Source organism: Nocardioides anomalus, from assembly GCF_011046535.1.
GTDB lineage: Bacteria > Actinomycetota > Actinomycetes > Propionibacteriales > Nocardioidaceae > Nocardioides > Nocardioides anomalus.
This window is the reverse complement of the sequence record NZ_CP049257.1, coordinates 2,990,443-3,103,843: the sequence shown is the minus strand read 5'-3', so window position 1 is coordinate 3,103,843 and position 113,401 is coordinate 2,990,443. Positions and strand designations below refer to the sequence as shown.

The 113,401-nt window shown below is 73.6% G+C and carries 112 protein-coding genes, 1 tRNA gene and 1 pseudogene (1 of these 114 cut by a window edge); 78 read left to right on the top strand and 36 right to left on the bottom strand.

All coding sequences use genetic code 11. From position 1 onward, the window contains the following. The 4 genes from secA to G5V58_RS15640 form a co-directional block, all read left to right on the top strand. Positions 1-2,044, top strand: partial view of a preprotein translocase subunit SecA gene (gene secA / locus G5V58_RS15655; protein ID WP_165234649.1) — the 3' portion only. It extends 857 nt beyond the left edge of the window; 2,044 of the gene's 2,901 nt are visible here — the last part of the coding sequence; its start codon lies off the left edge, out of view; the stop codon is at positions 2,042-2,044. A 104-nt stretch (positions 2,045-2,148) separates the two neighbouring features. Next, positions 2,149-5,160, top strand: coding sequence for an FtsX-like permease family protein (locus tag G5V58_RS15650; RefSeq protein WP_165234646.1), 3,012 nt, complete (start codon positions 2,149-2,151; stop codon positions 5,158-5,160). A 47-nt stretch (positions 5,161-5,207) separates the two neighbouring features. Next, positions 5,208-6,068 (top strand): ABC transporter ATP-binding protein, encoded by an 861-nt coding sequence (locus G5V58_RS15645; protein WP_230486659.1) that lies wholly within the window; start codon positions 5,208-5,210, stop codon positions 6,066-6,068. A 17-nt stretch (positions 6,069-6,085) separates the two neighbouring features. Continuing rightward, positions 6,086-6,727, top strand: coding sequence for an ATP-binding cassette domain-containing protein (locus G5V58_RS15640; RefSeq protein WP_230487363.1), 642 nt, complete (start codon positions 6,086-6,088; stop codon positions 6,725-6,727). A gap of 13 nt (positions 6,728-6,740) precedes the next feature. Here G5V58_RS15640 and G5V58_RS15635 read toward each other — a convergent pair whose 3' ends face one another. Together G5V58_RS15635 and G5V58_RS15630 are read right to left on the bottom strand one after the other, a co-directional pair. Further along, positions 6,741-7,235, bottom strand: coding sequence for an Rv3235 family protein (locus G5V58_RS15635; RefSeq protein ID WP_165234636.1), 495 nt, complete (start codon positions 7,233-7,235; stop codon positions 6,741-6,743). Next, positions 7,232-7,903: a LysM peptidoglycan-binding domain-containing protein gene (locus tag G5V58_RS15630; RefSeq protein ID WP_165234633.1), complete on the bottom strand. Its 672-nt coding sequence runs from the start codon at positions 7,901-7,903 to the stop codon at positions 7,232-7,234. Before G5V58_RS15630 ends, G5V58_RS15635 begins: the two co-directional genes overlap by 4 nt. Positions 7,904-8,004: 101 nt before the next feature. Here G5V58_RS15630 and G5V58_RS15625 point away from each other — a divergent pair, with 101 nt between their 5' ends. Together G5V58_RS15625 and G5V58_RS15620 are read left to right on the top strand one after the other, a co-directional pair. Beyond that, positions 8,005-8,553 carry a hypothetical protein gene (locus G5V58_RS15625; protein ID WP_165234630.1) on the top strand — a complete coding sequence of 183 codons (549 nt, stop codon included), beginning with the start codon at positions 8,005-8,007 and terminating at the stop codon, positions 8,551-8,553. Continuing rightward, the gene (locus tag G5V58_RS15620; protein ID WP_165234627.1) at positions 8,550-9,251 is read left to right on the top strand and encodes a hypothetical protein; all 702 of its coding nucleotides are present in this window, start codon (positions 8,550-8,552) and stop codon (positions 9,249-9,251) included. Before G5V58_RS15625 ends, G5V58_RS15620 begins: the two co-directional genes overlap by 4 nt. Positions 9,252-9,264: 13 nt before the next feature. On the opposite strand, the gene G5V58_RS15615 is transcribed toward G5V58_RS15620, so the two are convergent. The 4 genes from G5V58_RS15615 to G5V58_RS15600 form a co-directional block, all read right to left on the bottom strand. After that, the gene (locus tag G5V58_RS15615) at positions 9,265-9,597 is read right to left on the bottom strand and encodes a sec-independent translocase (protein ID WP_165234625.1); all 333 of its coding nucleotides are present in this window, start codon (positions 9,595-9,597) and stop codon (positions 9,265-9,267) included. 9 nt (positions 9,598-9,606) lie between these two features. After that, a complete protein-coding gene (locus G5V58_RS15610; protein ID WP_165234622.1) occupies positions 9,607-10,767 on the bottom strand; it encodes an Mrp/NBP35 family ATP-binding protein in 1,161 nt (386 codons plus the stop codon). Positions 10,768-10,835: 68 nt separating this feature from the next. Continuing rightward, positions 10,836-11,369 carry a DUF1003 domain-containing protein gene (locus G5V58_RS15605; protein ID WP_165234619.1) on the bottom strand — a complete coding sequence of 178 codons (534 nt, stop codon included), beginning with the start codon at positions 11,367-11,369 and terminating at the stop codon, positions 10,836-10,838. Next, positions 11,362-12,609 (bottom strand): magnesium transporter MgtE N-terminal domain-containing protein, encoded by a 1,248-nt coding sequence (locus tag G5V58_RS15600; protein WP_165234616.1) that lies wholly within the window; start codon positions 12,607-12,609, stop codon positions 11,362-11,364. The genes G5V58_RS15605 and G5V58_RS15600 overlap by 8 nt, the downstream gene beginning before the upstream one ends. Positions 12,610-12,773: 164 nt before the next feature. On the opposite strand from G5V58_RS15600, the gene G5V58_RS15595 reads away from it, so the two are divergent. Further along, positions 12,774-13,976: an endonuclease/exonuclease/phosphatase family protein gene (locus G5V58_RS15595; protein WP_165234600.1), complete on the top strand. Its 1,203-nt coding sequence runs from the start codon at positions 12,774-12,776 to the stop codon at positions 13,974-13,976. Positions 13,977-13,979: 3 nt separating this feature from the next. On the opposite strand, the gene G5V58_RS15590 is transcribed toward G5V58_RS15595, so the two are convergent. Continuing rightward, entirely contained in the window at positions 13,980-15,242 is a 1,263-nt protein-coding gene (locus tag G5V58_RS15590) for a family 43 glycosylhydrolase (protein WP_165234598.1), read from the bottom strand. A gap of 168 nt (positions 15,243-15,410) precedes the next feature. Between G5V58_RS15590 and G5V58_RS15585 the strand changes: the two genes are divergently transcribed. From G5V58_RS15585 to G5V58_RS15570, 4 genes are read left to right on the top strand one after another with little or no spacing between them, the layout of a single operon-like run. Beyond that, positions 15,411-17,027 carry a class I SAM-dependent methyltransferase gene (locus tag G5V58_RS15585; protein ID WP_165234596.1) on the top strand — a complete coding sequence of 539 codons (1,617 nt, stop codon included), beginning with the start codon at positions 15,411-15,413 and terminating at the stop codon, positions 17,025-17,027. A 25-nt stretch (positions 17,028-17,052) separates the two neighbouring features. Then, positions 17,053-17,238 (top strand): DUF6752 domain-containing protein, encoded by a 186-nt coding sequence (locus G5V58_RS15580; protein WP_230486658.1) that lies wholly within the window; start codon positions 17,053-17,055, stop codon positions 17,236-17,238. Between the two features lie 12 nt (positions 17,239-17,250). Beyond that, positions 17,251-18,300 carry a hypothetical protein gene (locus G5V58_RS15575; RefSeq protein ID WP_165234592.1) on the top strand — a complete coding sequence of 350 codons (1,050 nt, stop codon included), beginning with the start codon at positions 17,251-17,253 and terminating at the stop codon, positions 18,298-18,300. A 46-nt stretch (positions 18,301-18,346) separates the two neighbouring features. Then, the gene (locus G5V58_RS15570) at positions 18,347-19,843 is read left to right on the top strand and encodes a phospholipase D-like domain-containing protein (RefSeq protein WP_165234590.1); all 1,497 of its coding nucleotides are present in this window, start codon (positions 18,347-18,349) and stop codon (positions 19,841-19,843) included. 18 nt (positions 19,844-19,861) lie between these two features. Here the strand turns inward: G5V58_RS15570 and G5V58_RS15565 are convergent, their stop codons facing one another. Beyond that, positions 19,862-20,530: a DUF4245 family protein gene (locus G5V58_RS15565; RefSeq protein ID WP_165234587.1), complete on the bottom strand. Its 669-nt coding sequence runs from the start codon at positions 20,528-20,530 to the stop codon at positions 19,862-19,864. A gap of 218 nt (positions 20,531-20,748) precedes the next feature. On the opposite strand from G5V58_RS15565, the gene G5V58_RS15560 reads away from it, so the two are divergent. Continuing rightward, complete coding sequence (locus G5V58_RS15560) at positions 20,749-21,822, top strand: endonuclease/exonuclease/phosphatase family protein (protein WP_165234584.1); 1,074 nt, start codon at positions 20,749-20,751, stop codon at positions 21,820-21,822. An 88-nt stretch (positions 21,823-21,910) separates the two neighbouring features. Beyond that, complete coding sequence (locus G5V58_RS15555) at positions 21,911-23,104, top strand: acyl-CoA dehydrogenase family protein (protein WP_165234581.1); 1,194 nt, start codon at positions 21,911-21,913, stop codon at positions 23,102-23,104. Positions 23,105-23,120: 16 nt separating this feature from the next. Here G5V58_RS15555 and G5V58_RS15550 read toward each other — a convergent pair whose 3' ends face one another. After that, on the bottom strand, positions 23,121-23,603 hold the full coding sequence (locus G5V58_RS15550) for a DUF6174 domain-containing protein (RefSeq protein WP_165234578.1): 483 nt from the start codon (positions 23,601-23,603) through the stop codon (positions 23,121-23,123). An 82-nt stretch (positions 23,604-23,685) separates the two neighbouring features. On the opposite strand from G5V58_RS15550, the gene G5V58_RS15545 reads away from it, so the two are divergent. The 7 genes from G5V58_RS15545 (at position 23,686) to G5V58_RS15515 (ending at position 28,049) form a co-directional block, all read left to right on the top strand. Then, entirely contained in the window at positions 23,686-25,188 is a 1,503-nt protein-coding gene (locus tag G5V58_RS15545) for a metallophosphoesterase family protein (protein ID WP_165234575.1), read from the top strand. 71 nt (positions 25,189-25,259) lie between these two features. Next, complete coding sequence (locus G5V58_RS15540) at positions 25,260-25,442, top strand: DUF5302 domain-containing protein (protein ID WP_165234572.1); 183 nt, start codon at positions 25,260-25,262, stop codon at positions 25,440-25,442. 65 nt (positions 25,443-25,507) lie between these two features. Further along, entirely contained in the window at positions 25,508-26,029 is a 522-nt protein-coding gene (locus tag G5V58_RS15535) for a MaoC family dehydratase (protein WP_165234569.1), read from the top strand. Between the two features lie 170 nt (positions 26,030-26,199). Next, positions 26,200-26,418 carry a CGNR zinc finger domain-containing protein gene (locus G5V58_RS15530; RefSeq protein WP_230486657.1) on the top strand — a complete coding sequence of 73 codons (219 nt, stop codon included), beginning with the start codon at positions 26,200-26,202 and terminating at the stop codon, positions 26,416-26,418. Positions 26,419-26,470: 52 nt separating this feature from the next. Then, complete coding sequence (locus tag G5V58_RS15525) at positions 26,471-27,295, top strand: hypothetical protein (RefSeq protein WP_165234563.1); 825 nt, start codon at positions 26,471-26,473, stop codon at positions 27,293-27,295. Between the two features lie 206 nt (positions 27,296-27,501). Continuing rightward, a complete protein-coding gene (locus G5V58_RS15520; RefSeq protein ID WP_165234560.1) occupies positions 27,502-27,753 on the top strand; it encodes a hypothetical protein in 252 nt (83 codons plus the stop codon). 116 nt (positions 27,754-27,869) lie between these two features. After that, the gene (locus G5V58_RS15515) at positions 27,870-28,049 is read left to right on the top strand and encodes a hypothetical protein (protein ID WP_165234557.1); all 180 of its coding nucleotides are present in this window, start codon (positions 27,870-27,872) and stop codon (positions 28,047-28,049) included. A gap of 75 nt (positions 28,050-28,124) precedes the next feature. Here G5V58_RS15515 and G5V58_RS15510 read toward each other — a convergent pair whose 3' ends face one another. Continuing rightward, positions 28,125-29,942 (bottom strand): HAD family acid phosphatase, encoded by a 1,818-nt coding sequence (locus G5V58_RS15510; protein WP_165234554.1) that lies wholly within the window; start codon positions 29,940-29,942, stop codon positions 28,125-28,127. A gap of 183 nt (positions 29,943-30,125) precedes the next feature. Between G5V58_RS15510 and G5V58_RS15505 the strand changes: the two genes are divergently transcribed. The 3 genes from G5V58_RS15505 (at position 30,126) to G5V58_RS15495 (ending at position 34,441) form a co-directional block, all read left to right on the top strand. Next, the gene (locus G5V58_RS15505) at positions 30,126-31,355 is read left to right on the top strand and encodes an MFS transporter (RefSeq protein ID WP_165234551.1); all 1,230 of its coding nucleotides are present in this window, start codon (positions 30,126-30,128) and stop codon (positions 31,353-31,355) included. A gap of 40 nt (positions 31,356-31,395) precedes the next feature. Then, positions 31,396-32,871: a peptide MFS transporter gene (locus tag G5V58_RS15500; protein WP_230486656.1), complete on the top strand. Its 1,476-nt coding sequence runs from the start codon at positions 31,396-31,398 to the stop codon at positions 32,869-32,871. Between the two features lie 97 nt (positions 32,872-32,968). Continuing rightward, positions 32,969-34,441, top strand: a complete 1,473-nt coding sequence (locus tag G5V58_RS15495) for a phospholipase D-like domain-containing protein (protein WP_165234545.1) — start codon at positions 32,969-32,971, stop codon at positions 34,439-34,441. Here G5V58_RS15495 and G5V58_RS15490 read toward each other — a convergent pair. Then, positions 34,438-35,616, bottom strand: coding sequence for an MFS transporter (locus G5V58_RS15490; protein ID WP_165234542.1), 1,179 nt, complete (start codon positions 35,614-35,616; stop codon positions 34,438-34,440). The genes G5V58_RS15495 and G5V58_RS15490 overlap by 4 nt on opposite strands. A gap of 76 nt (positions 35,617-35,692) precedes the next feature. On the opposite strand from G5V58_RS15490, the gene G5V58_RS15485 reads away from it, so the two are divergent. From G5V58_RS15485 to G5V58_RS15465, 5 genes are read left to right on the top strand one after another with little or no spacing between them, the layout of a single operon-like run. Continuing rightward, the gene (locus tag G5V58_RS15485; protein ID WP_165234539.1) at positions 35,693-37,642 is read left to right on the top strand and encodes a CASTOR/POLLUX-related putative ion channel; all 1,950 of its coding nucleotides are present in this window, start codon (positions 35,693-35,695) and stop codon (positions 37,640-37,642) included. An 18-nt stretch (positions 37,643-37,660) separates the two neighbouring features. After that, entirely contained in the window at positions 37,661-38,218 is a 558-nt protein-coding gene (locus G5V58_RS15480; protein ID WP_165234536.1) for a histidine phosphatase family protein, read from the top strand. A 34-nt stretch (positions 38,219-38,252) separates the two neighbouring features. After that, the gene (locus G5V58_RS15475) at positions 38,253-39,017 is read left to right on the top strand and encodes a DUF6758 family protein (protein WP_230486655.1); all 765 of its coding nucleotides are present in this window, start codon (positions 38,253-38,255) and stop codon (positions 39,015-39,017) included. Beyond that, positions 38,912-39,787, top strand: coding sequence for a PHP domain-containing protein (locus G5V58_RS15470; protein ID WP_165234533.1), 876 nt, complete (start codon positions 38,912-38,914; stop codon positions 39,785-39,787). The genes G5V58_RS15475 and G5V58_RS15470 overlap by 106 nt, the downstream gene beginning before the upstream one ends. After that, complete coding sequence (locus tag G5V58_RS15465) at positions 39,784-40,188, top strand: hypothetical protein (RefSeq protein ID WP_165234530.1); 405 nt, start codon at positions 39,784-39,786, stop codon at positions 40,186-40,188. The genes G5V58_RS15470 and G5V58_RS15465 overlap by 4 nt, the downstream gene beginning before the upstream one ends. On the opposite strand, the gene G5V58_RS15460 is transcribed toward G5V58_RS15465, so the two are convergent. Beyond that, positions 40,171-40,932: an SDR family NAD(P)-dependent oxidoreductase gene (locus G5V58_RS15460; RefSeq protein ID WP_165234527.1), complete on the bottom strand. Its 762-nt coding sequence runs from the start codon at positions 40,930-40,932 to the stop codon at positions 40,171-40,173. The two genes, G5V58_RS15465 and G5V58_RS15460, sit on opposite strands and share 18 nt — an antisense overlap. Before the next feature lie 51 nt (positions 40,933-40,983). On the opposite strand from G5V58_RS15460, the gene G5V58_RS15455 reads away from it, so the two are divergent. Both G5V58_RS15455 and G5V58_RS15450 read left to right on the top strand, forming a co-directional pair. Then, entirely contained in the window at positions 40,984-41,766 is a 783-nt protein-coding gene (locus G5V58_RS15455) for a ParA family protein (protein WP_407939758.1), read from the top strand. Between the two features lie 4 nt (positions 41,767-41,770). Then, positions 41,771-42,535 carry a L,D-transpeptidase gene (locus G5V58_RS15450; RefSeq protein WP_165234521.1) on the top strand — a complete coding sequence of 255 codons (765 nt, stop codon included), beginning with the start codon at positions 41,771-41,773 and terminating at the stop codon, positions 42,533-42,535. On the opposite strand, the gene G5V58_RS15445 is transcribed toward G5V58_RS15450, so the two are convergent. Together G5V58_RS15445 and G5V58_RS15440 are read right to left on the bottom strand one after the other, a co-directional pair. Continuing rightward, a complete protein-coding gene (locus tag G5V58_RS15445; protein ID WP_165234518.1) occupies positions 42,532-43,485 on the bottom strand; it encodes an adenosine deaminase in 954 nt (317 codons plus the stop codon). The genes G5V58_RS15450 and G5V58_RS15445 overlap by 4 nt on opposite strands. Before the next feature lie 10 nt (positions 43,486-43,495). Further along, on the bottom strand, positions 43,496-45,115 hold the full coding sequence (locus tag G5V58_RS15440; protein WP_165234515.1) for a DEAD/DEAH box helicase: 1,620 nt from the start codon (positions 45,113-45,115) through the stop codon (positions 43,496-43,498). 59 nt (positions 45,116-45,174) lie between these two features. Between G5V58_RS15440 and G5V58_RS15435 the strand changes: the two genes are divergently transcribed. Then, positions 45,175-45,888, top strand: coding sequence for a ferritin-like fold-containing protein (locus G5V58_RS15435; protein WP_165234512.1), 714 nt, complete (start codon positions 45,175-45,177; stop codon positions 45,886-45,888). A 665-nt stretch (positions 45,889-46,553) separates the two neighbouring features. Here the strand turns inward: G5V58_RS15435 and G5V58_RS15430 are convergent. Genes G5V58_RS15430 through G5V58_RS15420 form a run of 3 tightly spaced genes read right to left on the bottom strand, consistent with a single transcriptional unit; the run spans position 46,554 to position 47,654 of the window. Beyond that, positions 46,554-46,829 carry a GlsB/YeaQ/YmgE family stress response membrane protein gene (locus G5V58_RS15430; protein WP_165234509.1) on the bottom strand — a complete coding sequence of 92 codons (276 nt, stop codon included), beginning with the start codon at positions 46,827-46,829 and terminating at the stop codon, positions 46,554-46,556. A gap of 45 nt (positions 46,830-46,874) precedes the next feature. Beyond that, the gene (locus G5V58_RS15425; protein WP_165234505.1) at positions 46,875-47,099 is read right to left on the bottom strand and encodes a DUF3107 domain-containing protein; all 225 of its coding nucleotides are present in this window, start codon (positions 47,097-47,099) and stop codon (positions 46,875-46,877) included. A gap of 48 nt (positions 47,100-47,147) precedes the next feature. After that, entirely contained in the window at positions 47,148-47,654 is a 507-nt protein-coding gene (locus G5V58_RS15420) for a TetR/AcrR family transcriptional regulator (RefSeq protein WP_230486654.1), read from the bottom strand. A gap of 279 nt (positions 47,655-47,933) precedes the next feature. On the opposite strand from G5V58_RS15420, the gene moeZ reads away from it, so the two are divergent. Both moeZ and G5V58_RS15410 read left to right on the top strand, forming a co-directional pair. Next, complete coding sequence (gene moeZ / locus G5V58_RS15415) at positions 47,934-49,139, top strand: adenylyltransferase/sulfurtransferase MoeZ (RefSeq protein WP_230486653.1); 1,206 nt, start codon at positions 47,934-47,936, stop codon at positions 49,137-49,139. A gap of 28 nt (positions 49,140-49,167) precedes the next feature. Continuing rightward, a complete protein-coding gene (locus tag G5V58_RS15410; protein WP_165234502.1) occupies positions 49,168-50,010 on the top strand; it encodes a hypothetical protein in 843 nt (280 codons plus the stop codon). Here the strand turns inward: G5V58_RS15410 and G5V58_RS15405 are convergent, their stop codons facing one another. The 3 genes from G5V58_RS15405 to G5V58_RS15395 are packed head-to-tail and all read right to left on the bottom strand — an operon-like array spanning position 50,011 to position 53,413. Further along, complete coding sequence (locus G5V58_RS15405) at positions 50,011-51,408, bottom strand: YlbE family protein (protein ID WP_165234499.1); 1,398 nt, start codon at positions 51,406-51,408, stop codon at positions 50,011-50,013. Next, positions 51,405-52,778: an FdrA family protein gene (locus G5V58_RS15400; protein WP_165234496.1), complete on the bottom strand. Its 1,374-nt coding sequence runs from the start codon at positions 52,776-52,778 to the stop codon at positions 51,405-51,407. The genes G5V58_RS15405 and G5V58_RS15400 overlap by 4 nt, the downstream gene beginning before the upstream one ends. After that, positions 52,775-53,413 carry an oxamate carbamoyltransferase subunit AllH family protein gene (locus G5V58_RS15395; RefSeq protein ID WP_165234493.1) on the bottom strand — a complete coding sequence of 213 codons (639 nt, stop codon included), beginning with the start codon at positions 53,411-53,413 and terminating at the stop codon, positions 52,775-52,777. Before G5V58_RS15395 ends, G5V58_RS15400 begins: the two co-directional genes overlap by 4 nt. A gap of 136 nt (positions 53,414-53,549) precedes the next feature. Between G5V58_RS15395 and G5V58_RS15390 the strand changes: the two genes are divergently transcribed. Genes G5V58_RS15390 through G5V58_RS15355 form a run of 8 tightly spaced genes read left to right on the top strand, consistent with a single transcriptional unit; the run spans position 53,550 to position 63,065 of the window. Continuing rightward, entirely contained in the window at positions 53,550-54,923 is a 1,374-nt protein-coding gene (locus tag G5V58_RS15390; RefSeq protein WP_165234491.1) for a uracil-xanthine permease family protein, read from the top strand. Positions 54,924-54,930: 7 nt separating this feature from the next. Further along, entirely contained in the window at positions 54,931-55,758 is an 828-nt protein-coding gene (locus G5V58_RS15385; protein WP_165234488.1) for an FAD binding domain-containing protein, read from the top strand. Then, on the top strand, positions 55,755-56,363 hold the full coding sequence (locus G5V58_RS15380; protein ID WP_165234485.1) for a (2Fe-2S)-binding protein: 609 nt from the start codon (positions 55,755-55,757) through the stop codon (positions 56,361-56,363). The genes G5V58_RS15385 and G5V58_RS15380 overlap by 4 nt, the downstream gene beginning before the upstream one ends. A gap of 10 nt (positions 56,364-56,373) precedes the next feature. Beyond that, complete coding sequence (gene cutA / locus G5V58_RS15375; protein ID WP_165234482.1) at positions 56,374-58,770, top strand: aerobic carbon-monoxide dehydrogenase large subunit; 2,397 nt, start codon at positions 56,374-56,376, stop codon at positions 58,768-58,770. Continuing rightward, a complete protein-coding gene (locus tag G5V58_RS15370) occupies positions 58,767-59,441 on the top strand; it encodes an SRPBCC family protein (RefSeq protein ID WP_165234479.1) in 675 nt (224 codons plus the stop codon). The genes cutA and G5V58_RS15370 overlap by 4 nt, the downstream gene beginning before the upstream one ends. After that, a complete protein-coding gene (locus G5V58_RS15365; RefSeq protein WP_165234476.1) occupies positions 59,438-60,826 on the top strand; it encodes an amidase in 1,389 nt (462 codons plus the stop codon). Before G5V58_RS15370 ends, G5V58_RS15365 begins: the two co-directional genes overlap by 4 nt. Next, on the top strand, positions 60,823-62,313 hold the full coding sequence (arfA, locus tag G5V58_RS15360; RefSeq protein WP_230486652.1) for an arabinosylfuranosidase ArfA: 1,491 nt from the start codon (positions 60,823-60,825) through the stop codon (positions 62,311-62,313). The genes G5V58_RS15365 and arfA overlap by 4 nt, the downstream gene beginning before the upstream one ends. Then, positions 62,310-63,065, top strand: a complete 756-nt coding sequence (locus G5V58_RS15355; RefSeq protein WP_165234473.1) for a GntR family transcriptional regulator — start codon at positions 62,310-62,312, stop codon at positions 63,063-63,065. The genes arfA and G5V58_RS15355 overlap by 4 nt, the downstream gene beginning before the upstream one ends. A 4-nt stretch (positions 63,066-63,069) precedes the next feature. Here G5V58_RS15355 and G5V58_RS15350 read toward each other — a convergent pair whose 3' ends face one another. Continuing rightward, positions 63,070-64,032, bottom strand: a complete 963-nt coding sequence (locus tag G5V58_RS15350) for a zinc-binding alcohol dehydrogenase family protein (RefSeq protein WP_165234470.1) — start codon at positions 64,030-64,032, stop codon at positions 63,070-63,072. A 44-nt stretch (positions 64,033-64,076) separates the two neighbouring features. Beyond that, positions 64,077-64,325 (bottom strand): DUF2630 family protein, encoded by a 249-nt coding sequence (locus tag G5V58_RS15345; RefSeq protein WP_165234467.1) that lies wholly within the window; start codon positions 64,323-64,325, stop codon positions 64,077-64,079. Between the two features lie 56 nt (positions 64,326-64,381). Between G5V58_RS15345 and G5V58_RS15340 the strand changes: the two genes are divergently transcribed. Next, positions 64,382-66,451 (top strand): hydantoinase/oxoprolinase family protein, encoded by a 2,070-nt coding sequence (locus G5V58_RS15340; RefSeq protein ID WP_165234464.1) that lies wholly within the window; start codon positions 64,382-64,384, stop codon positions 66,449-66,451. 8 nt (positions 66,452-66,459) lie between these two features. Here G5V58_RS15340 and G5V58_RS15335 read toward each other — a convergent pair whose 3' ends face one another. Further along, positions 66,460-67,248: a hypothetical protein gene (locus tag G5V58_RS15335; protein WP_165234461.1), complete on the bottom strand. Its 789-nt coding sequence runs from the start codon at positions 67,246-67,248 to the stop codon at positions 66,460-66,462. A gap of 53 nt (positions 67,249-67,301) precedes the next feature. Between G5V58_RS15335 and G5V58_RS15330 the strand changes: the two genes are divergently transcribed. Genes G5V58_RS15330 through G5V58_RS15320 form a run of 4 tightly spaced genes read left to right on the top strand, consistent with a single transcriptional unit; the run spans position 67,302 to position 71,139 of the window. Next, positions 67,302-69,194: a hydantoinase B/oxoprolinase family protein gene (locus G5V58_RS15330; protein WP_165234459.1), complete on the top strand. Its 1,893-nt coding sequence runs from the start codon at positions 67,302-67,304 to the stop codon at positions 69,192-69,194. Then, a complete protein-coding gene (locus G5V58_RS26035; RefSeq protein ID WP_230486651.1) occupies positions 69,191-69,970 on the top strand; it encodes an isocitrate lyase/PEP mutase family protein in 780 nt (259 codons plus the stop codon). The genes G5V58_RS15330 and G5V58_RS26035 overlap by 4 nt, the downstream gene beginning before the upstream one ends. Further along, positions 69,967-70,638, top strand: coding sequence for an NAD(P)H-binding protein (locus tag G5V58_RS15325; protein ID WP_230486650.1), 672 nt, complete (start codon positions 69,967-69,969; stop codon positions 70,636-70,638). Before G5V58_RS26035 ends, G5V58_RS15325 begins: the two co-directional genes overlap by 4 nt. 9 nt (positions 70,639-70,647) lie before the next feature. Beyond that, entirely contained in the window at positions 70,648-71,139 is a 492-nt protein-coding gene (locus G5V58_RS15320) for a nucleoside deaminase (RefSeq protein ID WP_165234456.1), read from the top strand. A gap of 6 nt (positions 71,140-71,145) precedes the next feature. On the opposite strand, the gene G5V58_RS15315 is transcribed toward G5V58_RS15320, so the two are convergent. After that, complete coding sequence (locus G5V58_RS15315) at positions 71,146-71,676, bottom strand: hypothetical protein (protein WP_165234453.1); 531 nt, start codon at positions 71,674-71,676, stop codon at positions 71,146-71,148. 141 nt (positions 71,677-71,817) lie between these two features. On the opposite strand from G5V58_RS15315, the gene G5V58_RS15310 reads away from it, so the two are divergent. The 4 genes from G5V58_RS15310 to bar are packed head-to-tail and all read left to right on the top strand — an operon-like array spanning position 71,818 to position 75,891. Next, a complete protein-coding gene (locus G5V58_RS15310; protein WP_165234450.1) occupies positions 71,818-72,489 on the top strand; it encodes a response regulator transcription factor in 672 nt (223 codons plus the stop codon). Continuing rightward, positions 72,486-73,838, top strand: coding sequence for a sensor histidine kinase (locus G5V58_RS15305; protein ID WP_165234447.1), 1,353 nt, complete (start codon positions 72,486-72,488; stop codon positions 73,836-73,838). The genes G5V58_RS15310 and G5V58_RS15305 overlap by 4 nt, the downstream gene beginning before the upstream one ends. Before the next feature lie 9 nt (positions 73,839-73,847). Beyond that, complete coding sequence (locus G5V58_RS15300) at positions 73,848-74,783, top strand: carbamate kinase (protein ID WP_165234444.1); 936 nt, start codon at positions 73,848-73,850, stop codon at positions 74,781-74,783. Positions 74,784-74,787: 4 nt separating this feature from the next. Next, positions 74,788-75,891 carry a barbiturase gene (gene bar, locus G5V58_RS15295; protein WP_165234441.1) on the top strand — a complete coding sequence of 368 codons (1,104 nt, stop codon included), beginning with the start codon at positions 74,788-74,790 and terminating at the stop codon, positions 75,889-75,891. Between the two features lie 117 nt (positions 75,892-76,008). On the opposite strand, the gene G5V58_RS15290 is transcribed toward bar, so the two are convergent. After that, positions 76,009-77,172: a CaiB/BaiF CoA transferase family protein gene (locus G5V58_RS15290; RefSeq protein WP_165234438.1), complete on the bottom strand. Its 1,164-nt coding sequence runs from the start codon at positions 77,170-77,172 to the stop codon at positions 76,009-76,011. Between the two features lie 157 nt (positions 77,173-77,329). Between G5V58_RS15290 and G5V58_RS15285 the strand changes: the two genes are divergently transcribed. The 8 genes from G5V58_RS15285 (at position 77,330) to G5V58_RS15250 (ending at position 83,575) form a co-directional block, all read left to right on the top strand. Further along, positions 77,330-78,208 carry a hypothetical protein gene (locus G5V58_RS15285; protein ID WP_165234435.1) on the top strand — a complete coding sequence of 293 codons (879 nt, stop codon included), beginning with the start codon at positions 77,330-77,332 and terminating at the stop codon, positions 78,206-78,208. 129 nt (positions 78,209-78,337) lie between these two features. Further along, positions 78,338-79,081 carry a DUF4129 domain-containing protein gene (locus tag G5V58_RS15280; RefSeq protein ID WP_165234432.1) on the top strand — a complete coding sequence of 248 codons (744 nt, stop codon included), beginning with the start codon at positions 78,338-78,340 and terminating at the stop codon, positions 79,079-79,081. After that, entirely contained in the window at positions 79,078-79,554 is a 477-nt protein-coding gene (locus G5V58_RS15275; RefSeq protein ID WP_165234429.1) for a hypothetical protein, read from the top strand. Before G5V58_RS15280 ends, G5V58_RS15275 begins: the two co-directional genes overlap by 4 nt. Continuing rightward, positions 79,551-80,519 carry an AAA family ATPase gene (locus G5V58_RS15270; protein ID WP_165234426.1) on the top strand — a complete coding sequence of 323 codons (969 nt, stop codon included), beginning with the start codon at positions 79,551-79,553 and terminating at the stop codon, positions 80,517-80,519. The genes G5V58_RS15275 and G5V58_RS15270 overlap by 4 nt, the downstream gene beginning before the upstream one ends. 1 nt (position 80,520) lies before the next feature. Next, positions 80,521-81,810, top strand: a complete 1,290-nt coding sequence (locus tag G5V58_RS15265; RefSeq protein ID WP_165234423.1) for a DUF58 domain-containing protein — start codon at positions 80,521-80,523, stop codon at positions 81,808-81,810. Further along, on the top strand, positions 81,807-82,334 hold the full coding sequence (locus G5V58_RS15260; protein WP_165234420.1) for a hypothetical protein: 528 nt from the start codon (positions 81,807-81,809) through the stop codon (positions 82,332-82,334). Before G5V58_RS15265 ends, G5V58_RS15260 begins: the two co-directional genes overlap by 4 nt. Before the next feature lie 10 nt (positions 82,335-82,344). Continuing rightward, on the top strand, positions 82,345-82,644 hold the full coding sequence (locus G5V58_RS15255; RefSeq protein WP_165234418.1) for an MGMT family protein: 300 nt from the start codon (positions 82,345-82,347) through the stop codon (positions 82,642-82,644). A 262-nt stretch (positions 82,645-82,906) separates the two neighbouring features. Then, a complete protein-coding gene (locus tag G5V58_RS15250; RefSeq protein WP_230486649.1) occupies positions 82,907-83,575 on the top strand; it encodes a lysophospholipid acyltransferase family protein in 669 nt (222 codons plus the stop codon). Here G5V58_RS15250 and G5V58_RS15245 read toward each other — a convergent pair. Then, complete coding sequence (locus tag G5V58_RS15245) at positions 83,572-84,138, bottom strand: hypothetical protein (protein WP_165234415.1); 567 nt, start codon at positions 84,136-84,138, stop codon at positions 83,572-83,574. The two genes, G5V58_RS15250 and G5V58_RS15245, sit on opposite strands and share 4 nt — an antisense overlap. A 36-nt stretch (positions 84,139-84,174) precedes the next feature. On the opposite strand from G5V58_RS15245, the pseudogene G5V58_RS15240 reads away from it, so the two are divergent. The 6 genes and pseudogenes from G5V58_RS15240 to G5V58_RS15220 all read left to right on the top strand — a co-directional run. Continuing rightward, positions 84,175-84,471 (top strand): annotated as a pseudogene (locus G5V58_RS15240) (cupin domain-containing protein); the annotation flags it as partial. Between the two features lie 34 nt (positions 84,472-84,505). Then, positions 84,506-84,598: a cupin domain-containing protein gene (locus G5V58_RS26030; RefSeq protein WP_230487361.1), complete on the top strand. Its 93-nt coding sequence runs from the start codon at positions 84,506-84,508 to the stop codon at positions 84,596-84,598. A 44-nt stretch (positions 84,599-84,642) separates the two neighbouring features. After that, a complete protein-coding gene (locus G5V58_RS15235) occupies positions 84,643-85,536 on the top strand; it encodes a DNA-3-methyladenine glycosylase family protein (RefSeq protein ID WP_165234412.1) in 894 nt (297 codons plus the stop codon). A gap of 29 nt (positions 85,537-85,565) precedes the next feature. Continuing rightward, positions 85,566-86,111, top strand: coding sequence for a DUF3558 family protein (locus tag G5V58_RS15230; protein WP_165234409.1), 546 nt, complete (start codon positions 85,566-85,568; stop codon positions 86,109-86,111). Positions 86,112-86,158: 47 nt separating this feature from the next. After that, a complete protein-coding gene (locus G5V58_RS15225) occupies positions 86,159-89,371 on the top strand; it encodes an ATP-dependent helicase (protein ID WP_165234406.1) in 3,213 nt (1,070 codons plus the stop codon). Further along, positions 89,368-92,562, top strand: a complete 3,195-nt coding sequence (locus G5V58_RS15220; protein WP_230486648.1) for an ATP-dependent helicase — start codon at positions 89,368-89,370, stop codon at positions 92,560-92,562. Before G5V58_RS15225 ends, G5V58_RS15220 begins: the two co-directional genes overlap by 4 nt. On the opposite strand, the gene G5V58_RS15215 is transcribed toward G5V58_RS15220, so the two are convergent. After that, the gene (locus tag G5V58_RS15215) at positions 92,532-93,596 is read right to left on the bottom strand and encodes an FAD-dependent oxidoreductase (RefSeq protein ID WP_165234403.1); all 1,065 of its coding nucleotides are present in this window, start codon (positions 93,594-93,596) and stop codon (positions 92,532-92,534) included. The two genes, G5V58_RS15220 and G5V58_RS15215, sit on opposite strands and share 31 nt — an antisense overlap. A 27-nt stretch (positions 93,597-93,623) precedes the next feature. Beyond that, positions 93,624-94,331: a purine-nucleoside phosphorylase gene (deoD, locus tag G5V58_RS15210; RefSeq protein ID WP_165234401.1), complete on the bottom strand. Its 708-nt coding sequence runs from the start codon at positions 94,329-94,331 to the stop codon at positions 93,624-93,626. Between the two features lie 24 nt (positions 94,332-94,355). Here deoD and nudC point away from each other — a divergent pair, with 24 nt between their 5' ends. After that, positions 94,356-95,282, top strand: a complete 927-nt coding sequence (nudC, locus tag G5V58_RS15205) for an NAD(+) diphosphatase (protein ID WP_165234398.1) — start codon at positions 94,356-94,358, stop codon at positions 95,280-95,282. Between the two features lie 3 nt (positions 95,283-95,285). Here the strand turns inward: nudC and G5V58_RS15200 are convergent, their stop codons facing one another. Further along, positions 95,286-95,537, bottom strand: coding sequence for a mycoredoxin (locus G5V58_RS15200; protein ID WP_165234395.1), 252 nt, complete (start codon positions 95,535-95,537; stop codon positions 95,286-95,288). A 73-nt stretch (positions 95,538-95,610) separates the two neighbouring features. Between G5V58_RS15200 and G5V58_RS15195 the strand changes: the two genes are divergently transcribed. From G5V58_RS15195 to G5V58_RS15175, 5 genes are all read left to right on the top strand, one after another. Beyond that, a complete protein-coding gene (locus G5V58_RS15195; RefSeq protein ID WP_165234392.1) occupies positions 95,611-97,638 on the top strand; it encodes a UvrD-helicase domain-containing protein in 2,028 nt (675 codons plus the stop codon). A gap of 211 nt (positions 97,639-97,849) precedes the next feature. After that, positions 97,850-98,062, top strand: coding sequence for a hypothetical protein (locus G5V58_RS15190; RefSeq protein WP_165234389.1), 213 nt, complete (start codon positions 97,850-97,852; stop codon positions 98,060-98,062). 148 nt (positions 98,063-98,210) lie between these two features. After that, complete coding sequence (locus tag G5V58_RS15185) at positions 98,211-98,528, top strand: WhiB family transcriptional regulator (RefSeq protein WP_165234386.1); 318 nt, start codon at positions 98,211-98,213, stop codon at positions 98,526-98,528. Positions 98,529-98,593: 65 nt separating this feature from the next. After that, positions 98,594-98,791, top strand: coding sequence for a hypothetical protein (locus tag G5V58_RS15180; protein ID WP_165234383.1), 198 nt, complete (start codon positions 98,594-98,596; stop codon positions 98,789-98,791). A gap of 144 nt (positions 98,792-98,935) precedes the next feature. Continuing rightward, positions 98,936-99,097: a hypothetical protein gene (locus G5V58_RS15175; protein WP_165234380.1), complete on the top strand. Its 162-nt coding sequence runs from the start codon at positions 98,936-98,938 to the stop codon at positions 99,095-99,097. Positions 99,098-99,127: 30 nt separating this feature from the next. Here G5V58_RS15175 and G5V58_RS15170 read toward each other — a convergent pair whose 3' ends face one another. Both G5V58_RS15170 and G5V58_RS15165 read right to left on the bottom strand, forming a co-directional pair. Continuing rightward, positions 99,128-99,937, bottom strand: coding sequence for a hypothetical protein (locus tag G5V58_RS15170; RefSeq protein ID WP_165234377.1), 810 nt, complete (start codon positions 99,935-99,937; stop codon positions 99,128-99,130). A 135-nt stretch (positions 99,938-100,072) separates the two neighbouring features. Then, complete coding sequence (locus G5V58_RS15165) at positions 100,073-100,231, bottom strand: DUF5679 domain-containing protein (RefSeq protein WP_011754982.1); 159 nt, start codon at positions 100,229-100,231, stop codon at positions 100,073-100,075. Between the two features lie 247 nt (positions 100,232-100,478). Here G5V58_RS15165 and G5V58_RS15160 point away from each other — a divergent pair, with 247 nt between their 5' ends. From G5V58_RS15160 to G5V58_RS15150, 3 genes are all read left to right on the top strand, one after another. Next, a complete protein-coding gene (locus G5V58_RS15160) occupies positions 100,479-101,273 on the top strand; it encodes an enoyl-CoA hydratase/isomerase family protein (RefSeq protein WP_165234374.1) in 795 nt (264 codons plus the stop codon). A 364-nt stretch (positions 101,274-101,637) separates the two neighbouring features. Next, the gene (locus G5V58_RS15155) at positions 101,638-102,684 is read left to right on the top strand and encodes a PHP domain-containing protein (RefSeq protein ID WP_165234371.1); all 1,047 of its coding nucleotides are present in this window, start codon (positions 101,638-101,640) and stop codon (positions 102,682-102,684) included. Positions 102,685-102,724: 40 nt separating this feature from the next. Beyond that, complete coding sequence (locus tag G5V58_RS15150; protein ID WP_165234368.1) at positions 102,725-103,267, top strand: M48 metallopeptidase family protein; 543 nt, start codon at positions 102,725-102,727, stop codon at positions 103,265-103,267. Here G5V58_RS15150 and G5V58_RS15145 read toward each other — a convergent pair. The 3 genes from G5V58_RS15145 to G5V58_RS15135 all read right to left on the bottom strand — a co-directional run bounded on the left by G5V58_RS15145 (position 103,204) and on the right by G5V58_RS15135 (position 105,645). Next, positions 103,204-103,797, bottom strand: coding sequence for an NUDIX hydrolase (locus G5V58_RS15145; protein ID WP_165234365.1), 594 nt, complete (start codon positions 103,795-103,797; stop codon positions 103,204-103,206). The two genes, G5V58_RS15150 and G5V58_RS15145, sit on opposite strands and share 64 nt — an antisense overlap. Next, a complete protein-coding gene (locus G5V58_RS15140) occupies positions 103,794-105,140 on the bottom strand; it encodes a zinc-dependent metalloprotease (RefSeq protein WP_165234362.1) in 1,347 nt (448 codons plus the stop codon). The genes G5V58_RS15145 and G5V58_RS15140 overlap by 4 nt, the downstream gene beginning before the upstream one ends. A 73-nt stretch (positions 105,141-105,213) precedes the next feature. After that, a complete protein-coding gene (locus tag G5V58_RS15135) occupies positions 105,214-105,645 on the bottom strand; it encodes a molybdenum cofactor biosynthesis protein MoaE (protein ID WP_165234359.1) in 432 nt (143 codons plus the stop codon). Between the two features lie 30 nt (positions 105,646-105,675). On the opposite strand from G5V58_RS15135, the gene G5V58_RS15130 reads away from it, so the two are divergent. From G5V58_RS15130 to G5V58_RS15110, 5 genes are all read left to right on the top strand, one after another. Then, a complete protein-coding gene (locus G5V58_RS15130; RefSeq protein WP_165234356.1) occupies positions 105,676-105,936 on the top strand; it encodes a hypothetical protein in 261 nt (86 codons plus the stop codon). A 36-nt stretch (positions 105,937-105,972) separates the two neighbouring features. Next, positions 105,973-107,028, top strand: coding sequence for a YlbL family protein (locus G5V58_RS15125; protein ID WP_165234353.1), 1,056 nt, complete (start codon positions 105,973-105,975; stop codon positions 107,026-107,028). Then, positions 107,028-107,603 carry a PPA1309 family protein gene (locus tag G5V58_RS15120; RefSeq protein WP_165234350.1) on the top strand — a complete coding sequence of 192 codons (576 nt, stop codon included), beginning with the start codon at positions 107,028-107,030 and terminating at the stop codon, positions 107,601-107,603. The genes G5V58_RS15125 and G5V58_RS15120 overlap by 1 nt, the downstream gene beginning before the upstream one ends. Beyond that, on the top strand, positions 107,600-110,671 hold the full coding sequence (locus G5V58_RS15115) for a UPF0182 family membrane protein (RefSeq protein WP_165234347.1): 3,072 nt from the start codon (positions 107,600-107,602) through the stop codon (positions 110,669-110,671). The genes G5V58_RS15120 and G5V58_RS15115 overlap by 4 nt, the downstream gene beginning before the upstream one ends. Before the next feature lie 53 nt (positions 110,672-110,724). Next, positions 110,725-110,798, top strand: a tRNA-Met gene (locus G5V58_RS15110). 278 nt (positions 110,799-111,076) lie between these two features. Here G5V58_RS15110 and G5V58_RS15105 read toward each other — a convergent pair. Next, positions 111,077-112,402 carry an FAD-binding oxidoreductase gene (locus G5V58_RS15105; protein ID WP_165234345.1) on the bottom strand — a complete coding sequence of 442 codons (1,326 nt, stop codon included), beginning with the start codon at positions 112,400-112,402 and terminating at the stop codon, positions 111,077-111,079. Then, the gene (locus G5V58_RS15100) at positions 112,399-113,325 is read right to left on the bottom strand and encodes an LLM class flavin-dependent oxidoreductase (protein ID WP_165234342.1); all 927 of its coding nucleotides are present in this window, start codon (positions 113,323-113,325) and stop codon (positions 112,399-112,401) included. Before G5V58_RS15100 ends, G5V58_RS15105 begins: the two co-directional genes overlap by 4 nt. Positions 113,326-113,401: the final 76 nt, after the last annotated feature.

Sequence of the window (113,401 nt, the reverse complement as noted above, 5' to 3'; positions counted from 1 at the left end):
GCTGATCTCGTTCCTCAACAACGGCATCAAGGCCAAGGAGCTGTTCCACAACGACAAGGAGTACGTCGTCATGAACGGCGAGGTGCTCATCGTGGACGAGCACACCGGCCGCATCCTCTCCGGGCGCCGCTACAACGACGGTCTGCACCAGGCCATCGAGGCCAAGGAGAAGGTCCAGGTCCGCGAGGAGTACCAGACCCTCGCCACCATCACGCTCCAGAACTACTTCCGCCTCTACGACAAGCTCTCCGGCATGACCGGAACGGCCATGACCGAGGCCTCGGAGTTCGACAAGATCTACAAGCTCGGCGTGGTCCCGATCCCGACCAACAAGCCGATGGCCCGCATCGACCAGCCCGACCTGGTCTACCGGACCGAGGAGGCCAAGTACGACGCGGTCGTCGAGGACATCCGGTCGCGCAACGAGAAGGGCCAGCCGGTCCTGGTCGGCACGGTGTCGGTGGAGAAGTCGGAGTACCTCTCCCAGAAGCTGAAGAAGCTCGGCGTCCCGCACAGCGTGCTGAACGCCAAGCAGCACGCCGACGAGGCCAAGGTCGTCGCGGTCGCCGGTCACAAGGGCTCGGTCACGGTGGCCACCAACATGGCCGGTCGAGGCACCGACATCATGCTCGGCGGATCGGTGGAGTTCCTGGCCGACCAGCAGCTGCGCGAGCGCGGCCTGGACCCGGTCGAGAACCCCGAGGAGTATGAAGCCGCCTGGCCCGCGACGCTCGAGCAGGTCAAGGAGCAGGTCGGCCGCGACCACGACGAGGTCAAGGAGCTGGGCGGCCTCTACGTCATCGGCACCGAGCGCCACGAGTCGCGCCGCATCGACAACCAGCTGCGCGGTCGCTCCGGCCGTCAGGGCGACCCGGGGGAGTCCCGGTTCTACCTGTCGCTGCAGGACGAGCTGATGCGCCTGTTCAAGTCCGACTGGGTCGACCGGGTGCTCCAGGTCCTCAAGATCCCCGACGACGTCCCCATCGAGAACAAGCGCGTGACCAACGCGATCGCCAACGCCCAGGGCCAGGTCGAGTCGCAGAACTTCGAGTCGCGCAAGAACGTCCTCAAGTACGACGACGTGATGGACCGTCAGCGCAAGGTGATCTACAGCGAGCGCCGCGAGGTCCTCGAGGGCGCCGACATCGAGGAGCAGGTCCGCACCTTCATCGACGACGTCGTCACCGGCGTCGTCACCGGCGCGACCCAGGACTTCGCGGAGGAGTGGGACCTCGAGCAGCTCTGGACCGACCTGAAGCAGATCTGGCCGGTCTCGCTGGACTGGCAGACGATCCAGGAGGAGCACGGCGGGGCGGCGAACGTCGACCGCGAGGAGCTCATCGCCGAGCTGCAGAAGGACGCCCAGACCGCCTACGACACCCGCGAGCAGGAGGTCGGCGAGCAGGTCATGCGCGAGCTCGAGCGGCGCGTGCTGCTCTCGGTGCTCGACCGCAAGTGGCGCGAGCACCTCTACGAGATGGACTACCTCCGCGAGGGCATCTACCTGCGGGCCTACTCCCAGCGCGACCCGCTCGTGGAGTACCAGCGCGAGGGCTTCGACATGTTCGCCGCCATGATGGACGGCATCAAGGAGGAGTCGGTCGGCTTCCTGTTCAACCTCGAGGTCTCCGTCGAGGACGAGGACGGCGACGGTGAGATCGACGAGGACGAGATCGAGATCGAGGAGCCGCTGCGCCGGGTCATCTCGGAGAACGTCGTCGCCGACGAGCCGGTGATCGAGTCCGGCCCGGCCGAGACGCCCAACGAGGAGCTCGAGGAGCCGGCCGCGGCGTTCGTCCGCAGCCCGCAGATCAAGGCCAAGGGGCTCGAGGACGAGCGCCGGCCGCAGAACCTCTCCTACTCCGCGCCCTCCGAGGACGGCGAGGCCGAGGTCAAGGCCGGTGCGGTCAAGACCGAGGACGACCCGTTCGCCAAGGTCGGTCGCAACGCCCAGTGCCCCTGCGGCTCGGGCAAGAAGTACAAGATGTGCCACGGCCGCCCCGGCGGTCCGACCGGCCTCACCGCCCGCGCCGCGGGCGGCTGAGCCCGTGGCGCGGTCGGGCGAGGATCGTGTCCTGACCGTGACCTCCTGACCGCCCGGTCCGACTAGCGTCTGCGCAGGTCGGATCGGGCGGGAGGCGTGCTGGCGTGTGGAGCAGGATCCGCCACCGCCGCCTGCAGGCGCTGTCGCTGGTGGCGCTGGCCGCCCTGCTGACCACCAGCCTGGGGCTCGGCCCGCTCTACCAGCGGGCCATGGAGCAGGCGTACGCCGGCTCCGTGCTCGCCGGCGCCACCGCGCCGGAGCGGGGTCTGGTCCTGCGGGGACAGGACCGCGACCCCGAGGAGCTCGAGGGGCTGGTGCCGGCCGGCGTCCGGGCGTCGTTCTCGGCGCCGCGGGCCTACCGCTACGTGCAGGTCTCGGCCACCCGCCCGAGCGGAGGGACCGCCATCGGGACCCGGCTCTACACGGTGGCCGACGCCTGCACGCGGCTGCACGTGGTGCAGGGCCGCTGCCCGTCCGAGGCGGGTGAGGTCATGGTGAGCGTGCCGGACGCCGAGCAGAACGGCTGGGCGCTCGGCGCGCGCGTGCGGGTGGACGAGCCGCGGGACCCGGTCTCGCCCAGCCCGCCCGCCCACGGGCGGGTGAGCGTCGTCGGCGTCTACGAGCCGTCCGGCGACCCGGACTGGCTGGCCGCCCCGCTGCAGGGCCGGGTCGGTGTCGTCGACATGGACCGCGGTGTCCTGACCGACGACTGGGTGACCGCGCCGGCGACCATGGACGGCCCCCGCCCCGGAGACGCCTGGGGCACGGTCACCAACGGGGCGGCCTTCCCCCTGGGCCCATCGGTGGACCACGACGAGCTGCTGCGCCTCGGTCCCGCCGTCGCCCGCCTCGCCGAGCAGCTCCGCCGACCCGACGCCGGAGCCCCGGTCAGCGTGACCAGCAGCGTGCCGAGCTTCGCCAGGGAGGTGGCGACCGGCGATGACCAGGGCCGCACCACCGTCGTCGTGCTGTCGGTCCAGCTCCTCGTGCTCGTCGCCGTCGTGCTGTGGATGGTGCTGGTGGCCGCCGGTGACGACCGGCGCGGGGAGCTCGCCCTGGCCCGGCTGCGCGGTCGCGGCCGGCGCGGCGCCGCGACGTACCTGCTGGCCGAGCTGCTCCCGCTGACCCTGGCCGGCGTCCTCGCGGGAGCCCTGCTGGCCCCCGTGCTGGTGCGCGCGATCGCCGCCGTCATGTTCCCCGTGCCGGTCCCGCTCGAGGCGCCCGACGCCTACCTGGTCTCCGCGGTTGCCGCGGCGTTCGCGGTGGCCCTCGTCGTCCTCGTGGCGACGCTGCGCGCGGTGCGCGAGCCGGTCGGCTCGCTGCTGAGGGCGGTCCCGCCGCGTGGCCGCACGGGCGTCGTCGAGGTCGTGCTCGTCGCCTTCTCGCTCACCGCCGTGGTCGCGCTCGTCTCCGGCACGCTCGAGGGCCCGCTGGCCACGCTGGCCCCCACCCTGCTGGCCGTCGCCGCCGCCCTGCTGCTGGCCCGCGGTCTGCGACCGGCCACCCTCCTCGTGGTGCGCCGGCTGCTGCGCGGCGGGCACGCGGTGGCCGCGGCCGGCCTGGTGAGCGCGGTGCGCCGCCCGGCCACCCGACGGGTCCTGGTCATGGTGGTCGTCGGCGTCGCCCTCCTCGTCTTCTGCGTCGACGCGCTGGTGACCGGCCAGCACAACCGCGAGAACGCCGCCGAGCAGGCCAACGGCGCCCGCTACGCGATGGACGTGCAGGCGAGCGAGGTCTCCGACGTCATCGCCGCGGTGGCGGCGGCCGACCCCGACGGTCAGCACCTCACCCCGGTGCTGCGCACCTCGGCCGGCGCCGGGGCCGGGCCGACCCTGGCCGTCGACCCGGTCGCCTTCGCCCGCACGGCGTCGTTCCCCCTGAGCGACCCCGGGCGGGTCGACTGGGAGGACGTCGAGGCACCCGACGTGGCGCCCCTGACGCTGACCGGCGCCGAGCTGAGCGGCACGGTCGACGCCGACCTGAGCTTCCGGGGCGTGGGGGTGAGCCAGGCGGCCGCGACCACGCTGCAGCTCCAGGTGCGGCTGCCCTCGGGCAGCACCCCGCGCGTCGACCTGGTGGCGACGCCGACCACCGCGGGCTCGGTGCCGTTCTCGGCGTACGTGCCCTGTGCCGAGGGCTGCGTCGTCACCGGCCTCGGGCTGAAGACGCCGCCCGGGCTCGAGGTGTCCGGCACCGTGGTCCCGCACGACCTGAGCCTGTCCGGGCAGCCGGTCGACCTCGGCGGGGCGGGCGGCTGGCGCCGCGCGAGCGGGGACGGCGGCGTGGTCGAGCCGTACGTCGACGCCGACGGCGCCCTGGGCCTCAACGCCGCGACCACCGGCTCGGCGCCGCCGTTCCTGCTCAACGCGTGGGTTCCCGACCCGGTGCCCGCGGTGGTGACCACCGTCGTGGACGACGACTTCGCCGCGGCCGGCCTGGGCGGGGACGTCCCGATGACGGTGGTCGGGCGGCTGCCGCGCCTGCCCGGCGGCACGACCGGCGCGCGCCTGGTCGACCTCGACGGGCTGCTGCGCCGCTCCGACGAGCTCGAGGCCACCGACTCCGTGCAGGTGTGGTCCGACGACGCCGGGGCCCTGGACTCCGTGCGCGAGGAGCTGCGCGCCCGCGGCGTCGAGCTCGGCGACGTCACGTCGGTCGGGGAGCTGCGCACGACGTACGACGCGACGCCGGCCGCGTGGAGCCTGGCCCTCTCGGTCCTCGTCGGCGGCGCCGCGGTCCTGGTGACCGTGCTGGTGATGGTCGTGGCGACCGCGACCTCCTGGCGGGCCCGGGCCACCGACCTCGCCGCGCTGCGCATGGCCGGGTTGCCCGACCGCGCCGTGCGCCGCCTCGAGCTGCTGGGCCAGCTCCCCGTGGTCGTCACCGGCGCGGTGGCCGGCGCGGCCTGCGGGGTGGTCGCGGCCGTGGTCGCGCTGCCCGCGGTGCGCCAGTTCACCGAGGCGCCCGAGGTGGACACCACCGACTTCTCGACGCCGTGGGCCCTGGTCCTGGCCGCAGCGGCTGCGGCCCTGCTGCTCCTCCTGGTCGTCGCGGTGGTGGCCTCGCGCTGGACCGTGGGCCGGGCGCGTTACGACCGGATCCGGGAGGGGGGCTGATGCTGCTCGAGACGGCTGCTGCGCCGCCGGCCCGTCGAGGCCTGAGCGTGCGCACACGGGGGCTGGTGCACGTGTACCGCGGTGAGGGGCGCGACGTGGCCGCGCTGGCGGGGGTGGACCTGAGTGTGCGGGCCGGGGAGATGGTGGCGCTCCTGGGTCCGTCCGGCGCGGGGAAGTCGACGTTGCTCTCGTTGCTGGCCGGCTTGTTCCGGCCGACCGCGGGCAGCGTGCTGGTGGGTGACCTGGACCTGACCAAGGCGGCGCAGCCGGAGCTGGACCGGTTGCACGCGTCGGGGGTGTCGTTGATGCTGCAGGGCGCGGCGCGCAACCTGCTGCCGTTCCTGACCGCGGAGGAGAACATCGCGTTCGCCCAGCACGCCGCCCGCCGAGCCGCGGGTGGCGACGCGCACCTTCCGGGGGCGCCGGAGCTGTTGGGCACGGTGGGGCTGGCCGACGTGGGTCGGGAGCCGTTGTCGTCGTTCACCCCGGGCCAACTGCAGCTGGTGACGTTGGCGGTGGTGCTGGCCACCGCGCCGGGGTTGCTGTTGGCGGACGAGCCGACCAGCCGGTTGGACCACGGGGCGCGCGAGCTGGTGCTGGCGGCGTTGGCGAGGGTGAACCAGCAGCTCGGCACGACGGTGGTGCTGGTGACCCACGACGCGGACGTGGCGCGGTGGGTGCCGCGCACGGTGACGATCCGCGACGGCCGGATCGGGGGCGAGGGTCGGGCGGGGGAGGAGTACGCCGTGGTGACCGCCGACGGGTTCCTCCCGCTTCCCGGTCACGCCCTGGAGCTGCTCGCGCCCGGGACCCTGGTGCGCTTCGAGCTGGAGGACGGCGTCTACCACCTGCGCGTCGAGGCCGACGGGGAGCAGACCGGGAAGCAGGACGGGGTGGACGAATCGTGACCGTCCCCCGGTTGGAAGTGGCGGACGTCGAGGTCCGCTACGGCGACGTGGACGCCCTGAAGGGCGTGAGTGTGGTGGTGCCGGCGGGACGGGTGCTGGCGGTGACCGGCCCGTCGGGGGCGGGGAAGACCACGCTGTTGTGGGCGATGGCCGGGGCGCTGGTCCCGGACCGCGGGCGGGTGCTGGTCGACGGCACCCCGGTGGGGACGCGGCCGGAGGCGGCGGCGCGGGGGGTGGTGCTGGCCCCGCAGGGCAACGGGCTGGCCGCGGTGCTGACCGCGCGCGAGAACGTGGTGGTGCCGCTGCTGGCCCAGGGCCACGACCCGGCCGACGCCGCGGCCCGGGCTGGGGAGGCCCTGGACACCGTCGGGCTCGGGGACTGGGGCGAGCACCTGGTCGAGGAGCTGTCGGGTGGTCAGGCGCAGCGGGTGGCGGTGGCCCGGGCCCTGGCGGCGTGGCCGGAGCTGTTGTTGGCCGATGAGGCGACCAGCGAGCTGGACAGCGGCAACCGCGAGGTCGTCCTCCGGGCACTGCGGGCCGCGGTCGAGCGGGGTGCGGCGGTGGTGCTGGCCACCCACGACCCCGAGGCCGCCGCCGCGGCCGACGCCGAGCTCGCCCTCGACGAGGGCCGCGCCACCTGGGTGCGCCCCTTCGTCTGAGCGACGGGGCCGCTCAGGCGAACTCCAGCGCGGTGCACACCCAGTGCTCCTCGCGGTGCTCGAACCGCACCGCGACGGCGCGCGAGCGGGCGCCGTACCGCACCCGGGCGCTGGCCTCGGCCACCTGCGGGGTGAGGAAGCTCGTGTGCACGCTCACCACGAGCGGCCGGACGGGTTGGGCGCGCTGCACGCCGGGGGCGTGGCCGCCGGCCCGCGCGACCAGGACCGCGCGGCGGTGCAGGTCGTCGTGCACGGCGCGGGAGGTCCAGCGCAGCAGCTGGCTCACGGGCCGGTCGCCGCCGACGATCTCCACCGCGGCCTGCACGAAGCGGTGCACCCACTGCTCGAGGTGGTCGCGCCGGGGCGGGTCGATCGGCACGACGTCGGCGACCACGGCCCGCGCCGCCCGGCGCACGACGGCCGGTGGCGCGTGGCGGGGGGTCAGGTCCAGGGCCAGGGTGCCCTGCACCGAGGCCAGGGGGACCCGGCGGAGCGGGGTGACGGTCATCGGTCCTCCTCGTTCGTGGTGGTGGTGACTGGTGGGGCGGGTCGCAGGACCTGCCCGGGGTGGAGCACGTCGGGGTCCGGTCCGACGACGGACCGGTTGGCGGCGTAGAGGCGGTGCCAGGCCGCGGTGACCTCGCGGTCGGACGCGGTCGGTTGCAGGCGGCGCTCGGCCAGTCGCCAGAGGGTGTCGCCGGCGCGGACCACGACGACGTCGGCCCGGAGCACGTGCGCCGGGCCGACGGCCCGCTCGGGGAGCGGCAGCCCGCGCAGCGCGTCGACCGGCCGGTCGTGCCGGACGACCGGGTGGACGCCCGGGTCGACGCCCGGGTCCGCCCCGGCGACGCCGCCGAGCGCGGTCAGCCCGCCGGTGACGGCCGCGCCGCACGCGACCAGGGCCAGTCGGCGCACCGCGCACGCGGTCCCGGCGCCGGGCCGGTGTGCGGCGCCGCGCCAGGCGTCGGCGACACCGGCCAGCAGCTGGACCCAGCCCCAGGCCACGGCCAGCACCAGGGCGCCCAGGCAGAGCCGGACCAGCGCCTGGTCCGCCGTGGCCGGCGCCGTGCCGGCCAGCGCCCGGACCAGCACCGCGGCCGCCCCCCAGCCGGCCGCGGTGCCGGTGGCTGCGACAGCGAGGCACCGCGTGCGCGGTGCGGCATCGGCTGGCGACATCCCGAGATCCTTGCGTTTGCTTGTGTTTGCATCAGTCAACGCTCGTTGGCGCGAAGCGTCAAGGCCTCCTCCACAGGCCCGAGACGTGGCAGGGTCGGGGGGTGGCCTGGGAGGACGAGCTCTTCGCCTACCTCGACGACCTCGAGGGTCAGGCGGCGGCGTTGTACGACGCCGAGCGCGCGCCCGACCTGCTCGACCGCAGCCGCACGGCGTACCAGGAGGTCACCCTGTCCTCCCGGCTCGTGGCCAGCACCGACCTCGAGCTCACGCTGGAGCTGGTCGGCGTCGGGGCGGTCACCGGCCGCCTGACCCGGGTCGGCGACGGCTGGTCGCTGCTGCGCGGCCCCGGTCAGGAGTGGGTGGTGCCGCACCACGCCGTCGCCGCCGCACACGGCGTCTCCGACCGCTCGGTGCCCGAGGTCGCCTGGCCGGCGCTGACCCGGCTGAGCCTGACCGCCGCCCTGGCCCGGCTGGCCGACGGGGCCGAGCCCTGCGCGCTGCACCTCACCGACGGCCGCCGCCACGACGGCACGCTGCTGCGCGTCGGCGCGGACTTCGTGGAGCTGGCCGCGGGCGCGGCGGCCCGGGTGGTCCTGGTCGCCACGGCTCACCTGGCCGCCGTGCAGTCCCGACCCGGGGCTGCCGCATGAGGCGTCTGGGACCAGTCCTCGTGGCCGGGTTGCTGCTCCTCACCGGGGCGGCCTCGGCCCCGGTCGGCAGTGCCGCGCCGCCCGCCGGCTTCGCCTGGCGGGTCCTGACGTCCGGCCCCGAGCGGTTCGCCGTGGCGACCGAGGGCCGGGGCGTGACCATCACCGGCCTCGCGCCGACCGGGGTCGTCCCGCCGTTCTGGAACCGCCGACAGGTGCTCGTCCCGCGCGGCGCCCGCCCGGCCCGCGACCAGACCGTGTGCGCCACCTGGGTGCGCGAGACGAACTGGTCCAACCAGCAGGGCCTCGCCGTGCGGGTCAGCCGACCCCACGGCGGACCGCTGCGGGCGCTGACCCTGACCAAGAACGTCTTCGGCCACGCGACGTGGTGGATCAACCTGCTCAGCTGGCGCGGTCAGGAGTTCACCACGCTGGGTCAGTTCGACATGAGCGGCGTGGTCTCGCAGGACGGCGAGCGGGTGCGCGCCTTCCCCTGGCGGATCTGCCTGCGCGCGGAGGGGGAGCGGCTCGGTTTCAAGGTCTGGCTGCCGCGCCGCGAGCCGGAGCCGGCCTGGGACGACCCGGGGCACACCGCGTGGGTGAGCGCGCCGGAGCGCTCCGGCCTGGCCGGGTGGTACGCCGGGCACCTCGCGCCCGGCGACCAGCTCCGCTACGCCGACCTCGGCGTGACCGCCGACTGACCCGGCCTGGACCTCAGGTCGCGTCGAGGTCGTACGGCGGGAGCTCGCCCGGGCGCAGCGGGCGCAGCCCGCGCCGCTTGGGCTTGGCGTCCTCCTCGGCGTCGTTCATCGCCTCGATGATGTGCTTGCGCACGATGGTGCGGGGGTCGAGGTCGCGCAGCTCGAGGTCGGCGTACTCCGGGCCGAGCTCCTCGCGGAGCTCGTCGCGGGCGGAGTCGGCGAACTGCTTGGCCTTGCGCATCAGCTGCCCGGCCTGGCGGGCGAAGTCAGGCAGCTTGTCGGGACCGAAGACGAGCACCGCCACCAGCATGATGACGGCGAGCTCCGGCAGCCCGATCCCGAACACGCCGGCAGCCTAGAGCCGGCCGGCGGGCGTGAGCCCGAGCTGCATGCCGGCCAGGCCGCGGCCGCGACCAGCGAGGGTCTCCGCGACCGAGCGCAGCACCTGGGCCGACGGGGCGGTCGGGTCGGCGGTGACGATCGGGGCGCCGACGTCGCCGCCCTCGCGCAGGGCCACGTCGAGCGGAATCCGGCCGAGCACGGGGACGTCGTAGCCGAAGCGCTGCGACAGCGTCTGTGCGACCCGGTCGCCGCCGCCGGCACCGAAGACCTCGAGCCGGTGGTCGGCCTCGGGCGGGCAGTGCGGGCACGGGAGGAAGGACATGTTCTCCACGACGCCGACGACACGCTGGTGCATCATCGAGGCCATGGTGCCGGCCCGCTCGGCCACCTCGGCCGCGGCCTCCTGCGGCGTGGTCACCACGACGACCTCAGCGCCGGGCAGGTGCTGGCCCAGCGAGATGGCGACGTCGCCGGTGCCGGGCGGGAGGTCCAGGAGCAGCACGTCGAGGTCGCCCCAGTAGACGTCGGCGAGCATCTGGACCAGCGCGCGGTCGAGCATCGGCCCGCGCCAGGCGACGACCTGGTCACGGCGCGGCTTGAGCATGCCGATGGAGATGACCGAGACACCGGACTCGGTGGGGACCGGCATGATCAGGTCCTCGACCTGGGTGGGCCTGGCGTCGGCCACGCCGAGCATGGCCGGCACCGAGTGACCGTAGATGTCGGCGTCGACCACGCCGACCTTGAGGCCCTGGGCGGCCATGGCCAGCGCCAGGTTGACCGTCACCGAGGACTTGCCGACGCCGCCCTTGCCGGAGGCGATCGCGAAGACCTTGGTCAGCGAGCCCGGCTGCGCGAACTGGATGTCGCGCTGGGCCTTGCCGTCGCTGAGCTTGTCCTTGAGGCCGGCGCGCTGCTCGGGGCTCATCACGCCGAGCGAGAGCGAGACGTCGGTGACGCCGGGGACGGCCCGGACGGCGGCGTTCACGTCGCGGTTGATGGTGTCCTTGAGCGGGCAGCCGGCCACGGTCAGCAGCACGTGCAGCGCCACCTCGCCCGACGGCGAGACCTCGACCGAGTCCACCATCCCGAGGTCGGTGATCGGGCGCTTGATCTCGGGGTCGTTGACGGTGCCGAGCGCGGCGCGGACCTGGTCCAGGAGGGCAGTGTTCATGAGAGCTCCAGCCTAGTTGCTGCCACGGCACGCTCCCTGTGCGGTCGGTGTTGATCCCGTCACCCGAGTCAGCTCGGCGCGACGTCCTCCGCAGGGTCTTCGGAGCGGTCGCCCGGAACGGATCGCTCCTCGAGGTCGGCGAGCAGCGAGCGGAGCTCGGAGCGCAGGAAGTCGCGGGTCGCCACCTCGCCGACGGCCATGCGCAGCGAGGCCACCTCGCGAGCCAGGAACTCCATGTCGGCGTGCGCCCGCGCGTCGGCCTGCCGGTCCTGCTCGGCGATGACCCGGTCGCGCGCCTCCTGGCGGTTCTGGGCGAGCAGGATCAGCGGCGCGGCGTACGACGCCTGGAGCGAGAGCATCAGGGTGAGGAAGATGAAGGGGAACTCGTCGAAGCGCCAGGAGTCCGGGGCGGCGACGTTCCAGAGCATCCAGATGACGACGAACAGCGTCATGTAGAGCAGGAAGGTCGCGGTCCCCATGAACCGCGCGAACTGCTCGGCGAAGACGCCGAACCGGTCGGAGTCGCGGGTCGGCCGCCGGACCAGCTGGCGCCGCACGTCGCGCGGGGTGTCCAGCCGGGCCCGGCGGGTGGAGTCAGCCACTGCGCACCGCCCGGTCGCGCCAGTTCTCCGGGAGCATGTGGTCGAGCAGGTCGTCGACGGTGACCGCGCCGATGAGGTGGCCGTTCTCGTCCACGACCGGCGCCGCGACCAGGTTGTACGTCGCGAGGTGGGCCGCGACCTCGTCGATGGTCGCCTCCGAGCGGAGGTTCTCCATCGACTCGTCGAGCACGCCGGCCACGAGCGAGGACGGCGGCTCGCGCAGCAGCCGCTGGATGTGCGCGACGCCCAGGAAGCGCCCGGTGGGCGTCTCCAGCGGCGGGCGGCAGACGTAGACCAGCGCGGCCAGCGCGGGGGTGAGGTCGGGGTTGCGCACGTGGGCCAGCGCGTCGGCCACCGTGGCGTCCGGGCCGAGGATGACCGGCTCGGAGGTCATCATCGCGCCGGCGGTGTTCTCGACGTAGGCCATCAGCCGCTTGACGTCCTCGGCCTCGTCCGGCTCCATCAGCTCCAGGAGCACCTCGGCGGTCTCCGGCGGGAGCTCGGCGATGAGGTCGGCGGCGTCGTCGGGGTCCATCTCCTCGAGCACGTCCGCGGCGCGCTCGTCGGCGAGGTTGCCCAGGATCTCGACCTGGTCCTCCTCGGGGAGCTCCTCAAGCACGTCGGCCAGCCGCTCGTCGGTCAGCGCGGCCACGACCGCGGTGCGCCGCTCGGGCGGCAGGTCGTGGATCACGCTCGCGGCGTCGGCCGGGCGCAGCTCGTTGAGGGCGTGGATGAGCTGGGTGGCGGCCTGGGCCGGCTCGCGCCGGGTCAGGCCCTCGACCTCGCCCCATTCCACGACGTGGGTCTGGCCCCGGCGGCGCAGACCCTTGGCCGGCTCCTGGACCGCGACCCGGCTGAGCACCCAGTCGCGGTTGCGCGCCTGCTCCATGCCGACGTCGTAGACCGTGCCCTGGACACCGGTGGTGGTGATGGTGACCTTGCGGTCGAGCAGCTCGCCCATGACCAGGGTCTCGGTGGAGCGCTGCTCGAAGCGGCGCATGTTGAGCAGCCCGGTCGTGTAGACCTGCCCGGCGTCGATGTTGGTCACGCGGGTCATCGGCACGAAGATCCGACGTCGTCCGAAGACCTCGCCCACCATGCCCAGGACCCGCGGCTGGCTGGTCTCGGAGCGGATGGCGACGACCAGGTCGCGCACCTTCCCGACCTGGTCCCCCTGGGGGTCGAAGATCGGCAGGCCGACCAGTCGGGCCGCGAAGACGCGGGAGGGGGCCGTGCTCACGCGCTCACGCTACCGGTGCCGGGCGCCCGGACGAGGGAACGCATCGGCCGCGAGAACCGTCAACTGGGGGATGGGTGCCCCTCGCGCGGGGTAACCTGTCGGAGCCGATGTCCGTCGCGCGGGGCCCCTTCGGGCGACCCCGCACAGGTGCCTGGGAGGGGGCCGTGTCCAAGCACGCCGTGCCGCGCTCCCGCTGGCTGGCCCACCTGCAGGTCGCCGGCGCCGTGGTCGTCGTCCTGGCCTTCGTCGTGTTCTTCGTCGGCGGGGCCACGGGCATGATCGGCGGCAGCAGCGACAGCGGCACCGACGAGGACACCACCAGTGCCGACGGTCCGGCGCCGCGCGTCGGCTCCGACGGCAGCTCCGGCGGCGAGGACCGCTCGGGTGACACGGGCGAGGACCCCTCGGCGGAGCCGTCGGCCACACCCTCCGCGAGCCCGACCCAGGTCGTCACCGACGTGCCGCCCCAGGACGTCAAGGACGCCCGCGAGCTCAAGCGCAGCCTGGACTGGCTGCGCCGCGGGCTCGCCGACGAGACGACGTTCCGGGTCGGGAGCCTCAACGTGCTCGGCAGCTCCCACACGGCCCCCGGCGGCAACCGCAAGGGCTGGGCCTCGGGCTACACCCGGATGGGCTGGGCCTGGTCGCTGATCTCCCAGGCGGACCTGTCGGTCGTCGGCTTCCAGGAGCTGGAGGACGTGCAGTACGGCCGGATGCGCGCGCTGTCGGGTTGGGACGCCTACCCCGGTCCCACGCTCGACCGCGGCTCGATCCGCTACTCCATCGCGTGGGACCCCGACGTGTGGGAGCTGGTCGAGGCCAACAGCGTCGGCATCCCCTACTTCGGCGGCCAGGTCATCCGCCGGCCCGTGGTCAAGCTCCGCAACATCGCCTCCGACCGCGAGGTGTGGTTCTTCAACACCCAGAACCCCGCGACGACCCCGGCGCACGGCAACAACGCCCGCTGGCGCGCGGCCGCCATCAGCATCGAGGTGCAGCTGGCCAACGAGCTGCACGCCGACGGCACCCCGGTCGTGTTCACCGGCGACTACAACGACCGCGCCGAGGCGTTCTGCCCGCTGGTTGGCCAGACGGCCCTCGAGGCCGCGAACGGCGGCAGCGCCGACGGCTCCTGCCAGCCGCCCGACCGGATGGACGTCGACTGGATCTTCGGCTCGGGCGTGGACTGGCAGGAGTTCACCAGCGCCAGCCAGGGCATCACCGGCCGGGTCACCGACCACCCGTTCGTCTTCGCCCAGGGCTACATCGAGCAGGAGCCGCTCGCCTCGACCCCGCCGGGCTACCCGACCGAGGACCCGAGCGACGACGCCAGCCCGAGCGACGCCACCAGCGACGACAGCGAGTGAGCCTCAGGGCCGCGGTGCGGCGCTGACCGTCGTGGTCGGCGAGACCGACACGGTGGGCGTCGGCGTGGGGGTCGGCGGGGGCGGCGGCGGCAGGATCGGCGTCACGTACGCCGCGATGCGTGGCGACTGCCGGCTGGTGAAGCGCAGCGTGGCCGCGAACATCGACCGGCGTGCGTCGTAGAGGTTGTCGCGGTTGTAGGTCGTCCCGCTCGGGCAGTTGCCGCCGAGCTCGGGGCAGGTCCAGGCGTGGAAGAACAGCAGCGGCTCGCCGTTCGGGCCGGTGCTGAGGTCCGCGCCACCGGGCCCGCACAACCCGCTCTTCTTGCTGTCGACCAGCACCTGCCGCTTGGCGCGCGACCAGTCCAGCAGCGAGGCGCTGCGGCGGAAGGTCGTCTTGTAGCCGCACTTGCGGAAGTCGCCCTCGGAGGTGAGCAGGAGGTACTGACGACCGCGCCGCAGCAGGGTCGGGTTCTCGATCACGCCGCCGCGGCGCACCAGCTCGCTGCTGCGCGCGGAGCCGACCGGCCGCCCGGTGTCCGGCAGCTCGACGATGCGGATCGTCGACGGGGTGCTCTGGGTGCGGTAGGTGAGGTACTGCTTCCCGCCCTTGTCCTTGAAGTGGTCCGGGTCGATGACCCCGGCCACCGGCAGGTCCTTGCCGCGCCGCTTGATCCGGTCGTACGCCCGGGGAGTGGCGGCCTGCTTCGGGCAGACCAGCGGCGTCTCGTCGGGGACGAACGCGCCGGTCGGGTCGGTCGCGGTGGCCACCCCGATGCAGCGCCCGTCGATGCCGAGCCCGGCGACCTCGGCGGAGAAGTAGAGCAGCCACACGCCGCCCACCTGGACCAGGTCCGAGGCCCAGTAGCGCCCGCTGATGGCCCAGCTCGGCTGCACGGTGAGGGCGGAGGGGATGTTGGTCCACGGCCCACCCGGCGCCGGCGCCACAGCCCGCGGGGCGCCCGGTCCGGTCGAGATCGCCACCCAGCCGCCGGCGTAGCGCGCCACGGTGGGGTCCGCGGCGCCCCGGTAGGACAGCACCGGCTGGGCGCCGAGGATGCGGTCGTGGAAGGCGCGGAACCGCGCGCCGCGCACCTGGGCGCGCCGCTCGCGCTGCGCCTCCACCTTGGCCCGGCCGGCCTTGCTGTGGCCGGGCTCCCACCGGGTGTCGGCGGACGCCTTCGCGCGCTGCCCCGACGGGAGCCCGGAGGCGCCGTCGGCCACCGAGGCCAGGAGCGTCATCGCCAGGGCGAGGACGAGGGCGGACACCGCGACAGCGGCGACCGGGGTTCTGCGGACCGAGGACATGCGCACCCAATGCTGGTCGTGGTCGGGAACAGGGGTCGTCGTCGAGGGGAAACCTCACCACGGAGACGCAGCCCGCACGAAATCGGTTGGGTCCGGGCCGATCCGGGTCGTGCCCTAGGCTCGCCGGTCATGAGCACCGCCGCCCGCCGGGTCCCGGGGCTGCGGTCCCTCGGCCGCAGCCGCGGCGGCGACGGCGGCGGCGACGGCGGCGGCGTCCAGGTGCGCGACGTCCGCGTCGACGAGCGCGGGATCACCGCGCGCTCGCGCGACGAGGTCGTCCTGGACGTGCACTTCGACGAGCGGCGGATCCTGTCGTTCTGGCTCCAGCGCGACGGCGTGGGCGAGGGCGAGGAGTGGTTCTTCGCCTGGCCCAAGACGCTGCGCGAGTTCCTCGACGGCACCGCCGAGGTGCGGGTCGTCGTCACCCGGACGGGGGCCGAGCTGTTCCGCGACGAGGTCCGCTTCGGTCGGGGCGCGGGCCGCGTCGAGGTGGTCAACGACCAGGGCCAGCCGATCAGCCTGGACAAGTACCTGCGCCGCGTCGTCGCCTTCGACACCCGCAGCCGCGCGGAGCTCGAGCCGATGCTCGACGCGATCGACGAGGTGCTGAGCGCGCTGCGCGCGGTCGGGGTGGAGGCGTTCCTCGCCTACGGCACGCTGCTCGGCGCGGTCCGCGACGGGGTGGTCATCGGCAACGACAGCGACGCCGACCTCGGCTACGTCAGTCACCTGACCCACCCGGTCGACGTGATCCGCGAGTCGTTCCGGATCCAGCGGGCCCTGGTCGAGCGCGGCTACCGGATCACCCGCTACTCGGCGCTGGCCTTCAAGGTCGACGTCGACGAGGGCGACGGCCACGTGCGCGGCCTCGACGTCTTCGGCGGCTTCCTCATGGACGGCCACCTGCACCTCATGGGCGAGATCCGGGAGCCGTTCGAGGAGTCCGCGATCTACCCGCTCGGCACCACCACCCTCGAGGGCCGCACCTTCCCGGCGCCGGCCGACCCCGAGCGGGTGCTGGCCGCGATGTACGGCGCGTCGTGGCGGATCCCCGACCCGGCCTTCCACTTCGCGCCGCCGCTGGAGACCGTGCGCCGGCTCAACGGCTGGTTCCGGGGGCTGCGCGCCGGTCGCGCGAAGTGGGACCGCGTCTACTCCCGCACCCAGCCGCCGCTGCCCACCGAGCCGTCGGACCTGGTGGCCTGGGCCGCCGAGCGCGAGCCCGACGCCGCGACGTACGTCGACCTCGGCTGCGGCCGGGGCGCCGACGTGCTGTGGATGGCCGGGCGCGGGGTGGCGTCGGTTGGCCTGGACTTCCAGCCGCGCTCCTACGCCGCGGCCGCGGCGCGCGGCGTGCCGGGGGCGGAGTTCTGGCGCTGCAACCTGCTCGAGCTGCGCGACGTCCTGCCCGCCGGGGCCGAGCTGGCCCGGCGCCCGGGGCCGCGGCTGCTGGTGGCGCGCCACCTGGTCGACACCCTCGACCCCGCGGCGCGGGCGCACCTCTACCGGCTGGCCCGGATGGCCCTGGCGGGGGAGGGCGGCGGCCGGCTGTACCTGGAGTTCCTGGCGCGCTTCGGCGACGACGGCTACGCCAAGCGGCTGCACGTCAAGCGCCGCCGCCTGCCCGCCCTCGTCGCGGAGCTGGAGGCGACTGGTGCGACGATCGTGCACCGCGAGAAGATCGCGGTGTCCGACGCGGCGCGACCCACCCGGGTGGCCCGACTGGTCGTGGAGTGGACCCGTTGACGGAGAGGTGCCCATGATCGAGCGCGTGCGTGAGGCCGTCCAGCTGCGGCGGCGGGTGGCCCGGCTCGAGGCCGAGGTGCAGGAGTGCCGCGCCCTCAACATCCGGCTGGCCGAGCTCACCGACATCGTGACCGAGCTGCTGCTGCCGGTGGCGGCGCGCGACGAGGAGAAGCTCGCGGCGCTGCTCGAGAAGTACCGCCAGAGCGTCTGACCGACAGCCGCCATGGCCAACCAGGTCTTCCTCCACATCGGGCTGCCCAAGACCGGCACCACCTATCTCCAGTCGGTGCTCTGGGCCTCGCGCGCGCAGCTGGCCCGCGACGGGTTCCTGCTGCCGGGCAGCGGGCACCGCGAGCACCTGTGGGCGGCCCTGGAGCTGCAGGAGCGGCCGCACCTGGAGCGCCGGAGCCCGGAGGCGCCGGGCGCGCTGGCCCGCTTGCTCGACGAGGTCCAGCGGCACCGCGGGCCGGCCCTGCTGACCCACGAGTTCATGTGCGGCGCGAGCCGCGAGCAGGCCGGCCGCCTGGTCGCGGCCCTGGCCCCCGCCGAGGTGCACGTGGTCGTCACCGCGCGCGACACCCTCGGCATGCTGACCGCCGGCTGGGCGGAGTACGTCAAGAACGGTGGCACCGAGCCGCTGACCGCGGTGAGTGGGCGCGGCCTCGGCGGCCGGGGGAGCGCCGGTGAGTTCGGCTGGCGCACCTGGGACCTCGGCGGGGTGCTGCGGCGCTGGGGGCGCCACGTCGCGCCCGAGCACGTCCACGTGCTCCCCATGCCCGGGCCCGGGGCCCCGCGCGACCAGCACTGGCGCAACTTCGCGGGCGTCCTCGGGCTGGCCGCGGAGCGCTACGACGCCCCGGACGAGCCGCGCAACCCCGCGCTGGGCGTGGTGCAGATCGAGCTGCTGCGGCGGGTGAACCCGCACCTGACCGACTTCCGCAAGCCGGTGGACCGGGGCACCTGGATCCGGGGCTACCTGGCCGAGCAGCACCTGGTCCGCCAGGCGGGGGAGCGGCTCGGCGCGGACGACGAGCAGGTCGCCGACTGCCGCGAGCGCGCCGAGCGCGCGGTCGGCATCATCCGGCGCCGCGGCTACCACGTGGTGGGCGACGTGGAGCAGCTCCTGGTGCCCGCGCAGCCCCCTGACCGGCCGCGCCCGGACGACGTGTCGGATGCGGCACTGGTCGACTCAGCGACTACACTCATCGCGCATCTGCTCGCGGACGTCCGCCGTACGACTCGCGAGAACCCGCCCGACCTGAACGGCGCGTGACTTCCCCGTCCACGCGCGCGTCGCTTCAGTTGATGAGAGGTTGTCGGTGAAGAGAGTCTCTGCGCTCGCGTCCTTCGCGGTCGCGCTCACGCTGGTGCTGACCATGTGGAACGGCGTCCCCGCCGCTCCCGCGTCGGCTGCCCCCTCGGTGGCGTCCGCGTCCACGTCCGCTGCGCAGGCGAGCGCCCTCGCCTCGGCCGACAAGCGCGGCGCGAGCGCCAAGAAGGGCCGCTGGAAGGCCTACTCCGGCGCCTTCTTCAACAACCCGCACCTCCCGAGCCAGCGCTACCGCATCGAGCGCCGACTGGTGGACACGCTGCGCCACGTGCCCAAGGGGCAGACCGTGCGCATCGCGCTCTACTCCTTCGACCGCATCCCGGTCGCCAACGCGATCGTCGCGGCCCGCAACCGGGGCGTGAACATCCAGATGCTGCTCAACGACCACTGGGAGAACCGGGCGATGCAGATCGTCCGCGCCCGGCTCGGCACCAACACCAAGGCCAAGAACTTCATCTACAAGTGCAAGTCCGGCTGCCGCACGCTGGTCGACCAGTACCGCAACCTGCACTCGAAGTTCTACCTGTTCCCCAAGGCCGGCAAGTCCAAGGACGTCATCGCGCTGGGCTCGCACAACCTCACGATGAACGCCGACCGCCACCAGTGGAACGACATCTACTTCTTCGACGGCGACCACGACATCTTCAAGCAGTTCGTGAAGCTGTTCAACGACATGAAGAAGGACTACAGCAAGACCCAGCCGGCCATGCACTTCTGCGGCGTGCCGACCGGCTCGTTCTGCGACGATTCGGTCGACAAGTACACCAACTGGGCCTTCCCGAAGAAGTCGACCGTCAACTCCGACCTCGTGCTCAACATGCTGAGCAAGATCCAGTGCCTGACGCCCGACGGCGCCGGCGGCCAGACCCGCACCAAGCTCGCGCTGTCGATGCACACCATGCGCGGCGCCCGCGGCAACTACCTGGCCGCGGCCATCCGCAACAAGTGGGCCGAGGGCTGCGACTTCCGGGTCAGCTACGGGCTGATCGGCTACCGCACCAAGCAGATCCTCGGTGCGCAGACCGCGCGCGGCCGGATCCCGCTGCGCTCGACCGGCCTGGACTACGACCCCGACGACGACTTCGACCTCAACAACGACGGCGACGACGACGTCATCCTGACCTACTACACCCACCAGAAGTACTTCGTCATCCAGGGCACCTACAACGGCGTCCCGAACACCAACATGGTGCTCACCGGCTCGTCGAACTGGGCCTCCCTCGGCACGGCCCAGGACGAGATCTTCTTCACCATCCAGGGTGCGGCGAACGCGCGGCGCTACGTCAAGAACTTCGACTCGTTCTGGAACAGCAACCGGTTCTCGCGCAACGCCTACACCACGACCTACACCGACTTCCGGGTGCCGGTCACGACCCGGATGGCCGACGGCAGCACGGTCACGACGTACAAGACGGTGCGCAAGCCCGTCACGACCGTCGAGCGCGACCCGTACACCGTCGGCGGGGAGTTCTGGGAAGGCGACTGAGCCCGTCCCGCGGGGCGCTCAGCCGTCGCCGGAGCCGTTGCCGCCGTCCTCGGCGGTGAGCAGCTGCTCGGCCAGGGTGACCAGGGTGTCCTGGTCCGCGCCGACCAGCACCGCGCTGGTCCCGGCCAGGGACTTGGCGAGCGCGGCGCCGTCCGCGCCGGTGAAGGCCTTCCAGCTGCCGGTGCCACTGACGTCGACGGAGCCCGCGCCCTGCCCGGCGCCGTAGGCCTGGCTGACGTGGTCGGCCAGGGCCGAGGTGTCCTGGGTCAGCGTGACCGGGCCGCTCGGGGCGGTGAGGCGGATCTCCCAGCTCCCGCCGCCCTTCGCGGTGAAGCGGGCCGACTCGACGCTCCAGCCGTCCGGGATCCCGGAGGGCACGAGGGCGGGGAAGCCGGCCCTGATCGCGCCCTTGACGGCCTTGTTCACGATCGGGGAGGGGACCGGATCGGGGGCCGGGTCGGTGGCGTCGTCGGACGGCGAGGCGCTCGCGGAAGGGGAGCTGCTCGCGGACGTCGAGGCCGACGCGCTGGCGCTGGTCGACGCCGACGAGGTGTCGTCGGCGCTGGCGTCGCCGTCGCCGCTGTCGCTCCCACAGCCGGCCAGGACCAGCAGGGCCGAGACCGCGGCGACGGCCAGCCCCTTCCGGCGGAGGGCGGGGCGCGTCCGGGCGGTGGCAAGGCGGGTCATGGGTCCAGTGTGCCTCTCGGTGCTCACCTGTGTCGGACGCCGACCCAACCCCTCGCGGTTCCGGCCCGTCATCAGCAAGGAGCGACGAGAATGGGGGCACGACGTGCGACCGCTGGGACAATTGTGAAAACTGGGACCACTGGGGCTGTTGTGCACATAGCATCAGACGAGGCAGACTGCCTGCGCGACACACCGTCGAACCTCGGAGGATCTTGATCATGACGGGCTTCCCCACCGTCGACCACGCACCCCGCTCCCGGCGGGCGCTGCGGCTCTGGTCGCTCGGCTTCCTGGTGCTCGGCGTGCTGCTCGGCGGCACCGCCCTGGCGACCGCGGGCAGTGCCAAGAAGGCGGACGAGTACGGCGAGATGGGCCCGAGCCCGATCCCGGTGGTCACCAGCGTGAGCGGCCCGACGTCGTTCCGGGTGAGCTCGTTCAACATCCTCGGCTTCGACCACACCGAGAAGGGCGGCAGCAAGGCCAAGTCCGGCTACGCCGACGGTGCGCAGCGGATGAAGTGGGCCGTCCAGCTCATCAAGAGCCACGCGGTCGACGTGGTGGGGCTGCAGGAGTTCCAGCCGCAGCAGTACGACAAGTGGGTCAAGAAGGCGTCCGCGCAGTACGACATCTTCCCGGGCTACGTCGACACCATCGGCTTCCTGCGCAACTCCATCGCCTGGCGCAAGGACAAGTTCCGCCTGGTCTCCACCTCGTGGATCAAGCTGCCCTACTTCCACGGCGACGTCCTGCGGATGCCCGTGGTCCTGCTCCAGTCACTGCAGACCGGCCAGCAGATCTACTTCATGAACTTCCAGAACCCCGCCGACGTCCGCGGCAACGCGCAGAAGTGGCGGATGATCGGCCAGAAGCTCCAGATCGCGCTGGTCAACCTGCTCAAGACCAGCAACGGGCTCCCGGTCGTGTGGACCGGCGACATGAACGCCAAGCAGCAGGTGTTCTGCCGGGTGACCAAGCAGGCGTCGATGGTCTCGGCCAGCGGCGGCTTCCGCACCGCGACCTCGTGCCAGCCGCCGAGCGGCATGGTCGTCGACTGGATCTTCGGCTCCGGCGTGCAGTTCGCGAACTACACCCAGGACCGCAGCCGCAAGGTGCAGCGCACCACCGACCACAGCATGGTGGTCACCGACGCGACCGTGCAGCCCGTCGTACCGGTCATCCCGCCGCCGACCGCCACGCCGACCCCGACGCCCACGCCGACCCCGACGGTCACCGTGACGGTGAACCCGACGCCGACCACGACGGCGACGATCACCACCCCGCCGGTCTCCTGACCGCTTGCTCCCGGTCCGCGGTGTGACGTGGTCCGAGGGTGATGTCGGCCACGGCGCGGCGAGGTGAACGGTCGGTAACCTCGCCTGCATGACGCGCCTGTGCGAGACCGACGGACTCACCGAGGAGCAGACCGAGATCCTCAAGGCGGTCCGCACCTACGTCGACGAGAAGATCATCCCGGTCGCCACCGAGCTCGAGCACGCGGACGAGTACCCGCAGGAGATCGTCGACGGGCTCAAGGAGCTGGGGATCTTCGGGCTCACCATCCCCGAGGAGTACGACGGGCTGGGCGAGTCGCTGCTCACCTACGCCCTGTGCGTGGAGGAGATCGCGCGCGGCTGGATGAGCGTCTCCGGCGTCATCAACACCCACTTCATCGTGGCCTACATGCTCATGCGGCACGGCACCGAGGAGCAGAAGCAGAAGTACCTCCCGCGGATGGCCACCGGAGAGGTCCGGGGCGCGTTCTCGATGTCCGAGCCCGGGCTCGGCTCGGACGTGTCGGCCATCAAGACCAAGGCCGTGCGCGACGGCGACGACTGGGTGGTCAACGGCCAGAAGATGTGGCTGACCAACGGCGGCACGTCCACCCTGGTCGCCACGCTGGTGCGCACCGACGAGGGACAGGACTCGCCCTACAAGTCGATGACGACGTTCCTGGTGGAGAAGGAGGAGGGCTTCGGTGAGACCGCGCCGGGCCTGACCATCCCCGGGAAGATCGACAAGATGGGCTACAAGGGCGTCGACACCACCGAGGCCGTCTTCGAGAACTACAAGACCACCAGCGGACAGATCCTGGGCGGGGAGACCGGCCAGGGCTTCTACCAGATGATGGATGGCGTCGAGGTCGGCCGCGTCAACGTCGCCGCCCGCGCCTGCGGCATCGCGCTGCGCGCCTTCGAGCTGGGCGTCGCCTACAGCCAGCAGCGCGAGACCTTCGGCAAGCCGATCGCCGAGCACCAGGCGATCCTGTTCCGGCTGGCCGAGATGGCCACGAAGGTCGAGACCGCCCACGCGATGATGGTCCGCGCCGCGCGCAAGAAGGACTCCGGCGAGCGCAACGACGTCGAGGCCGGCATGGCCAAGATGATCGCCTCGGAGTACTGCAACGAGGTCGTCCAGGACTCCTTCCGCATCCACGGCGGCTACGGCTACTCCAAGGAGTACGAGATCGAGCGCCTGTACCGGGAGGCGGCGTTCATGCTCATCGGCGAGGGCACCAGCGACATCCAGAAGATGATCATCGGCCGGGCGCTGCTGAAGGAGTACCAGCTGCGCTGAGCCGGGACGGGCCGGCTCAGCCGACCTGCACGTCGGCGACGGAGTAGCCGACCTCGTCGTCGGCCACGTCCTTCTTCCCGTCGACGTAGACGCTGGTCGGGTAGTCCTGGCCGGCCGGCCAGTCGACCTTCACCACGTCGGCCGTGAGGTCGTTGGCCTTGTCGATGATCTGGTCGAGGGTGAGCGCGAGCCCGGAGTCGTCGCCGACGACCTGGTCGTCGCGGACCGTGACGGTCATCGGGGTGCCCGCGTTGGCGCAGAAGCACTGCACGGTGAGCTGGTAGGTGTAGTCGGTCGGGCCGAAGTCCGGGTAGCTGCCGCGGGTGGGTGCGGCTGTCGGCGTCGCGGTCGCCGAGGTGGGCGCCGGGTCGGCGGCCACGTCGCCGGGGTCGTCGTCGGAGCCGCAGGCGCCCAGGGCCAGGACGCTGAGCAGGGTGGCGGCGGACAGGGCGAGGGTGCGCATGCCGGTGCGACGATCCCGGTGGCCGATCGGATCCATGAGGCCACCCTGGCACGCCGGCCGGGCCGCCCCGTGGACCGCCGCCGACCGGCCGAACTGGACTGAACTAGTGTTCTTTCCCGTGTCTCGGGTCCGCCCCCTCCTCGCCGCGACCGGTCTCGCGCTCAGCGCGTCCCTGCTCGCCCCTGCGCCGCCGGTGGGCGCCTCCGACCGGCCTCGCCTCGCCACCGCGGCCTGGGCACCGCCGGCCGACACCGGTCCGGTGGCGCTCGTCGTGCACGTCGACGCCGGCCGGCCGGCGACGTTCCGGGTCCGGCTCACGGGCGGCTCGGTCGACGTGCTCCCCGACGCGTGCGAGCCGAGCTCGGTCGTCGTGCGGCACTCCTGGCTCAGCGACGACGGCGCGTCCCTGGTCTGCCGCGTGGCCTCCCGGCAGGCCGCGGACGTGACCGTGGCGGTCGACCCGGCCGCCGGGCCGGGTGCGCTCACGGCCCGCGTCGAGGCCGACGGCGCCGTGCTGGACCCCGGCGCGCTCGCCGTACCGGCCGGCCGCACCGACGTCCCGCGCACCCTGCGGCTGCTGTCCAGCCCGGACTTCCTCAACGCCGACGTCGGTCGCCTCCCGGCGCGCGAAGTCCGCGGCACCAACCGGAGCTACGAGCGGGCGCTGGACGCGGTGCTCTCGGACTGGGCGAGCAAGGCGCCGGACGCGGTCCTGGTCGCGGGCGACCTCGTCGACGGGCACTGGGACCGCGACGACCGCCACGAGCGGGTCTTCGGTCCGGTCCGCACGCACGCCCAGCAGGTGCGCGCGGTGCACCGGGCGGCGGCCACGTTCTACCCGCAGTACCTCCGGCGCTTCGAGCGGCACGGCCTGGACCTCTACCCGGCCATCGGCGACCACGAGTACGGCGACGACCCGTGGCCGGGCGCCAAGCGGCGCCTCGCGCCGGTGTTCGCCCGCGAGTTCGCCCGGCACTTCACCCGCCGCTTCGCCGACCACCCCTCCGGGCGGCACGCCGGGACGGCGTACGCCTGGCGGCCGAGCCCGGACGTGCAGGTGGTGAGCATCGACCCGTTCGACATCACCCCGGGCCGGTCGCGGCTGCGCCTCGACGACGCCCAGCAGCGGTGGCTGGTGCGGGTGCTGGGGCGCGCCCAGGCCGACGGCGTGCGGTGGACGATCGTGCAGGGACACGTGCCGGTGCTGCAGCCGGTGCGCGCCCGCGGCTCCAGCGACCTGCACTACGCCGGAGGCGCGCGCTCGCGGCTGTGGCGGACCTTCGAGCGCTACGGCGTCGACCTCTACCTGGCCGGGGAGGTGCACGACACCACGGCCAGTGCGCACGGCGGGGTGGTGCAGCTCGCCCACGGCGGGGCGTTCCAGTACGGCCTGACCACCTACGCGCTGCTCGACGTGCACGAGGACCGCATCGACGTCACGCTCGAGGACTACGACGTCCGCGTCGGCTGGCACGGCCCGCGGCTGTGGGAGACCGCCCGGCGCGGCCTGCCCGGCTCGGTCCGGGTCCACGGCGCGCCGTACACCATCGGGACGCTCAGCATCGGCGCCGACGGCGGGCTCACCCGCCGGTCCGGGCTGCTGACGGCGTACCGGCCGTGAATCCGCTCGACGCTCGACCACCAGGATGCGAGGGTGGGAGCACCCACCCCACCCCCTCTGGAGGACGACCCATGGCCGAGTCCGGCGCCAACGACGACCTGAAGGCGAAGATGCGCGAGGCCCTCGACCGCAAGAACACCAAGGAGAAGGGCGTCCACGAGGACGGCCCGGTGCGCGAGAAGGCGCACGGCTCCGAGGTCATCGACGCCGCACCCAAGATGCACCGCCGCAAGGCCGGTGGCGGGGGCGCCTGACCCGCCCGCTCCCGCGTGAGATTGCCCATGCTGCGCCCGTCCTCCCGCCCAGGGAGGATGGGCGCATGCAGTTCGGACGCAGCTACGAGGAGTTCGAGGTCGGTGCGACGTACAAGCACTGGCCGGGCAAGACGGTCACGGAGTACGACGACCACCTGTTCTGCCTGCTGACCATGAACCACCACCCGCTGCACCTCGACAGCCACTACGCCGAGGAGACCACGCAGTTCGGCCAGAACGTCGTGGTCGGCAACTACGTCTACTCGATCCTGCTCGGCATGTCGGTGCCCGACATCTCCGGCAAGGCCATCGCCAACCTCGAGATCGAGTCGCTGCGCCACGTCGCCCCGACCTTCCACGGCGACACGCTGTACGGCGAGACCACGGTTCTCGACAAGTGGGAGTCCACGTCCAAGGACGACCGCGGCGTCGTCCACGTCGAGACCATCGGCTACAACCAGGACGGCAAGGTCGTCTGCATCTTCCGCCGCAAGGTGATGGTCCCGAAGAACTCCTACCTCGCCGCGCGCGGCGGCGAACAGCCCGGCCGCCCCACTCCTCAGCCCGACAAGAACTGGGCCGGCTGACGCCGGACCCGTTCCCGTCGGGCCCCGTCGCCGGTCGACCGGGCTGCTCGCCGCCGCGCGCCTTGAGGTAGGAGTTCTTCGGGACCATGACCTTGCGGCGGAAGGTGCCGACGACCGCCCGCGTCAGAGTGAGCCGTCGCCGCGGAGCAGGAGCTCGTTCACCACGACCCGTGCGGGCCGGACTCCTCGCCCTGGCCGACCTCGAGCTCCTCCTGGCCCGCGCGGCCGGTGTGCTCGCGCGGCTGAAGGTCTGCGCCAACCCCGACTGCGGTGCGGCGTTCTTCGACGCCTCGAAGAACTCGAGCCGGCGTTGGCACGACGTGAAGACCTGCGGCAACACCGCGAACCTGCGTGCCTCGCGGGAGCGTCGCCGGGTCGCCACGGCCTGAGCGGCCACCGGACCCGGGCGACGGCCCGGTCCTGGGCGACTAGGGTTCGGCGATGAGGTCCCGCATCCTGATCGTCCTGGCGACCGCGCTGGCGACCGCACTGACGACCGCACTGACCGCCGGGGGACCGGTCCTGCCGGCGTCCGCTGCGCCCGCGGTGGTGGAGTCGTCCCCTTCGGGCTCGCCGCGGGCGGCAGTCTTCGACGGGACGATCTACATCGACCCCGACATCATCCCGGCGAGCTCGCCGAGCGTGTTCAAGGACGCGACCTACCAGGGTCGGGACCGGCGGCAGGTCTTCGACCGCCGCAAGAACAAGTTCATCACCATCCGGGCGTTCGTGGTCCGGGTGCGGTTCAAGGACGGCACGAGGCTCGACGCCGTGGTCAACCCGGAGTTCCGCCGCAAGCGGGCCGCGGTGGGCCTGGCCCACGCGTACGGGCGGGTCACCGGACAGCTGCCGGCGTCGCTGCGTCGCGACGTCAAGGAGCTGTGGATCCACAAGGGCACGGAGCTCTTCGGCGGGGGCAACCACAGCCTGCTCATCCACACCGGGCAGGCCAAGGTCTACAAGAAGGCGGGGATCCTGGAGGAGGCCCTGGCCCACGAGGCGACGCACACGTCGCTGGATGCCCGCTTCGCCTCGTCCCCGGGGTGGCAGGCCGCCCAGGCGGCGGACGGGGCGTCCATCTCCACCTACGGGCAGGCCAACCTGCAGCGCGAGGACCTCGCGGAGAGCGTGGTGCCGTGGCTGGCGGTCCGGTTCGCCCGCGACCGCGTGGACCCCAACGTCCTGGTCGCCATCGAGCAGGCGATCCCGAACCGGCTGGCCTTCCTCGACCAGCAGGGCCTCGACCTGCGGCCCTTCGTGAAGTAGCCGCCCGCCCCGGCGAACCGCTGGTCACGCCCGGCCGGCTCCCGGTCGTCGGTGCCACCGGTGGGTGCGACCGGTGATGCAACCGGCCGGTGCAACCGCTCGGCCACCTCCCGCACGAAGTACGGGCGTGGGGCCGGACGGCCCGGCCCGCAGGGGAGGGAACCACGAACAGACTGCTCCGCAAGGGGATCGTCGCGGCCACGGTCGTGGTCAGCACGCTCGGCCTGGTCGCCGCCGGGACGGGGGCGGCGGGCGCGGCCACGCACCAGCACCAGCAGCGCGGGTCGACCGGCTACACGCAGGTCGTGGTGGCGCCGGAGGTCTACGCGCTGATCGGGTCCGTGGGCATCACGCCGGCGCCGGTCGAGGGTGCGAAGGCGCTGGCGTTCCAGGGCACCCTGGCCGCCCGGTTCCCGATCACGGGCTTCCGCCTCTCGAGCCTGCAGATCCGGCACTAGGGCGGCCTCAGCCTGAGCCTGGGCGCGCAGAGCATCGTGCTCAAGAACCTCACCATCGACCTCGGCCGGCAGCGGGTGAGCGGTGAGGTGTCGGGAGCGTCGGCGACGTCGGGCGGGTGGACCTGTTCAAGATCCGCTACGCCGACCGCCCGGGCCTCGGCCTGGTCAGGCTCACGCTCACCGACACGGCCGCGGGCGCGCTCGACGCGACGTTCGGGGTCAGCGCGTTCGCTCAGGACGCGACCTTCGGCTACGCCACGCCGAGGCCGTTCGCGCCGTTCCGGGTCGCCCGCTAGCCGCGCCGACGCCGACGCCGGCGGCGGCCCCGGGCCAGGCCCGGGACCGCCGTCGTGCGTTGTGGTGCGAGCCGGCTACGGCAGGTAGTACGTCGGGTTCGGGATCTTGTAGACGTGGTCGGCGAAGCCGCCGATCAGGTCGGAGTACTGGTCGCCGAAGTTGCCGACGACGTCGTAGCCCTGGTCCTCGATGTGGCCTCGGGTCGAGGCCTTGTACTCGATGGTCGAGCAGGCGTTGTCGCCGCCGCAGTCCACCCAGGGCTGCGTCGGGATCGAGGCGCTGCCGTGGGACACGACGACCGCGCCCTTCGTGTAGTACTGCGCCGCCGTGAACAGCGGCTTGCCGGCCGCGTCGACGTAGCCCTTCTCGGTGAGGTTGGCGATGGTGTCGGCCTGCTGGCTCGTCGAGCGACCGGTGACGCCGAAGATGGCGCACCCGGCGGCGCGGGCCGCCTTGACCAGCGCGACCATGCCGGGGACGGCCGGCATCAGGTGCCCGGAGATCCACACCTGCTGCTTGGCCGGGTCGAAGACGAACTTCATCACGCCGTCCTCGAGGTCGTAGTTCCACAGCGTGGTGTCGTCGGCGTCGAAGACCAGCGCCGGCTGGGCCGGCAGCACGACGTCGTCGCGCTTGGCCTTGTGCTTGAGGAGCCGCTGGCGCGCCAGCGCGAGCGCGCGGTGGGCGGCCTTGCGCTGCTTCGGGGTGGTCGCCTTCTTGACGGCCTGCTTGGCCTTCTTGACCGCCTTGCGGTCCCGGGCGACCTTCTTGTCCAGCGCCGCCTTCTTCGCCGCTGCGGCGGAGTACACCGCGGACCTGGTTGTGCAGGTGTTGGTGACCTGGTCGGTCCAGGGGCCTTCGAGCGCGGCCAGCTGGGCGATGTACGGCGAGCTGGTCTTGTTGGCCACGCCGTTGGCGTCCGCGCCGTAGTAGCCGCGGATCATCTTGCGGACCGGGTCGATGTTGGGGATGTCGTCCCCGCTGGCCACCGAGTAGCCGCTCGAGCCGTCCGGCTGCATGACGTACGACGTCGGCGGGACCAGCAGCGCGTCGCTGGCCGGCGCCGTCGTGAGGTCGGCCGAGGCCAGGAAGTACGTCGGGTTCGGGATCTTGGTCGTGTCGAGCGCGTAGCCGCCCTGCAGGTCGCTGAACTGGTCGCCGACGTTCATGGCGACGGTGCCGCTGGTGAGGGCCTGGATGTGCGCGCGGGTCGACGCCTTGAACTCCACCGTGGAGCAGTTGGTCGGGTTGTTGTCCGCGCCGGCGTTGCAGTTGACCCAGCTCTGGGTGGGGATGCCGGTGCCGACCACCGGGTCCTTGGTGAAGAGGGTGTTGGCGTCGAACAGCGGGGTCGTGGTGCCGGACGCGGTGAAGCCCTGGGCCGTGAGGTTGTCCAGGGTCTGCTGCTCCTGGCTGGCCGGTCGCCCGGTGACGGCGTAGAGGAGATAGCCGCGGTCGGACAGCGTCTTCAGGGTGGCCGGCATGCCGGGCACGGCCGGGAAGCCGGCCGCGACGGCGGCCGCGTTCGTGGCGGGGTCGTAGTTGAAGTTCGACCCGCCGTCCTCGTAGTCGTAGTTCCACAGCAGGGTGTCGTCGACGTCGAAGACCACGACCTGGCCCGTCGGGTGGTTCACCGGCAGCGCCTTGAGCAGCTGGGTCTCGATCGCGCGCACCTGGGTGATGTAGCGCGAGCTGGTCTTGTCGGCCTTGCCGCCGCTGGCGTTGTAGTACGCGCGGATCGTCGACTTCACCGAGTCGACGTTGGGCACGGACTCGCCGTCGGTGGGCACGTTGGTGGTGCCGTCAGCGGGGTTGACGACCATGGTGAAGGTCGACTTCGGGGTCAGCGGGTTGTCGGCGGACGCCGTGCCGGCGAACGAGACGACACCCACGGGGAGGAGGACGGCGGACGCCAGCGCGACCGCACGCAGACTGCGAGGAGAGCTCATCGAGGCCTTCCGGGACGAGGTGGACGTTGCGAGAGCGCAACCTGCACATCTCAGACCCGATCGTTGACCACGTCAACCCAGACGCGCCCTGGGCCCGCGTCCCGGGCCGGTCGCTAGCCTCGCCCCATGGCCGAGCCGGCGCCCTGGACGCCGTGGCGCGCCGTCGTCGCCGTCGGCGTGGTCAGCCTGGCCGCCGACATGGTCTACGAGGGCATGCGGGCGGTCGCCGGTCCGTTCCTCGGCTCGCTGGGCGCCTCGGCCCTGACGGTCGGGCTGGTCACCGGCGCCGGCGAGGCGGTCGCGCTCGTGCTGCGCCTGCTGACCGGGCCGTGGGCCGACCGCAGTGGTCGGCACTGGGCGCTGACCGTCACCGGCTACGCGATGACCGCGGTGTGCGTGCCGCTGCTGGCGGTGGCGCCGTTTCTGGGCGCGGCGGGCCTCGGGGTGGCCGCCGCGCTCATCCTGCTCGAACGCACCGGCAAGGCGGTCCGGAGTCCGTCCAAGTCCGCGCTGCTGGCCCGGATGACGGCCCAGACCGGTCGGGGCCGCGGCTTCGCGGTCCACAAGGCGCTGGACCAGGTCGGGGCCTTCGCCGGGCCGCTGCTGCTGGCCGGAGCACTGGCCGTCACGGACCGGTACTGGCCGGGTTTCGCCCTGCTGGCCGTGCCCGGCGTGGGCTCGCTGTTGCTCCTGGCCCAGCTGCGGCGCCGGGTGCCGTCCCTCACCCGGCCCGAGCCGGGCGACGAGGCGGGCGACGAGCCGGGCGACGGGGAGCCACGGGGCCTGCGTGCGACCGTCCTCGGCGCGGGCCTGCCGCGCGTGTTCCACCTGTTCTCGCTGGCGGCGGCGCTCACCACAGCGGGACTGATGACCTTCGGCGTCATCTCCTACCGGATGGTGGACGCAGGGGTCGTGGACGCGGCGGCGATCCCCCTGGTCTACGCCGGGGCGATGGCGGTGGAGGCCGTCGGAGCGTTGGCGACCGGGGAGCTGTTCGACCGGTGGGGACCGCGCGTCCTGCTGCTCGTGCCGGTGCTGACCGCCGCCGTGCCGCTCACGGTCTTCTCCGACCGGCTGGGCCTGGTCGTCGTCGGGGTGGTGCTGTGGGGCGCCGCGACCGGCGTGCAGGACTCCACGGTCAAGGCGTACGTCGCCGGATTGGTCGCCTCCGCGCGGCGCGCCACGGCGTACGGCGTGTTCGCGGCCGTGCAGGGCGTCGGCGCGCTCGGGGGAGGCGCGCTGGCCGGCGCGCTGGTGACCTCGCACCGCTCTCTGCTGGTGGCCGTGGTGGGCGCGCTCCAGGTCGCGGCGGCGGCGCTGCTGGTGCTCACGTCGAGGTCGGTCCGGCCCGCCTGAGCCGCGCATGCTCCTCCGTTCGGGTGGTCACCGTCCGCTGGTGAGCACGCACACGGACACGCCGGCGACCTCGGGGACCGAGGGCGCGGGGCACGGCTTCTTCGGGCAGCCCTGGCCGCTGGCCAGCCTGTTCGGGGTCGAGATGTGGGAGCGGTTCAGCTTCTACGGCATGCAGGGGATCCTGGTGATCTACCTGTACTACTCCGCGGCCGAGGGCGGTCTCGGGATCTCCGAGGCGACGGCGACCGGGATCGTCGGGGCCTACGGCGGGTCGGTCTACCTGGCCACGATCCTCGGCGCCTGGGTGGCCGACCGGCTGCTCGGACCGGAGCGCACGCTGTTCGTCTCCGCGGCGGTGGTGATGGCCGGCCACGTGGCCTTGGCGCTGATCCCCGACCTCGGTGGCGTGGCCGTCGGCCTGGGGCTGGTCGCGCTGGGCAGCGGCGGCGTGAAGGCCAACGCCACCTCGCTGGTCGGCTCGCTGTACGCCGAGGACGACGAGCGCCGGGACGCCGGCTTCTCGCTGTTCTACATGGGCATCAACATCGGCGCGTTCGTCGGCCCGCTGCTCACCGGCGTCCTGCAGGAGTCGAAGGGCTTCCACTGGGGCTTCGGCCTGGCCGCGGTCGGCATGGCGCTCGGCCTCGCGCAGTACACCTGGGGCCGCCGGTCCCTGCCGGACTCGACGCACGAGGTCTCGAACCCGTTGCCGTCGTCCGAGCGCCTGAGGTACGCCGGCGCGCTGGCCGCGTTCGTCGTCGTGGTGGCGGTCCTGGTGGTGGTCGGGCTGATCACCGCCGAGAACCTGGCCAACTGGGTCCTCGGCGTGGTCAGCGTCGCGGCGGTGGCCTACTTCGTGGTGATCTTGTCGTCCTCGGAGATCACCGACGTCGAGCGCAGCCGGGTCTGGTCCTTCGTGCCGCTGTTCGTGTGCAACGCGGTGTTCTGGTCGCTCTACCAGCAGCAGTTCACGGTGGTCGAGATCTTCGCCGACAAGCGGCTGGACCGCTCCCTGTTCGGCTGGGAGATGCCGGTCTCGTGGGTGAACTCGATCAACCCCGTCTTCGTCATCGTCCTCGCCGGCGCCTTCGCGGCCCTGTGGACCCGGCTGGGGGACCGGCAGCCGGTCACGCCCGTGAAGTTCGGCCTCGGCACCGTGGTGATGGGCCTGGCCTTCTGGATGTTCCTGCTCGCGCCCGGGGGCGCCGGCGCGGCGCCGCTGCTGCTGCTCGCGCTGATCCTGCTGGTCTTCACCCTGGGCGAGCTGCTGATCTCACCGGTGGGGCTGTCGCTGTCGACCAAGCTGGCCCCGGCACGCTTCCACACCCAGATGGTGGCGCTCTACTTCCTCTCCGTCGCCTTCGGCACGGCGATGGCCGGCAAGCTGGGTGGCTTCTACGACCCGACGGACGAGACCGGCTACTTCCTCGTCCTCGGCGCGGTCGCCGTGGCGGTCGGTGCGCTCGTGCTCGTCGCCAGCCGCCCCATCGCGCGCCTCATGCACGGAGTGCACTGACGCGCCGTACAGTCTGTCGAGGTCACCAGTCCTGCGACCGGACCCCGCGCGACTCGACCAAGCGTGTGAGTCCAGCCTGCCCGGAAGGTGTGTGTCGATGAAGCGGTCTGCCGTCCTGCTCTGCGTGGGGATGTTGCTCACGCCCCTCCTGGCCTCCTCGCCGGCCGGGGCGGCGCCGCGGGCGACCACGACGGTCACCGCGACCAAGCACCTGGCCCGCAAGGGCCACGGCGGCGGCAAGGGCCACGGCGGCGGGCACCGGTGGAAGGCGCCGAGCGGGCCGTTCTTCAACGACCCGCACATCCGCTCGCGCCACTTCACCATCGAGAAGCGGGTCATCGACACGATCCGGCACACCAAGCGGGGCTCGAGCATCCGGATCGGCGTCTACTCCTTCGACCGGATGCCGGTCGCGAACGCGCTGGTGGCGGCGTACCGCCGCGGCGTGCACGTGCAGATGCTGCTCAACGACCACCAGGACACCCGCGCCATGAAGGTGATCCGCGGGGCCATCGGCACCAACCGCTACGCCAAGAGCTTCATCTACAAGTGCAAGGAGAGCTGCCGGGGCACGGCCAACGAGTTCAACAACCTGCACTCGAAGTTCTACCTGTTCACCAAGGCCGGCAAGTCCAAGGACGTCATCGCCGTCGGCTCGGCCAACATGATGCTCAACGCGGCCGCGCACCAGTGGAACGACCTCTACTTCCTGTCCGGGCAGCCGGTGCTGTTCAAGCAGTACACCAACCTGTTCACCGACATGAAGCACGACTACTCCAAGCGGCAGCCGGCCCGGCTGTTCTGCGGCCGGCCGGTCGACGGGGTCCCGTGCGACGACTCCACCGACCCGTACACGACCTGGGCCTTCCCGAAGCTGTCCGGACCGAAGAACGACCTGGTCCTGGACATGCTCAACAAGATCCAGTGCCTCACACCCGACGGGAACGGCGGCCAGACCGTCACCCACCTGGCCCTGTCGATGCACACCATGCGCGGCAACCGCGGTGACTACCTCGCGGCGGCGATCCGACAGAAGTTCGCGGAGGGTTGCGACTTCCGCGTCGACTACGGCCTGATCGGCTTCCACACCAAGCAGATCCTCGGCGCGGCCACCGCCCGCGGTCGGATCCCGTTGCGCTCGACCGGGCTGGACTACCACCCCGACGACGACTTCGACCTCAACCACGACGGTGAGGACGACGTCATCCTGGACTACTACAGCCACCAGAAGTACTTCGTCATCCAGGGCACCTACAACGGCAAGCCCGGCACCAACCTGGTGCTGACCGGCTCGTCCAACTGGGCCAGCCTGAGCACCGCGAACGACGAGATCTGGCAGACGATCCAGGGCGCGGACGTGGCGCAGAAGTACCTCGACAACTTCAACTTCGAGTGGAACAGCAGCCGCAACTCGCGCGACGCCTACACCACGACCTACACCGACTTCCGGGTGCCGGTGACCGAGAAGCTGGCCGACGGCACCACGCGCACGACGTACCGCACCGAGCGCCGGCCGGTCGTCACCGTCGAGCGCGACCCGAAGGCGCCGGCCGAGGCCTGGGCCGACTAGCCCGGGGTCCGCGCGCTGCGAGCGCCGGCCGGGGCGAAGGCCCGGGCCAGCGGCAGCATGGCCAGGATCAGCACCATCGGCACGGCGAAGCCGAGCCGCAGCGACCCGGCGCCGACCAGCCCGGTGAGCACGGCGCCGAGCAGGCCGCCGACGTAGTTGAACTGGTTGAATCGCGCGATGACCGCGTCCACCCGGGCCTGGTCGCCGCCGGCGATCCGCGCGGCGGCCGAGAAGCTCAGTGGGGCGATGACCGAGACCCCGGCGCCGAGCAGGGTGAAGCCGAGCACCGCCACCGGCCAGGTCTGCGCGGTGACCACGACGAGCAGCGACAGCGAGGCGACGACCGCGCCGACGCGCAGGACGAGCGTGGCGCCGTACCGCGAGACGAGGGAGTCGCCGGCCAGCCGCAGCACCAGCGAGGCGACCAGGTAGGGGAGCGTGGCCAGCGCGACGAGGGCGTGGGGGGCGTCGACGGTCTCGTCGAGGTAGGTCGGTCCCCAGGTCTGCGAGGCCGTGTCGACCATGTAGAACAGCACCATCCCGAGGCCCACGAGCACGATCGGGCGCCACGGCACGTCGGTGTGCTCGGCCGCGGTGACGGCCTCGCCGTGCTCGCGCGGGAGGTACGCCGCGAGCAGGGCCCCGAGCGGGACGACCGCGACCAGGCCGGCGGTCCAGAGCGGGGCGTGCGCCGCGGCCAGGGCGTACGTCGCCCCGAGGATCCCGCCGAAGGTCCAGGCGCCGTGGAACGACGGCAGGATCGGCCGGCCGTAGCGGTGCTCGACCGCGACCGCCTGCATGTTGCTGGCCGCATCGACCACACCCAGACCCACGCCGTAGGCCGCGAGCGCGACGACGAAGACCGGGACCGAGGGCGCCGCGGCGGCCACCGGGACGGCCGCGGCGATCACGAGCAGGCCGACGCGCAGGACCGTGGCGCTCGAGGCGCGCTTGGCCACGACCTCGGAGACGACCGAGCCGACGCCGGCCAGCAGCACGATCATCAGCAGGACCAGCGACAGCTCGAGCTCGGAGAGGTCCCAGCGGTCGGAGAAGCGCGGGAGCCGGGTGGTGAGGCTGATGAAGACGAGTCCCTGGGTGGCGAAGGCCAGCGCCGCGGCGCCACGGGCGCGGCGCAGATCGGCCACCACGGGCGCCGTCTGGGGGGCGGGCATGGCCCGATCGTGCCAGTGACTCCCCGGGCGGCGTGGGGGAGGATGCCGGGGGCCTATTTCTGGATGGAGCGTGAGCATGGCACGCACGGGGCAGCAACTGCGGGTCCGCACGGCGAAGGCGATGTCCGAGCGTGGTGGTTCCACGGTCAAGGTCGCGACCGAGAAGCGGTCGGGGCTGGGCGACCGGCTGCGCTACATGTTCGACAACTCGATGAGCGCGGGCACGCCGGCCCTCGTGGCGTGGCTGTTCGCGGCGACGCTGCTGCTGATCGTGGTCTTCGCCTTCATCCTCACGGTGACCGGGGTGCACCAGGAGGGCGAGGACCGCGGCTTCTTCTCCGACTTGTTCTACAACCTGCTGCACGCGCTCGACCCGGGCACCGTCGGCGGCGACACGGGGACCTGGGGCTGGAAGCTGACCATGCTCGCCCTCACCCTGGGCGGCCTGTTCATCGTCAGCGCGCTCATCGGCGTGCTGGCCAGCGGCATCGACACCAAGCTGGCCGACCTGCGCCGGGGCCGCTCGATCGTCCTCGAGGAGGACCACACGGTCATCCTGGGCTGGTCGGAGTCGATCTTCACGATCATCTCCGAGCTGACGCTGGCCAACGAGTCCCGCAAGGACCCCGTGATCGTGATCCTGGCCGACCGCGACAAGGTCGACATGGAGGACGAGCTGAAGGTCAAGGTGCCCGAGCGCCGCGGCACCCGCATCATCTGCCGCTCCGGGTCGCCCATGGACCTCGACGACCTCCGGCTGAGCAGCCACGACACCGCGCGCTCGGTGATCCTGCTGGCCCCCGAGTCCGACGACCCCGACTCCGAGGTGATCAAGACCCTGCTCGCGCTGACCCACGACGGCGAGGACGGGCCGCGCATCGTGGCCGAGATCCAGGAGCCGAGCAACCTGGAGGCGGCCGCCCTGGTGGGCAAGCACCGCACCACGCTGCTCGACATCCGCGAGACGGTGGCCAAGCTGGTCGTGCAGACCTCGCGCCAGTCGGGGGCCGCGGCGGTCTACACCGAGCTCTTCGACTACTCCGGCGACGAGTTCTACTTCTTCGAGGACCACGGACTGGCCGGTTCGACCTACGGTGAGGCGCAGCTCGCCTTCGAGGCCGCCTCCGTGGTGGGCATCCTCGACGGCACCACCTCCAAGCTCAACCCGCCCCCGGAGACCGTCATCACCGCGGAGCAGACCCTGATCGTGGTGGTCGAGGACGACTCGGCCCTCGCCGGGCAGTCGCGCTCGATGACCGAGCCGGCGCTGACCCGGCTCGGTGAGCAGACCGAGACCGAGGTCCGGCCCACGCAGGCGCTGGTCATCGGCTGGAACGACCGGGCGCCGATCGTCGTCCGCGAGCTCGACCGCTACGCACCGCCGGGCTCGAGCGTCACCGTGCTCACGACGTACGGCGAGCCGGAGCTCCCGGCCTTCCAGAACATCGCGGTGAGCGTGGTCAAGGCCTCCACCACCAGCCGCGCGGTGCTCGAGGAGCACGTCGGTGCCGACCTCGACCAGATCGTGGTGCTCTGCTACGACCGCGACCTCGACACCCAGACCGCCGACTCGCGGACCCTGGTCAGCCTGCTCCACGTGCGCGACATCCTGCGCCGCGTCGGCTCGGAGACCCCGGTGGTCAGCGAGATGCTCGACGACCGCAACCGGGTGCTCGCCTCGGTCGCCGACGTCGACGACATCGTGGTCAGCGGCGAGATCGTCAGCCTCGTGGTCACCCAGCTGTCCGAGGACGGCCGGCTCGAGGCGGTGTTCAAGGAGCTGCTGGGCGCCGAGGGCAGCGAGATCTACCTGCGCCCCGCCGAGTGGTACGTCCAGCCCGGCGACGACGTCTCCTGGGCCACCGTGGTCGCCGGCGCCGCCCGGCGGGGCGAGACGGCGCTCGGGCTCAAGTCCGCGCTGCTGGCCGACCCGGGGATGCGGTTCGGTGTGGTGGTGAACCCGCCCAAGTCGCAGACCTACACGATCGGCGCCGACGACGCCGTCGTGGTGCTGGCCGAGGACTGATCGGGTTACCGCTGCGGCGTGGGCGACGTCTGGCTGGTCCGGCACGGGGAGACCGAGTGGAGCGCGTCGGGCCGGCACACCTCGCACACCGACCTGCCCCTGACCGACGCCGGTGAGGAGGCCGCGCGCTCGCTGGCGCCCCGGCTGGCCGAGGAGTCCTTCGCGCTGGTGCTGAGCTCGCCGCTGGGCCGCGCCCGGCGCACGGCCGAGCTGGCCGGCTTCGCCTCGCCCGAGGTCGACGACGACCTGCACGAGTGGGACTACGGCGACTACGAGGGCGTGACCACCGAGGAGATCCGCGAGCGGGTCCCGGACTGGACCGTGTGGTCGCGCCCGTGTCCCGGCGGCGAGACCGCGGCCGACGTCACCGCCCGGCTGGACCGGGTCGTGGCCCGCTGCCGGTCGGTCGACGGCGACGCGCTCCTGTTCGGTCACGGTCACTCCCTGCGGGCGCTCGCGGCCCGCTGGCTGGGCCTCGAGGTCAGCGAGGGACGCCTGCTCAAGCTCGACACCGGGACCGTCTCCACCCTGGGCCACGAGCACGAGTACGCCGTCGTCCTGCGCTGGAACGCTTGACCTGCACCCACCTCCTCCCGGACGGTTGGGCACCATGGCGCTCACCGTCGGCTGCCCGCGCTGCGCGACGCCGGTCGCGCAGACCGGCACCGCCTGGTCGTGTCCCGACCACGGCGTCGTCCCCCCGCTCTGGCGCCCGCCCGAGGCGTCCTACGACGCGTTCGTGGAGCACCTGGGCGCCTCGGCCCGCTTCCCGACGTACCTCCCCTGGCCGCTGAGCCCCGGCTGGCGGGTCACCGACTTCGCCGCCGTCGGCACCCCCGAGCGCGGCCACGCCGCCATGACCTGCGTCTCCGGAACCTCGGCGCTCGACGGCCCGGTCGACGTGCTCGTCGTCGCCGAGGAGCCCGGCACCGGCCTCGGCGCGCGGATCGCCGGCACCCCCCACGACGACCCCGGCGCCGAGCTCGGCGACGGCCCGCCCTCGGTCCGCGTCCGCATCGACTCCCAGACCGTCCCGCTCTGGCCGGTCTCCACCAGCCTCTCCGACGGCGAGTGGGACCGCTCCGTGGTCGCCGGCGAGGCCGGCGGCCGCTGGCTCTGGCTCGTCCTGCGCCCGGCCTCCGCCGTCCTGCTCCTGCGCGACGACTGGATCCTGCGCGACGTCTCCGGCCTCGGCCCCCCCGCTGGTCGAGCTGCCCTTCGGAGGCCCGGCCCCGGCCTGGTGAGGGTGCGCGCCCCTAGGGTTCAGGCGTGCGCATCGACCTCCACACCCACACGCGGGCGAGCGACGGCACGCACACGCCGGCCGAGCTGGTGCGGGAGGCGGCGGCGCAGGGGATCGACGTCCTGGGGCTGACCGACCACGACACCGCCGAGGGCTGGGCCGAGGCCGCGGCGACGGCGGCCGAGGTCGGCGTCACGCTGGTGCGCGGGATCGAGATCAGCACCATCCACCAGGGCCGCGGGGCGCACCTGCTGGCCTACCTGCCCGACCCGGCGTACCCGCCCCTCGTGCACCACCTCCGCAAGATCCTCGACGGCCGCAGCAGCCGGGTGCCGGCCATGCTGGAGCGGCTCCGGTCGGCCGGGGTCGACATCGACATCGCCGACGTGCGCCGCGCGGCGGACGGGACGGCGGCGACGGGCCGGCCGCACGTCGCGGACGCCCTGGTCACCCTGGGCGTGGTGGGGGACCGGAGCGAGGCGTTCCGGCGCTTCCTCAACCCGGGCCGACCGGCCTACGTCAACCGCTACGCCGCCCCGCTGGGCGAGATGGTCCGCGTGGTCGACGAGGCCGGTGGCGTGACGGTGCTGGCCCACCCGTGGGGCCGGCACGGGCCGGGCTCGATGCCCGAGCGCGACATCCGGGCGCTGGCCGCGGGCGGGCTGGCCGGCCTCGAGGTCGACCACCAGGACCACCCGCCGCAGGCCCGGGCCGAGCTGCGCCGGATCGCGGAGGCGCTGGACCTCGTGGTCACCGGCTCCAGCGACCACCACGGGCTGGGCAAGCGCGACCACGACCTGGGCGTCAACACCACCGCGCCGGAGCAGTACGCCCGCCTCCTCGCCCTCGCGACCGCCGCGGCCGCGCGCTCGGGCCGACCGGTCCCGGCGGTGGTCGGGTGACCCGCTACGCGATCGACGCCGCCACCCTCCTGCGGATCGTCGAGGACCAGCTCGTGGTCCACCCCGACCACCAGCTCGTGGCCCCGCAGGGGATCCGCAGCCAGGCGCTGGCCACCCTGCTGCGGCGCGTGCGGGCCGGCGAGCTCACCGACCAGCAGGCGCGGGCGCTGCACACCCGGCTCACCGAGCTCAAGATCCGGGCGCTGGGCGACCGGGTCAGCCGCTGGACGTCCTACCAGCTGGCCCGCGAGCACGGCTGGGACGACACCACCACCGCGGAGTACGTCGCGGTCGCCCGGCTCCAGGCCGACGCGCTGATCGCGCTGGACCCGGGTGTGCGCACCCGCGCCGAGGGACTGGTGCCCTCGGCCGAGCCGGACGCGCTACTTGCGCCCGAGTGACTGGAACCGCTGGAGCAGCGAGTTCGGGACCAGGCGGGCGGCGGTGGCGATCGCCTTGTACTGCACCGAGGGGATCGACCAGACCCTGCCCTTCTCGTGGTCGGCGAGGGCGGTGGCGACCAGCCGGTCGGGGTCGAGCCACATGAAGTCCGGCGCCGAGCCGCGCGAGACGTCCATCCGCTCGTGGAACTCGGTCTTGGTGAACCCCGGGGCCAGGCAGGTCACGGTCACGCCGCGGTCGCGGTACTCGTTCGCCGCCCACTCCGAGAACGAGTTCACCCACGACTTGGCCGCGGCGTAGGTGCCGCGAGGCAGGAACGCCGCCACGCTGGAGACGTTGATGACGCCGCCGCTGCCGCGCTCGGCCATCGCGGTCAGCGCCGCGTGCGAGAGCCGCAGCGTGGCGGTGACCAGGACGTCGAGCATCGCGGTCTCGGCGTCGGCGGAGTTGTCCAGGAACCGGCCCTTGAGCCCGAACCCGGCGTTGTTGACCAGCAGGTCGACCGGCCGGTCCCGGTCGAGCAGCCGCGCCTCGACCCGCTGCATCTCCTCGCGCACCGACAGGTCGGCGGGCAGGACCTCGACCGCCACGCCGTACGTCGAGCGCAGGCCGGCCGCGGTCTTCTCCAGCCGCGCAGCGTCGCGCGCGACCAGGACCAGGTCGTAGCCCTTGGCGCCCAGCTGCTGGGCGAAGGCGGCGCCGATGCCGGCGGTCGGACCGGTCACGAGGGCGGTGCGGGACATGGCCGAAGTCTCGCAGGTGGGTGCCCCACCCCGACCCCGGCGTCCGGCATGATGGGGCCTGTGACCCGGGTGCTCGCGATCGCCAACCAGAAGGGTGGCGTCGCCAAGACGACGACGGTCGCCTCGCTGGGGGTGGCCCTCGCCGAGCGCGGCAAGCGGGTCCTGCTCGTGGACCTCGACCCCCAGGCCTGCCTGACGTTCTCCCTGGGCATCGACCCCGAGGACCTCGAGCTCAGCGTCCACCACGTCCTGACCAAGGGCCTGGCGCCGACCGAGGTCATCCTCACCACCGAGGACGGCGTCGACCTGCTGCCGGCCACCATCGAGCTGGCCCGCGCCGAGGCCGACCTGCTGACCCGCACCGGGCGCGAGCACGTCCTGCGCACCGTGGTCGAGGAGCTGGCCGAGGCCGGCGAGGACTACGACTGGATCCTGCTCGACTGCCCGCCCTCGCTCGGCGTGCTCACCGTCGCGGCGCTCACCGCCGCCGAGGGCGTGCTCATCCCGCTGCAGTGCGAGACCCTGTCGCACCGCGGCGTGGGACAGCTGCTCGACACCGTGCACGACGTGCGCCGGTTCACCAACCGCGGGCTGGCCGTGTGGGGCGTGCTCCCGACGCTGTACGACGGGCGCACCAACCACGCCCGCACGGTGCTGGAGACGATCGCCGAGACCTACGACCTCGAGGTCATCGAGCCGCCGATCCCCAAGACCATCAAGTTCGCCGAGGCCCCCGCCGCCGGCCGCTCCATCCTGGCCACGAGCCGCAGCAGCAAGGGCGCCGCCGCCTACCGCGAGGTCGCCGCGAACCTCGACGCACGGGCGGCGTCCTGACCTGATGGGCCACCACCGAGCCGTCCGCCCCGGCCGCCGCGCCGCGCCGCCTCCCGGGCGGCGCCGCGCCGAGGTCCGGCCGCGCTACGGCCGGCTCGCCGTCCTGGGCGCCTCGGTCAGCGTGACCGCCATCGCCGTGCTCGGCAGCATCGGCGTGCTGCCGTCGGTGGCCCAGGGCGATCCCGGCGGGTCCGCACCGTCCTCGACGCCGGTGGCCACCGACTCGGTGGTCGACTCGGTCCTCGCGGCCGCCGAGGCGTCGGTGACGCCCGCGCCGCAGCCGGAGGCCGCCGCCGCGTCGGTGCCGTCGCCGAGCCCGTCGGGTCAGCCGGCCGCGTCGTCGGGCCAGCCCCAGGGCCCGCCCCCGGTGCCCGAGGACTCCGGCGACGGCCGCCGCGTGGTCTTCGACCAGAGCGACCAGCGCGTCTGGCTCATCGACGACGACGAGGACGTCGCCCGGACCTACCTGGTCTCGGGCAGCGTGACCGACAACCTCCAGCCCGGGACCTACGCGGTCTACTCGCGCTCCGAGGACGCCGTCGGCGTCGACGACTCCGGCACCATGCAGTGGTTCGTCCGCTTCACCCAGGGCCCGAGCGGCGCGGCCATCGGCTTCCACGACATCCCGGTCGACGACGGCGCGCCGGTCCAGACCCTCGGCCAGCTCGGCACGCCCCAGTCGCACGGCTGCATCCGCCAGAAGGAGGTCGACGCCCTGGCCCTGTGGGACTTCGCCCCGATCGGCACCGAGGTCGACGTCGTCGCCTAGCGCAGGACGCTGTCCAGCGACGCCCGCGCGAGCGCGGTGAGGTCGGCCTCGGACCAACCGAAGGCCTCGGCGCACGCGACGTAGTTGTCGGCGACGTACCCGCCGAAGTAGGCGGGGTCGTCGGAGTTCAGCGTCACCCGCACGCCGGCGTCGAGCAACCGGGGGAGCGGGTGGTCGCGCAGGTCGTCGACGACCCGCAGGCGCACGTTGGACAGGGGGCAGACGGTCAGCGGCGTGCCGTCGGCGGCCAGTCGCCGCACCAGCGCGGCGTCCTCGACGCAGCGCACGCCGTGGTCGACCCGCTCCACACCGAGGACGTCGAGAGCCTCCCAGACGTACGCCGGCGGCCCCTCCTCGCCCGCGTGCGCGACGGTGCGCAGGCCGAGGCCCCGCGCGGCATCGAAGGCCCGCGCGTAGTCCCGCGGCGGGTGGCCGCGCTCGGTGGAGTCCAGCCCCAAGCCGACCACGGTGCCGACGTGCGGCTCGAGGGACTCGACCATGGCCAGCGCCTCGGCGGGGCCGCGGTGGCGCACCGCGCAGGCGATGAACGCGACCTGCGGGCCGCCCGCCGCGACGCTCTCCTGCGCCGCGCGCGAGAGCCCGGCCACGACCTCCGCCAGGGGCACCCCGCGCGCGGTGTGCTCCTGCGGGTCGAAGAAGACCTCGGCGCGGACCACCCCGTCGGCGCGCGCCCGGTCGAGGTAGGCGGCCGCGAGGTCGCGGAAGTCCTCGGCCGTGCGCAGCACCGCCATGCACGCGTAGTACAGGTCCAGGAAGGACTGCAGGTCCGCGAAGTCGTACGCGCGGCGCAGCGCGGCCACACCGGCGTACGGCAGGCTCACGCCGTTGCGCGCCGCCAGCGCGAAGGCCAGCTCCGGCTCGAGCGTGCCCTCGAGGTGCAGGTGCAGCTCGGCCTTGGCGAGCCCGGTGACGAGCTCGCGCAGGGCCATGCCGGGCAGGCTACGCCGAGGCGGTGGCCTGCTCGCCGGAGGACGCGACCGGACCGGAGCCCGAGCCGGAGCCCGAGCCGGAGCCCGACCGGCGACGCCGACGACGGCGGTTGCGCGAGGCGCCCTCGCCGGCCGGCTCGGTCGTGGCGGCGGCACCGTCGGCCACGGGCGCGGAGCCCTCGACGCTCTCGCCGCTGCGGGTGCGGGTCCGGCTGCGGTTGCGCTGCGGACGGTCACCGCGCTCGCCGCGGCCACCACGCTCGCCACCACGCTCGCCGCTGCGCTCGCCACGGCCACCGCGGTCGCCCCGGTCGCTGCGCGGAGCCCGCTCCTGAGGCTCGGGGTCCTTGATCCGGCCCTTGGTGCCCGGCGCGATGCCCTGGTCGTGGAAGAGGTGCTCGGAGGTCGAGTAGGTCTCCTGCGGCTCGTCGAAGGGCAGGTCGAGCGCCTTGTTGATCATCTTCCAGCGGTGCAGGTCGGCCCAGTCCACGAAGGTGATCGCGATGCCCGAGGCGCCGGCGCGGCCGGTGCGGCCGATCCGGTGGACGTAGGTCTTGTCGTCCTCGGGGCAGGTGTAGTTGATGACGTGGGTGACGCCGGCGACGTCGATGCCGCGGGCGGCGACGTCGGTGGCCACCAGGACCTGGAGCTTGTCCTCGCGGAACTTGGTCAGCGCCTTCTCGCGCGCGACCTGGGCCATGTCGCCGTGCAGGGCGCTGGTGCTGAAGCCGCGCTCGGCCAGGTCGTCGGCCACCCGCTGCGCCTGGCGCTTGGTGCGGGTGAAGACGATCATCTTGCCGGCGTCCTCGGCCTGCAGGATGCGCCCGATCATCTCGGGCTTGTCGAGGTCGTGGGCCAGGTAGATGAACTGCGCGGTGGCCGGCACGGTGGCGTTCTCGTAGGAGGACTCCGCGCGGATGTTCATCGGGTGGCGCAGGTGGCGGCGCGACAGGGTGACGATCGCCGACGGCATGGTGGCCGAGAACAGCATCGTCTGCCGGGTCTCGGGGGTCTTGGAGATCAGCTTCTCGACGTCGGGCAGGAAGCCGAGGTCGAGCATCTCGTCGGCCTCGTCCAGCACGAGCGCGTGCACGTGGGACAGGTCCAGCGCCCGGCGGTCGGCCAGGTCGATGAGCCGACCCGGGGTGCCGACGACGATGTCGACGCCGTCCTTGAGGGCGTCGAGCTGCCCGTCGTACCCCACGCCGCCGTACACGGTCAGCACCCGCAGCCCGAGGTCCTTGCTGGCCAGGGCCAGGTCGTTGGAGACCTGGAGCGCGAGCTCACGGGTCGGGGCCACGATGAGGGCCTGGGGCTTGCCCTGCGGCAGGTCGGCGTACGCCGGGTCGCTCATCGTGACGCTGCGCTGCAGCACCGGGATGCCGAAGGCCAGGGTCTTGCCGGTGCCCGTGCGGGCCTGGCCGATGAGGTCGGTGCCGAGGAGCGCGACCGAGAGGGTCATCTCCTGGATGGCGAAGGGGGTGGTGATGCCGGCGCGCTCGAGGGCGTCGCAGATCTCGGGCAGGACCCCGAGCTCGCGGAATGTCGTGGTCAGCGTTCTTCGCTTTCGTGTGTGGTTGTCAGCCTGCAGGAGCGGCCGACTCGTCACACTCACGACGACCGCGCACATACTGGGAGCCGCAGGATTGCGGCCTCTACCTGCGGCAATGGTATCGGTAGGGTGCGCGCGTGGCTGAATCTGCGTCCGGTGCGGCGCCCGGAAACACCCCGGAGTTCCCCGACGACCCGCTCTACAAGGACGCGGTCCTCGATCTGCTCGGCGCCGTCGCGTACGGCGAGATCTCGGCCTTCGAGCGCCTCGCCGAGGACGCCCGCATGGCGCCCACGATGGAGGACAAGGTCGCCATCGCCACCATGGCCAGCGCCGAGTTCTCCAAGGTCGCCGCCCTCCACGCCCGCATCACCGAGCTCGGCGGCGACCCCTTCGCCGCCATGGCCCCCTTCCGCGACGCCATCGACCTCTTCCACGCCCACACCGCCCCCTCGGACTGGTACGAGAGCCTCATCAAGGCCTTCGTCGGCGACGGCCTGGCCGACGACTTCTACCGCGAGATCGCCGCCTACCTCGACCCGGGCACCCGCGACCTGGTCGTCGCCTCGCTCGACGACGAGGGGCACTCCGCCTTCGTGGTCGACCGGGTCCGCACGGCCATCGCCGCCGACCCGCGCCTCGGCGGGCGCCTCGCGCTATGGGGCCGCCGCCTCATGGGGGAGGCGCTCACCCAGGCCCAGCGGGTCGCCGCCGAGCGGGACGCGCTCTCGGCGCTGCTCGCCGGTGGTGTCGACCGGCCGGGGCTGGACCTCGCGGCCATCGGGCGGATGTTCACGCGGATCACGGAGCGGCATGCGGAGCGGATGGCGGAGCTGGGGTTGGCTTCTTAGGGGTTTTGTCTGGGTGCTGGGTCTCGTGGTGCGGGCTCTCGGGTCCGGCCGCCTGTGGACTGACCCGGCCTCCGCCGGATCCGGTGTTCACCGCCGAAGGCAACCGACGCCGTGTTGCACGCGACTGCTTCCAGCCCTCTTGCGTTGGGCATGCGTGCCCCACGCCGCGGATTCAGCCTTCGACGGCGAACCCCGGCCCGGCGGAGGCCGGGTCAGTCCACAGGCGGCCTGGTTCGGCGGCGGCACCGTCTCGTCTCCGCCTTCACGGGTGGGTGGGGGTGTGGTGCGGGTTGCCGCGGCCGGCGCCGGGAAACTTGTAACGCGCAGTTATCGGATCTTCCGACCCGTTGCAACGGGTCGACAGTTCCCGTAACTGAGCGTTACAAGTGCGTGGAGGCGGACCGCGGCGTGGTCGCCTTGGCGGCCGCGCTTGTGTGGGGCGGGGCGCAGCCTCGCCCTTAGCGCGCCCCTACCAGCCAGACCGGGTCCCGCTGTCAAGGACGGACCTGTCGCCGGAGGCCGCCGTCCGCCACGAAGTGGCGCGGAGCGTCCTTGACAGCGGGAGTCGGGGTGGTGAGCGCGCGGCCGCTACGCAATTGATCACGCCAACCAGCAGAGACGGCGACGGCAGGCGAGAGCCCAGCGCCAGGAGCGAGAGCCGCCGGCTAGACCCGTCGCCGCGGTCGACGCAGGCTGGTGACCCCCACCACCAGCAGCGCGGCTACCGCCACCTGCCAGATGTGGCGCCACCAGTCGATGCCGAAGGTCTGGGCGCGGAAGCCGAGGACGTCGACGTACAGCCAGTTGCCCAGGAACACGCCGCCGACCCCGCAGAGCACGGTCGCGTAGAGCGGGATGTCGCGGTCGCCCGGGGCGGCCCACTTGCCGAGGATGCCGATGACCGCGCCACCGATCAGCGCCCAGAGGATGGTGCCGACCATGCGTGCTCCTGCGGTGCTGCTGCCCGCTGCGGCGGGCGGGGGGTGCTAGCGGAGGAAACCGACGGTGCCGGGGGCGCCGGTGCCGATCTCGACGTAGGCGACCTTAGCGCCGGGGACGACGATGCGGCGACCCTTGGTGTCGGTGAGGGCGATCACGCCGCCCTCGGTGGCGATGGCGTCGGCGACGAGCTTCTCGACGGCCTCGGGGGTGTCGTCGACGTCGACGGTGAGCTCGCGGGCAGCCTGCTGGATGCCGATCTTGATCTCCACGGTGGTTCTCCTCAGAAGTCTGCAGTCAGGGAAGGGGGGAGGGTGGTCTCAGTGCTCGTCGGTGCGGGGGTAGCCGCCGATGCCGCGCCAGGCGAGGCCGGCCACCAGGGCGGCCGCGTCGGGGCGGCTGAGGCCACCGGCCTCCGTGAGCCAGAACCGGGCGCTGACCTGGGCCATTCCCACGAGCGAGACGGCCAGCAGCCGCGACTGCTCGTCGGGCAGGCCGGTGTCCTCGTGGATCACGCCGGCGACCAGGGCGGCGGTCTCGGTGGTGACGCGCTCGACCTGCTCGCGCACGGCGGGCTCGTTGGTCAGGTCGGACTCGAAGACCAGGCGGAACGCGCCCGAGTCGCTAGCCACGTAGTCGTAGAAGACGGCGATGGTGGCCTCGACGCGCTGGCGGTTGTCCTGGGTGGACTCCAGGGCCTCGCGGGTGTTCTCGATGATCGCGTCGCAGGAGCGGTCCAGCAGCGCCAGGTAGAGGTCGAGCTTGCCGGGGAAGTGCTGGTAGAGCACGGGCTTGGAGACCCCGGCGCGCTCGGCGATGTCGTCCATCGCGGCGGCGTGGTAGCCCTGGGCGACGAAGACCTCCAGCGCGGACTCCAGCAGCTGCGCGCGGCGCTCGCGGCGCGGCAGCCGCCCCCGCGCGGGCGCGCGGCGTCGACGTCGTACTGGCCGGTGCTCACCTGCGTGACCCTACCCACAAGGACGTCGTTGCCCGGATGACGGGACCGGGTTGGGTGCGCGCCGGGCGGCGGCCACCATGGAGGGAACAGACCGGGGCCCGTGCGGCGTTCGGTCGAGAGTCACCCTGATCCCTCCCGAGGAGCACCCGTGCCCACACACCTGGCCCCGCTGGTGGAGCCCGCCGACGAGCTGACGATCGACGAGGTGCGCCGCTACAGCCGCCACCTGATCATCCCCGACGTCGGCATGACCGGGCAGAAGCGGCTGAAGAACGCCAAGGTCCTGGTCATCGGGGCCGGCGGCCTCGGCAGCCCGGCGCTGCTCTACCTGGCCGCGGCCGGCGTGGGCACCCTCGGCATCGCGGAGTTCGACGAGGTCGACGAGTCCAACCTGCAGCGCCAGATCATCCACGGCCAGTCCGACATCGGGAAGTCCAAGGCCCAGTCGGCCAAGGAGTCCATCGCCGAGGCCAACCCGTACGTCGAGGTCGTGCTCCACGAGGAGCGCCTCGACAACGACAACGTGCTGCAGGTCTTCGAGGGCTACGACCTCATCGTCGACGGCACGGACAACTTCGCGACCCGCTACATGGTCAACGACGCGGCGTACTTCCTCGGGATCCCCTACGTGTGGGGCTCGATCTACCGCTTCGACGGTCAGGCCTCGGTCTTCGCGCCCACGCTGGCCGACGACGCGCCGTGCTACCGCTGCCTCTACCCCGAGCCCCCGCCGCCGGGCATGGTCCCGAGCTGCGCCGAGGGCGGCGTGCTGGGCGTGCTGTGCGCGAGCATCGGCTCGATCCAGGTCAACGAGGCCATCAAGCTCATCACCGGCATCGGCGACCCCGCGGTCGGCGAGCTCGTGATCTACGACGCCCTCGAGCTGTCGTGGCGCAAGCTCAAGGTGCGCAAGGACCCGAACTGCGCGCTGTGCGGCGAGCACCCCACCGTCACGGGCCTCATCGACTACGACGCGTTCTGCGGCGCGATCTCCGAGGAGGCCGCCGACGCGGCCGCCGGCTCCACGATCTCGGTCATCCAGCTCGAGCACATGCTCAAGGAGCGCGAGGAGGGCACCCGCGACTTCGTCCTCATCGACGTGCGCGAGCCCAACGAGTACGAGATCAACCGGATCCCCGGCTCGGTGCTGATCCCCAAGGACCAGTTCCTCAACGGGACCGCCCTGGAGAAGCTCCCGAGCGACAAGCAGATCGTCATGCACTGCAAGTCGGGCGTGCGCTCGGCCGAGACCCTCGCCATCGTCAAGGGCGCGGGGTACGCCGACGCCGTGCACGTCGGCGGCGGCGTGGCGGCCTGGGTCAACCAGGTCGATCCCAGCCAACCCGCGTACTGAGAGGGCCTTCCAGCCCTACCCTCGACGGGTGCGGCTGCGGAGCCTCCTCGTCCTGGCGCTCGCCGCGGGGTCGCTGGTGCTCGCACCGGCCACCCCCGCGGCGCACGCCGCTGACCCCTGCGCTGCGACGGCCTACCCCGGCGATGAGGCCGGCCAGGCCGCCGTGGCCGGCTGGATGGCCGCGGGTGCCGCGGCGCGGGGGCTGCCCGGCGAGCTGCCGGTGATGGCCGCGCTGGTCGAGTCCGGGCTGCGCAACCTGCCCGCCGGCGGCGGCGACTCGGCCGGCTACTTCCAGATGAAGAGGTCGATCTGGAAGGCGACCTACCCCGGGTTCCCGAACGACCCCGAGGTCCAGCTCGACTGGTTCCTCGACCACGCCGCGACCGCGCGCACCGCGCCGTACCCGCCCGACACCGCGTACGGCGAGTGGGTGGCCGACGTGGAGCGGCCCGCGACGCAGTACCGCGGCCGCTACCAGCCCCGCCTCGGCGAGGCCCGCGCGCTCATCGGCACGGCGTGCACCCCGGTCGACACCACCGCGCCCGTGCCGCAGGTGACCGCGGTGCGCCGGCAACCGGCGCTCACCGCGGGTGGGCTGGCGCTCTCGGTGGCCTGTCCCGCCGAGGCCTGCACCGCCGCGGTGAGCGCGGTGGTCCGGGTCGGCCGGCAGCGGCCCAAGGCCGTCGCGCCGGTCGCGCTGGCCGCCGGCCAGGTGGCGTCCGTGACCGTGCCGCTCCGGCCGTCGGTGCAGCGGCTCGTGCAGCGCGCCCTGGCGTCGGGCAAGAAGGTCCGCGCCGACGTCACCGTCACCACCACGGACGCCGCCGGCAACACGGCGAGCGTCGATCAGCGGGTACGCATCACCGGCTGATCAGCGGGTCAGCTCGGCCAGGCGGGCCAGGGCCTTCGGGAAGATCTCGGCGGGCGGGGTGACGAGCCCGGCGCCGACCTGCCCGACGCCCGCCACCCGGCCGGCCATGCCGGTGTTGATCTGCGGCAGGATCCCGGTCCGGCACACCTTGGTCACGTCGATGCCGGTGGGCGTGCCCTGGAACTCCAGGACCGGCACCGACCAGCGCGGGTTCTCGCCGAGGGTGATCTCGTGCATCCGGCGGGTGGTGGCCAGCGCGTCGGGCACCGAGCCGCCCACGAAGCGCACGATGGCGGGCGCCGTGGCCATGGCGAAGCCGCCGATGCCGGCGGTCTCGGTGATGGCCGAGTCACCGATGTCGGGGTTGGCGTCCTCGGGGCCGTAGTCGCCCAGGAACAGGCCGTCGGCCAGTTGCGCCGGGCCCGTGAACCACTCGTCGCCGGTGCCGGCGGTCTGGATGCCGAAGTCGGTGCCGTTGCGGGCCATGGCGACGACCATGGTCGAGCCCGGGATCCCGCGCGCGGCGTCGAGCGCCAGCTTGCAGGCCGGCATGGCCAGGTTGAGGAAGAAGTGGTCGTTGCCGCCCACGAAGCGCAGCGCCTCGGCCACGTCGGCGGCGTCGTACCCGCTGGTCACCATCGCGGGGGACAGGTCGCGCAGCAGCATGAGCGTGCCGGCCCGGTTGCGGTTGTGGGCCTCGTCGCCCATCTGGAGCATCTGGGTGAGGATGCCGGTCACGTCGACGGGGCCCTGCTGGTCGCGCACGGTGCGCACCGCCGCCTGGAGGAGCGGGCCCAGCACGTCGCCCAGCCAGCGCAGCCGGGTCAGCACGTCGGGGGAGTACGCGCCGTAGCGGAGCACCTTGCCCAGCCCCTCGTTGAGCGAGCAGTACGTCCGGCGGCCGCTCTCGGGGTCCTCGAGGACCCACAGCCACATCGACGGCGTGACCACGCCGGCCATCGGACCGACGGCCGAGCGGTGGTGGCACGGCTCGAGGGAGACCGACGTGCCGGCCTCGAAGAGCGGCACGGCGTCCTCGGGGTCCTCGACCAGCCCCTCGAGCGCGGCGCCGCCCATGAGCGCACCGCGTAGCGGACCGGACGCGCGGTCCCAGGTGATCGGCGGGCCGGCGTGCAGGAACTGCCCCGGCTCGAGCCCGAGCAGCTCGGAGGCGGGGGCCACGTCGACCAGGGTCGCGGTGACCGCCAGCACCCGGGCCAGCGCATCGGCGTTCGCCGCGGGCCGGCGCGGGTCGGCGGCGACCGCGACCAGGTCGGCCTCGGTGCCGGTCATCGGCGGGCGCCAGTCGACGCGGGTGACCTCGGCGGCCTGCGCGTCGAGGGCGTCGGCCAGGAGGTCGGCGCCGACGTTCACGATGCGGGTGGTCGAGCTCGTCACGACAGCAGCTCCAGGGCTCGGCGGGCCGCACCCGCGTTGGAGAGGTGGACCTCGGCGCCGGCGTCGGCCAGCGCCCGGACCTGGCCGTCCAGCCCCTGGGGGTCGGCCGCGGAGCCGACGACGGTCACGACCGCCGGCTTGCCGGCGCTCGCGAGGGCGGGGGCGAGGAGCGCCGCCGGATCCGGCTCGGCGCCGTGCCCGAGCACCACGTCGAGCAGCAGGACCGCCACGTCGGGGTCGGCCGCGGACCGGGCCAGGTGCTCCAGGCGCAGGGTCGGGTCGATCATCGGGTGCGCGCGGCCCGAGGTGTAGGCGTCGTCGCCGAAGTCGGTGACGTCCCCGCGCTCGCCCAGGACGAGCGCGGCCTCGGAGGCCAGGGTGCCGCCGACGAAGAGCCCGCGGACCCGGGAGCCGGACGGGGCCGGCTCGGCCCGGCCGGTGACCGGCCAGGCGGGCACCTCGCGGTCGAGCTCGCGCAGCAGCGCCTCGGTGGCGGCGGTGAGGTCGACCTCGCCGAGCAGCGCGCGGGAGACCGGTGTGCCGAGCGAGGCCGCGAAGTCGGTGATCTCAGCGGCGACCTCCGGCGCGGGCGGCTTGGAGACCAGGAGGATCCGCTCCACGTCGGCGTCCGCGTCGAGCCGCCGCAGCGCCTCGCGGGTGGCGAGCCCGCCGACCTCGACGGACAGGTCGCGGCCGCCGACACCGAGTGCGTGGGTGACCCCGACGCCGGCGTGGTCGAGGAGGGCGAGGACCTGCTGGGCCCCGGTGCCGGACGCGGCCACGATCCCGACGGGACCGGGCTGGACGACGTTGGCGAAGCCGAGCCCGAGCCCGCCGACCACGGCCGTGCCGCAGTCCGGGCCCATGACCAGCAGGCCCTGGGCGGCGGCGGCCTCCTTGAGCCGCACCTCCTGCTCGACCGGCACGTTGTCGCTGAACACCATCACGTCGCAGCCGGCCTCGACCGCGTCCACGGCCTCGACGAACGCCGAGGGCCCGGGCACCGAGACGAGCACGACCGCGTCACCGCCGGTCCGGCGCAGGGCCGCCGCGGTGGTCCGCGGGGGCGCCTCCTCCGACGGCCCCGGGGCGCGGCGCGTCGACTCGGTCAGCGCGCGGTCCACGCCGGCCAGCGCGGCGTCGAGCGACCCCTCGTCGCTCAGCCGGACCGCGACGACCATGTCGTTGGCCGTGGCCTCCGGCGGGACCGCGAAGCCCATGCCGGTGAGCACCTCGACGTTGAGCGCGGTGGCCATGGCCACCTGGGCCGCCGTCACGCCCTCGACGCCCTGGACGGTCCGGCTCACCTGCAGCAGCGTCACGGAGTCGGCGTACGCACCGCGCCGCAGCTCCACGTGGGTCTGGCTCATGCCGCCACCCTCTCAAGTCCGCTCAGCGCGAGCCGCGCGCCCTCCAGCAGGCCGCGCCCCGAGCTGTGCCCGATCCGCTCCACCGCCTCGGCGGAGCCCGTCCCGGCCAGCCACGCCCCGAACTCCGGCACCACCTCACCGGACATCGCGCACTCCAGCAGCGTGGCCGAGAGCAGCGTGGTCGTCGGGGCCAGGGCACGGACCTGCTCGTCCACCTCCGGCGTCGGTACGCCGGCCGCCCGCGTCACCGCCAGCCAGCCGCACAGCACGTCGTCGCCGTACGGCGTGAGCCCGTCGCCGCGCCCGACCAGGGCCGCCGGGTCGACGGCGCCCGGGGTGCCGATGAGCGGGAGGCGCGGGACCGAGACCGCGACGTACCGGCCGACCACCAGGGGCTCGTCGTCCAGGTGCAGGACGCCGCCCCGCACCGAGGCCCGCACCACGTCCGGCAGCACCGGGAGGGCGGTGCGCAGCGCGCACGGCACGGCGGTCGCGCGGGTGCCGACGACGCCGACGCAGCGACCGGCCACCTCGACGTACACCGCGTCCGGGCCGCGGTGCACGAGCGGCGCCGGGCCGTCCGGTGCGGAGCGCAGCAGCGCGGCCACTCGCGGCGGGGCGCTGACCGGGACCACCCGCCGAACCTAGCCGCCCCGACATGTACTCGCCGGTAACGCGTCGTTCACGCCCCGCGGCGCTCGACGGGTGTCTCATGTGCGCATCAGGGTGCGTGGCGCGGGAGTGCGCGCGCGGGCAGAAAGCAGGTCAGTCATGTCGATGTTCAACTGGGCGGTCGTCGACCCGGGTCCGGGCCAGCCCGTCGGTCCGCAGCAGCGGCTGCCGTGGGGCAAGACCATCGGGGTCGGTGCGCAGCACGTCGTGGCCATGTTCGGCGCCACGTTCGTCTTCCCGCTGGTCATGGGGCTCGACCCCAACCTGGCCATCCTGTTCTCCGGGATCTGCACGATCCTGTTCCTGCTCGTCACCACCAACCGGGTGCCGAGCTACCTCGGGACGAGCGCGTCGTTCGTGGCCGGTGTCGCGGCGATCCGCGCGCAGGGCGGCGACTCCGCCGACGTGACCGGCGCGATCCTCATCAGCGGGCTCGTGCTGCTCGCGGTCGGCGTGCTGGTGCACTTCGCCGGCTCCGGGCTGATCCACACGGTCCTGCCGCCCGCCGTCACCGGTGCCGTGGTCATGCTCATCGGCTTCAACCTGGCACCGGTCGTGGCCGGCCTCTACTGGCCCGAGGACCAGTGGGTGGCCCTGCTGACCGCGACGTTCATGGTCTGCGCGGCCGTGCTGCTGCCCGGCTTCTGGGCGCGGATCGCCGTGCTGCTGTCTCTGGTCTTCGGCTACCTGATCTCCTGGATCTTCGACGGCGTCTTCGGCCAGATCAACTCGGTCATCTCGGGCGCGAGCGAGGCCACCGACCACGACCGGATCTGGAACTGGGGCGCGGTCGGGAGCTCCGACTGGATCGGCCTGCCCAGCGGGACCCTCAGCGACGGCGTGGACGTGGTCCACGGCCCGAGCTTCTCGCTCACCTTCATCCTGCTGGTCCTGCCGGGCGTCATCGCGCTCATCGCCGAGAACACCGGGCACGTCAAGGCGGTGGCCGAGATGACCGGAGACGACCTGGACCCCTACATGGGTCGCGCGCTCGGCGCCGACGGCTTCGCCACCGCGCTGGCCAGCGCGTTCGGCGGCTCGCCCACGACGACGTACGCCGAGAACATCGGCGTCATGGGCGCGACCAAGGTCTACTCCACGGCGGCGTACTACGTCGCCGGCGCGGTGGCGATCCTGCTCGGCCTGTGCCCGAAGTTCGGCGCGATCGTCAACGCCACCCCCGGTGGCGTGCTGGGCGGCATCACCGTGGTGCTCTACGGGATGATCGGCCTGGTGGGCGCCAAGATCTGGGTGGAGAACCGGGTCGACTTCGGCAACCCGGTCAACCTGGTCGGCCTCGCCGCCGGCCTGATCGCCGGCATCGGCGGCGTGACGCTCAAGATCACCGACGACTTCTCGCTCAGCGGCATCGCACTCGGGACGATCCTGGTCATCGTCTACTACCACCTGGTCAACCGCGGGAGCCGCGGTGGCACCGAGACCGGGGCGCATGAGGTAACAAGGGCACTGTGATGACGCTGTGAAACCGGCGCCCTTCGACTACCTGCGGCCGGGGTCGCTCACCGAGGCGGTGAGCGCCCTGGCCGGGGACCCGGGGGCCAAGGTGCTGGCCGGCGGCCAGAGCCTGGTGCCGCTGCTCTCCATGCGGCTGGCGGCGCCGACGTTGCTCGTGGACATCAACGGGCTGCCCGGCCTGGCCGACGTCACCGTCGACGACGCGGGCGTCACCGTCGGCGCGCTGGCCCGGCACGCCGACGTGCTGGCCTCGGCCGACGCCCGACGGGTGCAGCCGCTGCTCACCCTGGCGCTGTCCCACGTCGCGCACGCCACCATCCGCAACCGCGGCACCACCGTCGGCTCGCTGGTCCACGCCGACGCCGCGGCCGAGCTGCCCGTGGTGCTGCGGCTGCTCGGCGGCTCGGTGACCGTCCAGGGCGCCGGCGGCTCGCGCACGATCCCCGCCGACGAGCTGTACGTCGGGCCGCTCGAGTCGAGCCTGGCCCACGACGAGATCGCGGTCTCGGCCTTCTTCCCGGCCCTCGCGCCGGGCGCGGGCGTGGCCTTCGACGAGATCGCCCGGCGCCACGGCGACTACGCGCTGGTCGGCGCGGCCGCCCTGGTGCACGACGACTCCGTGCGCGTCGGGTTCCTGTCGGTGGCCGACGTGCCCACCGTGGTCGACCTGTCCGGCGTACCCGACGACCGGCTCGGCCGGGTCGCACTCGAGCACCTCGACCCCGCCGGCGACGTGCACGCGACGGCGGAGTACCGCGCCCACCTCGTCACCGTGCTCACCGCCCGCGTGGTGCAATCGGCGCGACGGCAGGTCGAGGGGGCGCACGCATGAGCGAGGAGCAGCACGACGTCGTGCTGAGCGTGAACGGCACGCACCACCCGGTGCGCCTGCCCGCGCGCCGTCTGCTCTCCGACGCGCTGCGCCACGACCTCGGCCTCACCGGCACCCACGTCGGCTGCGAGCACGGCGTCTGCGGCGCCTGCACCGTCCTGATGGACGGCCGGCCGGTCCGCTCGTGCCTGGTCTTCGCGGTCTCGGCCCAGGGCAGCGACCTCACCACCGTCGAGGGGCTGACCGAGCCCGACGGCACGCTCGGGCCGGTGCAGCAGGCGTTCCTGGAGTGTCACGGGCTCCAGTGCGGCTTCTGCACGCCCGGCTTCCTCACCACCATCACCGCCGGGCTGCGCGAGAACCCCGAGCCCACGCACGAGGAGGCCCGCGAGATGGTCGCGGGCAACCTGTGCCGCTGCACCGGCTACCAGAACATCGTCAAGGCGGTCGAGCGCGCGGCCGAGCTGGCGGCCACGGTGGCTGAGGAGGTTGTGCAGCAACCGTCTCGAAGCCCCGGAGGTCCCGAGACAGGCGCTAGCGCGCCTTCCTCAACCACCGTGGTGGACCGCGACGACGACAACGCCTCGACCGGTCTCGGCGCATGAGGGCGCGAGCATGACCACCAAGCTGATGGGCCAGGGCGTCCAGCGCGTCGAGGACCAGCGGTTCCTGCGCGGCCAGGGCCGGTACGCCGACGACGTGGCGGTCGGCCCCGCCACCCTGCACGCGGCGGTGCTGCGCAGCCCGCACGCCCACGCCCGCATCCTCGACATCGACGTCTCGGGCGTGCTCGACGTCTACGGGGTGCACGCGGTGTGGACCTACGACGACCTCACCGGTCCCATGGCCGAGCCGCTTCCGTTGCTCATCCCGCACCCGGCACTGACCCACGGCCGCACGCAGTACGCCCTGGCCAAGGACGAGGTCAACTACGTGGGCGAGGCCATCGCCTTCGTGGTGGCCGAGGACCGCTACGTCGCCGAGGACGCCCTCGACCGGATCCGCGTGGACTACGAGCTGCTGCCGCCCGTCGTCGGCATCGACGCCGCCCGCGCCGCGGACCGGCTGGTGCACGACGACGTGCCCGGCAACGTCGGCGCCCGCCTCGAGCAGGAGGTCGGCGACGCCCGCGCCGCGATCGCCGCCGCCCCGCACCGCCTCGCCCTCGACCTCACCGTCGAGCGCAGCGCCTGCCAGCCGCTCGAGGGCCGTGGCACCGTGGCCCGCTGGGACCCCGACCTGAACCGGCTCCAGGCCTGGACCTCGACCCAGAGCTCCACCGGCGTCCGCGCCGCGCTCGCGGTCAAGCTCGGCCTGGACCTCGGCCAGGTCGACGTGATCACCCCCGACGTGGGCGGCGGCTTCGGCGTCAAGATCAACCACCCCTGGCCCGAGGAGCTCCTGGTCCCGCTGGCCGCGAAGACGCTGGGCCGGACGGTGAAGTTCACCGAGGACCGCCGCGAGCACTTCATCAGCACCGCCCACGAGCGCGGCCAGGTCCAGCACGTCGAGGTCGGCTTCGACGACGAGGGCCAGCTGCTGGGGCTGGACGTGGAGTTCTGGCACGACCACGGCGCCTACACGCCGTACGGCCTCATCGTCCCGATCATCACCTCGACCCAGCTGCTCGGGCCCTACAAGCCCGGCGCCTACCGCGTGGTCTTCGAGTCGCTCTACACCAACACCGTCATGGTCACGCCCTACCGCGGCGCCGGGCGGCCCCAGGGCTGCTTCGCCATGGAGCGGACCATGGACGCGATCGCGGAGTACCTCGGCCGTGACCGCACCGAGGTCCGCGCGGTCAACTTCATCCAGCCCGACGAGTTCCCCTACGACCACGGCCTGGTCTTCCAGGACGGCCGCGAGCTGGAGTACGACTCCGGCGACTACCCGGCCATGCTCGAGAAGATCAAGGCCCTGGTCGGCTGGGACGAGTTCCCGCAGTTCCAGAAGCACATGGCCCTCCAGGGGCGGCGGGTCGGCATCGGGCTCGCGGCGTACGTCGAGGGGACCGGTGTCGGGCCCTACGAGGGCGCGCACGTGCACATCGAGACCTCCGGCAAGGTCAAGGTGGCCACCGGCCTCACCACCCAGGGCCAGGGCCACGCCACCGTCTTCGCGCAGCTGGTCGCCGACGAGCTCGGCTGCCGCTTCGAGGACGTCGAGGTCGTCACCGGCGACACCCGCCGGATGCCGTACGCCGTCGGCACCTTCGCCTCCCGCGCAGCGGTGATGAGCGGCTCGGCCATCCACCTCGCCGCCAAGCGCGCCAAGGAGAAGGTGCTCAAGATCGCCGCCGACGCCCTGGAGGCGGCCGAGGAGGACCTGCAGATCGTGGACGGTGTCGTGTCGGTGATCGGCGCGCCGTCCTCGTCCCTGGACCTCGGCACCGTCTCGGTGCTGTCCAACCCGCTGCGCTATGCCTTCGACGAGGCCTCCAAGCGCGCCACCCAGTTCTCCGTGGGCGACCCCGGCAAGCCGCCGGTGCCCGAGGACGAGGAGCCCGGGCTGGAGGGCAAGGACTTCTACTCGCCCGAGCGCGCGACGTTCGCCTCCGGCATGCACGCGGTCATCGTCGAGACCGACCCGGACACGGCCGAGATCACGATCCTCAAGTACGCCGTCGTCCACGACTGCGGGCGCCTGATCAACCCGATGATCGTCGAGGGCCAGATCCACGGCGGCGTCGCGCAGGGCGTCGGGGGAGCGCTGTACGAGCGGATGGCCTACGACGAGTCCGGCCAGCTGCTCAACGCCTCGTTCATGGACTTCCTCATGCCCTACGTCACCGAGGTGCCCGACGGCATCGACATCGACCACCTCGAGACACCCTCGCCCCTCAACCCGCTCGGCATCAAGGGCGCCGGGGAGGCGGGCGTCATCCCCTCGGCCGCGGTCTTCGCCGCCGCCATCGAGGACGCCGAGCGCATCCCCATCACCGCGATGCCGATCTCGCCGTCCGACCTGTTCGCCCTGCGTGCCCACCTGCCACCCACGGAGGAGCGCCCGTGAAGATCACCGGCTCCCACGTCGTCGACCAGCCCGTGGACCGGGTCTGGGCGGCGTTGCTCGACCCCCAGGTGCTGGTCTCCACCATCCCCGGCTGCTCGCGGCTGGAGGAGACCGGGCCGCACGCGTACGACATGACGGTCACGGCCGGGGTCGCCGCCATCAAGGGGACCTACGACGGCTGCTGCGCCCTCGCCGACCTGCACGAGCACGAGTCGCTGACCATGCGCCTCACCGGCGCCGGCGCGCCCGGCACCGTCGACGCCACCGTCGCCGTGCGCTTCTCGTCGCCCGGGCCCGGCCAGACCGAGATCGCCTACGACGCCGACGCGGTCGTCGGCGGCATGGTCGGCGGCGTCGGCCAGCGCATGCTGAGCTCGGTCTCCAAGCGGATGGCCGGCGAGTTCTTCGGCAACGTCGCCGCCGCGCTCGAGGCTGGTGGGGCTGGTGGGGCGCCTGCGCATCTGCCAACAGCTGAATCGTTAAGCGGTGCGCACACTTCCCCGCCTGAAGGTGTGCCAACCGCTCAATCGTTAACCGGTGGGCGTACCTACACCGCCACCCCGAGCCCGGGCGCAGCGGGGCGCGGCGACTTCCTCAAGGGCGTGGCGGTGGGCGCAGGCCTGGTGACCCTCGGCGTGGTCATCGGCGGCCTCTTCGGACGCCGCCGGTGAGCGACCTGACCGTCGACTCGACGGCCCGCGCCCAGGCCGCGGCGGTCGCCGCCCGCGACATCAGCGCTCGCGAGCTGCTGGACCTCCACCTCGAGCGCATCGGCGAGCGCAACCCGGAGCTCAACGCGATCGTGAGCCTCGACGAGGAGCGCGCCCGGGCGGGGGCCCGCGCAGCCGACGAGGCGCTGGCCCGCGGCGAGGAGGTCGGGGCGCTGCACGGCCTGCCGTTCGCGGTCAAGGACACCCACGCGGCGGCGGGGTGGCGCACGACGTACGGCTCGCCGCTGTTCGCCGACCACGTCCCCGACCAGGACGACCTGCTCGTCGAGCGGGTCCGCCAGGCCGGCGTGGTCCTGATCGGCAAGACCAACGTGCCGGAGTTCGCGGCGGGGTCGCACACCTTCAACCGGGTCTTCGGTACGACGCTCAACCCGGTCGACCCCGCTCGTTCGGCCGGCGGGTCGAGCGGGGGCGCGGCGTGTGCGCTCGCGGCCGGGATGGTGCCGCTGGCCGACGGCTCGGACATGGGCGGATCGCTGCGCAACCCGGCGTCGTTCTGCGGCGTGGTGGGGCTGCGGCCGAGCCTCGGGCGGGTGCCGGACTGGCCCACCGACAACTACTGGGAGACCACGGCGACCGGTGGTCCGCTGGCCCGCAACGTCGGTGACCTCGCGCTGCTGCTGAGCGTGATGGCCGGCCCGGACCCGCGGGTGCCGACGGCGCTCGGCGACCCCGGCCTGGTCTTCGCGCCCCCGGTCACCGGCGAGCTGGCCGGCCTGCGGGTGGCGGTCGCGCCCGACCTGGGCGGTCAGCTCGAGGTGGACCACGAGGTGGCCGAGATCGTGGGCCGGGCCGCCGGGGTGCTGGCCGGGGCCGGCGCCACCGTCGACGGGCAGTACCCCGACCTGGGCGAGGCCGACGACACCTTCCGCACCCTGCGGGCCTGGCTGTTCTGGTCCGGGTTCGGCCCGCTGCTGGCCGAGCACCCCGACGACCTCAAGCAGAGCCTGGCCGACAACATCCGCGCCGGGGAGCACCTCACCGGCGCCGACGTGGCCCGCGCGTACGCCCAGCGGACCGCGCTGAGCGAGCGGATGCGGCTGTTCTTCGCCGACCACGACCTGCTCGTGCTGCCGACGGCCCAGGTGCCGCCGTTCCCAGCCGACCAGGAGTACCCCACCGAGATCAACGGCCGGGCGATGCCGGACTACCTCGACTGGATGCGCGCCTGCTACCTCATCACCGTGACGGGCTGCCCGGCCATCTCGGTGCCCTTCGGCCGCACCGCCGACGGCCTGCCGGTCGGCGTCCAGCTGGTCGCGCCGTTCGGCCAGGACCGGTTCCTGCTCGAGGTCGCCGCCGGCCTCGAGGAGGCCCTGGCGTGACCGGTACGGCGCGCGTCGTCCTCGACGTCCGCCGGGACCGCGGCGCCCTCGACCGGCGCCTGTTCGGCAGCTTCGTCGAGCACATGGGCCGCGGCGTCTACACCGGCCTCTACGAGCCCGGGCACCCCACCGCCGACGAGCACGGCTTCCGCGGCGACGTGGCGGAGCTGGTCGACGAGCTCGGTGTCACCGCGGTGCGCTACCCGGGCGGCAACTTCGTGTCCGGCTACCGCTGGGAGGACGGCGTCGGCCCACGCGCCGACCGGCCCCGGCGCCTGGACCTGGCCTGGCGCTCGGTGGAGACCAACGAGGTCGGCACCGACGAGCTGCTGCAGTGGGCCGAGCGGCGTGGCCTGGACCCGGTCCTGGCGGTCAACCTCGGGACCCGCGGCGCCCAGGCGGCGGCCGACCTCGTGGAGTACTGCAACCAGCCGGGCGGCACGCACTTCTCCGACCTGCGGGCGCAGCACGGCCGGGCCGCGCCGTACGCCGTGCGGACCTGGTGCCTGGGCAACGAGATGGACGGCGACTGGCAGGTCGGGCACAAGACCGCGCACGAGTACGCCCGGCTCGCCACCGAGACCGCCCGGGCGATGCGCCTGGTCGACCCGGACCTCGAGCTCGTGGTCTGCGGCAGCTCGCACCACCGGATGCCGACCTTCGGCTACTGGGAGTCCGAGGTGCTCGAGGAGGCCTGGGACGTCGTCGACCACGTCTCGATGCACGCCTACTACGAGGAGCAGGACGGCGACCGGCGCAGCTTCCTGGCCTCGGCCGCCGACATGGACGCCTTCATCGACGGGGTGGCCGCCACCATCGACGCGGTCGCGGCGCGCAAGCACAGCGGCAAGCGGATCGGCATCGCCTTCGACGAGTGGAACGTCTGGTACTGGTCGCGCTTCCCGCCCGACGGCCTGGCTGAGGTCCGCGAGGCGCCGCGCCTGATCGAGGACGAATACACCAACCTCGACGCGGTCGTCGTCGGCGACCTGCTGATCTCGCTGCTCAACCACGCCGACCGGGTCCGGATCGCGTGCCAGGCGCAGCTGGTGAACGTCATCGCGCCGATCCGCACCGAGCCCGGTGGGCCCGCGCGCCGGCAGCCGACGTTCCACCCGTTCGCGCGGACGGCGGCCGCCGCCCGCGGCGCCGTGCTGCACGCGGACGTCAGCGCGCCCGTGCTGTCCACCGAGCGGTACGGCGAGGTGGCGGCCGTCTCGGCGGCCGCGACGCACGACGCCGACTCCGGCGCGTGGAGCCTGTTCCTGGTCAACCGCGCGCCCGAGCCGGTCGACGTCGAGGTCGAGCCGCACGGGCTGCGCGACGCGGCGCCGACGGCCAGCACGACGACCGCCGACGCGGCGTACGACGGGACCGACCCCGGCGTGCCGCTCGACGTCGTGCGCACGGACGGGGGAGGGTGGCGCCTGGTGCTGCCGCCCGAGTCCTGGAGCGTGCTCACCGTCAACGGGGGAGGAGCCGCATGAGTGCGGAGCAGGAGGCCGAGCGCTACGTCCGCGGCGGGGTGCCCGAGTTCGTCGTGGTCTACGACGTCGTGCTCACCCACCTGCGCTCGGCCGGCTTCGGCCCGGGGCAGCGGCTGCCCGGCGAGGTCGGGCTGGCGCAGGAGCTCGGCGTCGAGCGGGACCTGTTGCACGAGGTGCTGCTGCTGCTCGAGGAGGACGGGTACGTCGTCCGCGGGCGCGACCGGCTGTGGGCCATGGCCCCGCCGCCCGCCGGGCCGGTGCGCTTCGCGGAGAGCTTCCACCGCCTCCTCGGCGCCGGCGTCCGCCCCGTCCGCCGGCTGCACGTCTCGCTCGAGGAGGGCAGCAGCTGGGCCCACGACCTGCTCGGCGTCGCGCAGACCATGCTGGCGTGGGAGACCGTCTTCGCCCTCGACGACGTGCTCCTGGCCTCGTCGCTGGAGCTGATGCTGCTCGACGCCGTGCCCGAGGAGCTCACCCACCAGCTCGACCCCGAGAAGCACGACCCCGTCGCCCAGCCCACGATCCTGGAGTGCCTGGGCGCCGAGCGCCGGGCCGGGCTGGTGCCCGAGGTGTGGCGACTCTCGTCGCTCTCGCGGGCGACCGAGCGGCTGGCCTGGATGGAGCTGCCGCTGCACGGCATCCCCGCCGCGCTGACCGTCGTGCTGTCCGAGGGCGGCCGGCCGGTCTACCTGGCCAAGAACATCTTCGACCTCGGCACCTTCGACCTCATGGTCAACCAGCTCACGCGCTGAGGCCTCAGAGCGTCAGCGCCACCTTGCCCACGGTGCGCCCGGATTCGACCTGCTCGTGGGCCGCGCGCAGGTTCTCGCCGGTCAGGCCCTCGAAGGTCGTGGTCAGCGTGGTGCGCACCCGGCCGGCGTCGACCAGCCGGGCGACCTCCTCGAGCAGCTCGCGCTGGGTCGGGTCGGTCTTCGCGAACAGCGGGCGGGTGAACATCAGCTCCCAGTGCCAGGTGATGCTCTTGTCCTTGAGCGGGAGCAGGTCCAGGCCCGGCGGCTCGTCGATCGCGACCACCTCGCCGCGCGGGGTGAGCAGCTCGGCGTAGGCCTCGACGTTGTCGCCGGAGACCGGGGAGAAGACGTACTGCACGTCCGGCACCAGCGCCCGCACCGACGCCACCAGGTCGTGGTGGTCGGCGACGTGGTCGGCGCCCATCTCGCGGGCGAAGGCCGCGGACTCCTCGCGCGAGGCGGTGCCCACCACCTCGAGGCCCGTCAGCGTCTTGGCCAGCTGGGTGAGGACCGAGCCCACCCCGCCGGCGGCCGAGACCACGAGCAGCCGGCCGGTGCTGTCCGCACCGAGCCGCAGGGCGTCGAAGAGCGTCTCCCACGCGGTGATGGTGGTGAGCGGCAGCGCGGCCGCCTCGGCCCAGTCGAGGCTCCGGGGCTTGTGGCCGACCACGTGCTCGTCGACCAGCTGCAGCCCGGCGTTGGAGCCGGGCCGGTCGATGGAGCCGGCGTAGTAGACCTCGTCGCCCGGTGCGTACGCCGTGACGTCCGACCCGACCGCGCGCACCACCCCGGCCGCGTCGAAGCCGAGCACCCGCGGGGCGTCGAGCCCGGCGCGGACCTTGGTGTCGACGGGGTTGACCGAGACCGCGCGCACCTCGACGAGCAGGTCGTGCGGGCCGGGGTCGGGGACCTCGTGCTCGATCTCGGTGAAGGTGAAGGCGTCGATCGCGGTGGTCGTCGTGCTCATGCTGCGAACCTAGCCACGCGGTCCGACGGGACCGCGCCCGCGTCTCAGCTGAGGTAGCCCTCGACGGTCCCGGAGTCGCGGACCTCGGCCGAGGCGGGGTCCTCGCCGTACTCCCGCTTGGCCCGCCGCTGCCGCAGCAGGTCCCAGGCCTGGTCGAGCTCCACCTCGGCCGCCTTGAGGCGCTCGTGCTCCTCCGCGGCGCTGATCTCACCGGCCGCCAGGGCCGAGCGGAGGCGGTGCTCCTCGTCGATGAGCGAGGCGATGCGGGCCCGGAGGTCGGTGTCGTCGGCCATGGCGCCCAGTGTGCACCCTGGCGTACGCCCGGCGCCGCCAATGAAACAGTACGGCTATGGCTGCCCGTCGCATCCGCATCGGCATCGACACCGGGGGGACGTTCACCGACGTGGTGGCGTTCGACGAGGACAGCGGCGAGCTGGTGACGACCAAGACGCCGTCCACGCCGAGCAACCCGGCGGACGGGTTCCTGGCCGGCATCGACAAGGTGCTCGGGCTGCTGGGCGCGAACGGGGCCGACATCGACGCGGTCAGCCACGGCACGACGGTGGCCACCAACCAGCTGCTCGAGGGCAAGGTCGACCGGCTGGGCTTCGTGACCAACGCAGGCTACGAGGCGATGCTGGAGATCGCGCGGCAGTCGGTGCCGGACGGCTACGGCAACAGCTACTTCTGGGTCAAGCCCGACCGGATCGTCCCGCGCGACCTGGTCCAGGGCGTCGAGGGCCGCCTGGACGTGACCGGCGCGGAGGTGCGGCCCTTCGACGAGGCCGGCGCCCGCGCGGTGGCGCGGTGGTTCCGCGAGCGGGGCGTGGACACCCTCGGCGTCTGCTTCCTGCACTCCTACGCCAACCCCGAGCACGAGGAGCGGATGCGCGCGGTGCTGGCCGAGGAGCACCCCGACGCGGTGGTCAGCCTGTCGAGTGAGGTGCTGCGCGAGTACCGCGAGTACGAGCGCGCCATGACCACGCTCGTCGACGCCGCGGTCAAGCCGCGCCTCTCGGCGTACGTCGGGAACATCACCAGCCGGCTGCGTGCCTACGACGAGCGCGAGATCCCGTTCTACGTCATGAAGTCCAACGGCGGCGTGCTCTCGGCCCACGAGGTCGTGCACCAGCCGATCACCACGGTGCTGTCCGGGCCGGCGGCCGGCGCGCTGGGGGCGGCCCTCATCGCGAAGGTGGCCGGCTTCGACCGGGTGCTGACCAGCGACGGCGGCGGCACGTCGACCGACGTGTCGGTCGTCATCGACGGCGAGCCGACGCTGACCACGGAGGGCTCGGTCGGTGCGTTCCCGTCCAAGATCCCGATGATCGACGTGGTCACCGTCGGGGCCGGCGGCGGCTCCATCGCCTGGCTGAGCCCGGAGGGCACGCTCAAGGTCGGGCCGCAGTCGGCCGGCGCGGACCCCGGGCCGCTCTGCTACGGCAAGGGCGGCACCGAGGTCACCATCACCGACGCCCACGTGGTGCTCGGCCGGATCCCGCCGCACCTGCTCGGCGGCGAGATCCCGCTCGACGTGCCCGCCGCCCGGACGGGGGTCGAGGCGCTCGCCGAGCGGCTCGGGCTCAGCCCGGAGGCGTGCGCGACCGGCGTCCTGGAGATCTCGGCCTGGAACCAGGCCAACGCCCTGCGCCAGGTCACGGTCAAGCGCGGCCTCGACGTCCGCGACTTCACGCTGACGACGTTCGGCGGCTCGGGCTCGCTGCTGCTGTGCCGGCTCATGGACGTCCTCGGCGTCCCCACCGTCCTGGTCCCGCCCGACCCGGGCAACGTCTCGGCGTTCGGGCTGCTCACCGTCGACGTCAAGAACGACTACGTGCAGACCCATGTCGCCCTGGCCGACCAGCTCGACCCGGCCACGGTCGAGGGCGTGTACGCCGACCTCACCGCGCAGGCCGCCGAGGCGCTGACCGGCGAGGGCTTCGCCGACGACGAGCACGTCTTCACCCGGACCGCCGACCTGCGCTACTTCGGCCAGGCCTTCGAGGTCCGCGTCCCCGTCGCCGCCGGTCCACTGGACCCGGCCGCGGTCGCCGCGGCGTTCCACGCCGAGCACAGCGCGCTCTACGGCTACGACTTCGCCGGCGACCCCACCCAGCAGGTGGAGTGGGTCAACCTCCGCGTCTCCGGCATCGGCCCCATCCGCCGCCCCGAGATCCGCCGCCACGAGGCCAGCGAATGGCACGTGGAGTCCGACCCGCCGACCCGGCCGGTCTGCTTCGACCCCGCGGAGGGGTACGTCGACACGCCGCTGCACCAGCGCGCCGACCTGCCGCCCGGCGCGCGGCTCGCGGGCCCGGTCGTGATCGAGGAGTTCGGTTCCACGGTGCCGGTCCACCCGGGCTTCGTGGCCCGGGTGGACGAGCACCTCAACCTCATCGTCACGAGGACCGGGTCGTGAGCCGCGGGTCAGTCCTGGCAGCTGCGCAGCTGGGACTGCAGCACCGCGAGCTGTCGCTGCAGGTCGCGGATCTCGGCCTGCAGGCTGTCGTAGGCGTCCGCGTAGGCGTCCGCCTGGGCCGCCGCCCGGGTGTAGTCGTACTCCGCGGCGTGCTCCTCGAGGAGCTCCTGGCTGAGGTCGTCCATCGCCGCGATGAGCCGACGCCCGCTGGCCAGCGTGCGGTCCACGCCGGCCCGGGTCACGTCGGCCGGGCGCACGACCACCGCACCGTTGCGCATCTCGCGCTCGATGCCGTCGATGCCGGCCTCCGCGAGGTAGGCGACCTTGGCCGCGTTGACGGCGTCCTGGGCGTCGTCCACGTCGTCGCGCTCGCCCTCCATGACCGCCCACAGCGCGGCCTCGGCGGTGCGCGCCGTCGTCAGCACCGCGGCCGCCACGGACTCCTCGCGCCGGTCGCTCTCCAGCCGGGCGCGCACGTCGGCGAGCTGGTCCTTGACGTCGACGCACGTCCTCACGGGCGGCTCCTTGCCCCCGCCGCCGGCGCCGGGCGGCACCTCGCCCGGGTCACCGTCCTTCACCGGATCCACGATCGGCGGCTCCCAGATCCACACGTCGCAGCGCGCCTCGATGACGTACACCTCGCCGTACTCCGGGTCCTCGATCGGGTAGCCCTTCTGGCTCCAGTGGCCGCACCTGACGTCGTCCAGGGCCTGCGCCGAGGGCGGTGCGGCGAGGGTGAGGCCGGTCGCCACGAGGGCGGCGGCGGGCAGCAGGCGGGTCAGCCGGTGTGTGGTCATGCCCGGAGGAGTCGCCGACCCGCACCCAGATACAGCCACGAGAGGAGCGCCCGGTGAGCAGGCGCGTGGAGACCCGGTTCCCCTACGGCCACCTGACCGACGACGCCGGCGCGAGCGCCGACCCGGTGCTGGTCGAGATCGTCCAGGGCTCGCTGGCCAGCGTGGAGATGGAGGTGGAGACCGCCATCGCGCGCACGAGCCGCAGCCCGATGATCCGCGACGCGCACGACTTCCGCGCGGGCATCCACGACCGGCTGCTGCGCAAGCTGACCGGCCGCTCGTACTCCGCGCTCGTCCACCCCGTCGCCCGCGACTTCCCGATCGAGCAGATGCGGGAGGGCGACGTGTTCTTCCACAACGACGTCTACCGCTCCGAGGGCGGCATCGGGCACCTGCCGGACCTGTGCGTGACCGTGCCGGTGTTCAGCGACGGCCGGGTGGTGGCCTTCGTCCAGGCCTTCGGCCACCACGACGACATCGGCGGCGCGGTGCCGGGCTCGATGCCCTCCCACGCCACCAGCGTCTTCGAGGAGGGGCTGATGGTCCCGCCGATCCGGCTGTGGGACGCGGGTGTGCCCAACCGCGCGGCGCTGACGATCATGACCCGCAACTCACGGATGCCGGAGTCGCTCGCGGCCGACCTCGACGCCGAGTGCTCGGCCTGCCTCATGGGCGCGCGGCGGCTGGGCGAGCTGTTCGACCGGTACGGCGTGGCGACGGTCGAGTCCTGCTTCGACGCGATCCTCGAGCGCACGACGCAGACCTACCGCCGCGAGATCCTGAGCAAGATCCCGGTCGGCAGCTGGACGTGGGAGGACTACGCCGAGCACGACGGCGTCGAGGAGCCCATGCTGCACACCCAGCGCATCACCCTGACCCGCACCGCGGCCGACGACCCCGACGGTGAGCGCCTGGTGCTGGACTTCGACGGCACCGGGCCGCAGGCCAAGGGCCCGATCAACCACGTGGGTGACGCCAGCGACGGCGTCTTCCTCAAGAAGTGGCTCGCGCCGATCCTGCGCAACCTGGCCGACACCCCCGAGCGGATGGCCGAGCTCGACGTCAACGAAGGCATCGTGCCGCTCATCGAGATGCGCTTCCCCGAGCCGGGGACGCTGCTCACGCCGGTCTTCCCGGCGCCGACCAACGCGCGCACCTTCGTGATCCTGCGGCTGCTCGGCGTGCTGGCCGGTGTGGTGGCCAAGGCCGTCGACGGCCGGATGCCGGCCGACCAGGAGACCATCCGCTACACCGGTGTCTACGGCGAGGACCTGGACGGCCGCCCGTACCTCATGCGCGAGGTGCTCGGCGGCGGCTCGGGCGGGCGCTACTACGCCGACGGCGAGGACACCATCCACGTCGTACCCGACTCGCGGAACCTGCCCACCGAGTTCACCGAGGCCCGCTTCCCGTTCCGCGTCGAGTCGCTCTCGCTCGCGGTGGACAGCGGGGGAGCGGGGCAGTACCGCGGCGGCCTCGGCTACGAGAAGCAGATCCGGATGCTCGAGGACGGGCACTTCATGTCCATCGCCGACCGCTCGATCCTGGCCTGCTGGGGCGTGCGCGGCGGGAAGGCGGGTGCGCCGTTCCAGGTCACCATCGACCCGGGCGGCCCGCACGAGCGCGAGGTCGACGCGCTGGCCGACGCCGAGCCGGTGCGCGCCGGCGAGGTCATCCGGATCCGCACGACCGGCGGCGGCGGCTGGGGCGACCCGCTCGAGCGCGACCCCGCGCTCGTGGTGCGCGACGTGCTCTGGCACAAGGTGTCGCCCCAGGCCGCCTTGGCCGACTACGGCGTGGTCCTGGCCGGGGACTCCTTCGACGCGGACGCGACCGCCGCCGAGCGCGCGTCCCGACCGCCGCGGGGCGAGGCGTTCTTCGACCGCGGCCCCGGGTACGCGCGACTGTCCGGCGGCGCCGCGCACGCCGAGGTGGACGTCCGGTGAGCGCTGAGGCGCTCCTCGCGCTGCACCACGGCGACGGGTTCGTGCTGCCCAACGCCTGGGACGCCGGCTCCGCGCGGATCCTCGGCGGGCTCGGGTTCGCGGCGATCGCCTCCACCAGCGCCGGGATCGCCTGGTCCCTCGGCGTGCCCGACGGGGGCGCGCTGGACCGCGACACCATGCTGGAGTCGGTCGGCCGGATCGTGGCCGCCGTCGACGTGCCGGTGAGCGCCGACCTGGAGTCCGGGTACGACGACGTGGCCACGACCGTGCGCCGCGCGGTCGACGTCGGCGCGGTCGGCGGCAACCTGGAGGACCAGGTCGGCGGTGTGCTGTTCGGTGCGGAGGAAGCGGCGGACCGGGTGGCCGCGGCGCGGGCCGCGGCCCCGGCCGGCACCTTCGTGCTCAACGCCCGCACCGACGTGTGGATGACGGGCAGCCGCTCCTTCGACGAGGGGCTCGCCCGGCTCACGGCGTACGCCGAGGCCGGCGCGGACTGCGTCTTCGCGCCCGGCCTGGCCGACGAGGACCTCATCCGCGACCTGGCCGCCTCGGTGCCGGTCCCGCTCAACGTCGTGGCCGGCCTGGCCAGCACCACCGACGCCCGGACGCTCCTCGCGCTCGGCGTGCGGCGGGTCAGCCTGGGCGGCAGCCTGGCCCGCGCGGCGTACAGCCACCTCGAGCGCGCTGGCCGCGAGCTGCTCGAGACCGGCACCCTCGGCTTCCTCGACGGGGCGGTCTCCTACGGCGAGCTGCAGCAGCGGTTCGGCGCCGGGTGATCGCCGTCGTCGGCGGCCACGGCAAGACCGGCCGCGCGGTCCGCGCCGCGCTCACCGCGCGCGGGGTCGAGACGGTGGCCACCGGCCGAGCGGAGTGGCCGGCCCTGGCCGATGCGGTGGCGGGCTGCGCCGCGGCGTACCTCATCGCGCCGAACCTGCACCCCGACGAGCCGGCGTACGTCGCCGAGGCGCTCGACGCTCTGCGCGCGGCCGGGGTGGGCCGGGTGGTCTACCACTCCGTCGCCTCGCCGTACTGCCCGGCGATGCCGCACCACCTCGGCAAGGCGGTCGCGGAGGACCTGGTGCGCCGGTCGGGCCTGGCCTGGACGGTGCTGCAGCCGGGGGCGTACCTGCAGAACCTCGACCTCACCCGCGACGTCGCGGTGCCCTACGACGTCGACGCGGTCTTCGGGTTCGCCGACCGCGACGACGTGGCCGAGGTCGCGGCGCTGGTGCTGACCGAGACCGGGCACGAGGGCGCGACGTACGAGCTGGCCAGCCGCACCGCCACCGTCGCCGGGCTCGCGGCGGAGGCCGGGGTGCGCGCCACCCGGACCGACGAGCAGCCGGACGGCTGGCTGGGCGCGATGTTCGCCCACTACGACGCCCACGGGCTGCCGGCGGGCCCGCGCACCATGGCCGGGCTGCTCGGCCGGCCCGGGCGGTAGCGTCCCCGCATGGCGCTCACCGAGACCGACCTGACCCACCTGCGGCGCTGTGTCGGGCTCGCGCGCGAGGGGCTGGACGACGGCGACGAGCCGTTCGGCTCGGTGCTGGTCAGCGGCGCGGGCGAGGTGCTCTTCGAGGACCGCAACCGGGTCGGGGACGGCGACGAGACGCGGCACCCGGAGCTGGAGATCGCCCGCTGGTCGGCGCGCCTGGACCCGGCCGAGCGCGCGGCCGCGACGGTCTACACCTCCGGCGAGCACTGCGCGATGTGCGCGGCCGCGCACGGCTGGATGGGGCTCGGCCGGATCGTGTGCGCCGTCTCCACCGCCCAGCTCTCCGCCTGGCGGGCCGACTGGGGACTGCCCGCCGGTCCGGTGCTGCCGCTGAGCGTGGGGGAGGTGGCGCCCGGCGTACCCGTGGACGGGCCGGCGCCCGAGCTGGAGGACGAGGTGCGCGCGCTGCACCGGCGCCACGCCGAGCGGCGCGGCGCTGGGGGCTGACCCTCGTCAGCCGGCCAGCGGGTCGCCGGTCGCCGAGGCCGCCGTCTGCGCGACGCCGTCGCAGCCGGCGTAGAACGCCTGCCGCTTCTCGGCCAGTGCCTGGACCCGGTCTCCGTAGACACCGCGCCGCGCGGCGGTGCGGATCGCCGTCATCGCCCGGCGCTGCTCACGGGGGCCGAGCGACCGGGCGGCCCGCACGTCGGCCTTGAGGGCGGCCGGGAACGAGCGGTAGACCTCGGCGCGACGGGCTCGCAGCCGCTCGGCGGCCTGCTGCACCTGCTCGCCGTACACCCCGTGGAGCGCAGCGGTGCGCACCGCGACGAGGGCGCGGCGCTGCGCCCGCGGGGGCAGCGAGACCGCGGCTGCGATGTCGTCCTGCATGGCCTCCTGCAGGCGGTCCCAGACCCGCTGGCAGGCGGTCGGGTCGTCGCCCGAGGCGATCGGTGCGGCGTGGGCAGGCGTGGTGACGAGGCCCGCGGTGAGGGCGGTGGTGAGGGCGGCGCCCGCCAGCGAGGCGGACAGGGCGGTCTTCAGCATGGCTCCTCCAGGGAGGTCGAGGGTCGGACACCGACGACGGTGGCCGGCGCAGGTGGCGGGCGGGTCAGCCGCGTGTACGGGTTCGGTAAGACCACGCGGACCCGGCCCCGCACGGCGTACGGCGCCACTAGCGTTCGGCGGGTGGGCGAGGGGCTGGTCGTGGTCGTCGAGGACGAGCCCGCCATCGCCGAGCTGGAGCGGCGCTACCTCGCCCGGGCCGGCTTCGGGGTCCACGTCGAGACCCGGGGCCTCGCCGGCCTGGACGCCGTACGACGGCTCCGGCCGGTCCTCGTGGTGCTCGACGTCGGTCTGCCGGACCTCGACGGGATCGAGCTGTGCCGCCGGCTGCGCGAGGACGGGGACTGGACGCCGGTGCTCTTCGTGACCGCCCGCGACGACGAGGTGGACCGGGTGCTCGGGCTGGAGATCGGGGGCGACGACTACCTGACCAAGCCGTTCTCCCCGCGCGAGATGGTGGCCCGGGTCAAGGCCGTGCTGCGCCGGGGCCGGGAGGCGGTGCGGGCGGAGGCGCTCGTGGCGGGCCCGGTGCGGCTGGACCCCGCGACGCGGCAGGTGGGCGTCGACGGCGTGCCGGTGGCGCTGACCGCCACGGAGTTCAACCTGCTGGAGGTGCTGTTGCGCGGCCGTGGGCGGGTGCTGGGCCGGTCCGAGCTGCTCGCGCAGGCGTGGGGCCAGGTCGACTACGGCACGAGCCGGACCGTCGACGTCCACGTGGCCCAGCTGCGCGCCAAGCTCGGCGACGACTGCCCGATCGAGACCGTGCGTGGCGTCGGCTACCGGGTGGCGCGGTGACGCGCCCGCCCGGGGTGCGCACCCTGCTGACCGCCGCGACCGTCGGTGTCGCCCTCCTCGCCCTGGCCCTGGCCGCGGTGCTGACCGGGCCGCTCGTCCGGTCTGCGGCCGAGGACGCGGCGCGGCAGTCGCTGGCCCGCGACGCCGACGTGGTCGCGAGGCTGCCGCTCACCGAGCGGCTGAGCGAGCGCGACCCGGTCCGGGCCACCCGGGAGCGGCGCGGGCTGCTCGTCGGCCTGGTCGAGCCGGACGGCTCGGCCCGCGGCGCGGGTCTCGCGCTCAGCGACACCGACCGCCAGCGCGCGCTCGCCGGCGCGCGGGTCTCGACCTCCGGCAGGCTGGCGGGCGAGCCCGTGCTGCTCGAGGCCCGGCGGCTCGACAACGGTGTCGTGGTGGTCCTCGCCGACCCGGCCTCGTCGGTCGACGAGGGCGTGGCCGCGCTGCGCCGCCGGCTCCTGCTCGCGCTCCTGCTCGGCCTGGTCGTCGCGCTGGTGGCCGGCACCTTCGTCGCGCGCCGGCTCAGCCGGCCGCTGGCCCAGGTCGCCGGCACCGCGCGACGGCTCACCGACGGCGAGCGCGGCGTGGCGACGGAGCCGACCGGCGGGCCCCGCGAGGTCAGCGAGGTGGCCGACGCCCTGCGCCGCCTCGACGAGGCCCTGGCGACCAGCGAGGACCGCCAGCGGCGCTTCCTGCTCTCGGTCTCCCACGAGCTGCGCACCCCGCTCACCGCGCTGCGTGGCTGGTCGGAGTCGCTGGTCGACGGCGCGGTCGCGCCCGACGAGCTCCCCGAGGTCGGCGCGACGATGGTGCAGGAGGCGACGCGGATGGAGCGGTACGTCGCGGACCTGCTCGCCCTCAGCCGCCTCGAGGCCGACGACTTCACCCTCGCCGTGACCGAGGTCGACCTCCCCGCCCTGCTGGCCGAGGGCGCCCGGGCCTGGGCCGACCGGGTCGCTCGCGCCGGCGCCGCCCTCGACGTGGTCGCCACCCCCGGCCTGCGTCTGCGCACCGACCCCGGCCGCGTCCGCCAGATCCTGGACGTCCTCACCGACAACGCGCTGCGCGTCGGCGCGCCGGGCGACCGCGTGGTCTGGGAGGCCCGCCCCGGCCCGGCCGGCGCCCGCCTGGAGGTGCGCGACTCCGGCCCGGGGCTGACCGAGGATGACCGCGCGGTCGCCTTCGAGCCCGGCGCCCTGCACGACCGGTACGCCGGTCAGCGCCCGGTCGGCCACGGCCTGGGCCTGGCCATCGCCCACCGCCTGGTCGTCCGGCTCGGCGGGGCGATCCGCGTCGAGCCGGCGCCCGAGGGCGGCGCTGCGTTCGTGCTGGACCTGCCCGACACCGCGTAGGTTCGGCCCGTGAGGGTCCTGCTCGCGCTCGGCGGCAACGCCATGACCAACGCCGAGGGCCGCGCCCGACCGGAGGACCAGATCGCCGCCGCCCGGGTGGCCATGGCCGCGGTCGCCGACCTGCTCGCGCACGACGTCGAGGTGGTCGTCACGCACGGCAACGGCCCCCAGGTCGGCAACCTGCTGGTCAAGAACGAGCTCGCCGCGTCCGTCGTGCCGCCCGTGCCCCTGGACTGGTGCGGCGCGCAGACCCAGGCGACGCTGGGCTTCGTCCTGGTGGACGCGCTCGAGGCCGCGCTGGCCGCGCGCGGCGTCGAGCGGCGCACGGCGGCGCTGGTGACGCGCGCGCTGGTCGACCCCGACGACCCGGGCTTCACGCACCCGACCAAGCCGATCGGGCGCTACCTGCCGGCGGACGAGGCCGCGGTCCTCGTCGACCACGGCGAGACCTGGGAGGACCGTGGCGAGAAGGGCTGGCGCCGCGTGGTGGCCTCGCCCGAGCCGCTGGAGATCCTGGACGCGCCTGCCGTCCAGGCCCTGGTCGAGGCCGGCTTCGTCGTGGTGGCCAACGGCGGCGGCGGCATCCCGCACGTCCGCGACGCCGACGGCACGCTGCGCGGCGTCGAGGCCGTGATCGACAAGGACCTCGGCGCGGCCCTGCTCGCCCGGACCGTCGGCGCCGACGTGCTGGTCGTGGCCACCGACGTACCGCACGCCGTGCTGGCCTACGGCACTCCCGACGCGCGCGACGTCGGCACGGTGAGCGTGGCCGAGCTCCGCGCGTACGCCGGCGAGGGCCACTTCGCGTCCGGCTCGATGGGACCGAAGGTCGACGCGGTCTGCCGGTTCGTCGAGGCCGGCGGCCGCAAGGCGGTCATCACCGACCTCGGCCACATCGTCGAGGCCGTCACGGGCGAGGCGGGCACGACCGTCCTGCAAGGATGAGCCCATGCCCGACGCCATCGAAGTACGCAAGGTCCCGATCCACTCCGTCGCCGACGCCAGCGAGCTGGCGAAGCTGATCGACGACGGCGTCCTGCACGCCGACCGCGTCATCGCGGTCATCGGCAAGACCGAGGGCAACGGCGGCGTGAACGACTACACCCGCATCATCGCCGACCGCGCGTTCCGCGAGGTGCTCATCGCCAAGGGCGCCCCCGCCGACCAGGTCAAGCAGGTCCCGATCGTCTGGTCCGGCGGCACCGACGGCGTGATCAGCCCGCACGCCACGATCTTCGCGACCGTCCCGCCCGACGAGGTCACGCCCACCGACGAGCCGCGCCTGACCGTCGGCTTCGCGATGAGCGAGCAGCTCCTGCCCGAGGACATCGGCCGCACCGCGATGATCACCAAGGTCGCGGACGCTGTGAAGGTGGCGATGGAGCGCGCCGGCATCACCGACCCCGCCGACGTGCACTACGTGCAGACCAAGACCCCGCTGCTCACGATCCACACCATCCGCGACGCCAAGAGCCGCGGCAAGAGCGTGTGGACCGAGCACACCCACGAGTCCATGGACCTCTCCAACGGCACCACCGCCCTCGGCATCGCGGTCGCCCTCGGCGAGATCGACATGCCCACCGACGACGACGTGATGCACAACCGTGAGCTGTTCTCCTCCGTCGCCTCCTGCTCCTCCGGCGTCGAGCTCGACCAGGCCCAGGTCGTCGTGGTCGGCAACGCCCCCGGCATCGGCGGCCGCTACCGCATCGGCCACGCGGTGATGCAGGACGCCCTGGACCAGGACGGCATCTGGGACGCCATCCGCGATGCCGGTCTCGAGCTGCCGGAGCGTCCCCACACCTCCGACCTCGACGGCAAGCTGGTGAACGTCTTCCTCAAGTGCGAAGCCTCGGCCGACGGCGAGGTGCGCGGACGCCGCAACGCGATGCTGGACGACTCCGACGTGCACTGGCACCGCCAGATCAAGGCGGCGGTCGGTGGGGTCACGGCTGCGGTGACCGGGGACCCCGCGGTGTTCGTCTCGGTGTCGGCTGCGCACCAGGGGCCTGATGGTGGTGGGCCGGTGGCGGCGATCGTCGACCTCGGCTGAGGCCTCTCCACGCACCGGTGGTGGTCGCGTGCCGTGCGGCGTGTGGCTGCCTGCGGGTCCGGAGCCGCTCGAGGCCCGCAGGGCCGACGCAACCACTGCCGCCGAGTGCAGGGGCGCCTAGCCGTCGGAGGCGAGCCACCCTCGGATGGCGTCCCCGTGCTCGTCCAACCGCGGCGGCGCCAAGTGCTCGGCCCGCCCGCCGGAGTACGCGTTGTCGTCGAACCGCAACGGCGAGCCGGGCAGGTCGACGGCGCCGAGGGTGGGGTGGTCGACGGTGAGCTTGAGGCCCTGGGAGAGCACCTGGTCCCAGGAGTACACGTCGTCCATCGACCGCACCTTGCCGGACGGCACGCCGGCGTCGGCCAGCAGCGCCAGCCAGTGCTCGGCGTCGGCCGTCGCGAAGAGCGCCTCGAGCCGCGCGATCAGCTCGTCGCGGTGCTCGACGCGCAGCGCGTTGGTGGCGAAGCCGGCCTCGGCCGCGTCCCAGGACAGCGCGGAGCACAGCGCGCGCCACAGCGCTTCCGAGCCACAGGCGATCTGGATGGGCGCGGAGCCGGTGGCGAACATGCCGTACGGCGCGATCGAGGGGTGGTGGTCGCCGGAGAGGCCGGGGACCTCGCCGGCCACGGTCCACTTGGTGCCCTGGAAGGCGTGCACGCCGACCATGCCGGCGAGCAGCGAGGTGCGCACGACCCGGCCGCGGCCGGTGGTGGCGCGCTCGTGGAGCGCGGCGAGCACGCCGTACGCGCCGTTCATGCCGGCGATGAGGTCGGCGATGGGGACGCCGACCTTGGTCGGCTGGGTGGTGCCGGTGATCGACATCAGGCCGCCCTCGCCCTGGGCGATCTGGTCGTAGCCGGCGCGGTTGCCCTCGGGGCCGTCGTGGCCGAAGCCGGTGATGCTCAGCACGACCAGCCGCGGGTTGAGCGAGTGCAGGCGCGAGACCGGGAAGCCGAGCCGATCCAGGACGCCGGTGCGGTAGTTCTCCATCAGCACGTCCGCCCGCTCGACGAGCCGGGCCAGCACGTCGGCGTCGGCGGGGTCCTTGAGGTCGAGGAGCAGGGACTCCTTGTTGCGGTTGGCCGAGAGGAAGTACGTCGACTCGCGGTCGTCCTCGGGGCCGACGAACGGCGGCCCCCAGCCGCGGGTGTCGTCGCCGGCCGGCGGCTCGACCTTGATGACGCGGGCGCCGAGGTCGCCCAGCATCATCGCCGCGTGCGGGCCGGCGAGCGCGCGGGTGAGGTCCAGGACGAGCAGGTCGGAGAGGGGTCCGTCGGCCATGGGCGCACGCTACCGACCGGCGCAGACCGCCCGGGACTAGTCACAAATGACTACTCGCGCGTAACCCGTTCGGGCCCCCTTCGTTGTGCTGGGCAGACCGCGCCCGGTGATCCGGGACACACCACCCAGCTGTCCAGCGCGAAGGAAGACCCACCCGATGAGCACCCAGACCACCCTGCGCCGGGGCCTCGCCGGCGTGGCCGCCCTGGCCACCGCCCTGCTCGGGGCCGCCGCCGCCACGACCGCGCCGGCCCAGGCCGCCCCGTCGTGGGCCCCGGCCGACACGGCCACGATCCACCCCGGCACGATGATGTACACCGAGGGTGCGCAGTGCACCGCGAACTTCGTCTACACCGACGGCGCGGGCGACGTCTACGTCGGGTACGCCGCGCACTGCGCCGGGCTCGGCGAGGCCACCGACACCAACGGGTGCCAGGCCGAGTCGCTGCCGCTGGGCACGCGGGTGAGCTTCAACGAGGGCGGCAGCCTGGTCGACGAGGGCACCGTGGTCGGCGGCGGCACGCTCGTCTACTCCTCGTGGCTGACCATGCACCAGCTCGGCACCACCGACGCCAACACCTGCGCCTACAACGACCTGGCCCTGGTCAAGGTCGATGCCGGGGACGTGTCCGAGGTCAACCCGTCGATCCCGTTCTGGGGCGGCCCGACCGGCATCGACACCGACGGCACCGCCGCGGGCGACCGGGTCTACACCTACGGCAACTCCAGCCTGCGCGCCGGCATCTCGGCGCTCTCGCCGCACACCGGCATCAGCCTGGGCGACGCGGCCGAGGACGGCGGCTGGAGCCACCCGCTCTACACCGTGACCCCGGGCGTCCCGGGCGACTCGGGCTCGGCGTTCGTCTCCGCGGACGGCAAGGCCATCGGCGTGCTGTCCACCCTGGGCCTGGCCCCGCTGCCGCTGTCCAACAACATCGGCGACCTGGGCCTCGAGCTCGCCTTCGCCCAGCAGCACTCCGGGATCAGCGGCCTGTCGCTGGCCAACGGCACCGAGCCGTTCAACCCGGTCCTGTGACCCACCGCCGGTAGGGAGCACCGGTCCGACTCGGCGGACCGAGCAGCACGAGGGCCCGGGCCCCGTCCACGCACCACGGACGGGACCCGGGTCCTCGCACGCCCGCGGCACGCCGGTTACCGTCCCGTGGTGACCCCGGCCAAGGCAGGCTCGTCGGCGGTGCTCGCCGTCGTGGGCGCCACCGTGCTGGTGGTCGTGCTGGTCACGTGGGCCGCCTCCATCGGCCCGGACCGCGTCCTGTCCGGCGGCAGCATCGACCCGGTCACGCCGCTCGCGCCGACGTCCACCGCCACCGGGCGCGGCCAGGACCCCGACCCGGTCGAGCAGGCCCGCAAGGACCACCAGGACGACCAGTGGCCGGCCTGGGTGGGCGTCCTCGCGCTCGTGCTGCAGGCGGCCGCGGTCGGGCTGGCGGCCTACCTCGGCTTCCGGCTGTGGCGCTGGCTGCGGCAGCGCTGGCGCTGGCTGCGGCGCCGGGCCCGCGAGGGCGACGCACCGGACGAGGTCGACTTCGAGGTCCTCGGCTCGCCCGGACAGGTCGAGGCCGCCATGGAGGACGACGCCGCCGCCCAACGGGCGGCGCTGGTCGAGGACGCCGAGCCGCGCAACGCGATCGTGGCGTGCTGGCACCGGTTCGAGGACCAGGCCGTCCGTGCGGGCGCCGCGCGCCGGGAGTGGCAGACCACGGGCGAGTTCGTGCTCGAGGCCCTCGAGCACGTCGGCGCCGACCGGGGCGCGGTCGGCCGACTGGCCGACCTCTACCGCGAGGCGCGCTTCTCCGACCACCCGATGACCGAGGACCACCGCCGCGCGGCCCTCGAGGCGCTGGACGCGGTGCACCGCAGCCTCGGCGGCGCCGGGGTGCGGACGTGAGCGGGCGCCGGCGCTGGTGGTGGCGGCTCGGGGCCGCGGTGCTCGCCTTCGCGGGCATCGAGGGCGTCGTGCTGCTCATCGACGCCCGCGCCGACGAGCTGCGCCTGGCCCTGCTCGTCGCGCTCTGCGTGGGCGCCGCCTCCCTGCTGCTCGACGCCACCGGCGCCGCGCCGGCGGTGTGGACCGAGCACACCGAGCACGAGGCCGGGCTGAGCCGGCTGGACCCGCGCACCTCCTCCTACCTGCGCGTCGTGGAGGGCCACCTGTCGGCCCGCGAGCCCGACCCCGCCCTGTGGGGCCGGCTGCGGGGGCTCGCCGACCAGACGCTGCGCGCGCGGCACGGCGTACCCCTCGAGGACCCGCACGCCACCGACCTGCTCGGACCCGAGCTGGCCCAGGTGCTCGCCCAGCCGCCGCGCCGGATGAGCACCGACGAGATCGACCGTTGCGTGAGAAGGATCGAGGACCTGTGACCACACCCACCGTCGCCGAGGCCGCCGAGGTCGCCGAGCGCGTCCTGACCGAGGTCGGCAAGGCCGTCGTCGGCAAGCAGGAGGCGCTGCGCCTCGTGCTGTGCGCGGTCCTGGCCAAGGGTCACGTGCTGCTCGAGGACTTCCCGGGACTCGGCAAGACCCTGGCCGCCCGGTCCTTCGCGCAGGCCCTCGGCCTGGACTTCGCCCGCGCGCAGTTCACCCCGGACCTGCTGCCGAGCGATCTGACCGGCTCGTTCCTCTACGACCAGCGCACGTCGAGCTTCGAGTTCCGGCGCGGCCCGCTGTTCACCGGCCTGCTGCTGGCCGACGAGATCAACCGGACGCCGCCCAAGACCCAGTCCGCGCTCCTCGAGGCGATGCAGGAGCGGCAGGTCACCGTGGAGGGCGAGACCTTCGCGCTGCCCGAGCCGTTCCACGTCCTGGCCACCGCCAACCCCATCGAGTACGAAGGCACCTACCCGCTCCCCGAGGCGCAGCTGGACCGGTTCCTGCTGCGGGTCAGCTTCGGCTACCCCTCGGCGAGCGAGGAGTACGACGTGATCGCGCGCCGCGTGGCCCGCCAGCAGGAGGAGGTCCAGCTCTCCGCGGTCACCGACCCGGCCGGCCTGCGCGCGGCCCAGGCCGCGGTGGAGACGGTGCGCGTCGACGAGAGCGTCGGCCGCTACTGCGTGGCGCTGGCCGCGGCGACCCGCGAGCACCGCGACACGCTCACCGGCGCCTCGCCGCGCGGCTCGCTCGGGCTGGTGCTGACCGCCCGCGCCTTCGCCCTGCTGCGCGGCCGCGACTACGTCATCCCCGAGGACGTCAAGGCCGTGGCCCGCCCGGTGCTGGCCCACCGCGTCACCGTCCGGCCCGAGCTGTGGATGACCCAGACCACCGGCCGCACCATCGTCGACGCGGTGCTGGCCCAGGTGCCCACGCCGTCCACGCTCGAGCGCCGGTGACGTGACGGGCACCTGGCGGCCCACGCCCGCCCTGGTCCGGGCCACGCTGCTCGGCGCGCTCGCCGTGGTGGTCGCTGTGGTCGGGGCCGCCCCGGTGGCGATGGTGCTGGGCGCGCCGTTCGTGCTCCTGGCCGGGCTGGGTCTGGTCCACCGCCCGCGCTCGAGTCCGGCGGTGAGCGCCACGCTGGACGAGCGCTGGCTGCACGAGGGCCAGGGCACCACCTCGCGGCTGCACCTGAGCGACGGCGAGGACGTCGAGCACGTCGCGCGGGCGCTCACCCGGACGCCGTACGTCGCGGTGCACCCGGCCGACGGCCGGGTCGCGGCGCTCGCGCCCGAGCTGCCCACGGTCGAGATCGGCCCGCGCCGCTGGGGCCGGCGGGTGCTGGGGGAGGAGCAGGTCGCGCTGACCTCGCGGTGGGCCGGCTACCGCTGGGGTCCGGTGCCGCTGCCCGGCGAGGCCCGGCGGGTCGTGCCGTACACCCGCGGCTTCGACTCGCGCGCCGAGACGCCGCGCCCGGTCGGGCTGGTCGGGCTGAACCGCTCGCCGCGCCTCGGGGCCGGCGTCGAGTTCGCCGACATCCGGCCGTTCCGGCCGGGCGACCGGCTGCGGCGGATCAGCTGGCGGGTCTCGGTGCGCAGCCAGGAGCTGCACGTCACCACCTCGCCGTCGGAGGAGGACAGCGGCGTGCTGCTCGTCCTCGACGCCCTCGGCGACCACGGCCGCTCGGAGGGGCTGGACGGTGCCGCGAGCAGCCTGGACCAGGGCGTGCGCGCGGCCGCGGCGGTGGCCGAGCACCACGTCGCGGCCGGTGACCGGGTCGGCCTCCGGGTGGTCGGCGGCGACGGCGGCCTGGTCGGGTACGGCGCCGGCACCCGCCACCTGCGCGTGCTCCTCGACCAGCTGTCCGGCGTGCAGCCCGGAGAGCTGCCGAAGGCCCTCGCCGACCAGCTCCAGCTCCGGGTGACCGGCGGCAGCGTCGTGGTGGTGTTCTCGCCGATGCTGAGCCCCGCCATCGTGACCGCGACCGCCGGTCTCGTGCAGCGTGCGCTCCCGGTCGTCGTGGTCGACACGCTCCCGGCCGACGCCACACCCAAGGTCCCCGAGGGCGCCGACCCGCGCGTGGTCGACCTGGCCTGGCGGATGCGCCGGCTCGAGCGCGACCAGGTCCTGGCCGGGCTCGCCGGGCTGGGCTGCCCGGTCATCGCCTGGCGCGGCTCCGGCACCCTCGACGACGTGCTGCGCCGGCTCGCCCGCCGCGCCGGCGCACCGCGGGTGGTGTCGCGGTGAGCCCGCTCCTCGCCCTGCTCCACGAGACCCGGCCGCGGCTCCTGCTGCGGGCCGTGGTCCTGCTCGCCCCTCCGCTCGCGCTGCTCAGCGCCTGGCCGGCCGAGCAGCCGGGCGGCTGGCTCACCGCCCTGGTCGTCGTGCTCGCCGCGGGAGCGGCCGTGCTCCCGGAGTCGTGGCTCGCCGCCCTGGCGCTGGGGGTCGTCCTGCTGTGGTGGGCGCTCCAGGTCGCCGACGCGCTGCCGGTCACCGCCCTGCTGGCGGCGCTGCTGCTCGTCGCGGGGCACCTGGCCGGCGTGCTCCTGGCCTACGGACCGACCGGCGCCGCGGTCACCGAGCCCGTGGCGCGGCTCTGGGTGCGCCGCGGTCTCCTGGTCGGCGCCGCCGCGCCCGTGGTCTGGCTGCTGGCCCTGGCCGTGCGGGGTCAGCCGGAGCCGCCCGGCGTCTGGGTGGCTGGGCTGGTCTGCGGCGTGCTGCTCTGCGTCGTGGCCGCGGTCGCGGTGGGCCAGGACCAGGACGTCGCCTAGCCTCACCGCCGTGGACCCCGAGGAGTACGTCGAGCGCGTCCTGTCGCTCGTCGAGGAGGTCCCGTGGGGCCGCGTGACGTCGTACGGCGCGATCGCGGGCGTCGTCGGCGGGGGGCCGCGCCAGGTCGGCTCGGTGATGGCGCGGCACGGCGGGCCGGTGCCGTGGTGGCGGGTGGTGCGCGCCGACGGCTCGCTCCCGCCCAGCCACGAGCAGAACGCCCGGCCGCACTACCTCGAGGAGGGCACGCCGCTGCGCGCGAGCGGAGCCGTCGACATGGCCGCCGCGTTCTGGGAGCCCGGCCCGGCCTGACCTGTGCACAAGACCGCGCGTGCTGTGGACAACCCGGTCGCAGCGGTGGAGGACGTTGTGGAACCAGAGGAATGTGGCGCCGAACCCTTGCGCCGGAGGTGACGACGGGCATAGAACTGGTGGTGCGCCGCTCCTCCGGGAGAGGCGCCAGAAGGGCCCGAACAACTCATACTTGTTCGGGCCCTTCGCCTTTTCCCCTGCCCCGACGGCCAGGCACCGGACCCGATTCGGCGTACGCGCGGGTAGCGGCCAGGATCGACCCGTGCTCTACGACGTGATGCACGCCGTGCTGCCGCCCGTCCTCAAGGCCGTGTGGCGCCCGACGGTGCGCGGGCTGGAGCACGTGCCGCGCGAGGGCGGCGTCATCCTGGCCAGCAACCACCTCAGCTTCGCCGACTCCGTCGTCATCCCGACCGTGGCGCCGCGCAAGGTGGTCTTCCTGGCCAAGTCCGACTACTTCACCGGCACCGGGCTCAAGGGGCTCGCCTCGCGCGCGTGGTTCGAGGGCATGGGGATGCTGCCGGTCGACCGCGACGACACCAAGGCCGCGCTGGCCAGCCTGGACATCGCGCTCGACGTGCTCGGGCGCGGCGAGGCGTTCGGCATCTACCCCGAGGGCACCCGCTCGCGCGACGGCCGGCTCTACCGCGGCCGCACCGGCGTGGCCCACCTCGCGCTGACCGCCGGCGTCCCGGTGGTCCCGGTAGGACTGAGCGGCACCGAGCGGCTCCAGCCGGTCGGCTCGAACCTCCCGCGCGTGGTCAAGGTCTCGGTCGCGTTCGGCCCGCCCCTCGACTTCGCCGGCCGCTTCGACGGCGTGCCGGCGGGCCGGGCCCGCCGCGAGGCGACCGACGAGATCATGGCCGCCATCGCCGCGCTCACCGGTCAGGTCGAGGCCGGGGTCTACAACGAGCGGCCCGTCGACGCCTAGGCCAGGGCGGTCCAGGTCCAGGCGCCGAGCAGCGCGCCGGCCGAGCTGAGCACGGCGTACGCCGGGACCCACCAGCGCGCGCCGTCGTACTGCGGCGACGGCCTGGGCGCCGGCACCACCGCGCGGTGGACCGCGACGAGCACCGCGTAGACCGCGGGCGCGGCCATCAGCCAGAACACCGCGCCGCACACCAGCCAGCCCCAGACCACGTCCGGGCCCAGGACGCCGTACTCCATGAAGTTCCAGCCGAGCGCCCCGAACAGCCCGGCCCACAGGGGGATGAGCAGGTTGGGGGCGTCGACGGAGGTGGCCAGGGCCGAGCCCGCCATCGCGGTCAGCAGCATGACCGGGATCGCGATCGAGATGAGGACCGCGCCGTCGGGACAGGGCTGGGCGCTCACGTAGGGACCGCCGTCCGCGCACGACCCGCCGACGGCCAGGACCGCGCGCATGGACAAGAACGCCCACGTGATGCAGACCGCGACGACGAGCACGCTCACGGCGGTGCCGAGGTAGATCTTCGTCGGCGGCCGGTGCACACCGGGCGGCACGGTCCTCGCCACAGGCAGCACTCTGGCAGAGCCGCCGATACTGCTGCCATGACCGACACTCCCGCTCTCGCCGGGTCGCTGGGCCTGGAGCCGCACCCCGAGGGCGGGTGGTTCCGCCAGACCTGGGCCTCGCCCGTCCAGGTGACGCTCGACGACGGCCGGGTCCGGCCGACGGCCACGCTCATCCACTTCCTGCTGCCGGCCGGGGAGCACTCGGCCTGGCACCGGGTGGCGAGCGACGAGCTGTGGCTGGCCCACCAGGGCACGGTCACGCTCGAGCTCGGCGGCGCCGGCGACGCGCCCGCCACCGCCGCGTCGGTACGGGTCGGGACCGACCTGGGCGCAGGGGAGCAGCCGCAGGCCCTGGTCCCCCGCCGGCGTGTGGCAGCGCACCGTCCCGCACGACGACGACGCCCTGGTCAGCTGCCTGGTCTCACCCGGCTTCGACTTCGCGGACTTCGAGCTGGCCTGAGGCGTCCGCGGAGGACTGTCGGTGCCACCCGTCAGGGTGGCCCCATGAGGACGTCGAGCATCGCGCTGCGTGGCCCCTACTCGGTCGAGGAGGTCGCGCTCATGGACTTCGGCCACCGCGCCGAGGCCAGCTTCGACGGCGTGCTCCGACTCGCCTTCTGCCTCGACCGCGACCTCGAGCAGCAGGTCGGCGTCGAGGTGCGCCAGGCGGGCGACCGGCTCGACCTCGTGGTCCACGGCGAGGGCGACCTCGACGCGGTCACCCGCCAGGTCGCGCGCGTGGTCTCGGCCGACGGTGACGGCGCGGCGTACGCCGAGGTGTGCGCGAGCGACCCGGTCCTGGCCGAGCTGCACGCGGCGGCGCCGGGGTTCCGCCCGAGCAACTTCCACTCGGCGTACGACGCGTGCGTGTGGTCGGTGCTCAGCGCGCGCCGGCAGCGGCGCCAGGCCATCGGGCTGCGCGCCCGGCTCTCGGCCGAGCACGGCCGCACGTTCGAGCTGGCCGGTCAGTCCGTGCACGCCCTGCCGACCCCGGCGACGCTGGCCCGCCTCGACCACGTGCCCGGGCTCCAGGACGTCGCGGTGCCCCGCCTGCACGCGATCGCCGAGGCCGCCACCGCAGGGCGGCTGGACGTCGACCGGCTCGTCGCCCTCGGCCCGGATCTGGCCGTCGCCGAGCTGCAGACGCTGCCGGGCATCGGCCCCTTCTACAGCTCACTGGTGGTGGTGCGGGCGTGCGGGCTCACCGACGTGCTCACCGTCCCGGCGCACACCCGCGACGCCGTGCGTCGGGTCTACGGCCTCGACCACGATCCCGACGACGCCGAGCTGGCCGCACTCGCCGAGGCCTGGCGACCGTTCCGGACCTGGGTCGCGGTGGCGCTCCGCGCGGTCGGGACGCGACTCGGGACAGGTCCGGGACACGGTGCCGCGGCCTGAGGGACGCTCGGCCCCCTAGCGTTCGGTCCATGCAGCTGCGCCGGACCCTCCTCCCGCTCGTCCTCCTGACCGCGACCACCCTCGCGGCCTGCGGTGGCGGCGACGACAGCGACAGCGGTGCCGCGCGGGACGACAGCTCGCCCAGCGCGTCGAGCGGTCCGAGCGACGGCAACCAGGTCGGCGTGTCGGCCTGCGACCTGCTCACCACCGACGAGGTCGCGGCCGCCGTCGGGTCCCCGGTCAAGGAGGGGATCGAGCAGTCCGGTCAGCCGATCACCGGCGGGACCTTCACGTCCTGCCAGTGGATGTCCGACGACCCGGACAACCCGGCCGACGCCGCCTCGCTCTACCTCTACACCAACACCGCCGCCGCGGACTCCGCGCGCGAGGACGACTCCCAGGTGCTCGAGGGCATCGGGGACCAGGCCTTCTCGGTCGCCTTCGCCGGCGTCTGGGTCTACGAGGGCGAGCAGTCCTTCCTGGCCCAGTGGTACACCTTCAGCGGAACCGACGAGGAGAACCTCCCCACGAGCGAGGCGCTGGCGCGCGCGGCTGTGGAGAAGCTGTCCGCCTGACCCCTTCCCGGGGTCCGCGTGTCGGTGCCCCGTGATGGAGTAGCCGCGTGCCCGAGACCGCGACCGCCTACCAGCTGGTCCGGCCCGACCTGTCCGCGGCGCCCCCGCCGCTCGACGCGCAGCAGCAGCGCGTGGTCGACCACCCCGGCGGCCCGCTCCTCGTGCTCGCCGGTCCGGGGACCGGCAAGACCACGACCCTCGTCGAGGCCGTGGTGCGGCGCATCGAGGACGGCACCCACCCCGACCGGGTCCTCGCGCTCACCTTCTCCCGCAAGGCGGCCGAGCAGCTGCGCGACCGGGTGGCCGCGCGCGTCGGCCGGACCATGTCGGCCAGCATCGGCTCGACGTTCCACTCCTTCGCCTACGGGCTGATCCGCCGCTACGCCCCGGCCGAGCTCTACGTCGGCCCGCTGCGCCTGCTGTCCGCCCCCGAGCAGGACGTCGTGCTGCGCGAGCTGCTCCAGGACCACCCCGAGTCGGTGCGCTGGCCCGCGTCGCTGCGGCAGGCGCTCGGCACCCGCGGCTTCGCCCGCGAGGTCCACGCGGTGCTGTCCCGGGCCCGGGAGAAGGGCCTCGACGGCGACGAGCTGGCTGCCCTGGGCCGCGAGCACGACGTGCCCGAGTTCGTGGCGGCCGGCGCGTTCCTGGAGCAGTACCTCACGATCCTCGACGACCGCAGCGCCGTGGACTACGCCGACCTGATCCGGCGCGCCACCATCGAGGCCTGGACCCATCGAGACGAGCTGCGCGCGGAGCTGGCCCACGTGTTCGTCGACGAGTACCAGGACACCGACTCCGGCCAGGTCGCCCTGCTGCGGGCCCTGGCCGGCGACGGTCGCGACCTGGTCGCGGTCGGCGACCCGCACCAGTCGATCTACGCCTTCCGCGGCGCCGAGGTGCGCGGGATCCTCGACTTCCCGACCGTGTTCGCGCAGGCCGACGGTCGGCCAGCCGACGTGGTCGCGCTGGCCACCACCCGACGGTTCGGGCCGCGGCTGCTGACCGCCACCCAGCGCGTGGCCGGGCGCATCGGCCTGCCGGGCTCGATCGGCGACGAGGCCAAGGCGGCGTTCCTGGCCCCCAGCGCCGACGGCGGGCCGCACGGCCCCGGCCGGGTCGTGGTGCGGACCTACGACAGCGACCGCGCCGAGGCCGAGCACCTCGCCGACCTGCTCCGTCGCGCTCACCTCGAGGACGGCGTCCCCTGGGACGAGATGGCCGTCCTGGTCCGCTCCGGCCGGCAGAGCATCCCGCCCCTGCGCCGCTCACTGGGCGCCGCGGGCGTGCCGGTCGAGGTGGCCGCCGACGAGCTGCCGCTGGTCCGTGACCCCGCCGCGCTGCCGCTCATCGACGCGCTCCGCGTGGTGCTCAACCTCGACAACGACGACCCCGACCACGTCGACCACGTCGACGCCGCGCGGGCCGAGGCCCTGCTCACCGGCCCGCTCGGCACCCTCGACGCCGGCGACGTGCGCCGCCTGGCCCGGCTGCTGCGCCAGCGCGAGAAGGAGCTGGCCCACGCCGAGGGCCGGCTGCCCGCGCCGTCGCGCGAGCTGGTCCGCCGGGCGGTCCTCGACCCGACCCAGCTCGACGGGCTGCAGGGCGCCGAGTCGACCCGCGCCCGGGCGGTGGCCGAGCTCATCGCCCGGACCCGCGCCCAGCTGGAGGCCGGCGCGAGCGCGGAGGAGCTGCTCTGGACCCTGTGGTCCGGCACCGGCTGGCCGGCCCGGCTGCGGCGCGGGGTCGAGCGTGGCGGCGGGGCCGCGCGGCGTGCTCACCGTGACCTCGACTCGGTCGTCGCGCTCTTCGAGTCCGCGGCACGGGCCGAGGAGACCCGCGACCACGTGGGCGTGCGCGAGTTCCTGGCCACGCTGGTCGCCCAGCAGATCCCCGCCGACACCCTGGCCGAGCGCGGCGCCCGCGGGGCCGCCGTACGCCTGCTGACCGCCCACCGCGCCAAGGGGCTGGAGTGGCGGCTGGTCGTCGTGGCCCACGTGCAGCAGGACGGCTGGCCCGACCTGCGCCGCCGGGCCACCCTGCTCGGCGCCGACCGGATCGGCACCGACGGGCTGGTGCCGCCCACCAGCGCCCGCGAGGCGCTGATGGAGGAGCGGCGGCTGTTCTACGTGGCCTGCACCCGCGCCCGCGAGCGGCTGGTCGTCACGGCGGTCGCCTCGCCCGAGGACGACGGCGAGCAGCCGTCCCGCTTCCTCGACGAGCTCGGCGTCACCGTCGAGCAGGTCACCGGTCGCCCGGCGCGGACGCTGTCCATGGGCGGGCTGGTCAGCGAGCTGCGCCGCACCGCGGCCGACCCCGCGGTGAGCGAGCCGCTGCGCCAGGCCGCCGCGCGCCGGTTGGCCCGGCTCGCGCCCGAGGTCGCGATCGCCGACCCCGCGACCTGGTGGGGCACCCGCGCCGCGAGCCGCTCGGCCACACCGGTGCGCGACCCCGAACGGCCGGTCCCGGTCTCGGCGAGCGTGCTCGAGCACATGGAGGTGTGCCCGACCCAGTGGTTCCTGTCGCGTGAGGCCGGCGGCGTCACCCGCCAGCACCAGTCGGCCAACCTCGGCGAGCTCGTGCACGCCCTGGCCCAGCGGGTGGCCGCGGGCGAGGTCGAGGCCGGCGCCGACGACGTCGACGCCCTCATGGCCCACGTGGCCACGGTCTGGGACCGGTTGGAGTTCCGCACGCCCTGGGCCAAGGCCCGCGAGCTCGAGCGGGTCGAGGCCGCCCTCAGCCGGTTCCTGCGCTGGCACCACGCCGACCCGCGCACCCTGGTCGGCGTCGAGGCGCCGTTCCGCGCGGTGCTCGACCTGCCCGGCGGTGAGCGCGTCCAGCTCACGGGCTACGCCGACCGCCTCGAGCTCGACTCCGAGGGCCGCCTGGTCGTGGTCGACCTCAAGACCGGTCGCGGCAAGCCGAGCGACAAGTCCGTGCTCACCAACGTCCAGCTGGGCCTCTACCAGCTCGCGGTCGACCACGGCGCCGTCGACGAGCTGCTCGAGCGCGACGTCGAGGCGGGTGGGGCCGAGCTCGTCCAGCTCGGGCTGCTCGGCGACGCCGAGGACGCCGACGTGCAGCGTCAGCCCGAGCAGGCCGACGACGGCCCCGAGCGCGCCGCGCTGCGCGGTCAGCTCGCCCGCACGGCCGCGCTGCTGCGAGCCGAGCAGTTCCCGGCCGTGGCCGGCCAGCACTGCCGCGACTGCGCCTTCGTCCCGATCTGCCCGGCCAAGTCGGCCGGGTCGGTGGTGAGCCAGTGACCCCCCGGGCGATCCGCTCGCCGCGCGAGCTCGCGGTGGCCATGGGCACGCCGTGGGAGGCCAGCGCGCAGCAGTGGGCGGCCATCACCGCGCCGTTGGCCCCCGCGGTGGTGGTGGCCGGGGCGGGCTCGGGCAAGACCACGCTGATGGCCGCCCGCGTGGTCTACCTGGTGCTGACCGGACAGGTCCGCCCCGACCAGGTGCTCGGCCTGACCTTCACCACCAAGGCCGCGAGCGAGCTGCGGTCGCGGATCCGCGAGGCGTTGCGCGACGCGGGCGCCCTCGACGAGCTCGACGACGGCGAGGACGTCCTCGAGCCGACCGTGGCGACCTACAACGCCTACGCCGCGAGCCTGCTCACCGAGCACGGCCTGCGCATCGGCCACGAGCCCGACACCCGGGTCATCACCGACGCCGCGCGCTACCAGCTCGGCTCCCGGGTGGTCGACCGGCACACCGGCGAGGTGCTGCTGCTCACCGACCACCCCCAGACCGCCATCCAGAACCTCCTCGCCCTCGACAGCGCGATGAGCGAGCACCTCGTCGGCCCCGACGACGTGCGCCGCATCGACGAGGCCGCCTCGCACCGCTTCGCCGAGGCGCGCGAGGAGGAGCGGGCCGCGCCCAAGCCGCGCTCGACGTACGTCGAGGCGTGCGACAAGGCCATCAACGCCCTCGAGCGGCGCGGCGAGCTGCTCGGGCTGGTCGACGGCTACCGCCGCCTCAAGGCCGACCTCGGACTCATGGACTTCTCCGACCAGATCGAGCTCGGCGCCCGGCTGGCTGCGGAGAAGCCGGAGGTCGGCGCCGAGGAGCGGGCCAAGTTCACCGTCGTCCTGCTCGACGAGTACCAGGACACCTCCGTGGCCCAGGCGATCATGCTGTCTCGGCTGTTCTCCGGCCCCGACGCCGAGCACGGCCGGGGCCACGCGGTGACCGCCGTGGGCGACCCCAACCAGGCCATCTACGGCTGGCGCGGGGCGTCGGCGTCGAACATCCTCACCTTCGCCGAGACCTTCCCGGCCGCGACCGGCGAGGTCCCGTCGTACCCGCTGACCGTGAGCCGCCGGTCCGACCGGCGCATCCTCGAGGTGGCCAACCGGCTGGCCGAGCCGCTCTACGCCGCCTCCGACGCGGTCCGCCCGCTCGACGCCGCCGAGGGCGCGGGGGAGGGTCGGGTGACGACCCAGGTCTTCGAAACCCACCGCGAGGAGCTGGCCTGGCTGGGCGAGGAGGTCACCGCGACCCGCGACCGCGGCGGGGCCTGGTCCGACATCGGCGTCCTGACCCGCGACAACGCCCACGCCGCCGAGGTCTTCGACGCGCTCACCTCGGCCGCGGTGCCCGTCGAGATCGTCGGCCTGTCCGGCCTGCTGCGGCTGCCCGAGGTGGCCGAGGTCGTCGCGGTGCTCCACCTGCTCCAGGACGTCACCGCCAACGCCGCGCTGCTCACCCTGCTCACCGGGCCGCGCTGGGCCATCGGGCCGCGCGACCTGCGCCTGCTCGGCGAGCGCGCCCGCGAGCTGGCCGGCGCCCAGGGTCGCGGCGCCGTGCCGACCACGCTCGACGGCCACCTGGCCGCGATCGCGGACGGCATCGACCCCTCCGAGATCGCCTGCCTCGACGACGCGCTGCACGACCCGGGCCCGGCGGCGTACTCCGTCGAGGCGCTGGAGCGCTTCGCGCTGCTGGCCGGTGAGCTGCGCCAGCTGCGCAGCCACGTCGGCGAGCCGCTGCTCGACGTGGTGCGCCGGATCGTGGACACGACGGGCGCGGACGTGGAGCTGGCCTCCGCGGTCAGCCCTGCGGCCGCGGCCCGGCGCGACAACCTGGACCTGTTCGTCAAGGCGGTGGCCGACTTCCAGTCCGTGGACGGCGACGTGTCGCTGCAGGCGCTGCTGGCCTACCTCACCGCCGAGGACGACCAGGGCAACGGGCTCGACGTGGCCACGCCGACCGCCGCCGACTCGGTCAAGCTGCTCACCGTGCACCGCTCCAAGGGCCTGGAGTGGGCCTCGGTGTTCCTGGTCGGCGTCGGCAAGGACCGCTTCCCCTCCAACCGCTCCCGCACCCTGTGGACGTCCTCGCCGGCGGTCCTGCCGGCGCCGCTGCGGGGCGACGCGGCGGACCTGCCGCAGCTGGGGGGCCACGACAAGAAGGCGCTCGACGCCTACCGCGCCGCTACCCGCGACCACGACGCCACCGAGGAGCTGCGACTGGGCTACGTCGCCTTCACCCGCGCCGCGCACCGGCTGTCGGTGACGTCGTACTGCTGGACCCAGCGCGCCACGCCGTTCGGCCCGTCGTCCTACCAGGAGACCGTGCGCGAGCAGCTCGAGGCGTGGGGCGAGCCGGTGGACGGCTGGCTCGACGCGCCGGCCAAGGGCGACCCCAACCCCTACGCCCTCGAGGACCCCTCGAAGCCGTGGCCGGTCGACGGGATGGGCGCCGAGGCGCTGCGCCGGCTGGCCGCGGCCGAGCTGGTCCGCGCGGCCGACCCGAGCGAGGAGGACCTCGACCTCGACCTGTCCGAGGTGGCCCTGGTCGCGGAGTGGGACGCCGAGGTCGAGCGGCTGCTGACCGAGCTGCACGCCGAGCACGCGACCACCATCGAGGTGCCGTTGCCGTCCTCGCTGTCGGCCACGAGCGTGCTGCGGCTGCGGGCGGACCCCGAGGCGTTCGCGGCCGAGCTGGCCCGCCCCATGCCCCGGCCGCCGTCGCGCTCGGCTCGGTTCGGCACGCTGTTCCACGCCTGGGTGGAGGCGCGCTTCGGCCAGCAGCCGCTGCTCGACCCCGACGACCTGCCCGGGCGGCACGACTCCGAGATCGACGACGACGCCGACTTCGACCGGGTGGTCGAGGCCTTCGAGCGGGGTCCGTTCGCCGACCGGGTGCCGCTGGCCGTCGAGGCGCCGTTCGCGGTGGTGCTGGCCGGGCAGGTGGTGCGGGGCCGGATCGACGCGGTCTACGCCGAGCCCGGCGGCGGCTACCTGCTCGTGGACTGGAAGACCTCGCGTCACGAGGACGCCGACCCGCTGCAGCTCGCGCTCTACCGCGTGGCCTGGGCCGAGCTGCGCGGCGTGGCGCCGGAGCAGGTGCGCGCGGTGTTCCACTACGTCCGCCGCGGCCACACCGTCGAGCCCGAGGAGTTGGCCGACCGTCAGGCGCTGGAGGCCATGCTCGGCCGGTGAGCGTCGAGCCAGGCCGCGACCCCGCGGGCGGCGACCCGACCGGCCCGGTTGGCGCCGATGGTGCTCGCCGACGGTCCGTAGCCGACCAGCTGCACCCGCGGATCCGCCACCGCGGTGGTGCCGTCGAGCTGGATCCCGCCGAACCGCGAGGTCAGGTGCAGCGGGGCCAGGTGCCCGACCGCGGGCCGGAACCCCGTCGCCCAGAGGATGGCGTCGGCCGCCCACAGGGTGCCGTCGGGCAGGCGCACGCCGTCCGGCTCGATCCGCGTGAACATGCCCCGTCGCTCGTAGGCGCCGAGCCGCTCCGCCTCACGCTCCTGCTCGCGCAGGGCCAGCCCGGTCACGCTGACCACGCTGGCCGGCGGCAGGCCACGCCGGACCCGCTCCTCGACCAGGGCCACCGCCGCCCGGCCCACGTCGGGGGTGAAGTCGTCGGTGCGCCACACCGGTGGCTTCCTCGTCACCCACAGGGTGTCGGCCGCCACCGGCGCGATCTCGCCCAGCAGCTGCACCGCCGATGCGCCGCCACCGACCACGACCACGCGCTGCCCCCGGAAGGCCGCGGGGCCGTCGTACTCGTGGGTGTGGAGCTGGCGGCCGCGGAACGTCGCCGCCCCGGGGTAGGCCGGCACGAAGGGCCGCGACCAGGTCCCGGTGGCGTTGACCAGGGTCCGGGTCCGCCAGGCGCGGTCGCCGGCGCGGACCTCGAGCAGCCCGTCCTCGGCCTCGCCCACCGCGTCCACGCGCACCGGGCGCACCACTGGCAGGCCGAAGCGCCGCTCGTAGTCGGCGAAGTAGGCCGGCACCACCTCGTTGGCCCGGCCCTCGTCCAGCGTCGGCGCCGCCACGCCCGGCAGTGCGGCGATGCCGTGCACGTCGCGGACCGTCAGCGAGTCCCAGCGGTGCTGCCAGGCGCCGCCCGGAGCCGCGTCGGCGTCCAGCACGACGTGGTCGATCCCGCGCCGCTGCAGGTGGTACGACGTCGACAGGCCGGCCTGGCCCGCACCGACGACCACCGAGTCGAGGACCTCCACCCCCGGTGAACACCTCGGCGGCGACGCTTAGTCCGCGCTCAGGCCCGCCGCCAGTGCGATCTCCACCATGTCGCCGAAGGTCCGCTCGCGCTCCTCGGCGCTGGTCGACTCGCCCGTGACCACGTGGTCGGAGATCGTGCAGATGGCCAGCGCCTCGCGACCGTGGCCGGCGGCCAGCGTGTAGAGCGCCGAGGCCTCCATCTCCACCGCCAGCGCGCCGTACTCCACCATCCGCATCATCAGCTCGGGCTTCGCGGCGTAGAACGAGTCCGCGCTGAACAGCAGCCCGACGTGGACGTCGTCCCGTCCGGCCGCGGCCGCGGCGGCGGCGGACAGCAGCGGCCAGGACGCGACCGGCGCGTAGTCGAGACCGTCGAAGCGGATCCGGTTCATGGAGGAGTCGGTGCAGGCGCCCGAGGCGATGACGATGTCGCGCACCCGGAGCCTCTCGCTGAGCGCACCGGCCGAGCCGACGCGCACGACCCGCTGCACGTCGTACTCGGCGAACAGCTCGGTGACGTAGATCGCCATCGACGGCTGGCCCATCCCGGAGCCCTGCACCGAGACCGGCGCTCCGCGCCACGTGCCGGTGAAGCCGAGCATCCCGCGCACCTCGGAGTAGCACCGCACGTCGTCGAGGAAGGTCTGCGCGATCCACTTCGCGCGCAGCGGGTCGCCGGGCAGCAGCACGAAGGGCGCGACGTCGCCGGGGGAGGCGCCGATGTGGGTGCTCACCGGCGGAGACTAACGTCAGGAAGCGTGGAGTACCCGCACGAGCGCATGGCCTCCGGAGCGCACGACCGCATCGGCGTCCGGCGTCGCGACGAGGCCTGGATGGACGAGCGCTGGGCCGACCCGGAGACCCGGGTCCTGGTCGTCAGCGGCACCCGCGTCCGGCCCCGCGACGGCGCCGTCCCGTGGGTCGCGCCGGGCGATGCGCCGGCCGACGGCACGCGGGTCCTGCTCGGCGAGGGCCGCGACCGGACCTGGTTCGCCCTGGTCACCGGGCCCGAGGCGGCGCAGGCCGCGCCGGAGGAGTGGCTCCCGCTGCGCGCGCTGCTCCCGCGGCTGGCCGGCGCCGACCAGGAGGGCGTCGACCTCTCCGAGGCGCCCCTGGTCTTCCACGCCCTCGGCATCGCCGAGTGGCTCTGGGCCACCCGCTTCTGCCCGCGCTGCAGCGAGCCGCTCACGCCCCAGGCGGCCGGCCACGAGCTGGTGTGCCCCAACGGCCACCGGCACTTCCCGCGCACCGACCCGGCCGTGATCATGCTCGTCGCGAGCGGTGAACCCGGCAGCGAGGACGAGCGCTGCCTGCTCGGGCGCCAGGCCGTCTGGCCCGAGGGGCGGTTCTCGACCCTGGCCGGCTTCTGCGAGCCGGGGGAGACCCTCGAGGACGCCGTGCGCCGCGAGGTGGCCGAGGAGACCGGCGTCGCCGTCGGCGAGGTCACCTACTTCGGCAACCAGCCCTGGCCGCTCCCGGCCAGCCTGATGCTCGGCTTCGTCGGCCGCGCGACCTCCACCGACATCGCCGTCGACGACGACGAGATCGAGGACGCCCGCTGGTTCACCCGCGCCGAGATGCGCGCCGAGGCCGAGGCGGGCACTCTCGTGCTCCCCGGCGGCGTCTCGATCAGCCGCTCGCTCGTCGAGCACTGGTACGGCGGCCCGCTCCCGGGCCAGTGGTGAGGCTCAGCTCGCCAGCGCGGCGAGCTTCTCCTTGACCTGGGCGAGCGACGGGTTCGTCATGGACGTGCCGTCGGCGTACACCAGCGTCGGCACGGTCTGGTTGCCGCCGTTGGCCGACTCGACGATCTGCGCGGCGTCGGGCTGCTGCTCGATGTCGACGACGTCGTACTCGATGCCCTCACGGTCCAGCTGGCTCTTCAGCCGGTGGCAGTAGCCACACCACGGGGTCGTGTACATCGTGAAGCCTGCGCTCATCTGGGACTGTCGCCTCCGACATCTAGGGTGATTTCTGCACCCCCTTCAACCACCAAGACCCCGGAGATGTTCCGTGCCCGACCCCGCCGAGCTCCTCGCCGCGCTGGACCCTGAGCAGCGCCAGGTGGCCGAGGCCCTGCGCGGCCCGGTCCGGGTGCTCGCCGGCGCCGGGACGGGCAAGACCCGGGCCATCACCCACCGGATCGCGCACGGCGTGGCCAGCGGCCTCTACGCCCCGACCGAGGTGCTGGCCGTCACCTTCACCACCCGCGCCGCCGGCGAGATGCGCACCCGCCTGCGGGCGCTGGGCGCCGGCGGGGTCCAGGCCCGGACCTTCCACTCCGCGGCGCTGCGCCAGCTGCGCTACTTCTGGCCGCACGTGCACGGCACCGAGCTGCCCCAGCTCACCGAGTCCAAGCTCGGCATGCTCGCGGCCGCGACCCGGCGCCAGCGGATCAACGCCGACCAGGCCCTGCTGCGCGACCTGGCCTCGGAGATCGAGTGGGCCAAGGTCAGCAACGTCAGCCCGTCGACGTACGTCGCGGTGGCCGAGGCCCGCGGCCGCAGCGTGGCCAACCAGACCCCGGAGGTCGTGGCCCACGTCTTCGAGGCCTACGAGGAGGTCAAGCGCGACCAGGGCCGCATGGACATGGAGGACGTCCTGCTCCTCGACGCCGGGCTCCTGGCCGAGGACGAGCGGGTCGCCGCGCAGGTGCGCCGGCAGTACAAGTGGTTCGTCGTCGATGAGTTCCAGGACGTCTCGCCGCTGCAGTCGGCGCTGCTCGACCTGTGGCTGGGCGGGCGCGACGAGCTGTGCGTGGTCGGCGACCCGGCCCAGACCATCTACTCCTTCGCCGGCGCCAACGCCGACTTCCTGCGCGACTTCCCCAAGAAGCACCCCGGCACGACCAGCGTCGAGCTGGTCCGCAACTACCGCTCCACCCCGCAGGTGGTCGAGGCGGCCAACACGCTGCTCGCCGGCACGTCCAGCCAGGGCGTCGACCTGCGCTCGCAGCAGCAGCCCGGTCCCGCGGTGACCTACGACGGGCGCCCCGACGAGGTCGACGAGGCCGAGCACGTCGCCGCCAAGGTCCTCGCCCTGCGCGACGGCGGCCGCGAGCTGGGCGAGGTGGCCGTCCTGTTCCGCATCAACGCCCAGTCTGAGGCCTTCGAGGAGGCGCTCGCCGCCCGCGGCCTGCCCTACGTCGTGCGCGGCGCGGCCCGCTTCTTCGACCGGCCCGAGGTCCGCGAGGCCGTCACCCGGATCCGGGGCGCCGCCCGCTCCGGCGAGGGCGAGGGCGTGCTGACCACCGTGAGCTCGGTCCTCTCCGGCATGGGCTGGACGCCCGAGGCGCCCACCGCGCGCGGCCAGACCCGCGACCGCTGGGAGTCCTGGCAGGCGCTGGTCGACCAGGCGAGCGAGTTCGAGGCCACCGGCGGCACGCTCGACGGCTTCGTCGACGACCTCGACCGCCGCGCCGCCGAGCAGCACGCGCCGGTCGCCGACGGCGTCACGCTGGCGACCTTCCACGCGGCCAAGGGGCTGGAGTGGGACACCGTCTTCCTCTGTGGCCTCCAGGACGGCACGCTCCCGATCACCTACGCCGAGACCCCCACGGCCATCGAGGAGGAGCGCCGGCTGCTGTACGTCGGCATGACCCGCGCCCGCCGCGACCTCGCCCTGTCCTGGTCGGCCGCCCGCCAGCCCGGGGGCCGCGCCTCGCGCAAGCCGTCACGCTTCCTCACCCCGCTGCTGCCCCAGGAGGCACTGCCGCTGCCCAAGGCCGCCCGCGGCGGCAAGGGCGCGCGGATGTGCGTCGAGTGCGGCAAGCCGCTGCAGACCGCGGCCGACAAGGCCCGCCGCCGCTGCGCCGACTGCCCGGCGCCGTACGACGAGGAGCTGTTCGAGCGCCTGCGCGAGTGGCGGACCCAGCGCGCCCGCGAGGAGGAGATCGCGGCGTTCATGGTGTTCAGCAACGCCACGCTCGAGGAGATCGCCACCCGCCGGCCCGGCTCGGAGCGCGAGCTGCTCAAGGTCAGCGGGGTCGGCCGCGAGAAGCTGGCCAAGTACGGCGACGACCTGCTCGACCTCGTCGGCTGACGCGACCCGGTCCAGCACCGCCCCGGCCGGCAGTCCCGGGACCGCGGTCCCGGCGAACGCGGGACGACGTGGCAGAAAATAGTCGCGAAATACCCACAAAATCGATTGCCCCTTACCGCGGGCGTTCGGTACGTTTCTGCAACCCAAGACGTTCAGCGCACCACGGGACTGACGATCCCGGCGCTCGAGGAGTGAGAAGGAGGTGGCCCAGATGAAGCTCAACACGATCCCGATGACGGCTCAGATCCCGTCCGGCTTCGCCATGCCCATGTGCGGCCACACCTCCGTGGTGCGTCAGGGCTTTGCCACGACCTCCGTCGTGCGCGAGCGCCGGGCCGCCGTCATCACGGGTGACGTCAAGGGTGACATGGGCCTCGCTGCCTACGTCCCGGGGACCAGTGCCTGGAGTCCACCTCTCAGTTGAGACCACTGATGAGCAGCCTCCAGGCCGCGGAACCCGAAACCCGGGATCCGCGGCCTTTCTGTTTCTCGGATCGGCGATGGATCCACGGCACCACCGCAGTCCTACCGACCAAGCAACCGCGATGAAGGTGAAACGAGGAGGTGAAAAAATGACCATCAGCACTCTCGACCGTGCCACTGCTGAGCCGACTCTGGGCAACCTCCACGACGAGGCCGGCAAGGTGGACGAGGCGACCCTTCCCTGCCGGGCGAACAACCCGGAGCTCTGGTTCGCCGAGTCGCCGAGCGACGTGGAGTTCGCCAAGGCCCTCTGTGTCGAGTGCCCGGTCCGTGCCCTGTGCTTCGACGGCGCTCTCGAGCGTCGCGAGCCATGGGGTGTCTGGGGCGGACAGCTCTTCATCCAGGGCGTCGTCGTACCCCGCAAGCGTCCGCGTGGCCGCCCCCGCAAGAACGAGGTGGCCGCGTAGCCGCCACGAGGCTGTCCGCCGCCCGGCGGGCCGCATCCCATCCGAGGAAGACCCACACCACTCACATGAACCAGACCGATCTGATCAGGAGCACCGAGATGAATCTCATGAACGAGAACCTGGCGCGCGCGCAGATGTCCGCGCGCCTGGGAGAGGCGCAGCAGCTTCGGCGCGGCCACCAGCTGGCCCGCGCACGCCGTCTCAGCCGCCGGGCTGAGCAGGCAGCGCAGCAGGCGCGTCTCGCCCTCGCCCGCGCTCTGTAGGACCTCACGGGATGCCGCCAGTCAGCGGCCCTCTGCGGGGACACCCTGATCGCGGGTGCCACGGACACCGGGTACGGCTTCGGCCGTACCCGGTGTTCTGCGTTCCGGGGCCCGACGCAGGTGCGGGCGAGGCAGGATGGGCGTGTGAAGACCTGCGACTTCTGCGGACGCCAGGAGGCCGACGACGCGAAGACGCTCACCTGGAGCACCGCGGTCGAGAACGGTCGGACAAGGACCTACTGCGACACCTGCTCGCGCGAGCACCTGCGGGCCATGGAGGGCAAGCTCGACTCCGAGTACTGGTGAGCCGCCCCGGTCGGTCCGACCCGGACCGGTTCAGCCCGCTCGGGCCACACCTCCCGGGTCCGGGGCGGCCAGCTCCTCGGCCCAGGTGCACCCACAGTGGACGTGGCGGTGGTACGCCGTGAGCTCCGGCGGCAGCTCGCCGAGCGCGATGGTGCTCGACCAGGTCGCCGGCACGCCGCCCTCGGCGGCGGTGGCGAGGTCGCGGACGGCCCAGGCCAGCGCCAGCGCCCGCCGGGCCGGGTCCGGCGCGGCCGGGCGCAGCGGCCCGGAGGTGGCCAGCTGCTCCACCACCAGCGGGTGGCGGGGGTCGCGCTGGGCGGCGTGGGCGTCGACGCAGCGCAGGCACGCGGTCGCGCCGGGCACGACGTAGGGCCCGAGCACCGGGCCGTCGGGCGTCTCGCGGACGGCGAGGTGCGGGGTCGCGGTGCGCATCCAGCCGTCCAGGCGCGACCGGGACAGCTCGCCGACCGCCCAGACCAGGGCGACGTCGACCGCGTCGGTCGCGCCGGCCACGGACAGGCCGGCCTCACCGAGGAGCCGGAGGGCGGCGGGCAGCAGGTCGGGCGGCACGTCGAGGTGCACCGCGCAGCCCGCACGGGCCGCGGCGCGCGCGGCCTCCTCCTCGGCGGGGGCGACGAGGCCCGCCTCGGCGAGGGCACGCAGCGCGCGACCGGCCACGTCGTCGAGGGTGGTGAGCGGGGCGCCCGCAGCCAGCTCGCGCAGCAGCCGGCGCACGGCGGGCACCGCGGGCAGCACCGCGCGGCGCGCGCCGAGGCCGAGCTGGAGGTGCTCGCCGTCGCGGCGCACGACGGCCAGGCCGGGACGCAGCAGCCAGGTCATGGACCCACCGTCACACGGATCGCGGGACCGCGCGGAGCTCCTCCACAGGCCCGCGCCCGGCGGGGTCGCCACCACGACGCGACGGCGCCCCCGGTCAGACCGGGGGCGCCGTCGAGAGTCGGGTGGGGCGAAGGGTTAGGCCTTGCCGAGGATCCGGTTGAGGTTGGTCCCGCAGACGGGGCAGACGGCCTTGGCCATCCGGGTGCCCTTGTCGTTGACCTTGACCTCGCCCTCGGCCTCGCGCTTCTCCTTGCACTTCACGCAGTAGAACTCGCCGCTCCAGGTCTCCGCCATGACGGCCTCCTTGCTGTTCGTGGTCGTCGCGGCGGGGTGGTGCTGGATGGTGGTGCTGTTCCCGCCGGAGGCCCTCGGACGGGTCCTCGGGCCGTCTCGACCGTACTCCGAACCCCCGAGAACCGCCGCCAGGCGGCTCGGCGCGCCGAGCGGCGCCTTCCCGACCCCTGGGCGGGCCCATGGGCCGCCGGGACGGCGTGAGGCCGGTCACGGCGGGCCCGGCGCGGCTGCGCATAGGGTGCGCGCCATGGTTGCTGCCTCCCACCTGCGCGTCGAGCGGCCCGCCGACGGCGTGGCCCTGCTGGTCCTGGACAACCCCGACATGCGCAACGCGATGTCGGACGAGATGACCGCGTCCTGGACCGAGGCGGTCGACGCCCTGGCGCAGGACCGGAGCGTGCGCGCCGTGGTGGTCACGGGGGAGGGGTCGGCGTTCTGCTCCGGGGGGAACACCTCGTGGATCGCCAGCGAGCCCGACGCCAGCGTGGACCGGCTGCGCACCAGGATGCTGCCGTTCTACCGCTCGTGGCTCTCGATCCGCCGCCTCGAGGTGCCGACCATCGCGGCCGTCAACGGCGCGGCCATCGGGGCGGGGCTGTGCCTGGCCCTGGCCTGCGACCTCCGCTACGCCGCGAGCGGGGCCAAGCTCGGCGTGCCCTTCGTCAAGCTCGGGATGCACGCCGGCATGGCCGGCACCCACCTGCTGCCCGAGGTGGTCGGCGAGGCGCACGCCCGAGACCTGCTCCTGACCGGGCGGGTCGTCGAGGCCGACGAGGCCCTCCGCATCGGCCTGGTCTCGCGCGTCCTGGACCCCGAGGGCTTCCTCGACGAGGTCCTGGAGATCGCGGCCGGTGTGGCGGCCAACGCGCCGATCGCCACCCGGCTCACCAAGCTCGCCCTCCTCGACGGCGGCCACGCCGACCTGGAGACGGCGCTGCAGTGGGAGGCGCTGGCCCAGCCGATCACCCTGGCCACCGCGGACCTGCAGGAAGGCGTCCGCGCGAGCAAAGAGCGCCGCGCGCCCCGCTTCGAGGGCCGCTAGCCCACCGTCGGGCCGAGACGCACGGAGCCCCCGGTCCCGTCGGCGCAGACCTGCCTTCCCCTTGCGGATCTGCGTCGTCGGGCCCGGGGGCTCCGTCTGTCCGCAACGCTAGACAGCCCCGGCGGTGAGGGCAACAGCGCGCACCCCCACCCTGTGGAGGAGCCTGTGGACAAGTCTGTGCAGAACGCCCTTCTCAGGTGGAGGACACGCCTGGAGGTCGTGCACAGGCCTGTGGACAACCGGTGGATGCGGGCGACGACACCCGGCCCGACCTGCGACGACGTCCGTCCACGGGCTGTGGAGGAAAATTACCCACCAGGAATCTTCCACCGGTGGCCGAGCGACCCGGGCCTAGGCTGGCGACGTGGTGGAGGCGTACGACGGCGGGCCGGTCGCGGCCCTGCGGCGGATCGGGTTCCTGCTCGAGCGCGGGCGCGAGGAGACCTACAAGGTCAAGGCCTACCGCAACGCGGCGGCGGCGATCCTGCCGCTCGGGGACGACGAGGTCCGGGCCCGCGTCGAGGCCGGGACCATCCAGGAGATCCCCGGCGTCGGGGCCAGCACCGCGAAGGTCATCGCCGCGGCGAGCCGGGGCGAGCTGCCCGAGCGGCTGCAGGTGCTCGAGGACGAGCACGGCGGCCCGCTGACCGAGGGCGGCCAGGCGGTGTGGGAGGCGCTGCGTGGCGACCTCCACTCGCACTCGGACTGGTCCGACGGCGGCTCGCCGATCGAGGAGATGGCCTTCACCGCGATGGAGCTCGGCCACGAGTACCAGGTGCTGACCGACCACTCGCCCCGGCTCACCGTGGCCAACGGGCTGAGCGTCGAGCGGCTGCGCAAGCAGCTCGGGGTGGTCGACGCGGTCAACGAGCACCTGGCCCAGCGCGACGGCGGCTTCACCCTCCTCAAGGGCATCGAGGTCGACATCCTCGACGACGGCAGCCTCGACCAGACCGACGAGATGCTGGACCGCCTCGACGTGCGCGTGGCCAGCGTCCACTCCAAGCTCAAGATGGACCGGGCCGACATGACCAAGCGCATGGTGATGGCCGTGCGGAACCCGCGGGTCAACGTCCTGGGCCACTGCACCGGCCGGATGGTGATGGGCGCGCGCGGCACGCGCGCGCAGTCGCAGTTCGACGCCCGCCGGGTCTTCACGGAGGCGGCCAAGCACGACACCGCGATCGAGATCAACTCCCGCCCCGAGCGCCGCGACCCGCCGACCGACCTGCTCGAGCTGGCCCGCGACCTCGGCTGCCTGTTCTCCATCGACTCCGACGCCCACGCGCCCGGCCAGCTCGACTTCCTCTGGTACGGCGCGGAGCGGGCCGAGGCCGCCGGCATCGACCCCGACCGGATCGTCAACACCTGGCCGCAGGACCGCCTGCTGGCGTGGGCCAACCCGGGCTGACGTCCCGGACGTCGGCGCCCCGACGGGCTAGATTCCCGGCATGGCGGTCGCGCCGGAGCCGGCACCCGAGGTGGAGGTGCGCCGCAGCAAGCGGCGCCGCCGCACCGTGTCGGCGTACCGCGACGGCGACAAGATCGTGGTCCTCATCCCCGCGTCGATGACCCGCAAGCAGGAGGCGGAGTGGGTCGACGAGATGGTGGCGCGCGTCCGCAAGTCGGAGGAGAGGGAGCCGCTGACCGACGCGGAGCTGATGGAGCGGGCGCTGCTCCTCAACGACCGCTACCTCGGCGGGCTGGCCGTGCCGGGCTCGGTGCGCTGGGTCGGCAACCAGAAGCAGCGCTGGGGCTCGTGCACACCGGGGGACCGCACCATCCGGCTCTCCGAGCGGCTGCACGGCATGCCGCTGTGGGTCACCGACTACGTGCTGGTCCACGAGCTCGCGCACCTCATCGAGCCGGGCCACGACGCGGCGTTCTGGGGGTGGGTGGACCGCTACCCGCAGGCCGAGCGGGCCAAGGGCTACCTGCTGGGCTGGTCCGCGGCGGCCAGGGTCGAGCCGCCGCCGGGCCAGGACGTCGACTGAGCGAGGCGCTCGAGGGACCGGGCCACGAGCCCGGTGTCCGGCTCGGGCAGCGCGCCGACCGGCCACCACCGCACGTCGGTGGACTCATCGCTGACCACCGGGACGGCGTCGACCGGTGCGAGCGCCACGAACCGCACGTCGAGGTGGTGCACCAGCCCCGGTGCGCCGCAGAACGTCACCGGGTGCTCGTCGAGGTGCACCGGCTCGGGGTCGAGGACCAGTCCGGGCACGCCGGACTCCTCGGTCGCCTCGCGCAGCGCGGCCGCGGCCAGGGAGGCGTCACCGGGCTCGCAGTGCCCGCCGAACTGGAACCACCGGCCGGCCTTGGCGTGCAGCGTGAGCAGGACGTGGGTCCGGTCGGCCGAGACCACGAGCGCGCTCGCGGTGAGGTGGTCGGGCCGGCAGGAGCGGTACGCCGCGTCGGCGTGCGACTCGAGGTGCGCGACGTAGCGGTCCCGCAGCGCGGTCTGCCCGGCGTCGGGCGCGGCCCAGCCCCGCAGCGTGGCCAGCGCCCCGTCGCGCAGGCTCACTCCTCGTCGGAGGGTGCGGAGTCCGACGGCCCGTCGAGCAGCTTGCGCAGCTCGGCGTCGAAGTCCTCCTCGCTGAGCTCCGTCGGTGCTGTGGCGCCCTCGCGGAAGCCCAGCGGGTCGTCGAGGTCGGCCTCGGTCGGCAGCAGGTCGGGGTGCATCCACACGCCGTCGCGGGCCTCGACCCCCTGCCGGGTGCGCAGCGAGCCCCACAGCGTCGAGGCGTCACGCAGCCGGCGCGGGCGCAGCTCCAGGCCCACCAGGGTGGCGAAGGTCTTCTCGGCGGGACCGCCCTCGGCGCGGCGGCGGCGGACCGCCTCCTGCAGCTTGGCGGCGGTCGGCATCCGGCCCTCGGTGGCCTGGCCGACGACCTCGTCGACCCAGCCCTCCACGAGCGCCAGCGTGGTCTCGAGCCGCGACAGCGCGGCCTTCTGCGCGGGGGTGTCGGGCATCTCGAACATGCCGCCCTCGAGCAGCTGCTGCATGGCCTCGGGGTTGCCCAGCTGGGCCGGGTCGATGCCCCGCATCTGCTCCTCGACGCGCTGCTGGATGCCCTCGACGTTGACGTCCACGCCCTCGGCGTACGCCGTCACCGCGCCGACCAGGTGCTCGCGCAGCCACGGCACCCCGGCGAAGAGCCGCTGGTGCGCGGCCTCGCGCAGCGCGAGGTAGAGCAGGACGTCCTGCTCGGGCACGTCGAGTCCGGCCGCGAACGCCGTGACGTTGGCCGGCACCAGCGTGGCGCGGCCCGCGGGCGCGAGCGGCACGCCGACGTCGGACACCGAGAGGACCTCACCGGCCAGCGCACCGATGCCCGAGCCGACCTGGTTGGCCAGCAGCATGCCGATGGCGCGGCCGAGGATGCCGAGCAGCGGCCCGGCCTGCGCGCGGGCCTCCTCGGGCAGTGCGGTGCTGAGCGCGCCGACGGACTGGCGGGCCACCGGCTCGACCAGCACCTTCCAGACGTCGAGGGTGCCGACGACCCACTCGGCGCGGCTCCACGCCGCGGTGGTGGTGACGCCGGAGGGGAACGACGTGGTCGCGTCGAGCCAGTGGTCGGCGAGCTGCAGGGCGTCGGCGACCGCGGCCTGCTGCGCCGAGGTCGGCGAGGGGTCGGGCGACTGCGCGACGGTCTTGCGGGCCAGGTCGACCGCGACGTCCCAGTTGAGCGGGCCGTCATAGGGCTGGAGCATCGACTGCAGCTGACCGAAGAGCTGGTTGAGGTCGGGCATGCCCTGACCGCCGGCTCCGCCCGGGCCGGCCATGCCGCCGAGGCCTTGGGCGAAGAACTGCTCGAACGGGGTGCCCTTGAACGGGTTCTGGGGCTCCTCGGGCTCGTCTGCCATGGCTCCACGGTACGCCGCGGGCGGTTGCCGGAGCGGCCGCACGCGGACCTCCCAGGGAGATCTCAGGGACGACCTAGGGCGAGCCCACCCACTCCTCGGAGCCGTCGGTGAAGCGCTGGTGCTTCCAGATCGGCACCTCGGCCTTGAGCGTGTCGATCAGCATGCGCGAGGCGTCGAACGACGTGCCGCGGTGGGCCGAGGTCGTGGCGACGACGACCGCGATGTCGCCGATGTCGAGCGAGCCGACCCGGTGCACCGCGGCCACGCCGTGCACGTCGTGGGCGGCGGCCACCCGCTCGCAGACCTCGCGCAGGGTGTCCATCGCCGTGGGGTGCGCGCTGTAGTCGAGGCCGACCACGCCTTGCCCGTGGTCGTGGTCGCGGACCCGGCCCACGAACAGCGTCAGTCCCCCGGAGGCGTCGTCGTCCAGTGCGGCCACCACCTCGGCGACGTCCAAGGGCGCGTCGCGCAGGTCGACGAGCCGGACGGGCGTGGGCTCCGACATGCGGGGCACGTTAGTCCCTACCCTCGACGGGTGGAGATCCTGCTCTGGCTGGTGCCGCCGGTCGTCGTGACCGTCGTGGCCATGGCCTGGGTGGGCTGGCTCGGCCGGGAGGGCCGTGGTGAGGTCGACCACGACGAGGCCGTGCGCCGGCTCGGCGCTGCCCTCGAGCGCGACGCGGACCGGCCCCGCGCCACCCGCTTGCCGCGGCGCCGCGAGCGGTCCACCGGGGTCGCGGTCCGGCGTACGCCGCGCACGGGCGACTCGCCCCGCGAGCAGCGCCGCGCCTCGTGAGCCGGCGCCAACCAACCGTCTGAGACAGTGTGCGGCATGAACCAGCGTGTCGTGGCGGCGCTCGTCGCCGTGCCGCTGGTGGCCGCGCTGGCCATCGCCGCGCTGCTCACGCCGCTGCCGTACACGATGTACTCGCCCGGCCCCACCATCAACGTGCTGGGCGCGCCCGACGGCAAGGAGATCATCCAGGTGCCGGGGCAGAAGACCTACCGCGACGAGGGCCAGCTGCGGATGACGACGGTCTCGGTGACGCCGAAGGACAGCGACCTCAACCTGTTCCAGGTGATGGGCGCGTGGCTGGACCCCGACGACGCGGTCTACCCGAAGGACGCGGTCTACCCCGACGACAAGACCGCCGACGAGGAGCGCGACGAGGGCCAGGTGCAGATGGTGTCCTCCCAGGACACCGCGGTCGCCGTGGCGCTCACGGCGCTGGGCAAGAAGGTGACGCCCGCGCTGGAGGTGCTCCTCATCGCCCCCGGAACGCCGGCCGACGGCGCGCTCGCCGTGCGTGACCTGTTCAAGGCGGTCAACGGCCAGCCGCTGTCCAGCGACGTCCAGCGGGCGTCCTCGGACCTGCGGGCGGCGATCAAGGGCACGCCGCCGGGCGGGAAGGTGACCTTCACCGTGCTGCGCGACGGCAAGGAAGTCGACGTGCCGGTGACGCCGGAGCCGGGCGACGACGGCGCCCCGCAGGTCGGCATCCAGCTCGGGCAGGGCTTCATCCTGCCGTTCCCGGTGACGGTGACCATCGACCCGCGCATCGGCGGGCCGAGCGCCGGGCTGATGTTCTCGCTGGCCATCTACGACACGCTCACGCCGGGCTCGCTGACCGACGGCGGCGCCATCGCCGGCACCGGCGAGATCAGCGCCGACGGCAAGGTCGGCGCGATCGGCGGGATCCAGCAGAAGATCGCCGGCTCCGACCACGACGGCGCCCAGCTGTTCCTGGTCCCGGCCGAGAACTGCGACGACGCCCAGGGCGCCCACCACGGCGACATGCGCCTGGCCAAGGTCGACACGTTCCAGTCCGCGCTCGACGTCGTGCAGACGTGGGCGGCCGACCACGACGCGAAGCTGCCGAGCTGCTGATGAGCGACGCCCTGGACCCGCTGTCCCTCGACGAGGATCTCGACCCCGCCCTGGCGGCGGCCGTGCTCGAGATCGAGTCCCACCACGCGCAGGGCGGCTGGGACCAGCCGAGCCGGCTCTACGCCCTCGTCCCCACCGCCGACCTGGTGCTCCGCGAGCCCGCGCTGGCCGCGGCCATGGGCCTCGACGACGCCTCGGCCGAGGGGTCGCTGACCCCGATCGAGCAGGAGCAGCTGCCGCCGGACCGCTTCGAGTCGTCGTTGGCCGAGATCGCCTGGGGACCCGACGTCGCGGGCTGCGCGGCGGTGGTGGAGCGCCTGGTGCTGCCGCCCGACGCCGACGACGAGCTGCCCGACGACCCGAGTGCCGCGGCGGCGTACGCGGCCGAGCACCCGGACCGCCAGGAGGTCCGGATGGTCGTCGGCGTGACCCGCGCCGGGGCGACGTACTGCGCGCTGCGGCTGCGCGCCCACGACGACGACCAGTCGGTCGTCGGCGGACCCGACCTGGTCCCGGAGCTGGTCGCTCTGCTGACCGCCACGCTGGAGCCCGTCGAGGAGGACGAGGAACTGTGAGCGAGCTGTTCGACGAGGACCCGCGGGACACCCCCGCGGACCGCCCGCCGTCCCGGCGCTCACGCGCCCTGGTGATCACCGCGATCGTGCTGGTGGTCGCCTTCTTCGCGCTGACGACGTTCGCGAACTTCTACACCAACGTGCTGTGGTACCGCGACATCGGCTTCGGCTCGGTCTACAGCCGGCTGCTGTGGACCCGCGTCGTGCTGTTCCTGGTCTTCGGCGTGCTCATGGGCGTCGTGGTCGCGGTGAGCATGGTCGTCGCGTTCCGCACGCGCCCGCTGTTCCACCCGCAGTCACCGGAGCAGTCCGGCCTCGACCGCTACCGCCAGGCCGTCACGCCGATCCGGACGTGGCTGGTCATCGGTCTCGCGCTGCTGCTCGGCATCTTCGCCGGCACCTCCGGTGCGGGGGAGTGGCGCAGCTACATGCTGTGGCGCAACGGGGTGCCCTTCGAGCGCAAGGACGCCTACTTCGGCAAGGACATCGGCTTCTTCGTCTTCGACCTGCCCTGGTACCACTTCCTCACCGACTTCGTGATGGCCGTGACCGTGGTCGCGCTGCTGGCCGCGGCGGTCGTGCACTACCTCTACGGCGGGATCCGGCTGCAGAGCCCCGGCGACCGGCTCTCCGGAGCCGCGCAGGCGCAGCTCTCGGTGCTGCTCGGCGTCTTCGTGCTGGCCAAGGCGCTCGACTACTGGCTGGACCGCTACGACCTGGCCTTCCAGAAGGGCTCGCTGCTCACCGGCATCACCTACACCGACGACAACGCGGTGCTGCCCGCCAAGGCGATCCTCATGGGCATCGCGCTGATCTGCGCCGTGCTGTTCTTCGTCAACGTCTGGCGCCGCACCTGGCTGCTGCCCTCGCTCGGACTCTCGCTGCTGGTGCTGTCCGCGATCCTGCTCGGGCTGATCTGGCCCGGCATCGTGCAGCAGTTCCAGGTCAAGCCGAGCGAGGCCGACAAGGAGTCGGGCTACATCTCCAAGAACATCGACGCCACGCGCGCGGCGTACGACATCGACACGGTGGCGGAGTACCGCCTGCCCGCGAGCGGGACCCCCGCCGCCGCGGTGGACGCCGAGAACGACCAGAACATCACCTCGGTCCCGCTCGTCGACCCCGCGCTGGTGCGCGACGTGTTCCAGCAGAACCAGCAGGTGCGCGGCTACTACTCGACCGCCGACGTGCTCGACGTGGACCGCTACGACATCGAGGGCAACGACCGCGCGCTCGTGCTCGGCGTGCGCGAGCTCGACCAGGGTGCCCTCAACAGCGACGTCAAGAACTGGCTGAACCTGCACACCGTCTACACCCACGGCAACGACGTGATCGCGGCGTTCGCCAACCAGCGCGGCGTGCAGAACACCCCGCTCGAGCTCGGCGACACCGACCGCACCCAGTGGGCCGAGGGCAACCAGCCCGGCCAGGACGCGCTGGAGCAGGCGGTCGGCAAGTACGAGACGCGGGTCTACTTCGGCGAGAACAGCCCCGACTACTCCGTGGTCGGCAAGGCCAGCGACGACGCCCCGAGCGTCGAGCTCAACCTCAACACCGCCGCCTCCGGCGACGAGGACGCCGAGACCACCACGACCTACGACGGCGCCGGCGGCGTGCCGGTCGGCTCGACGTTCCGCCAGCTGCTCTACGCCATCAAGTTCGGCAGCACGAACTTCCTGCTGTCCGGGCGCGTGAACGCCAACTCCGAGGTGATCTACAACCGCGACCCGGCCGACCGGGTGCGCAAGGTCGCCCCGTGGCTGACCCTCGACGACGACATCTACCCCGCCGTGATCGACGGCAAGATCGAGTGGATCGTCGACGGCTACACCACCACCGACCAGTTCCCGGGCTCCGAGCGCGAGTCGTTCAAGACGATGACCGACGACACGCTGCAGGACGAGACCGGCCTGCGCACGCTGCCGACCGACGAGATCAACTACATGCGCAACTCGGTCAAGGCCACCGTGGACGCCTACGACGGCACCGTGACGCTCTACGCGTGGGACGACCAGGACCCGATCCTCAAGGCGTGGTCCGCGGCGTTCCCCGGCACCGTCAAGCCGAACTCCGACATCCCTGACGACCTGCGCGAGCACCTGCGCTACCCCGAGGACATGTTCAAGGTCCAGCGCTACCAGTACGCCCGCTACCACGTGACCGACCCCAACGCGTGGTTCCAGGACAACAACCGCTGGGACGTCCCCGAGGACCCGAACCCGACCGGGACCGCCAAGAGCCTGCAGCCGCCGTACCGCATGTTCGTGACCCAGCCCTCGGGCCTCATCCCCTCCGGCTCGGACTCCGAGACCGAGGACACCGTCCCGACCGACGCCACCTGGTCGATGACGTCGACGTTCGTGCCCTACAAGCGCAGCAACCTCGCGGCGTACGTCTCGGTGGACAGCGACGCCACGTCCGACGACTACGGCCAGATCCGGGTCATCGACGTCATCGACGAGCAGCAGCAGGGCCCCGGCCAGGTCGCCAACAACATGCGCTCGGACCCGACCGTCTCCGCCACGCTCGCCGAGTTCAACCGCTCCGGCAACTCGGTCAGCTACGGCAACCTGCTGACCGTGCCCGTCGGCGACGAGCTGATGTACGTCGAGCCGGTCTACGTCCGCCTGGCGACCACCAATGCGGCCAACTTCCCGATCCTGCGCTACGTCCTGGTCTCCTACCAGGGCGACGTCGGCATCGGCCGCTCGCTCTCGGCCGCCCTCGAGTCCGCCCTGGACGGCAGCCAGCAGAACTCGGACGACCCGACCGACGGGACCACGCCCACCCCCACCCCCAGCGGTGAGCCGTCCGACCAGCCCACCGACGAGCCCACCGGTCAGCCCGGCAGCGTCCGGGAGCTCCTCGCCCTGGCCCAGCAGGAGTTCGAGGCCGCCGACCAGGCCCTCTCGGCCGGCGACCTGGCCGAGTACCAGCGCCACATCCAGAAGGCGCAGGACTACGTCAACCAGGCCCTCGGCACCGAGGGCGGCGGTGGCGGCGCCGGCAGCGGCGGCGCGACCGACACCCCGTCCGCCTCACCGTCGGGAGCCAGCCCCACCCCCTGACGGCACCCGATTTGAGCCCACGACCACCCGTGCCGTAACGTTGGGTTCACCGACGCGGGGTGGAGCAGCTCGGTAGCTCGCTGGGCTCATAACCCAGAGGTCGCAGGTTCAAATCCTGCCCCCGCTACGAGAAGTGGCCCTGACCAGCAGAAGTGCTGATCAGGGCCACTGTCTTTCTCCAGGGGAGCCTGGGTCCCCACAAACTCCCCCCAGACGATGCTCGGGAGCCCCGGCACCGACACAAGCGCCCTGGCCCAGCTCGGTGCGCGTACGTCACCCTGAGATGAGCCCGGCGCTTCCGTCGAGCTCGGCACAGGCCCGCGGCCCCAACGGGGGCGGAGGCGCGTCTGGTGTCGACGTGCCGCAGACGACAGCTGTCGTGCGCGATCGACTTCGTCCGTCGTGTCAGCGCCTCGTCGCGCCGGACCTGCGGAGCACACCCTCGGGGTCGTAGCGCTGCGCCAGCCGACGTACACGGTCGCCGGTGGGCCCTGGGAATGCGCGTCGGAACGTCTCCTCGGACGGGTGGCTCTCGAAGTTGCGGTAGGCACCAGTGGCGTGACGCCGCAGTGACCTGGCCGCACTGTCCAGCCCTCGACGATCCTGGGGTGGGAACACGGTCGCGGTGACCAGGACCTCGGCGCTGCGGTGGGCGAAGGCGGTGGCGTCACGGTGGACGTCGTTGATGGCGCCGCCGATGGCACGGATCTGCAGGAACGGTCGCTCCGGGTGCCTCGCCGTCGCGATGAGCGCACGCGCCGAGTCGTCGTCGAGCCGCCTGAGGAGTGCGTTCGTGGTCGTCGCGGGCTGCTGGCCGACGTTGGCGTGCAGGTGGTTGGTGGGCACGAGATCGGAGTAGTGCGCGGGCTCGAACGCACCGCCGTGCACTCCTCTTCGGGCGAAGAGGGGAGCGAGGGCAGCGTCGGCGGCGCGTGGGTCGGCGCCGGCGAAGACCGCCGTCAGCACCAGGACGAGCTGGTGCCCGGAGGCGGCGACGATGCCGCTCATGGTGAGCTCGCGGGGTGCCGTGTGCATGAACCCTGACCACCGGCGAAGGGCCACACCGTGGTCGTCGAGCTCGATGACGACCTGGCTGAGCTGGACCGCCGGCAGGCGCATCGGCTCGATGTCGAGGTCGGTGACCACGCCGACGAAGGATCCCGCGCCGCGCACCGCCCAGAGCAGGTCGGGCTCGGCGTCGTCGGCGCGGAGGACCTCTCCCGACGGCAGGACGACGGTCGCGGCGCGTACGTGGTCCACGGTCAGGCCGTAGGTGCGCACGAGCCAACCGAGGCCACCGGCGGTGGCGAGTCCACCGACGCCGACGTTGCCGTGGTCGCCGGAGCTGATCGCGAGCTCGTACGGCGCGAGCGCGGACGCGACCTGCGCCCAACGGGCGCCGGCCCCCACGCGGACGAGAGGTGGCTCGGCGCCCGCGGGTGCTTCCAGCAGCGAGACGGAGTTCATGGCGCCGAGGTCGACGACGATGCCACCGTCGTTGGAGGAGAGCCCGTCGAGCCCGTGGCCACCGCTGCGGATGGAGACGGGCAGCCGTGTCGCCGCGGCGTAGCGGACGGCCTGGGAGACCTCGTCGACCGAGCGCGGCACGAGGATCTGGGCCGGCGAATGGCGGGTCGTGTAGGTGGACCGGAGGAACCGGTACGCGTCGTCCTCGGGTGTGACCGTCCGGACGGAGTCGGGCAGGGTCGGCTGACCGACCGGCGTGGTCACCGGGCCCTCCTGAGGTCCGCGACGCTCTGCCGGACGGCGGGTACCACCTCGGTCGCGAAGAGCTCGAGCTGCTGCTCCTCGGTCCGGTCCGAGTTGGCCACGGGCCAGAAGATGAACGTGTCGAAGCCGAGCTCGACCACGGCGTCGGCCAGGAAGTCGACCCACGTCGAGGTGTCGCCGGTGAGCCCGCCGGTGGGGCTGTGGCCGGCCCCCTCAGTGCTGCTGGCGATCGTGCCGATCACGTTCCAGATGCGCGCGATGTCGGCGGGTTCGCGTCCGGCGGCGCGGGCGCTGTTGTCGATGAGCTGTTGCTTGGCGGGAACGTCCTCGGCCGGCACGTAGATGTTGAGCGGGGAGATCCAGCCCTGGGCCCTGCGACCCACCAGGTCGAGCATGCGCTTCTTCTGTGCGCCCAGCCAGACCTGGGGGCTGCTCGGTGCCGCCGGCCCGGCGACGTAGTCGACCCTGTACTCCTCATTTCCGCCCTGAGTCGGGCCTCCCCGGAGCGCCTTGATGAGGATCTCGACGGCAGCGTCGGCGTAGGTCACCATGACGGACGGCTCGCGGCGCGATGCGCCCATCCCGGCGATGGCGTCGGGGAACGGGCCGCCGCCCACGCCCAGCTGGACGCGACCGCCGTTCATCAGCGACAAGGTCGACGCGGCCTTGGCGAGCACGGCGGGCGGGCGGAGCTGGAGGTCGGCGACGTCCGGCATGACCGAGATCCGCTCGGTCGCCGCCGAGAGGTAGGTGAGCAGCGTCCAGGTGTCGAGGTGCGACGGCTGGTAGGCGTGGTCCTGGACGGCCAGCAGGTCGAGGCCCAGTCTGTCGGCCTGTCCGGCCAGCTGGAAGGCCCTGCTCAGGCCACCGACTCCAGGGTCGATGCTGAGTCCGAAGCGGACCTCGTGTCCGTAGTCGGTCAAGGGAGTGTCTCCGTATCTTGGCGTAGTCTCAACTTAGAGCGACAGCCTCAACTTGAGAGTCCATCAATCTATTCCG

Coding starts and splice junctions, on each gene's coding strand:
- G5V58_RS15635 (WP_165234636.1), bottom strand. CDS start 7,235: ATGACCGTCACCCCGCTCCGCCGGGTCCCCCTGGCCTCGGTGCAGGGC.
- G5V58_RS15630 (WP_165234633.1), bottom strand. CDS start 7,903: ATGTCGCCAGCCGATGCCGCACCGCGCACGCGGTGCCTCGCTGTCGCA.
- G5V58_RS15620 (WP_165234627.1), top strand. CDS start 8,550: ATGAGGCGTCTGGGACCAGTCCTCGTGGCCGGGTTGCTGCTCCTCACC.
- G5V58_RS15610 (WP_165234622.1), bottom strand. CDS start 10,767: ATGAACACTGCCCTCCTGGACCAGGTCCGCGCCGCGCTCGGCACCGTC.
- G5V58_RS15585 (WP_165234596.1), top strand. CDS start 15,411: ATGAGCACCGCCGCCCGCCGGGTCCCGGGGCTGCGGTCCCTCGGCCGC.
- G5V58_RS15575 (WP_165234592.1), top strand. CDS start 17,251: ATGGCCAACCAGGTCTTCCTCCACATCGGGCTGCCCAAGACCGGCACC.
- G5V58_RS15565 (WP_165234587.1), bottom strand. CDS start 20,530: ATGACCCGCCTTGCCACCGCCCGGACGCGCCCCGCCCTCCGCCGGAAG.
- G5V58_RS15560 (WP_165234584.1), top strand. CDS start 20,749: ATGACGGGCTTCCCCACCGTCGACCACGCACCCCGCTCCCGGCGGGCG.
- G5V58_RS15555 (WP_165234581.1), top strand. CDS start 21,911: ATGACGCGCCTGTGCGAGACCGACGGACTCACCGAGGAGCAGACCGAG.
- G5V58_RS15550 (WP_165234578.1), bottom strand. CDS start 23,603: ATGGATCCGATCGGCCACCGGGATCGTCGCACCGGCATGCGCACCCTC.
- G5V58_RS15540 (WP_165234572.1), top strand. CDS start 25,260: ATGGCCGAGTCCGGCGCCAACGACGACCTGAAGGCGAAGATGCGCGAG.
- G5V58_RS15535 (WP_165234569.1), top strand. CDS start 25,508: ATGCAGTTCGGACGCAGCTACGAGGAGTTCGAGGTCGGTGCGACGTAC.
- G5V58_RS15525 (WP_165234563.1), top strand. CDS start 26,471: ATGAGGTCCCGCATCCTGATCGTCCTGGCGACCGCGCTGGCGACCGCA.
- G5V58_RS15505 (WP_165234551.1), top strand. CDS start 30,126: ATGGCCGAGCCGGCGCCCTGGACGCCGTGGCGCGCCGTCGTCGCCGTC.
- G5V58_RS15495 (WP_165234545.1), top strand. CDS start 32,969: ATGAAGCGGTCTGCCGTCCTGCTCTGCGTGGGGATGTTGCTCACGCCC.
- G5V58_RS15490 (WP_165234542.1), bottom strand. CDS start 35,616: ATGCCCGCCCCCCAGACGGCGCCCGTGGTGGCCGATCTGCGCCGCGCC.
- G5V58_RS15485 (WP_165234539.1), top strand. CDS start 35,693: ATGGCACGCACGGGGCAGCAACTGCGGGTCCGCACGGCGAAGGCGATG.
- G5V58_RS15475 (WP_230486655.1), top strand. CDS start 38,253: ATGGCGCTCACCGTCGGCTGCCCGCGCTGCGCGACGCCGGTCGCGCAG.
- G5V58_RS15460 (WP_165234527.1), bottom strand. CDS start 40,932: ATGTCCCGCACCGCCCTCGTGACCGGTCCGACCGCCGGCATCGGCGCC.
- G5V58_RS15455 (WP_407939758.1), top strand. CDS start 40,984: ATGGGGCCTGTGACCCGGGTGCTCGCGATCGCCAACCAGAAGGGTGGC.
- G5V58_RS15450 (WP_165234521.1), top strand. CDS start 41,771: ATGGGCCACCACCGAGCCGTCCGCCCCGGCCGCCGCGCCGCGCCGCCT.
- G5V58_RS15445 (WP_165234518.1), bottom strand. CDS start 43,485: ATGGCCCTGCGCGAGCTCGTCACCGGGCTCGCCAAGGCCGAGCTGCAC.
- G5V58_RS15440 (WP_165234515.1), bottom strand. CDS start 45,115: ATGTGCGCGGTCGTCGTGAGTGTGACGAGTCGGCCGCTCCTGCAGGCT.
- G5V58_RS15430 (WP_165234509.1), bottom strand. CDS start 46,829: ATGGTCGGCACCATCCTCTGGGCGCTGATCGGTGGCGCGGTCATCGGC.
- G5V58_RS15420 (WP_230486654.1), bottom strand. CDS start 47,654: ATGGACGACATCGCCGAGCGCGCCGGGGTCTCCAAGCCCGTGCTCTAC.
- G5V58_RS15400 (WP_165234496.1), bottom strand. CDS start 52,778: ATGAGCCAGACCCACGTGGAGCTGCGGCGCGGTGCGTACGCCGACTCC.
- G5V58_RS15390 (WP_165234491.1), top strand. CDS start 53,550: ATGTCGATGTTCAACTGGGCGGTCGTCGACCCGGGTCCGGGCCAGCCC.
- G5V58_RS15380 (WP_165234485.1), top strand. CDS start 55,755: ATGAGCGAGGAGCAGCACGACGTCGTGCTGAGCGTGAACGGCACGCAC.
- cutA (WP_165234482.1), top strand. CDS start 56,374: ATGACCACCAAGCTGATGGGCCAGGGCGTCCAGCGCGTCGAGGACCAG.
- G5V58_RS15355 (WP_165234473.1), top strand. CDS start 62,310: ATGAGTGCGGAGCAGGAGGCCGAGCGCTACGTCCGCGGCGGGGTGCCC.
- G5V58_RS15350 (WP_165234470.1), bottom strand. CDS start 64,032: ATGAGCACGACGACCACCGCGATCGACGCCTTCACCTTCACCGAGATC.
- G5V58_RS15345 (WP_165234467.1), bottom strand. CDS start 64,325: ATGGCCGACGACACCGACCTCCGGGCCCGCATCGCCTCGCTCATCGAC.
- G5V58_RS15340 (WP_165234464.1), top strand. CDS start 64,382: ATGGCTGCCCGTCGCATCCGCATCGGCATCGACACCGGGGGGACGTTC.
- G5V58_RS15335 (WP_165234461.1), bottom strand. CDS start 67,248: ATGACCACACACCGGCTGACCCGCCTGCTGCCCGCCGCCGCCCTCGTG.
- G5V58_RS15320 (WP_165234456.1), top strand. CDS start 70,648: ATGGCGCTCACCGAGACCGACCTGACCCACCTGCGGCGCTGTGTCGGG.
- G5V58_RS15315 (WP_165234453.1), bottom strand. CDS start 71,676: ATGCTGAAGACCGCCCTGTCCGCCTCGCTGGCGGGCGCCGCCCTCACC.
- bar (WP_165234441.1), top strand. CDS start 74,788: ATGCCCGACGCCATCGAAGTACGCAAGGTCCCGATCCACTCCGTCGCC.
- G5V58_RS15290 (WP_165234438.1), bottom strand. CDS start 77,172: ATGGCCGACGGACCCCTCTCCGACCTGCTCGTCCTGGACCTCACCCGC.
- G5V58_RS15285 (WP_165234435.1), top strand. CDS start 77,330: ATGAGCACCCAGACCACCCTGCGCCGGGGCCTCGCCGGCGTGGCCGCC.
- G5V58_RS15235 (WP_165234412.1), top strand. CDS start 84,643: ATGAGGACGTCGAGCATCGCGCTGCGTGGCCCCTACTCGGTCGAGGAG.
- G5V58_RS15230 (WP_165234409.1), top strand. CDS start 85,566: ATGCAGCTGCGCCGGACCCTCCTCCCGCTCGTCCTCCTGACCGCGACC.
- G5V58_RS15200 (WP_165234395.1), bottom strand. CDS start 95,537: ATGAGCGCAGGCTTCACGATGTACACGACCCCGTGGTGTGGCTACTGC.
- G5V58_RS15190 (WP_165234389.1), top strand. CDS start 97,850: ATGAAGCTCAACACGATCCCGATGACGGCTCAGATCCCGTCCGGCTTC.
- G5V58_RS15185 (WP_165234386.1), top strand. CDS start 98,211: ATGACCATCAGCACTCTCGACCGTGCCACTGCTGAGCCGACTCTGGGC.
- G5V58_RS15180 (WP_165234383.1), top strand. CDS start 98,594: ATGAACCAGACCGATCTGATCAGGAGCACCGAGATGAATCTCATGAAC.
- G5V58_RS15170 (WP_165234377.1), bottom strand. CDS start 99,937: ATGACCTGGCTGCTGCGTCCCGGCCTGGCCGTCGTGCGCCGCGACGGC.
- G5V58_RS15165 (WP_011754982.1), bottom strand. CDS start 100,231: ATGGCGGAGACCTGGAGCGGCGAGTTCTACTGCGTGAAGTGCAAGGAG.
- G5V58_RS15160 (WP_165234374.1), top strand. CDS start 100,479: ATGGTTGCTGCCTCCCACCTGCGCGTCGAGCGGCCCGCCGACGGCGTG.
- G5V58_RS15150 (WP_165234368.1), top strand. CDS start 102,725: ATGGCGGTCGCGCCGGAGCCGGCACCCGAGGTGGAGGTGCGCCGCAGC.
- G5V58_RS15140 (WP_165234362.1), bottom strand. CDS start 105,140: ATGGCAGACGAGCCCGAGGAGCCCCAGAACCCGTTCAAGGGCACCCCG.
- G5V58_RS15135 (WP_165234359.1), bottom strand. CDS start 105,645: ATGTCGGAGCCCACGCCCGTCCGGCTCGTCGACCTGCGCGACGCGCCC.
- G5V58_RS15125 (WP_165234353.1), top strand. CDS start 105,973: ATGAACCAGCGTGTCGTGGCGGCGCTCGTCGCCGTGCCGCTGGTGGCC.
- G5V58_RS15120 (WP_165234350.1), top strand. CDS start 107,028: ATGAGCGACGCCCTGGACCCGCTGTCCCTCGACGAGGATCTCGACCCC.